77 protein-coding genes are annotated in these 81,007 nt (G+C 70.2%); 42 read left to right on the top strand and 35 right to left on the bottom strand.

Annotated elements, in window-relative coordinates; genetic code table 11:
* Nucleotides 1-218 precede the first annotated feature (218 nt).
* Nucleotides 219-1,406: a hypothetical protein gene (locus ACH0A8_RS10565; RefSeq protein ID WP_406907174.1), complete on the top strand. Its 1,188-nt coding sequence runs from the start codon at nt 219-221 to the stop codon at nt 1,404-1,406.
* Nucleotides 1,407-1,426: 20 nt separating this feature from the next.
* Here the strand turns inward: ACH0A8_RS10565 and ACH0A8_RS10560 are convergent, their stop codons facing one another.
* From ACH0A8_RS10560 to ACH0A8_RS10545, 4 genes are read right to left on the bottom strand one after another with little or no spacing between them, the layout of a single operon-like run.
* Nucleotides 1,427-2,053 (bottom strand): response regulator transcription factor, encoded by a 627-nt coding sequence (locus tag ACH0A8_RS10560; RefSeq protein ID WP_251160195.1) that lies wholly within the window; start codon nt 2,051-2,053, stop codon nt 1,427-1,429.
* Nucleotides 2,050-3,255: a sensor histidine kinase gene (locus ACH0A8_RS10555; protein WP_406907173.1), complete on the bottom strand. Its 1,206-nt coding sequence runs from the start codon at nt 3,253-3,255 to the stop codon at nt 2,050-2,052. The genes ACH0A8_RS10560 and ACH0A8_RS10555 overlap by 4 nt, the downstream gene beginning before the upstream one ends.
* 53 nt (nt 3,256-3,308) lie before the next feature.
* Nucleotides 3,309-4,124, bottom strand: a complete 816-nt coding sequence (locus tag ACH0A8_RS10550) for an ABC transporter permease (RefSeq protein ID WP_406907172.1) — start codon at nt 4,122-4,124, stop codon at nt 3,309-3,311.
* Complete coding sequence (locus ACH0A8_RS10545; RefSeq protein ID WP_406907171.1) at nt 4,121-4,966, bottom strand: ABC transporter ATP-binding protein; 846 nt, start codon at nt 4,964-4,966, stop codon at nt 4,121-4,123. Before ACH0A8_RS10545 ends, ACH0A8_RS10550 begins: the two co-directional genes overlap by 4 nt.
* A 139-nt stretch (nt 4,967-5,105) precedes the next feature.
* Here ACH0A8_RS10545 and ACH0A8_RS10540 point away from each other — a divergent pair, with 139 nt between their 5' ends.
* Nucleotides 5,106-5,879: a hypothetical protein gene (locus tag ACH0A8_RS10540; protein ID WP_406907170.1), complete on the top strand. Its 774-nt coding sequence runs from the start codon at nt 5,106-5,108 to the stop codon at nt 5,877-5,879.
* Nucleotides 5,880-5,903: 24 nt separating this feature from the next.
* Here ACH0A8_RS10540 and ACH0A8_RS10535 read toward each other — a convergent pair whose 3' ends face one another.
* Nucleotides 5,904-8,339, bottom strand: coding sequence for an ATP-binding cassette domain-containing protein (locus tag ACH0A8_RS10535; RefSeq protein WP_406907169.1), 2,436 nt, complete (start codon nt 8,337-8,339; stop codon nt 5,904-5,906).
* Nucleotides 8,340-8,539: 200 nt separating this feature from the next.
* Here ACH0A8_RS10535 and ACH0A8_RS10530 point away from each other — a divergent pair, with 200 nt between their 5' ends.
* Nucleotides 8,540-9,400, top strand: coding sequence for a hypothetical protein (locus ACH0A8_RS10530; RefSeq protein ID WP_406907168.1), 861 nt, complete (start codon nt 8,540-8,542; stop codon nt 9,398-9,400).
* Nucleotides 9,393-9,698, top strand: a complete 306-nt coding sequence (locus ACH0A8_RS10525; protein ID WP_406907167.1) for a hypothetical protein — start codon at nt 9,393-9,395, stop codon at nt 9,696-9,698. The genes ACH0A8_RS10530 and ACH0A8_RS10525 overlap by 8 nt, the downstream gene beginning before the upstream one ends.
* A gap of 24 nt (nt 9,699-9,722) precedes the next feature.
* Here ACH0A8_RS10525 and ACH0A8_RS10520 read toward each other — a convergent pair whose 3' ends face one another.
* Nucleotides 9,723-10,187, bottom strand: coding sequence for a hypothetical protein (locus tag ACH0A8_RS10520; RefSeq protein ID WP_406907166.1), 465 nt, complete (start codon nt 10,185-10,187; stop codon nt 9,723-9,725).
* A 106-nt stretch (nt 10,188-10,293) separates the two neighbouring features.
* Here ACH0A8_RS10520 and ACH0A8_RS10515 point away from each other — a divergent pair, with 106 nt between their 5' ends.
* From ACH0A8_RS10515 to ACH0A8_RS10495, 5 genes are all read left to right on the top strand, one after another.
* The gene (locus tag ACH0A8_RS10515) at nt 10,294-11,112 is read left to right on the top strand and encodes a hypothetical protein (protein WP_406907165.1); all 819 of its coding nucleotides are present in this window, start codon (nt 10,294-10,296) and stop codon (nt 11,110-11,112) included.
* Nucleotides 11,113-11,186: 74 nt separating this feature from the next.
* A complete protein-coding gene (locus ACH0A8_RS10510; protein WP_406907164.1) occupies nt 11,187-12,119 on the top strand; it encodes an NADP-dependent oxidoreductase in 933 nt (310 codons plus the stop codon).
* Nucleotides 12,120-12,293: 174 nt separating this feature from the next.
* On the top strand, nt 12,294-12,674 hold the full coding sequence (locus ACH0A8_RS10505; RefSeq protein WP_406907163.1) for a lactococcin 972 family bacteriocin: 381 nt from the start codon (nt 12,294-12,296) through the stop codon (nt 12,672-12,674).
* Between the two features lie 29 nt (nt 12,675-12,703).
* A complete protein-coding gene (locus ACH0A8_RS10500) occupies nt 12,704-14,590 on the top strand; it encodes a hypothetical protein (protein WP_406907162.1) in 1,887 nt (628 codons plus the stop codon).
* Nucleotides 14,584-15,228, top strand: a complete 645-nt coding sequence (locus ACH0A8_RS10495; RefSeq protein WP_251154869.1) for an ABC transporter ATP-binding protein — start codon at nt 14,584-14,586, stop codon at nt 15,226-15,228. Before ACH0A8_RS10500 ends, ACH0A8_RS10495 begins: the two co-directional genes overlap by 7 nt.
* A 28-nt stretch (nt 15,229-15,256) precedes the next feature.
* Here the strand turns inward: ACH0A8_RS10495 and vsr are convergent, their stop codons facing one another.
* The 3 genes from vsr to ACH0A8_RS10480 form a co-directional block, all read right to left on the bottom strand.
* Entirely contained in the window at nt 15,257-15,706 is a 450-nt protein-coding gene (gene vsr, locus ACH0A8_RS10490) for a DNA mismatch endonuclease Vsr (RefSeq protein ID WP_406907161.1), read from the bottom strand.
* A 103-nt stretch (nt 15,707-15,809) separates the two neighbouring features.
* On the bottom strand, nt 15,810-16,331 hold the full coding sequence (locus ACH0A8_RS10485; RefSeq protein WP_311205206.1) for a hypothetical protein: 522 nt from the start codon (nt 16,329-16,331) through the stop codon (nt 15,810-15,812).
* 50 nt (nt 16,332-16,381) lie between these two features.
* Nucleotides 16,382-17,134 carry a hypothetical protein gene (locus ACH0A8_RS10480; protein WP_406907160.1) on the bottom strand — a complete coding sequence of 251 codons (753 nt, stop codon included), beginning with the start codon at nt 17,132-17,134 and terminating at the stop codon, nt 16,382-16,384.
* A 219-nt stretch (nt 17,135-17,353) separates the two neighbouring features.
* Here ACH0A8_RS10480 and ACH0A8_RS10475 point away from each other — a divergent pair, with 219 nt between their 5' ends.
* Both ACH0A8_RS10475 and ACH0A8_RS10470 read left to right on the top strand, forming a co-directional pair.
* Nucleotides 17,354-17,569: a DUF1653 domain-containing protein gene (locus tag ACH0A8_RS10475; protein ID WP_271826423.1), complete on the top strand. Its 216-nt coding sequence runs from the start codon at nt 17,354-17,356 to the stop codon at nt 17,567-17,569.
* A 47-nt stretch (nt 17,570-17,616) separates the two neighbouring features.
* Nucleotides 17,617-18,132 (top strand): hypothetical protein, encoded by a 516-nt coding sequence (locus ACH0A8_RS10470; protein ID WP_406907159.1) that lies wholly within the window; start codon nt 17,617-17,619, stop codon nt 18,130-18,132.
* 82 nt (nt 18,133-18,214) lie between these two features.
* On the opposite strand, the gene ACH0A8_RS10465 is transcribed toward ACH0A8_RS10470, so the two are convergent.
* Nucleotides 18,215-18,988: an SDR family NAD(P)-dependent oxidoreductase gene (locus ACH0A8_RS10465; RefSeq protein WP_406907158.1), complete on the bottom strand. Its 774-nt coding sequence runs from the start codon at nt 18,986-18,988 to the stop codon at nt 18,215-18,217.
* A gap of 122 nt (nt 18,989-19,110) precedes the next feature.
* Here ACH0A8_RS10465 and ACH0A8_RS10460 point away from each other — a divergent pair, with 122 nt between their 5' ends.
* The 12 genes from ACH0A8_RS10460 (at nt 19,111) to drmB (ending at nt 36,283) form a co-directional block, all read left to right on the top strand.
* Nucleotides 19,111-20,091, top strand: a complete 981-nt coding sequence (locus ACH0A8_RS10460; protein ID WP_406907157.1) for an AraC family transcriptional regulator N-terminal domain-containing protein — start codon at nt 19,111-19,113, stop codon at nt 20,089-20,091.
* Between the two features lie 222 nt (nt 20,092-20,313).
* Nucleotides 20,314-21,048, top strand: coding sequence for a DUF4839 domain-containing protein (locus ACH0A8_RS10455; RefSeq protein WP_406907156.1), 735 nt, complete (start codon nt 20,314-20,316; stop codon nt 21,046-21,048).
* On the top strand, nt 21,045-21,329 hold the full coding sequence (locus ACH0A8_RS10450) for a hypothetical protein (RefSeq protein ID WP_406907155.1): 285 nt from the start codon (nt 21,045-21,047) through the stop codon (nt 21,327-21,329). Before ACH0A8_RS10455 ends, ACH0A8_RS10450 begins: the two co-directional genes overlap by 4 nt.
* Nucleotides 21,330-21,470: 141 nt before the next feature.
* Nucleotides 21,471-21,665 carry a hypothetical protein gene (locus ACH0A8_RS10445; protein WP_406907154.1) on the top strand — a complete coding sequence of 65 codons (195 nt, stop codon included), beginning with the start codon at nt 21,471-21,473 and terminating at the stop codon, nt 21,663-21,665.
* Between the two features lie 15 nt (nt 21,666-21,680).
* Nucleotides 21,681-21,875: a hypothetical protein gene (locus tag ACH0A8_RS10440; RefSeq protein WP_406907153.1), complete on the top strand. Its 195-nt coding sequence runs from the start codon at nt 21,681-21,683 to the stop codon at nt 21,873-21,875.
* A gap of 255 nt (nt 21,876-22,130) precedes the next feature.
* The gene (locus ACH0A8_RS10435; RefSeq protein ID WP_406907152.1) at nt 22,131-22,451 is read left to right on the top strand and encodes a nucleotide pyrophosphohydrolase; all 321 of its coding nucleotides are present in this window, start codon (nt 22,131-22,133) and stop codon (nt 22,449-22,451) included.
* On the top strand, nt 22,438-24,159 hold the full coding sequence (locus ACH0A8_RS10430; RefSeq protein WP_406907151.1) for a DNA/RNA helicase domain-containing protein: 1,722 nt from the start codon (nt 22,438-22,440) through the stop codon (nt 24,157-24,159). The genes ACH0A8_RS10435 and ACH0A8_RS10430 overlap by 14 nt, the downstream gene beginning before the upstream one ends.
* 309 nt (nt 24,160-24,468) lie before the next feature.
* Nucleotides 24,469-24,627, top strand: a complete 159-nt coding sequence (locus ACH0A8_RS10425; RefSeq protein WP_406907150.1) for a hypothetical protein — start codon at nt 24,469-24,471, stop codon at nt 24,625-24,627.
* 434 nt (nt 24,628-25,061) lie between these two features.
* Nucleotides 25,062-29,789, top strand: coding sequence for a DEAD/DEAH box helicase (locus tag ACH0A8_RS10420; RefSeq protein WP_406907178.1), 4,728 nt, complete (start codon nt 25,062-25,064; stop codon nt 29,787-29,789).
* Nucleotides 29,786-31,303 (top strand): NERD domain-containing protein, encoded by a 1,518-nt coding sequence (locus tag ACH0A8_RS10415; protein WP_406907149.1) that lies wholly within the window; start codon nt 29,786-29,788, stop codon nt 31,301-31,303. Before ACH0A8_RS10420 ends, ACH0A8_RS10415 begins: the two co-directional genes overlap by 4 nt.
* The gene (locus ACH0A8_RS10410; protein WP_406907148.1) at nt 31,300-34,488 is read left to right on the top strand and encodes a helicase-related protein; all 3,189 of its coding nucleotides are present in this window, start codon (nt 31,300-31,302) and stop codon (nt 34,486-34,488) included. The genes ACH0A8_RS10415 and ACH0A8_RS10410 overlap by 4 nt, the downstream gene beginning before the upstream one ends.
* Entirely contained in the window at nt 34,469-36,283 is a 1,815-nt protein-coding gene (gene drmB, locus ACH0A8_RS10405) for a DrmB family protein (protein WP_406907147.1), read from the top strand. Before ACH0A8_RS10410 ends, drmB begins: the two co-directional genes overlap by 20 nt.
* A 21-nt stretch (nt 36,284-36,304) precedes the next feature.
* On the opposite strand, the gene ACH0A8_RS10400 is transcribed toward drmB, so the two are convergent.
* A complete protein-coding gene (locus ACH0A8_RS10400; RefSeq protein WP_406907146.1) occupies nt 36,305-36,733 on the bottom strand; it encodes a very short patch repair endonuclease in 429 nt (142 codons plus the stop codon).
* A gap of 242 nt (nt 36,734-36,975) precedes the next feature.
* Here ACH0A8_RS10400 and ACH0A8_RS10395 point away from each other — a divergent pair, with 242 nt between their 5' ends.
* A complete protein-coding gene (locus ACH0A8_RS10395; RefSeq protein WP_406907145.1) occupies nt 36,976-38,508 on the top strand; it encodes a DNA cytosine methyltransferase in 1,533 nt (510 codons plus the stop codon).
* Here the strand turns inward: ACH0A8_RS10395 and ACH0A8_RS10390 are convergent.
* A complete protein-coding gene (locus ACH0A8_RS10390; RefSeq protein ID WP_406907177.1) occupies nt 38,481-39,242 on the bottom strand; it encodes a hypothetical protein in 762 nt (253 codons plus the stop codon). The two genes, ACH0A8_RS10395 and ACH0A8_RS10390, sit on opposite strands and share 28 nt — an antisense overlap.
* A gap of 197 nt (nt 39,243-39,439) precedes the next feature.
* Here ACH0A8_RS10390 and ACH0A8_RS10385 point away from each other — a divergent pair, with 197 nt between their 5' ends.
* Nucleotides 39,440-42,925: a TM0106 family RecB-like putative nuclease gene (locus ACH0A8_RS10385; protein WP_406907144.1), complete on the top strand. Its 3,486-nt coding sequence runs from the start codon at nt 39,440-39,442 to the stop codon at nt 42,923-42,925.
* 20 nt (nt 42,926-42,945) lie between these two features.
* Here ACH0A8_RS10385 and ACH0A8_RS10380 read toward each other — a convergent pair whose 3' ends face one another.
* The 4 genes from ACH0A8_RS10380 to ACH0A8_RS10365 form a co-directional block, all read right to left on the bottom strand.
* The gene (locus ACH0A8_RS10380) at nt 42,946-43,716 is read right to left on the bottom strand and encodes a hypothetical protein (RefSeq protein WP_406907143.1); all 771 of its coding nucleotides are present in this window, start codon (nt 43,714-43,716) and stop codon (nt 42,946-42,948) included.
* A 459-nt stretch (nt 43,717-44,175) separates the two neighbouring features.
* A complete protein-coding gene (locus tag ACH0A8_RS10375) occupies nt 44,176-44,616 on the bottom strand; it encodes an SseB family protein (RefSeq protein WP_406907142.1) in 441 nt (146 codons plus the stop codon).
* 181 nt (nt 44,617-44,797) lie between these two features.
* Complete coding sequence (locus ACH0A8_RS10370; RefSeq protein ID WP_066653568.1) at nt 44,798-45,589, bottom strand: SDR family oxidoreductase; 792 nt, start codon at nt 45,587-45,589, stop codon at nt 44,798-44,800.
* 125 nt (nt 45,590-45,714) lie between these two features.
* Nucleotides 45,715-46,611 (bottom strand): HNH endonuclease family protein, encoded by an 897-nt coding sequence (locus ACH0A8_RS10365; RefSeq protein WP_406907141.1) that lies wholly within the window; start codon nt 46,609-46,611, stop codon nt 45,715-45,717.
* A gap of 94 nt (nt 46,612-46,705) precedes the next feature.
* On the opposite strand from ACH0A8_RS10365, the gene ACH0A8_RS10360 reads away from it, so the two are divergent.
* On the top strand, nt 46,706-47,485 hold the full coding sequence (locus ACH0A8_RS10360) for an aldo/keto reductase (protein ID WP_406907140.1): 780 nt from the start codon (nt 46,706-46,708) through the stop codon (nt 47,483-47,485).
* Between the two features lie 19 nt (nt 47,486-47,504).
* Here ACH0A8_RS10360 and ACH0A8_RS10355 read toward each other — a convergent pair whose 3' ends face one another.
* The 3 genes from ACH0A8_RS10355 to ACH0A8_RS10345 are packed head-to-tail and all read right to left on the bottom strand — an operon-like array spanning nt 47,505 to nt 51,593.
* Nucleotides 47,505-47,921 (bottom strand): type II toxin-antitoxin system VapC family toxin, encoded by a 417-nt coding sequence (locus ACH0A8_RS10355; RefSeq protein WP_406907176.1) that lies wholly within the window; start codon nt 47,919-47,921, stop codon nt 47,505-47,507.
* The gene (locus ACH0A8_RS10350; RefSeq protein ID WP_406907139.1) at nt 47,921-48,217 is read right to left on the bottom strand and encodes a hypothetical protein; all 297 of its coding nucleotides are present in this window, start codon (nt 48,215-48,217) and stop codon (nt 47,921-47,923) included. Before ACH0A8_RS10350 ends, ACH0A8_RS10355 begins: the two co-directional genes overlap by 1 nt.
* Before the next feature lie 55 nt (nt 48,218-48,272).
* Complete coding sequence (locus tag ACH0A8_RS10345; RefSeq protein WP_406907138.1) at nt 48,273-51,593, bottom strand: SNF2-related protein; 3,321 nt, start codon at nt 51,591-51,593, stop codon at nt 48,273-48,275.
* A gap of 95 nt (nt 51,594-51,688) precedes the next feature.
* On the opposite strand from ACH0A8_RS10345, the gene ACH0A8_RS10340 reads away from it, so the two are divergent.
* From ACH0A8_RS10340 to ACH0A8_RS10330, 3 genes are all read left to right on the top strand, one after another.
* Nucleotides 51,689-52,252 carry a hypothetical protein gene (locus tag ACH0A8_RS10340; RefSeq protein WP_311205251.1) on the top strand — a complete coding sequence of 188 codons (564 nt, stop codon included), beginning with the start codon at nt 51,689-51,691 and terminating at the stop codon, nt 52,250-52,252.
* Between the two features lie 64 nt (nt 52,253-52,316).
* Complete coding sequence (locus tag ACH0A8_RS10335) at nt 52,317-52,766, top strand: BLUF domain-containing protein (protein WP_235426535.1); 450 nt, start codon at nt 52,317-52,319, stop codon at nt 52,764-52,766.
* A gap of 72 nt (nt 52,767-52,838) precedes the next feature.
* Nucleotides 52,839-53,126 (top strand): hypothetical protein, encoded by a 288-nt coding sequence (locus ACH0A8_RS10330; RefSeq protein WP_406907137.1) that lies wholly within the window; start codon nt 52,839-52,841, stop codon nt 53,124-53,126.
* An 83-nt stretch (nt 53,127-53,209) separates the two neighbouring features.
* On the opposite strand, the gene ACH0A8_RS10325 is transcribed toward ACH0A8_RS10330, so the two are convergent.
* Together ACH0A8_RS10325 and ACH0A8_RS10320 are read right to left on the bottom strand one after the other, a co-directional pair.
* Entirely contained in the window at nt 53,210-53,599 is a 390-nt protein-coding gene (locus ACH0A8_RS10325; RefSeq protein ID WP_406907136.1) for a hypothetical protein, read from the bottom strand.
* A gap of 538 nt (nt 53,600-54,137) precedes the next feature.
* The gene (locus ACH0A8_RS10320) at nt 54,138-55,547 is read right to left on the bottom strand and encodes an amino acid permease (protein ID WP_251154896.1); all 1,410 of its coding nucleotides are present in this window, start codon (nt 55,545-55,547) and stop codon (nt 54,138-54,140) included.
* A 46-nt stretch (nt 55,548-55,593) separates the two neighbouring features.
* Here ACH0A8_RS10320 and ACH0A8_RS10315 point away from each other — a divergent pair, with 46 nt between their 5' ends.
* Complete coding sequence (locus ACH0A8_RS10315) at nt 55,594-56,085, top strand: DUF427 domain-containing protein (RefSeq protein WP_209683183.1); 492 nt, start codon at nt 55,594-55,596, stop codon at nt 56,083-56,085.
* A gap of 76 nt (nt 56,086-56,161) precedes the next feature.
* Here ACH0A8_RS10315 and ACH0A8_RS10310 read toward each other — a convergent pair whose 3' ends face one another.
* The gene (locus ACH0A8_RS10310; RefSeq protein ID WP_066653595.1) at nt 56,162-56,494 is read right to left on the bottom strand and encodes a hypothetical protein; all 333 of its coding nucleotides are present in this window, start codon (nt 56,492-56,494) and stop codon (nt 56,162-56,164) included.
* A gap of 113 nt (nt 56,495-56,607) precedes the next feature.
* On the opposite strand from ACH0A8_RS10310, the gene ACH0A8_RS10305 reads away from it, so the two are divergent.
* From ACH0A8_RS10305 to ACH0A8_RS10295, 3 genes are all read left to right on the top strand, one after another.
* Nucleotides 56,608-56,994: a hypothetical protein gene (locus ACH0A8_RS10305; protein ID WP_066653598.1), complete on the top strand. Its 387-nt coding sequence runs from the start codon at nt 56,608-56,610 to the stop codon at nt 56,992-56,994.
* On the top strand, nt 56,994-57,482 hold the full coding sequence (locus ACH0A8_RS10300; protein ID WP_406907135.1) for a DUF6264 family protein: 489 nt from the start codon (nt 56,994-56,996) through the stop codon (nt 57,480-57,482). Before ACH0A8_RS10305 ends, ACH0A8_RS10300 begins: the two co-directional genes overlap by 1 nt.
* 139 nt (nt 57,483-57,621) lie before the next feature.
* Nucleotides 57,622-58,062, top strand: coding sequence for a hypothetical protein (locus ACH0A8_RS10295; protein ID WP_406907134.1), 441 nt, complete (start codon nt 57,622-57,624; stop codon nt 58,060-58,062).
* A 2-nt stretch (nt 58,063-58,064) separates the two neighbouring features.
* Here ACH0A8_RS10295 and ACH0A8_RS10290 read toward each other — a convergent pair whose 3' ends face one another.
* A complete protein-coding gene (locus ACH0A8_RS10290) occupies nt 58,065-58,679 on the bottom strand; it encodes a hypothetical protein (protein WP_209683177.1) in 615 nt (204 codons plus the stop codon).
* Between the two features lie 255 nt (nt 58,680-58,934).
* Nucleotides 58,935-60,440, bottom strand: coding sequence for an APC family permease (locus ACH0A8_RS10285; protein WP_406907133.1), 1,506 nt, complete (start codon nt 60,438-60,440; stop codon nt 58,935-58,937).
* A 123-nt stretch (nt 60,441-60,563) separates the two neighbouring features.
* Here ACH0A8_RS10285 and ACH0A8_RS10280 point away from each other — a divergent pair, with 123 nt between their 5' ends.
* Nucleotides 60,564-60,992 (top strand): DUF6892 domain-containing protein, encoded by a 429-nt coding sequence (locus ACH0A8_RS10280; protein WP_209683174.1) that lies wholly within the window; start codon nt 60,564-60,566, stop codon nt 60,990-60,992.
* Nucleotides 60,993-61,321: 329 nt separating this feature from the next.
* Here ACH0A8_RS10280 and ACH0A8_RS10275 read toward each other — a convergent pair whose 3' ends face one another.
* From ACH0A8_RS10275 to ACH0A8_RS10265, 3 genes are read right to left on the bottom strand one after another with little or no spacing between them, the layout of a single operon-like run.
* Nucleotides 61,322-62,056: a hypothetical protein gene (locus tag ACH0A8_RS10275; RefSeq protein ID WP_406907132.1), complete on the bottom strand. Its 735-nt coding sequence runs from the start codon at nt 62,054-62,056 to the stop codon at nt 61,322-61,324.
* Nucleotides 62,053-63,255, bottom strand: coding sequence for a glycosyltransferase (locus ACH0A8_RS10270; protein WP_406907131.1), 1,203 nt, complete (start codon nt 63,253-63,255; stop codon nt 62,053-62,055). Before ACH0A8_RS10270 ends, ACH0A8_RS10275 begins: the two co-directional genes overlap by 4 nt.
* A 10-nt stretch (nt 63,256-63,265) precedes the next feature.
* A complete protein-coding gene (locus tag ACH0A8_RS10265; RefSeq protein WP_406907130.1) occupies nt 63,266-64,102 on the bottom strand; it encodes a DUF429 domain-containing protein in 837 nt (278 codons plus the stop codon).
* Between the two features lie 383 nt (nt 64,103-64,485).
* Here ACH0A8_RS10265 and ACH0A8_RS10260 point away from each other — a divergent pair, with 383 nt between their 5' ends.
* Nucleotides 64,486-65,169: a G5 domain-containing protein gene (locus tag ACH0A8_RS10260; protein WP_406907129.1), complete on the top strand. Its 684-nt coding sequence runs from the start codon at nt 64,486-64,488 to the stop codon at nt 65,167-65,169.
* Nucleotides 65,170-65,333: 164 nt separating this feature from the next.
* On the top strand, nt 65,334-66,353 hold the full coding sequence (ligD, locus tag ACH0A8_RS10255; protein ID WP_406907128.1) for a non-homologous end-joining DNA ligase: 1,020 nt from the start codon (nt 65,334-65,336) through the stop codon (nt 66,351-66,353).
* Nucleotides 66,354-66,400: 47 nt separating this feature from the next.
* On the opposite strand, the gene ACH0A8_RS10250 is transcribed toward ligD, so the two are convergent.
* Nucleotides 66,401-66,544, bottom strand: a complete 144-nt coding sequence (locus tag ACH0A8_RS10250; RefSeq protein WP_153257421.1) for a hypothetical protein — start codon at nt 66,542-66,544, stop codon at nt 66,401-66,403.
* Nucleotides 66,545-66,645: 101 nt separating this feature from the next.
* Nucleotides 66,646-67,689 carry an ATP-dependent DNA ligase gene (locus ACH0A8_RS10245; RefSeq protein WP_311205261.1) on the bottom strand — a complete coding sequence of 348 codons (1,044 nt, stop codon included), beginning with the start codon at nt 67,687-67,689 and terminating at the stop codon, nt 66,646-66,648.
* 136 nt (nt 67,690-67,825) lie between these two features.
* Between ACH0A8_RS10245 and ACH0A8_RS10240 the strand changes: the two genes are divergently transcribed.
* Nucleotides 67,826-68,869: an MBL fold metallo-hydrolase gene (locus ACH0A8_RS10240; protein WP_406907127.1), complete on the top strand. Its 1,044-nt coding sequence runs from the start codon at nt 67,826-67,828 to the stop codon at nt 68,867-68,869.
* 42 nt (nt 68,870-68,911) lie between these two features.
* Here ACH0A8_RS10240 and ACH0A8_RS10235 read toward each other — a convergent pair whose 3' ends face one another.
* Nucleotides 68,912-69,544 (bottom strand): FMN-dependent NADH-azoreductase, encoded by a 633-nt coding sequence (locus tag ACH0A8_RS10235; RefSeq protein WP_406907126.1) that lies wholly within the window; start codon nt 69,542-69,544, stop codon nt 68,912-68,914.
* Between the two features lie 163 nt (nt 69,545-69,707).
* On the bottom strand, nt 69,708-70,610 hold the full coding sequence (locus ACH0A8_RS10230; RefSeq protein WP_209683161.1) for a LysR family transcriptional regulator: 903 nt from the start codon (nt 70,608-70,610) through the stop codon (nt 69,708-69,710).
* Nucleotides 70,611-70,691: 81 nt separating this feature from the next.
* Here ACH0A8_RS10230 and ACH0A8_RS10225 point away from each other — a divergent pair, with 81 nt between their 5' ends.
* The 3 genes from ACH0A8_RS10225 to ACH0A8_RS10215 all read left to right on the top strand — a co-directional run bounded on the left by ACH0A8_RS10225 (nt 70,692) and on the right by ACH0A8_RS10215 (nt 75,495).
* Nucleotides 70,692-74,162, top strand: coding sequence for a proline dehydrogenase family protein (locus ACH0A8_RS10225; RefSeq protein ID WP_406907125.1), 3,471 nt, complete (start codon nt 70,692-70,694; stop codon nt 74,160-74,162).
* Nucleotides 74,163-74,521: 359 nt separating this feature from the next.
* Nucleotides 74,522-74,980, top strand: a complete 459-nt coding sequence (locus tag ACH0A8_RS10220; RefSeq protein WP_406907124.1) for a VOC family protein — start codon at nt 74,522-74,524, stop codon at nt 74,978-74,980.
* A gap of 77 nt (nt 74,981-75,057) precedes the next feature.
* The gene (locus tag ACH0A8_RS10215) at nt 75,058-75,495 is read left to right on the top strand and encodes a VOC family protein (RefSeq protein WP_209683155.1); all 438 of its coding nucleotides are present in this window, start codon (nt 75,058-75,060) and stop codon (nt 75,493-75,495) included.
* Nucleotides 75,496-75,519: 24 nt separating this feature from the next.
* On the opposite strand, the gene ACH0A8_RS10210 is transcribed toward ACH0A8_RS10215, so the two are convergent.
* Complete coding sequence (locus ACH0A8_RS10210) at nt 75,520-76,140, bottom strand: QsdR family transcriptional regulator (RefSeq protein ID WP_066653639.1); 621 nt, start codon at nt 76,138-76,140, stop codon at nt 75,520-75,522.
* Nucleotides 76,141-76,203: 63 nt separating this feature from the next.
* Here ACH0A8_RS10210 and ACH0A8_RS10205 point away from each other — a divergent pair, with 63 nt between their 5' ends.
* Entirely contained in the window at nt 76,204-77,397 is a 1,194-nt protein-coding gene (locus ACH0A8_RS10205; RefSeq protein ID WP_066653643.1) for an acyl-CoA dehydrogenase family protein, read from the top strand.
* Between the two features lie 177 nt (nt 77,398-77,574).
* Here the strand turns inward: ACH0A8_RS10205 and ACH0A8_RS10200 are convergent, their stop codons facing one another.
* From ACH0A8_RS10200 to ACH0A8_RS10190, 3 genes are all read right to left on the bottom strand, one after another.
* Entirely contained in the window at nt 77,575-78,447 is an 873-nt protein-coding gene (locus ACH0A8_RS10200; protein ID WP_406907123.1) for a patatin-like phospholipase family protein, read from the bottom strand.
* Between the two features lie 153 nt (nt 78,448-78,600).
* Nucleotides 78,601-79,629, bottom strand: coding sequence for an NADPH:quinone reductase (locus ACH0A8_RS10195; protein WP_406907122.1), 1,029 nt, complete (start codon nt 79,627-79,629; stop codon nt 78,601-78,603).
* 146 nt (nt 79,630-79,775) lie between these two features.
* The gene (locus ACH0A8_RS10190) at nt 79,776-80,138 is read right to left on the bottom strand and encodes a winged helix-turn-helix transcriptional regulator (RefSeq protein WP_406907121.1); all 363 of its coding nucleotides are present in this window, start codon (nt 80,136-80,138) and stop codon (nt 79,776-79,778) included.
* 90 nt (nt 80,139-80,228) lie between these two features.
* Here ACH0A8_RS10190 and ACH0A8_RS10185 point away from each other — a divergent pair, with 90 nt between their 5' ends.
* Nucleotides 80,229-80,882 carry an NAD(P)-dependent oxidoreductase gene (locus ACH0A8_RS10185; protein WP_066653653.1) on the top strand — a complete coding sequence of 218 codons (654 nt, stop codon included), beginning with the start codon at nt 80,229-80,231 and terminating at the stop codon, nt 80,880-80,882.
* The last annotated feature ends 125 nt before the right edge of the window (nt 80,883-81,007 follow it).

Genomic DNA, 81,007 nt, shown 5'->3' with positions numbered 1-81,007 from the left:
CCGGAAGCTAAGCCTCTCAGCGCCGATGGTACTGCAAGGGGGACCTTGTGGGAGAGTAGGACGCCGCCGGACTCAACTTCAGCAACACCAGGAAACCCCTGACCGTGACCGGTCAGGGGTTTCCTGCGTTACCGGGCCGACCCGCATCGAGGCTGATGCTGTCGCGTGTTTGCCGGCTTCTCGAGTCGTGTCGGCCAGGATGATCGTGTGGGGGACTGGTGATCATGATGATCCGCGGGGAGCCGACACTGCCGTGGCCGGACGTGCGGTGGGACCGTCTGGCGATCGTCGGCAACCTCGTGTTCGAGGTTCCGGACGACTGGACGGCGATCGCAGGGCCGGGTGCGGTCGAGCTCGCACGTGCCGGGTCCACCATGACCCTGCGCCACGTCCATGCGCGTGGTGCCGACCCTGCTGCGGGGTTCGCAGCCGTGGCAGCGGATGACCACGAGGCGCTGCTCATCGAAGGCGCTCCGGAGCGGTTGGCCGTTCTGCGGAGCACGGGAACGATCTTCGACGTCCGGTACGGCAGTGTCGGGTCGACAGCAGTGCGCATCGCGTCACGCGGGCCGATCGACGAGTGGCCGCTGGCGGTGCAGGTCATCGACGACGTGCTGCGGTCGCGATGGTCGACCGCCTCGGTTGAGCGATCAGCAGCGATCCCGCCGGCAGACCGCGTCGGCGGCGCGGGCTCCACGAGCGGCAGCGCTGCGTCGGAGGGGCGTGATCGTGCGGCGGCGCTGCTCACGGTCCGTGGGCCGGACGGATTGTTCGAGCACCTCGTGCAGGTGGAGGACCGCGGGGTCGTCCCCGGACGGGTCCGACGGTCGGAGGTGGGTACGGCTGCTCGCGCTGCCGGTCTCACAGGACGCTTCGGCGCGCTGACGTCCGCCGGTGCCGCGCTCCTGCGTCCGGCGCACGGCCCGGAGGACCTGCTCGTCGTCGAGTCCCGGACGCGCGACGTCGTGACGAGGCGATGGCGCGCATGGCTCAGCAAGGGTTCGGCACTCGTCGTCGAGGACGGCGACGGGCACAGCGCGATGGACGTGATCCCGCACGGGCTGCTCAGCCGGGAGCTCCTCGCGTGGTTCGGCGTCGATCCGAGCTGGGTGATCGAGGACCAGGAGCCGGCGACGGTCCCGCTCGCCGCCCTGGACGATCGTGACGGTCCGTGCCCGAGCGAGGTCAGCTGGATGCAGGCTGCCTGGCCCGTCCGCGACTGGCACACCGTCCGCGGGTGGGGCGAGCGCCGGCAGTTCGCAGTGCTGTCGATCGTGGTGCCGGGCATCGGTGTCTTCGACCGGGAGATCGACGGCGACACGGTCACCATGCGGCCGTCCTCGCCGGCGGCGTTCGCGCGGGACGTCGTCCGGTTCCTGACGGTCGAACGGCCGGACCCGGCCTGAGCGCAGGCGTCTGCCGCTCCTCAGGGCAGCAGTCCGAGCTCCATGGCGCGGGTGACCGCTCGGGTGCGGTCGTTCACGCCGAGCTTCTCGAACACGTGCCCGAGGTGCGTCTTCACCGTGGTCTCGCTGACGAAGAGCGTGCGCCCGATGGCGGGGTTCGAGTTCCCCTGCGCCACGAGCTGGAGCACCTCGAGCTCGCGCGGGCTCAGCGCCGGCCCGACCGGGGCCCTGGCGGTGGTCCGGCGCACGAGCGCTGCAGCTGCGGAGGGCGCGAGTGCGGTCTCGCCCCGGGCGGTTGCGCGGAGGCCCGCGAGGATCTCGGACTCGGGCGCCGCCTTGAGCAGGTAGCCCGAGGCGCCGGCCTCGATCGCCGCCAGGATCTGATCGTCGGACTCGTACGTGGTCAGGATGAGCACGCGGATGCCCGGCTCGCGCGCGAGGATGCGCGCCGTTGCCGCGTCCCCGGTGCATCCGGGCATCCGGAGGTCCATCAGCACGACGTCGGGACGCTCCGCCAGGACGGTCGCGACGGCTCCGTCACCATCGCTGGCCTGCCCGACGACCTCGACGTCGTCGGCGTCCTGCAGCAGGGCGACGATGCCCGCGCGGACGATCGGGTGGTCGTCCGCCACCACGACCCGGATCACCGCGTCGCTCCGGGGACGGAGGACTGCTCCGGTGCGGCCGGGAGGCTCGGTTCGGCTCCGGCCGGGACCGACGCTTCGATCGCGGTGCCGGTCCCCGGTGTCGACGTCACGACGCAGGTCCCGCCCGCCAGGGCGAGTCGGTCGCGCAGCCCGCGCAGGCCGTGCCCGACGGTCGGTGCAGCGGCGTCGAAGCCGACGCCGTCGTCCTCGACACGCAGGACGACGCACCGGCCGTCCACGTGCAGTGCGACGCGCGCCGAGGTGGCCCGAGCGTGTGCGCGGACGTTCGCCAGTGCCTCCTGTCCGACGCGGAGCAGGACCACCTGCGCGTCCCGGTCGAGCGGGCAGTCCGGGGCGTCGACCATGACGGGGATCCCCGTCTCGCGGGTGAAGCGTTCGCCGAGCCGGTGCAGCGCAGCACCCAGGCCGTCGCTGGCGACCCCCGCGGCGCCGGCCGCGACCAGGATCCGCGACTCCTCGAGCGCGGTCCGGGCGGACTCCTCGAGCACGGCGAGGCGCTCGTCGAGCCGGTCGGACCGGGCGGCGGCGAGGTCGGCGCGTGCCCGCTCGGTGAGCATGACGATGCCGGCGAGGTCCTGCGCCACGGTGTCGTGGATCTCGCGGGCCAGGCGTTCCCGTTCGCTCGTGACCCCGGCAGCGCGGTTCGCCTCGGCGAGGGACTGCTGCGTCGCCTCGAGCTGCTCGATGAGCCTGCGGCGCTCGTCGGACAACCGGGCGATCCGGGAGATCCAGAGCCCGAGCGCGCAAGCGCCGAGGACGCTGATCGCTTCGATGATGATCGTGCCGGCGAGGGCGTCCAGGCCGGATGCGATCTGCAGGCCGACGCCCGACGCGATGCCGATGGCGACCGAGACCCAGACGGCGGTGCGGATGCGCTCGACCTGGCACCATGCCACGGGGAACAGGACGGACTGGATGAACGCGGTGCTCGGTACGACCGCGGGCAGCGCGAGGGCGACGACCACGAGCAACGGCACGAAGGCTGCTGCGGCGCGGGGCTCGTCGTACCCACGCCAGCCGTACGTCACGTACGCCAGGGCGAGCAACCCGAGGGCGACGAAGGCCGGCCAGCGTGACGGCCAGGGCGACCAGTCGGTCGCTGCGATCACCGACACGAGCGCGACGGCGACTGCCACCGCGACGTGCAGTCCCCAGTTGCGGTGCCTGGTGATCCGGTCCATGCCGACAGCATCCCATCGAGTGCGGCCGGTGCGGGCGTTCTCCACAGACACGATCAGGAGTCCCGCCGGTTCCACCGGAACGTCAGCAGGCACGCGATGGTGCCGACGACCAGCCATGCTGCCAGGACGAGGGCTCCGAGTCCGAGGTGCCACGCGCCTCCCGGCTCGGCGGACGCGAACGCGTCCGGCAGGAAGACCGAGCGCATCCCCGATGCCATCCAGCGCAGCGGGAAGACGCTCGCGACGGTCTGCAGCCAGTCGGGCAGCTGGGTGAAGGGGAGGTACACACCGGAGATGAACTGCAGGACCAGGACGATCGGGACGACGGTGGCGGTGGCGCGGCGGCCCTCACGGGGGAGCGCCGAGATCGCGATGCCGAGGACGCTCGCCGTCGCGACGCCCAGGAGCATGATGCCGGCGAACCGCGCCCACGCACCGCCGTCGGTCGGCAGGTCGACGCCGAAGACGACGCCCGCGACGACGAGGAGCAGCGCGGTCTGCACGATCGAGGTCGCGAGGACCATGCCGATCTTGCCGACGAAGTAGCTCACGACCGGCAGCGGGGTGCCGCCCAGGCGCTTGAGCGTCCCGTCGCTGCGCTCGCCGGCGATGTCGACGCCGAGTGCCTGTGTGCCGGAGAGCAGGAAGCCCGTGGCGACGAGTCCGGGCAGGTAGTAGGTGGCGTAGTCGACGCTGACGCCCGGCCCCGCCTGGATGTCGTCGGCGCTGCTGAAGGCCACCGAGAACAACGCGAGCATGACGATCGGGAAGAGGAAGGTGAAGAAGACCGAGTCCGGTGCGCGGAAGTACGACCGGAGCTCGTACGCGATGCGGTGGACGCCGAGGCGGATGCTGACTGCGGGGTTCATGCTGCGTGCTCCGAGATCATGGTGAGGTAGACGTCCTCGAGCGAGGGTCGGACGACCTCGAGCGCGTGCATCGGGGTCGTGGCGCTCCGGACCAGTGCCGTCGGGTCGGTCGTCCGGCGCTCGTGCCGCGCGCCGGTGTCGTCCTGCCACCGGACGATCGGTGTGCGCGCGTCCTGCCCGCCGATCGCGTCGATGGGTGCGACGTCGAGCAGTCGTCCGCCGGCGAGCACAGCCGCCCGGTCCGCGAGGTGCGCGGCCTCGTCGAGGTAGTGGGTGGTGAGCAGGACGGTGGTGCCCTCGGCGCTGACGCTCCGGATCAGCTGCCAGAACTGCCGGCGGGCCTCGGGGTCGAAGCCGGTGGTCGGCTCGTCGAGGAACAGGACCTCGGGTCGGCCGATGATCCCGAGGGCGACGTCGACGCGGCGGCGCTGCCCTCCGGAGAGGCGGCTGATGCGGGTGTTGCGCTGGGCCTCGAGTCCGGTGGCGGCGAGGAGTTCGTCCACAGGGCGGCTGCGCGGGTACATGTGACGGAAGTGCTGCAGCTCCTCGGCGACGGTGACGTTCGGGGACTCGCCGCTGGTCTGCAGGACGATGCCGACGCGGGCGTTGTGGCTGCGACTGGCGTGCGCGGGGTCGTGCCCGAGGACCCGGACCTCGCCGCCGGTGCGGGATCGGAAGCCATCGAGGATCTCGACCGTGGTGGACTTGCCGGCACCGTTCGGGCCGAGCAGGGCGAAGGTCTCGCCGGGGTCGATCGTGAAGGAGACGTCGTCGACGGCGGTCTTGCCGCCGGGGTACTGCTTCGTGAGGTGCTCGACCGTGACGGCCGGTGTGGTGGACATGCGTCCAGCCTGGCGGGCGGACGGGCTCCGGCGGATCGGAGGGGCGGGCGGAGGTACCTCCTCCGATCGGAGGATGGCGCCACCGACTCGATCGAGTTGCGATTCATTCGCGTCGCTTGCTGTCGATACGCTCAGCCCCATGACGCAATCCAATGAGATCGAGAACAGCAACTCGACCTTCTCGCAGATCCTCAACGCTGCCGCCCGACTGCCCGGGGTGCGGATCGAGCGCGAAACGTACCTGCGAAAGGCGCTTCGCAAACACTGCACGCCCGCGCAGATTCGGATGGCCATCGACGAGAGTCCTGCGGCGGCCGGGATCCCGATCGCGATCATCTTGGAAGCGGCCAACACGTCCATCTCCTACGAGACGAGCAAGGTCACCGGAGTGTCTGCGCTGGCGGGGCTACCCGGCGGAATCGCCATGATCGGCACGGTTCCTGCGGACATGGCTCAGTACGTCGGTCACATGCTTCGTATAGCGCAGAAGCTCGCTTACATCTACAGCTGGCCGGACCTCTTCGACGAGCGCGAGGAAGTCGACGAAGCAACCGAGAGCATCCTGACGCTCTTCGTGGGCGTGATGCTCGGCGTGCAGATCGCTCAGGGCGGTGTGACGAAGGCCGCCGCGATGATGGCGGCTCAAGTGGTCAAGAAGTTGCCGCAACAGGCGTTGACCAAGGGAATCATCTATCCGGTCGTCAAGAAGGTTGCCGGCATCCTGGGCGTTCAGATGACAAAAAAGCTCTTCGCGAGCGGAGTAGCGAAGGCAATTCCGCTCATCGGAGCGGTCCTGTCCGGCGGCCTGACGCTATCGACGTTCCTGCCGATGGCCAAGAAGCTGCAGAAGCATCTCGCAGGCCTTGAACTGGCCAAGCCCTCAGTTGCCGCGAAGGACGACCCGGCGACTTGACGACGCTCCCGTCCGGCACCGTGGTCAGCTCCCGAGCGCTGCCCGCAAGTACGGCGCCGTGCGGCTCGTGGCGGACGCCGCGACCTCGCGCGGTGTCCCGGATGCCACGACCTGGCCGCCCTCGTCGCCGCCGGCCGGACCCATGTCGACGACGTGGTCCGCCTGCGCGACGACCGTCATCACGTGCTCGACCACGACGACGGTGTTCCCTGCGTCGGTGAGCCGCTGGAGCTGCGCGGTGAGGAGTTCGACGTCCGCCGGGTGCAGGCCCGTGGTCGGCTCGTCGAGCAGGTAGAGCGTGTGACCGGTCCGTGCGCGTTGGAGTTCGGTGGCGAGCTTGATGCGCTGGGCCTCGCCGCCGGACAGCTCCGGCGCGGGCTGCCCGAGTCGGAGGTAGCCGAGGCCGACGCTGCGCAGGGCATCCAGCGCGCGGGCGGCGGCGGGCAGGTCGGCGAGGGCGTCCGATGCCTCGTCGACGGTCATGCCGAGGACGTCCGCGACGGTCGAGCCGGCCCGGCGGACCTCGAGCGTCTCGGCGTTGTACCGGGCACCGTGGCACTCCGGGCACGGCGCCCAGCTGCCCGGAAGGAACAGGAGCTCGACGGAGACCGAGCCCTCGCCCTGGCAGACCTCGCAGCGGCCGCCCTCGACGTTGAACGAGAACCTCCCGGCGGTCCAGCCACGTTCCCGGGCGTCCTCGGTCGCGGCGAAGGCCTGCCGGACGGCATCGAACATGCCCGTGTACGTCGCGAGGTTCGAGCGGGGTGTGCGGCCGATCGGCTTCTGGTCGACCTCGACGACGCGGGACACGAGCGGGTGCTGCGTCGCGACCGACGGCAGCACGCCACCGACGAGCGACGACTTGCCCGAGCCGGAGACCCCGGTCACCGCGGTCAACACCCCGAGGGGCAGGTCGACGTCGAGCCCCTTCCCGTCCTGGCCGCGCAGGTTGTGCAGGGTGAGGCCACGGAGTTCGAGCGTGCCCACGGGTTCGCGCAGCTCGTGCTCGACGGGCGAGGTCCGGGGCTGCAGGTAGCGCCGGGTGACGCTCTCGGGGACGTCGGCCAGGCCCGCCGGCGGGCCGCTGTACAGCACCCGCCCGCCGCCCGGACCGGCCCCGGGGCCGACGTCCACGATCCAGTCTGCACGCCGGACGATGTCCATGTCGTGCTCCACCACGAAGACGCTGTTGCCGCTGGCGCGGAGGTCGTCGAGGACCTGCACGAGGGACTCCGCGTCCGCCGGGTGCAGCCCCGCGCTCGGTTCGTCCAGCACGTAGACCACGCCGAACAGCCCCGACCGGAGCTGCGTCGCGATCCGCAGGCGCTGCGTCTCACCGGGGGAGAGCGTCGGCGTCGCCCGGTCGAGCCCGAGGTACCCGAGGCCGAGTCCGACGAGCACCTCGACCCGACCGAGCAGGTCCGTGGCGATCGACTTCGCGACCTCGGACCGCTCCCCGGACGTCACACGGCTCTGCGCGGGCGACGGGTCCTTCAACTCGGCTGCGGGGCGCAGGACCTCGGCCACCTGTGCGAGCGGCAGTGCGTTGAACGCGGCGATCGACAGGCCGCCGAACGTCACCGCGAGGGCTGCCCGGGTCAGCCCGGAGCCGTGGCAGAGCTGGCACGGTCCGGACTCGACGAAGCGCAGGGCCTTGTTCCGCTGCGTCTCGCTCTGGGAGTCGGCGAGGGTGTGCAGCGTGTACTGCCGGGCGCTCCAGAACCGTCCCTTGTACGGCTTCGCCACCCGGTCGCGCTTCGGGTGGACCTCGACGACGGGCTGCTCCTCGGTGAAGAGCAGCCAGTCGCGGTCCTCCTGCGGGAGCTCCCGCCACGGACGCTCGATGTCGTAGCCGAGCACCGCCGTCACGTCGCGGAGGTTCTTGCCCTGCCACGCACCGGGCCAGGCGGTGATCGCGCCCTCGCGGATGGACAGCGACGGGTCGTGCACCGCCGAGGCCTCCGTCACCTCGTGCGCGGTACCGAGGCCGTGACAGCGCGGGCACGCCCCGGCGACGGTGTTCGGCGAGAACGAGTCGGAGTACAGCTGCTCGGCGCCCTCGGGGTAGGTGCCGGCGCGCGAGTAGAGCATGCGGACCGAGTTGCTCAGCGTCGTCAGGGTGCCGACGGTCGAGCGGGTGCTCGGGGCGCCGCGGCGCTGCTGCAGGGCGACCGCCGGGGGCAGACCCGTGATCTCGTCGACGTGCGGTGTCGAGCCCTGCGCGATGAGTCGTCGGGCGTACGGCGCGACGGACTCGAGGAAGCGACGCTGTGCCTCGGCGAAGACCGTGCCGAAGGCCAGGCTCGACTTGCCGGAGCCGGAGACACCCGTGAAGGCGACGATCCGGTCGCGGGGGATGTCGACGTCGACGTCCTGCAGGTTGTGTTCACGGGCGCCACGGACGCGGATGAACCCGTCGGACGACGACGGCTGGTCGGCAGGGTGGTGCGGGGCGGGCATTCGTTCGAGCGTAGGCGGATCGGACGAGCGCCGTTCCGGACCGCTCGTCCGCACCCCGGCGGGTGCTGCTCCGGACGCGACCGGGAGACGGACGGGAGACACGGGGCGGGCTGGCAGCGGGCCTCCCGGCCGGTGCGTGGGGACGGGAGGCGCGGGGCGGGCTGGTCACGTGCCTCCCGGCCGGTCGGTACGGTGTGGTCGTGGGGAACGGGGGATCGATGGTCGACGACGTCGCGTGGTCGCCGCCGAGGCGGCGGAACGGCATCTGGTGGATCGTGGCGAGCGGGCTGCTGCTGCCCGCGGGGTGGATCGCGTGGCTGCTCGTCGCGCTCGCCGGGTACAACGGCGCGGGGAACTCGACGCACACGCTCTCGAACCAGACGATCGGGAGCATCGTCGTCACGGTGGTGTGCGCCGGTGTGCCGCTGACCGGACTGGTCCTGCTGCTGGTGCAGCGTCAGCGCGACCGGTCGGTGACGCTGGTCGGGCCGATCGGGTGCGCGGTGTTCGTGGTCCTCGCGGCCGTGACGCTCGGGTACCCGACGACGCGGGTCGCGCAGAGCTGGGCGGCGGAGGAGGAGCAGCGGGCGCAGCCGCCGACCGCGACCGAGACGAGTCGGACGCCGGCGCAGGCCGAGCGGGACCTCGCGGCCGTGGGGGAGCGCGCGGTGCGGGCGATGGGCGGTGACCCGGAGACCGGCGACGTCGTGCAGTTCCCGCGCGGGTGCTCGCTGTCGAACCTCGAGCAGGGCACGGAGTACACGTGGCGGTGGTCGTTCCCCGCCGATGCGGACGCGGACGACGAGCCGCAGACCGAGGCGGAGCGCAAGGCCGACCTCCTGCCCCAGGACCAGGCCGAGGGGCGTCTGGCTCCGGTCCGCGAGGTCTTCCTCGACGCCGGGCTCCGTGACGCCGATCCGCTCGGGTGGGACATCAGGGTGGTCGGTGACGACTGGCTCGCGGAGGGGAACGCGGGCGTGACCCGGACCTCGGGTGACGTGATGATCGAGACGACCTGCCTGGCTGGAGGGCCCGGCGACGGGTACGACGAGGATGAGTGAGCGCGTGACGGCCGCGGCGCCGGGACGTCGAGCACCCGTCAGCGTGTGGGTCGCACTCGTGGTGGCCGCCGGGTGCACCGTGTACGAGCTGCTCGCGGGCGCCCTCGTCGAGTGGACCGGGCTCGGCTTCGTGCCGCTGCTGTTCGTGCCGCCGCTCTACCTGGCGGCGATCCTGCTGCTGATCTGGGTGGGGCAGCAGGGGATCCGGGTGGCGCGGACACTGGCGATCGTCGTGGGGATCGTGCTCGCGGTGTCGTTGCCGGTCGCGGTGGTCGTGGCGATGCGGACGTGGAACTGAGCGGTGGCGATCGGCTCGGGGTGGTCAGTCGTTCGCGACGGGTCGGCGGAGGGTCCCCAGCGCCCCCGCGGTCAGGAGGAAGCCGGCGAGACCTGCGGCGGTGAGGACGAGGGGCATCGTCACCGGCGGCGGCTGCACCACGGCGGCGAGGGGCAGACCGAGGAACCCGGCCACACCGGCCGCGAGCACACCGCAGACGAGGGCGGCGGGCAGGACACCGAGCGCGTCGTCGACGACCCGGGCGAGCGCGAACAGCGTCGCCGCGACCAGGACGCCGAGGACTGCTCCGACGGGGACACCGAGCACGGCGAGCAAGCCGAGGAACGACGAGTCCGGCGGCCACCAGTCGGTCGGGGTCACGATCGGCTCGTCGACGGTCGGGTCGGCGATCCAGGCCTCACCGATGATGCCGAACGGTTCGGCAGCGCCGATCAGCGCGCCGGCGAGCAGGACGACGGGCCACGGCCAGTGGCGGCGGTGTTCGTGCATGTGGTCCCCTCTGTGCTCGAGCTTGGCGGTGGAGTCTGGGAGCCCGGCCGGAGCGCCGATCCCTCGGTAGCGTGGAGGCGGGGCGCTCGACGAGCGAGGGTGACGCATGAACGACACAGGACAGCCGGCCGGCACCGAGGAGCCAGCCGGGACCGAGCGCTCGGACCACCCGTCGCGACGGGCGCCGAGCGGTGCGTGGATCGCGGGGAGCATCCTGGCGTTCGTGGTCGGGAGCCTCGTCATCGTGTACGCGATCGCGACGACGGCGGCGCCGACGGTCGAGCAGCGGGCCACCGTGCAGGGCCTCGCCGCGGCGTTCGTCACCGGTGGACTCATCGCGGTGCTCGTCCCGGCGACCGCGATCGTCTCCCTGGTGATCGCCGCGAAGCGAGGGCGGACCGGGGCCGCTGCCGGCATCGCCGTCTGCGGGGCGCTCGGCGCGGTCGCGATGCTGACGATGGTGCCCTTCGCACTGCTGTCCGTGGGCGAGGCGCAGGCTGACACAGCACGACGGGCGGCACCGCCGACCGCACTCGAGACCAGCCGGACGCCCGAGCAGGCGGAGGCCGGACTCGTCAAGCTGGGAGGACGGGTCGTCGACGCGCTCGGACACGAGGCACCGACCGACGACCAGGTCAGCGTCGACGTCCGACCGTGTCGGCTCGACAACTCCGACGACGGCGTCCTGGTCCACTACTCCTGGCGTGGTCCCGGCGCCGACGACCCGGCTGGGACGCCCGAGCAGACGAAGGCTGCCGTTGCACCGGCGGTCCGGTTCCTGAAGGCCGAGGGCTTCGCGGTCGGCACCCGGTTCGTGGGCGGGGGAGTCGTGATGCTCGACCGTGACCAGGGGGTCTCCGTCGACCTGTACAGCGCTGACCGCGTGGAACTCGGATCACCCTGCCTGGTCGACACGGGCGGCTGACCGTACCCGAGCGGTTGTTCGCTCCTGCAACGTCCGCTGAGTCCACGGACCCGGGGGCGGGTAGACCGGAGGACATGAAGGTCGTCGGAGTCGAAACATTCGGAGGGCCCGGAGCCCTCGCCGTCCACGAGGTCTCGGAGCCCCACGCCCGCTCCGGCACCGTCCGCATCAGGGTGCAGGCGTTCGCCGTGAACCCCACCGACACCGGTGTGCGCGCCGGCCAGCGTGACTCGTCGGAGTCCTCGCCGCCGTACGTGCCGGGGATGGACGCCGCCGGCGTCATCGACGAGGTCGGCGACGACGTCGAGGGCTGGCAGGTCGGGGACCAGGTGATGGCGATGGCCCTGCCGCTCTCCGAGCACGGCGGCGCCTACGTGGAGTACCTCGTCGCGCCGGTCGGGTCCTTCACGCGGATCCCGGCGGGGCTGTCGATCGAGGAAGCCGCGACCGTCCCGATGAACGGCCTGACCGCGCTGCAGATCCTCGCGCGCGCGGAGCTCTCGCAGGGCGACACACTCGCCGTGACCGGATCCGCGGGGCTGCTCGGCAACTACGTCGTGCAGCTCGCGGAGCAGCGGGGCATCACGGTCATCGCCGACGCAGCGCCGAAGGACGAGGACCTCGTGCGGTCCCTCGGGCCGGACCACATGGTGCGCCGCGGGGACGGCTTCGCCGCAGCCGTGCGCGGCATCGTGCCGGACGGCGTCGACGCGCTCGCCGATGCCGCGGTGCAGCGGGACGAGGTCGTCGACGCGGTGCGCGACGGCGGGTTCTTCGCGGACGTGCGGGGCTGGGAGGGCAACGGCGCTCGCGGGATCCGGTTCGAGCGGATCATGGTCTTCTCGGAGTACACGTCGTTCGACCTGCTCGAGGAGCTGCGGCAGGCGGTGGAGGACGGGGTGCTCGTGCCGCGGGTCGCCGAGGTGCTGCCCGTGTCGCGCGCTGCGGAGGCGCACGAACGGCTCGAGGCCGGCGGGACGCGGGGGCGGTTCGTGCTCACCTGGTGAGTACGGGTCGCGGTCGCGACCAGATGACGGACGGGAGGCGCGGTGCCAGCTGGCACCGCGCCTCCCGTCCGTTCTCCTCGCACCAGCTTGATATACCAAGCGTGACCCGCGGTGTTCCGGTTGCTACGGTGGCGCTCCTGACGGGAACCCGTCAGGAGTGGAGGAGGAGCAAGCGTGGGGAAGAAGTTGATCTCGATCGCAGCCGCCGCGGTCGTCGTGGCCGCCATCGGGCCGGTCGGAGCGACCGCGGCGGTGGCGGTGGCGTCGGACTCTCCGGCGTCGTCCGGACGGGTGGTCGGGGGAGGCGCGTCCGCTGACCGGGTCGGCGAGACCCGGAACGGGACGGCCTACCCGGAGGGCGGCACGTGGACCTACGGCGTGTGGGGCGGCGAGGTGCACTCGGTCTACCAGCACAACGGCTCTACGCACCGTGCATCGGTGAAGTCGCACGGCGTCGTGACCCGATCGGCGTGGCAGCCACCGACGAAGGTCGCGTACGCCCACCGGCCGAAGGCGGTTTCCGGGAACCAGGCGTTCTGGGCCCGCCGCGGATGAGGAACTTCGCGGCTGCCACCGTCCTGGCGGTGGCAGCCGTCCTCGCGCTGTCGGCAGTGCTCGCGGTGTCCGTCGTCGGCGAGGTCGAGGCACTCGGGCTCCTCGCCGGGCGGGCGACGCTCGAGCTCGCTGAGCTGCCGGTCGGCGAGACGAAGGTAGAACACATCCGAGACATCACCGCTGCGGCTGAGCGTTCCGGGGTGCGAGTCTCGCTCCTGGTTCCGGATCGTGACGGACGGCCCGGGGTGTGGACCGCCTACACGTTCCGGGGGCCGGCAACGCAACCCGGGATCGGCGCGGCGATCAGCACACGGCCGATCGGTGACGGTGGCACGCTCGACCTGCTCGGTCCGATGGCGGTCGAGGGCGACGGACGGCCGGTCCGACGGTTCACCGAGGAGCTGCGGCAGGCCGGGTACACGACGGTCGACACGACGCCCGCTCCGGTCGAGGCGCTCGTCGTGGTCCTGGCACGGCCGACCATCGCGCTCGTCGCGGTCGCCGTCCTGCTCGGACTGGGGATCGCGCTCGTCGCCGAGTCGAGACGCCGTGCCGGACGGCAGGACCTTCGCTTGCGAGCGGGCTGGTCCGGTGGGAGCGTGGCCTGCGCGGAAGCCCTGGACCTCGGTCGCCTGGCGGGCCCGGTGGCGACCGCAGCATGCGTCGGTCCGCCGGTGGCGCTCGCGGTGCACGGGGCCGGCGCTCCGGCGCTCCGGTTCACGACGGTCGTCGTCGTGGTGTGCGTCCTCGCGGCGTTGCTGGCCGCCCTCGTGCTGCACGTCGGCTGCGCCCTGCTGAGCGCTGCCGCGACCCACCGCGCTGCGGAGGCTCGATGGCCGATGGTCCTCGTCGCCGCCGCCGGCATGTCACTCGTCATCGTGGCCGTCGCCGACGTGCAGTGCCTGCAGGACCGTCAGCGGACCACCGCCGAGGCCGAACGGATCCTGGTCGCCGAAGCTGCGCACGGGGACGACGTCGTGCTCGGGACAGCGTCGACGACCCTCGAGCAGGACCAGGCGTTGGGGGCCATCGCGACCGGAGCACTCGCGCGAGGGGACGCCAGCATGGCCTACTCCTCCTTCACGGATCGGTTCACACTGGTCGGCGACGCCAGCGCGTCCCTGCGTGCACTCGTGCCGGGCGGCCTCCCTCCGCACGGGCAACCACTCCTGCTCGTGCCCGATGCCCTCGCCAGCGAGAGCGACGCGCTCCGCGATGCGGCAGCGGCGGACATCGCAACCGGTTGGCAGGTGGAAAGACGTCAGCCTCCGCGACCACTCGACATCCGGATCCGACCGGTGCGCTCGACCGTAGCCGTCACCGAGTCCGCGATCCTCTGGACGAACGGGATCGAACCGCTGCTGCCGACGTGGCCGGACATCCCCGTGTTGGTCGTTCCCGACCCGAAGGACCTCGCACCGAACCAGGTCGGGACCGGCGTCGCGAACGGCGAGGTGCGCTTCGCCGACCGTGCGGCTCTCGAACGCCAGCTGCGAGCTGCCGGGCTCGCGGACATCGTCCTGCAGGTCGACCGCGTGGGGGCCCGCGTGGAACGGCAACTCGGAGAACTCCGGACCGAGCGCCACACGCTGCTGCTGGCCGTCGGTGTTGCGTTGTCGGCCCTCGTGCTCGCAGCGATCTCGCTCGTGGGTGAACACCGCGTCCGCACTGCTCGACTCGGGCGCGTGCAGTACCTGGTCGGACGGCACCCGCTGATCCGGCACCGGTGGTTCCTCGTCGGCGCGAGCGGCACAGCCCTGACCACCGCCGCGGTGACGAGTGCGTTGTCGGGAGCTCGTGGGGACGTGATCCTCACCGCAGGCGTCGCCAGCGGAGCGGGAGCCCTCGTGTTGCTCGGCGTGGTGTCCGCCGTGATGCCGACGCGTCGAGCGGAAGCGTGGAGGAAGACATGGTGATCGGAGCGCCGGTGCTCGAAGTCGACGGACTGGGGTTCGACATCGGGCCCCGGAAGTTGTGGGACGAGCTGTCCCTGTCCGTCCGTCCGGGGGACGCCGTCGCAGTCCTCGGACCGTCGGGGCAGGGGAAGAGCACGCTGCTCCGATGCCTCGGCGGACTGCAGACCCCGACGCGAGGGGCTGTCCGGTTGCGGGGCGAGGACGTGCACCGGAGTGTTCGTCGCGCCCGGCGGCTGATGCGGCGGGACCGCGTCGGGTTCGTCGTGCAGGACCACGCGGTCGTGCCGCAGTGGACGATCGAGCAGAACCTCGGCGTCGTGCGGCCGAGCGGTGTCCCTCGGCGTGAGCGCGACGAGCGGGTCCAGGAGGCGGCGAACGCGGTGGGGCTCGGGGGCCGCCTCCGGATGCGGGCGGGGTTCCTCAGCGGTGGGGAGCAGCAGCGGGTCGCCGCCGCGCGGGTGCTCGTACAACGGCCGTTGCTGGTGCTCGCGGACGAGCCGACGGCCTCGCTCGACGAGATGAGCGCGGCGCTGGTGCGGGACGCACTCGAGCAGCTCCGGAGTGCGGGGAGCGCGATCGTGGTGGCGACGCACGATGCCACGATGCAGGCGTGGGCAGGCGGTCGGATCGCCCTCTGACGCCCGTCGGTCGGAGCACAGCCACTCGTCACTCTCGTCCCCGCCCTTCCGGTCGGCCGACGATGGCGGCCCAGCGGTCGAGCTCGTCCTCGACGCGGTCTGCGACCGCTGCGGGATCGTCGTGCTCCCACGAGCGGAGGACCCGCCAGCCCTCGGCCGTCAGGATCGCCTGGTTCCGGGCGTCGCGCTGCCGGTTCGCGAGGAGCTTCCGCCGCCACAGTTCGGCGTTCGCCTTCGGTAGGTGCGTGTGCTCCTCGCAGAGGTGCCAGAAGCAGCCGTCCACGAAGACCGCGATTCGAGCACGAGGGAACACGAGGTCGGGGCGGACGCGGCACCGGCGGCTGACCTGCCGGTCGATGAAGAATCGACGGCCGCGGCGGTGCAGCTCCCGGCGCAGTGCGAGCTCGGGTGCCGTGTCACGCCGGCCGAAGCGGGCCATGTGGCGACGGCGTGCGTCGTCGGCTTCCCACTGCTCCACCACTCGAGCCTGTCGTGCCGAGGCGTGATCGCGGTCGCGGACGACGACGATGTGGGGGAGGTGCGCCGCTTGCCGGCTGTGCAGGAACGACCGAAGCCGCTGCTCACTCCGGTAGCCCGAGCCGCTCGCACTCCGTCCACTGCTCGGGTCGCCGCTCCGCCAACCACGCCGTGAACTCGTCGTACCCGCGGAAGTTCGTGAAGACCGTGAACTGCTTCTTCTTGCGGTCGTTCCACGCGGTCAGGCTGATGAAGGTCGGCCCACCGCCGGCCGACTGCGTCCCGTACCGGAGCACGTGGATGTCGTCGACCTCGCGACGACGGGCCTTCCCGAAGCCGGACTTCACGAGGTAGTGCCGGTCGAACACGGTCACGCGTCCGGCTGCCAGTGCGAGACCGATCAGGAGGAACAAGGCACCCACCAGGCCGATCAGCACGAACGCGGTGCTGTCCGCGCCCGGGACGACCAACTGCTCGATCACGGTTCCGAGCAGCCCGAAGACGACTGCGGCTCCGCCGAGCACGATGAGGATCTGCTGGGGGAACCTCGGCCGCTGGACGACGAACAGCGGCTCGCCGTCCGCCTTCGCCTCCGTGCCACCCCACGTGTTGATGCTGTCGCTCATCGTTCCCCCTCCGAGGGCCACCGTACCGAACGGGTCCTCCGCTCGCCCCCTCAGTCCTCCGGGATCGTCCGGACCCACTGCTCGAAGGCGAGCGCGTCCTCGTTGCTGAACACGGCGGACGGCCGGGCGTCCTGTCGGCCGGTGAAGAGGAACAGCGTCCCGTCTGCCAGCCCCGGCGTCGCATCGTCGAGCACGGACGACCTCGGCGCCACACCCTTGCGCGAGAGGAACGTCAGCTGTTCCCCGTTCGCGGACTCCGCGATGCCGGTCTCGCCGTCGAAGAACGCTGCGAGGTCCATCACGAGGAAGACGGTGCTGCCGTCCTGTGTGGTCACGAGGACGGCTGGCTTCGCGTGCGGCTGCCCGAAGGGGCGCTCGGTCACCGCCGCGGTGACGCCGGAGCCGGACCAGGGGCGGACCTGGTCGAGGGGGAGCTTCGCGACCGCGGACGGTGCGGCACGCTTCGCTGGGTGGACGGCCTCGGTGAGCAGCGCCCCGACGAGGACGGCGAGGAACCATGCCGGCGCGGAGAACGTCTTGGTCGCGATCAGGACGAAGAAGACGCCGAGGAATCCGACCCACACGAGATCGGGCCACCACCCGGAGCTGCGGCGTTGACCGATCGGCCACACGACGCTTCCGTACGCCAGCCCGACGAGCGTCGGCACCCAGAACGCCGACGGGCGGATCGTGCCCGTGTGGAAGTGCAGCCATACCGAGACGGCGGCGGCGATGAGCGCGATGACGGCGAGCACGATGCGTCCGCCGCGACGGTCTCGCTCGCGGGTGCTGAGCGTGGCCATGTCGTTCCCCCTCGTGCTGTCGAGCTGCGGCGCGCAGCGCCCGCCGTTGTTCCCCTGGTGTGTCCAGTCAAGCAGGACCGGCGGTGCTGGTCTGTCGGATCGGACGTGACCGTGTGGCGGACGGGAGGCGCGGTGGCGGACTGCAGCGTGCCTCCCGTCCGACGGGTGGTCACCCCTCGACGGCTGGCGGCGCCCGCGAGGAGCCCTACGATCGTGCGGGTGAGCAGCGACGTGATGCCCGGACGGTACCGGCACTTCAAGGGCGGGGAGTACGAGGTGGTCCTGGTGGCGAAGGACGTCGAGACCGAGGAGCCGGTCGTCGTGTACCAGGCGCTGTACGGGGAGCGGGGGCACTGGGTGCGGTCGCTCGCTGACTTCACGGCGCACGTGTCGCGGGACGGGTACGAGGGGCCGCGGTTCGTCCGTCTGGACTGATCAGCGGCGCGATCCGACGAGCTGCTTCCCGCGCAACAATGGTTGTGATGCAGCGGTACGTGGGAGAGGTGTTCGTCGTCCGTCGCGAGGGCGTTCGAGTCGCTGAGCCGACCGGTGGCGTCGCGCGACGAGATGCCGGTGCTCCTCCGCAGACGTGGTTTGCGACCATCGATGACGAGACACCAGGCCTACCGCTGGTTCGCAATGGCAGGGTCTCCGCTGAGATCGAGCTCGTGCATCCTGTTCCCGACGGCGGGTCGATCGGGCGGGCCGTGCGGTTCCGACAGGCGGCCCGGACCTCCGTGCCGGCCAAGGCGGTCGTGGCCGATCGGCGAGATGACGCGATGGACCGTCTCGAGCTCGTGCCGGAGGAGTGGCAGCCCTACGAGGTGCGAGCGGGCGAGCTCGGCGCGCACGGGTGGGAGGCATTCGTCGGCACGCTGTTCCCGCTGCCGGTCGAGGAGATCGACGCCGTGTTCGGGGCGGGTTGGGAGCAGCTCGTCCGGATCGAGCCGTGGCTCGTACCCCTTCAGACCGACGGTGGCGATCGCGCGGCGACCTGAGCGGTGACGGACGGGAGGCGCGGTGCCAGCTGGCACCGCGCCTCCCGTCCGTCACGTGGTTCCGTCAGCCGCTCGGCTGCGGTCAGCTCATCCGCGTCGACGCGATGCCGCCGTCGACGTCGATGGTGCCGCCGGTGACGAACGCGGCGTGGTCGGAGACCACCCAGCGCACGGCGCGGGCGATGTCGACCGGCTGCACCGGGACGCCTGCAGGGGTGCCCTGCGTCATCGCGGCGAGGACGTCGGCCGAGTCGGCGTTGCCCGGGGTCGCCGTCGCTCCCGGGGCGACGGTGACGACGCGGATGCCGCGGTGGCCGTACTCGGCGGCCCAGGCGCGGGTGAGCTGTTCGACGGCGGCTTTCGTGGCGGGGTAGAGGGCCATGAAGGGGACGCCGACACGGGCCATCCACGAGCCGATGTTGACGATGTGGCCGCCGCCGCGCTCCGCCATGCCTGGGGCGAGGGCCGCGACGAGGACGTGGGGTGCGCGGATGTTCGTGGCGAGCAGGGCGTCGACGGTGTCGTCGTCGAGGGACTCGGTGGGCCCTCCCGGGTAGACGCCGGCGTTGTTCACGAGGACGTCGATGTGGCCGCCGAGCTGGTCGCGGGCCTCGGCGGCGAGAGCGCGCACGACGTCGGGGCCCTGCGACAGGTCGGCGGTGAGGGCGACGGCGCGACCGCCCTGGCGCTCGATGTCCTCGGCGACGGCTCGGGTGCGCTGCTCGTTCCGGCCGTGGACGGCGACGGTGAGACCGGCGGCGGCGAGTTCGCGGGCGATGGCCTCGCCGATACCGCTCGAGGCGCCGGTGACGAGGGCGGTGCGGGGTTCGGTCTGGGCGGTGGGTGTGGTGGTCATGGGGCGATGATCCGGTGCGCTCGGTCCCCGCGGCTTGCCCGGATCCACGAGGACCTTGCCGGATCCTGCAGCGGTGCCTCCGCGGGCTGTCGCGGTTTTCGACGCGTGGGTAGCGTGGCGGTGTGGACGAGCGGATCGCGCAGCACCTCGACCGTGCGGCGGCGACGGCATCGGCGCACGCAGCAGTGCCAGGGCGGGATCGGCACGGTTCGCTTGCTCGTGTCGGGTCGGCGCACCATGCGGAGACGCTCGGGCTGACGGTGTCGAAGGTGTACGAGCCGACCGGGCTGTTCGACCGGCGGTACGAGCCGTCGATGTCCGTCGTGCTGCGCGGGCGGAAGCGCTCGATCGTCGGGGACGACGACCAGGTGTGGGGCCGCGAGCGATTCATCATCACGCCGGTGGACCTGCCGGTTGTCGCCGGAGTCGTGGACGCAGCGGGGAAGGATGGCTTCGTCGCGGTGGTCTGGCGACTGGACCCGGTGGTGGTCGGGGAGGTCGTCGCCTCGATGTCGGTGCCGGATGGTGTTGCGGTTGCGGTTACTCCGGGTTCGTCGCCGTCCGGTGCGGTGTCGTCATTGCCTCGGCTGGGGAGCTGGACGGCGCCGCTCGCCGACGCGTTCGCCCGGCTGCTCGCACTGCTCGACGCTCCGGAGGACATCCCCGTGCTGTTCCCGCTCGTGTCGCGGGAGATCGTGCTGCGGTTGCTGCAGACCGATCAGGCGCCGCGGATCACGGCGGCGCTCGACGGGACCGGGCCCTCGGTGGTCGCCGGAGCCACGGCGCTGCTCACCGGACGGATGTCCGAGGGGTGGTCGATGGAGCGGCTCGCGCGGGAGCTCCGGGTGAGCGAGTCGACGTTGTTCGCCCGGTTCAAGGAGGCGACCGGGATGACGCCGGCTCAGTACCTCAAGCGGACACGGTTGGGGGAGGCGCGGCGGCGGATGGCCGTGCACGGGGACACTGCGGCGCGGGCTGCTGCTGCGGTGGGGTTCCGGAGTGCGTCGCACTTCTCGCGGGACTACCGGGAGGCGTACGGGAGGCCGCTGGCGGCGGATGCGGTGGCGGTACGGGGGCAGTTGGCCGTGGCGACGGCGGTGTAGCGGCGGGACTGGCGGACTGGAGGCGTGGGACGCGGTGGTGACGTGCCTTCCATCCGGTGGGTGGTCGCCACAAGCTGGAGTCTTGAGGCTTAGCGCGCAGAAACCGGAAGACTTGGTTGGGCCGTCAGCATCGCGCATCGCCGTCGTCCCTAACCCGTACGCTCGTCGAAGTCGACAAGGTGCCATCGACAGGACTTGCGGGAAGAACGGGACAGACAGCGCATGAGCGACCAGGGCAACAAGTACGAGACCCGCACGGTGAAGTGTGTCCGAGGCATGGAATCGCGCACCGCGACGCGGTGGGAGCAGGACGGCTGGGAAGTCGTCTCGCAGGAGCAGGGCAAGTTGCAGTCCACGCTGGTCATCAGGCGCCCGGTCCGCACGATGTCCCGCCGCGCACTCGCGATCGGCGGCGGGGTCGCAGCAGCCCTCGTCGTCGTCATCGTCCTGGGAGCGACCGGCGTGTTCGGCGATGATGACCGTGACGACGACGTGGTCGCCGATCCAACAGCGGTCAAGACGTCCGCGGTTTCAGCTCCGGCAGTGTCTCCCACAGCCTCGTCGGCACCGGCCGTCGTGACGGCGGAGAACACCCCGGCCTTCGCCGCATTGCTCCAGCTCACCGATCAGTGCGATCCGTCGATCGGCGCCTTCGCAGAGCAGTACGCCGGGCGAACCGTGTCGTTCGACGGGTCGATCGGGACGATGAACAACCACGGCAGCTACACCACCCGCTACGACATCCTGGTCGGGGCTGGCGACTATAGCGCGACGACGTCGCGCGGGCCGGCGTTCCAGTTCCAGGACGTCAACACGACCTTCGACATGCACTACCGCGGGGACGCGCCGGACACGATCGGCACGGGCACTAACCTCGGCGTCACCGCCGAGGTGGGGGAGTACAGCTCGCAGCAGTGTCTGTTGCGACTGACGCCCGTCGCAACCACGGTCCGTTGAGAGCCAGTACGTCAGACCAGGCGCACAGCGCGGACCTGCTGACGCGACTCAACGCGCAGATCCAGGACCACGACGCGAAGGTGGGCCCGTCCTTCCTGATGCGCGACCTGGCCGGACCCGGCCTGCAGGACGTGTGGCGGTACGAGATTCTGCCGCTCCTGGCGGAGCACCACTACGGCGAAGGCGTCGGCCTGAAGGCGCGGCACGGCCTGAAAACGCTGCGTCGCCGAGCGACGCCCTCCGTGGCGGACGGGGCCGAAGGTGCTTTGGTCGACGATTGAGCCGCGGGAGACGGACCAACCGGTGGTGCACCGGCGCCCGCGAGCGGTCGCCGTCGGGTTGGCCGCCGCGAACATCGCATAGGTCGCGCCCATGCTCGGCGCCGACGAGTATCGCGTCAGCGGCGTCCGGAAGGTGGGGTCGTGCGGATTGCCGGGCAAACCGAGTGGCTCAAGCCGAAGACGGCCGTGCGGCGCCTGTTCGCGATGCTCGGCTACGCGCGTGCCCGGAGTGTGAGCTGGACGGAGGACGACTTCGGGTTCGAGGAGGACGAGGACCTCGTGCCGGCGCTGGCCCACGCGTTCGTGCGGCAGGCCTCACGGGCGCTGGCTGGCTAGCCGCTACGCGGGTACGTGACGCGGGACGACGCGCTGCCGCTCGCGCGCGGTCGGTGGCGGATCGGCGACCAGCTGACTCGGCGCGGTGGGCAGCCGTTGCCGGTCGAGCTGTCGTTCGACGAATACATCGAGGTGAAGTACAAGGTGGAGAAGCGCGGGCGGTTTCTGGACACTGACCTGTACCAGGTGGCGGCGTACTGCCGGCGGTAGGGGTTGGGGGCATCTCGTGTGTGCAGCGGGCGAGCCGGAGGAGTGGCGGACCCAGGTGGTCGACCGGCACGCTGGTCCAGCAGTACGCGCTCGACCTCAGCCGCCCCAGGGTGGCGGTGGCTGACCAGTTGTCGTCGGTCACTCGGCAAGGATGGCGCAGTAAGAGCGTTTGAATGACCGACCGACCGACCGACCGACCGACCGACCGACCGCGCGCTCGCCTCGGTGCCCCCGCCGCGCTGCTAGCGTCGCAACATGGCGGATGAAGGGCTACACGACGAGTTACGGGCTTTCGTCGACGAACGCGAATGGGGTCAGTTCCACAGTCAGGAGAACCTCGCGAAGAGCATTTTGATCGAGGCGGCGGAGCTGCTCGAGTGCTTCCAGTGGGGCGATGAGGCCGACGACTCGCGCGTGCGGGGCGAGCTTGCTGACGTGCTCACGTACTGCTTCCTCCTCGCGGATCGCCTCGGCACATCGCCCGAAACCTTGATCCGCGAGAAGCTCGAGATCACGAAGGCCAAATACCCGGTGGAACGATCGCGAGGGCGGAGCACGAAGTATGACCAGCTTTGACATCGCGCGGCTCCCCTTCACCCGAGAGCACCTGCGGTCGTGGCAAGCGGATGATCGTCGCTTCATCAATTGGCCAGTGGTCTACATCCTCGACGACGGGAAGCGGGTGTACGTCGGCGAAACGCTGAACACTGCCGCGCGGATGCGGCAGCACCTCGAGTCCGCCGAGCGCAAGACGTTGACGGCGGTTCGGCTCGTCCTCGACGACACGTTCAACAAGTCAGTGTGCCTCGACCTCGAGTCCCAGCTCATCGCGTTCCTCGCCGCAGACGAGAAGTTCACCGTGCTGAACAGCAACAAGGGCATCGTCGATGCCGATTACTACGACCGGCCGGGGTACCGCGACACCTTCAAGCAGATCTTCGACGCACTCCGCGAGCAGCAGGTCTTCACTCGCAGTCTGCCCGAGATCGAGAACCGTGAGCTTTTCAAGCTCTCGCCCTTCAAAGCCTTGAACCGTGACCAGGCGATCGCGATGGAGGACATCCTCGAGGGCCTGTTCGACGACTGGAACGACGCGGCAGTGACCCCCATAACCGTGCAAGGGGATCCCGGCACCGGCAAGACCATCGTCGCCGTCTACTTGCTCAAGCTCCTCCGAGACCTCGCCCAGGGCAAAGGGCTCGACGATCTCGAGAGCGACGCGCTCTTCTCCGACTTCTTCACCGACGACAATCACCGTCTTCTTGATGGTTCGCGGCTTGGCCTCGTCGTACCGCAGCAGGCGTTGCGGTCGTCCCTCAAACGCGTGTTTGCCAAGACCCCCGGTCTCGACAAGACGATGGTGCTGACTCCCTTCGAGGTCGGGAAGAGCGACGAGCCCTGGGACCTGCTCGTCATCGATGAATCGCACCGACTCAACCACCGCGCCAATCAAGCGTCCGGCATGCAGAACAAGAGCTACGGAGAGATCAACGAGAAGTTGTTCGGGGCAGACGCCGACCACCTGACACAGGTGGACTGGATCCGGAAGCAGAGCCGGCACCAGATTTTCCTGATTGATTCACATCAGAGCGTGCGCCCGGCCGACCTCCCGCAGGCGACGCAGAAGGCGCTCATCATCGAAAGCGACGCCGCGGACCGCCGCTACCGACTCTTCACGCAGATGCGCGTGCAGGGGGGAGCGGACTACGTGTCCTTCGCGCGAGCGCTCCTGAGCGACAAGCCGCGCGAGCATAATGATTTCGGCGACTACGACCTGCGCTTCTTCGACGACGTCGGCGAAATGCACGACGCCATCCGCGCCCGCGACGCTGAAGTCGGGCTCTCCCGCCTCGTTGCCGGGTACGCGTGGGAGTGGAAGAGCAAGAAGGACCCGGTCGCGGTCGACATCGAGATCGACGGCCGCAAGCTGCAGTGGAACCAGACCCAGACCGACTGGATTAGTTCACCGGGGGCGGTCGAGCAGGTCGGATCGATCCACACCGTGCAGGGGTACGACCTCAACTACGCGGGCGTCGTCATCGGGCCGGACGTGCGGTTCGACCAAGATACCCAGCGTGTTGTCTTAGACCGATCCAACTACTTCGACAAGAAGGGTATGGAGAACAACCCGCGGCTCGGGATAGAATACTCGGATGATGACGTCCTTCGCTTTGTGACGAACGTGTATTCCGTTCTGCTGACGCGCGGGATCCTCGGCACCTATGTGTACGTGGTAGACCCCGCGCTGCGGGAGCACTTGCGGAGGATCATCTATTCGGGCTGACCCGATCCCGAAGATGGCCTCGGTTGTCGCTCGTCTCTGGAGAGATCGTCCTCCGCTTGCTGCAGACTTCGCAGGCACCACGGATCACCGCCGCGCTCGACAGGTCCGGTACCTCCGTCGTCGCGGGCGCGGGCGCGGGCGCGGGCGCGATCGCAGTGCTGCAGGGTGAATCGGCGAGTCGTGGCTTATCTCGCTGCTCGCTGCGATGCTGCGGATGCAGGTCGACGCCGTTCGCCCGGATCAGGGAGGCGACGGCATGACGCCGGTGCAGTACCTCAAGCGGAAGCGGTTGGGAAGGCGAGGCGGCGGATGATCATGGAAGGGGCCACCGCGGCGGGTGGTGCTGCGGCGGTCGGGTTCCGGAGTGCGTCGCACTACTGGCGGGACTGCCGGCAGGCGCGCGGGCGGCCGTCGGCGGCGGACGCCGTGCTGGAGCAGGAGCAGTTCGCGTTGGTGCCGGCTGAGTAGGTGCCACGGGGCGTGGGGCCAGGCGAGCGCGGGCCGAAGGCGCGGTGCGGGCTAGTGCGGCGCCCCCAGTTCGACGGGTGATACGCCGAGACCCTCTTCTTGAAGAGCCCGGCCATCCGTCCAAGCGCGACGTCGGCGGCGCGAGCGACGCGGCCACCTCCGTTCTTCGCGACCATGAGCGCCTGAGACCTACAGCACGGCGCGAACTCGACACGTCCTTGAAGCGGGAGGCGGACCCTAGCGGCCGCTCGCGCGTCCCCCGAACTAGGGCACTCGACTCGAGGCGTCAGCTTTGTAGGGTGAATCTCACCCGAGTCCTGTGATCCCTGCAGTGCGCTTCAGGGACACCAGTTGAGCTTCCCGCTCGACAAAGGATGTCCGAGAGGATGTAACTTGTCTCGCGGTGGAACCGGTGAAGGGGCACGGTCTTGGACATGCAGTCAGGTTCGATGTTGGACCTTAAGTCGTGGGAGCCGGAGGCGTCGCTCGTGCGCGGCGTCGAGGACCAGTTCAACCGGACGATTGAGTCCTACCGAATCCATCCGAACTTGCTCTCCGAGCACGCTAATCACGAGGAGTCCGTACGCACCGGCGGCTACGCGGATCGCACGTTGCTTGAGCTCATCCAAAACGCCGCCGACGCTCTGGCGGGTGCAGCCGACACCAGCGGAGAGAACGCGGGACGCGTCGAGATCATCCTCGACACCGCCCACAGCGTGCTGTATTGCGCGAATGCAGGACGGCCGTTCTCGATGAGCGGCCTGACGGCCGTCACGATGGCGTATTTGAGCGAGAAGCGTGGCGATGAGATCGGACGTTTCGGCCTTGGCTTCAAGTCAGTGCTCGCGGTCTCGCAGCGGCCGCAGGTGTTGAGCCGCTCGATTTCGTTTGAGTTTAACTCGCCGGAGGCTCGAAGTGAGATGGCCAAAGTCACAAGCGCCAAGCGCTACCCTGTTCTCCGCACCGCTACGGTTCTCGACGCAGCAGCCGAGCTGGAGCGAGATCCCCTGCTAGCGGAACTTGGATCGTGGGCCACGACGATCGTCAAGCTCCCCGCGGCGACACATCTTGAGCGTTTGCGTGATGAGATCCGCGGGTTCACGTCCGAATTCCTTTTGTTCGTCGATGCGGTCCGGGAAGTTCGGCTGCGTGTGGTTGGAGACGAGCCGTTTGAAACAAGCCATGTGTCCCGCGATTTGGGAGACAAGAGGTTCAGGATCGAGCGCCCCGACGGTGGTGGAGACGAATGGTTCGTCCAGAGTGAAATGCACGAGCCGTCGTCAGAAGCACGCCACGAAGTCGGCGAGGCGGTGTCACGCGAAAAGGTCAAGGTCACGGTTGCCGTGCCGGTTCAGCGCAGCAGGCTCAGTTCAGGGCAGTTCTGGTCGTACTTCCCGCTTCAGGACAAAACGTCGGTAGGAGCGCTGCTCAATGCGCCGTGGAGCGTCAACGACGACCGCACAAATCTACTCGAGAACCGATATAACCGAGAGATTATCAAAACCCTCGCTGGCCTCTTTGTGCCGTTGCTTCCAAGGTTGCGGAGCTCCGACGACCCTGCAGGGCACCTGGACTATCTCCCCGCTCGCGAGCGTGACCAAGAGAGCCGCGGATTCGCCGGAGACGCCCTACGAACGCACATCCTGAGTTTGGCTGGCAGGGGCGAGTACATTCCTGACAAGGCTGGTGACCTGCGGAACGGGTCGGAGCTCCGTCCGCTGGACCCAGCCATTCGTCTTGACGCTATCGTTCACCAGGGGTGGATGGTTTCGCCCAACACCGGTGACGACGTGCCACATTGGCACTGCTACAGGACCTCGCAGAGAGCGACACGCCTCAGGGATCTGCTCCTGGTTGCCCAAGAGCCGGACCCCGATCCCAGCGCCCGCGACGTCCGTGCCGCAATGGAACGTATGCCAAAACGAGGCCTCCTGACCTGGCTGCGCGAGTGGGCTGAAGGCGATGATCCCGTATCGTCTGCAAACGCTCTCAAAACGGTCCTCAGGCACCTCTCGCTTGACAGCATCGCCTCTGCCAGGGTCATCCCCACGACCGACGGCATGAAATCACTAGACGACCGAAGCGTCGTTTTTCTCCATCAGGAGGAAGGGCTGTTCGTCGAGGGGGCGGTGTTTGTCAACCGCGCGTTCCTTTCAGAGAGCGGGGTCGAGAATATCCTCCGTGGCCGTGGCTTCCGTGATTTGGACCCAGAGGCGATCCTCGACGCGCGATTGGCGACGCTACCCGCCGATCCCTCGAGCGAGGACCTCGAAAAGCTTTGGGACGCCGTCGTCTCGGTCAGCGCGGCGGTCGCAATCAAGTCGATGAAGGCCTCGAACGCGTCGATCAAAGTTCCCACGCGGGACGGTGGCTGGGCATGGCCGCAGCAGGTGCTCGATGTGGATGCGGCGCTGCCTGAGCGGTTCGCCTCGCGCACTCTCGACCGAAGTCGGACAAGCGTCGAGGTCGCGCACAAGCTCGGGGTCGTGCGGAGTCCGGTAAAGGACTTTTCCCTTGAGGACGAGGCGGAGTACGAGGCTTACGTCGCCGCCACCGTAGACGCGCTCAACAAGAGGCGAGGGCCCGGCGAACGACCGATCGAACGAGTGGAGGTCAGTCCGGAGGCAGGGCCCGGACCGTTCTCCGTGTTGCTCATGTTGCGGGATGCTGAAGCGCCGGAACAGCTACGCGCGTCATGGACGACTTCGCTCCTAGAGCTTCCGGAGCAGAACTGGGCCGTCGAGGATCTCGACACAGGGCACATTCACGGAGTACTGCCGCCGTCCCGATGGGCGGTCCAGGAGGCGGGTCTTCTTCCGTCGTCGCGGGGCTACCGAGCGCCAAGAGACGTCGTCGCACCTTCGCTTGTGCGCTTCGGTGCGCTCCTACCGCTTTTCAAAGGTACACATCAAGTCCAGGCTGCCCTCCGCCTGCCAGACGAGCTTGAAGCAGTGCCGGCGCACGTGCTCCGAGAGATGCTCGAGGGGGATCTCTTTCCGTCCGTCGACGACTCGGTTCTGACCGAATTCGTTCTCGGAGCCACGAAGGTCGGATTCTCTGGCGAGAAGCCGTCGACGATCCCGGCCAGGGTCCAGCGACTCATCGAGCCACATGCACCCTCGACCGTGTTCCTGGCCTCCACGGAAGAGGAAGAGGAGTTCCTTCGGAGCCGGCAGCGACCGTTCCTGAGAATTGATCCGGACACGGTCGACGAGTTCGTCGAAACGGTCGGATGCCGTCGGTTCGCTGACAGCTTCTCGTTCGCAATGGTCGTCGAGGGCCAGCAGGACTCCCAGCGGGTTCTCGACGTCTACACCGGTCTTCGCTCGGTGTACGGGGCGGCGCTCTCAGCGGCGAGATTCTCTCGCGCCCTGCTGATCGCAAAGCGGGTGGTTACAGAGGACGGTACGGAGGATCAGCCCAGAGACTGGCACCTTGATGGCCAGGAACTCATCGTAAGCAGCGACGCTGACGACCGGCGAGTCCTTGAGTTCGTCAACGACGCCTTCGATCTTCGCCTTGACAACTTCCGACTCGCAGACGTACTCAAGGCGGGACTGGACAACAAGCTCGAGCTCCTTCGTCAGGAGGCACGGGCCATCGGGAGCGACGCCGAACGTCTCGACCACTACATCGGCCCCGATGACCTACGGGAAGCGTTACCGACCGGGCTATGGAGCGCGCTTGAAGCGCAGAGCCTGGTCAACGACGGGACGCCCGTCGCGGAGCTCTTCTTGACGGTCCACGGCGCGGACGCGCTCCGCATTCTCGCGGACAGGTTCCGAGATCTCGGGTTCTCGGACGTTCCGGAAGCGTGGGGCGGCACGACGTCCGCTGTGTCCTGGGTCCGGAAGATGGGGTTCAGCGCAGAGTTCGCTGGCCAACGAAACCAAAAGCAACCCCCGGAGTTCGTCGTCCCCGGCGCGGTGGCGCTGAACCGTCTGCACACGTACCAGAAGAAGATCAGCGAGGATCTACGGACCGTCCTGACGCAACCGTCAGCCAACGGTCCCGCGCAGAAGGCGATGGTCGAGCTGCCGACGGGCGCGGGCAAGACCCGCGTCGCCACTGAGACCGTGCTCAAACTGTTCGTCGATGAGGTGCTGTCGGGAATCGTCCTCTGGATTGCACAGTCGGAGGAACTCTGCGAACAGGCCGTTCAGACCTTCCAGACCGTCTGGCGATACCTCGCGGATGAACGACCGCTTACTATCGGCCGCTTGTGGGGCTCGAACCCCGTCCAGGAACCAGACACCGAGCTATGCGTAATTGTCGCGACTGACGCGCAGCTCGCCCAGCTCATCGGTCGGGGCGACTATGAGTGGCTCAGCACGCCAGCGGCCGTCTTCATAGACGAGGCTCATCGAGCGGGCTCGTCGGAATACACCAAAATTCTTCGGTGGCTTGGTGTCGACGGACGCAGTTGGGAGAGGCCGCTTGTCGGTCTATCCGCGACACCGTTCAAGGGGCGAGCCGGTGACGACAGCGGGATCAAGGAACTGAAGGCCAGGTTCGGTACCAAGATTGCACTTCCGTTCTCAGAACCGTACAAAGAGCTCGTGAAGCTTGGTGTTCTAGCCAATGTCAGGCACGAGGTGTTGCCTACCGGCCTCGAGTTCGAGGTCAGCGATGCTGCGCCCAGCGAGCTCAGATCGAACAAGCTCATCGACCGAAACCTCTACGAGCGCATCGGTCGTAACGAACAGCGCATGCGGATCCTTGTCGAGCACATTTCCCAGACGCTTAGCGATCACCCGGACTGGCCTGTGCTGGTCTTCACCCCGAGCGTCCTCTCGGCACAGGTCCTTTCGGCATCGTTGCGCTATCGAGGGTTGGCCGCCGAATCGGTCAGCGGACAGACCGGCAAGCAACAGCGTCGAAAGGTGATCAAGCAGTTTCAGGACAACGAGATCCAGGTCCTCGCAAATTGCGACCTCCTCGTCCAGGGTTTCGACGCCCCGGGTGTGAGAGCGCTTTACATCGCCCGTCCGACGTTCAGCCCCGGCGCCTACATCCAGATGGCAGGCCGCGGCCTCCGCGGAACGGTGAACGGCGGAAAGGACGAGTGCCTTGTCGTCGACGTTGCCGACAACTGGGGCGCCATGAACGACTTTCTCGGCTACCACGACTACGAGGACCTCTGGGCGGAGCAGCGCGGATGATCCTTGTTCCTTCGCTGGCCGACATCGAAACAGCGTCGCGGAGTGACGCCGAGCGGCGCGTCGCGCGTCTCCTTCGGGACATTGAGGCAGACGGCGACGCGGTCGCCTTCTACTCTGTCGGGCTTCGCTCGCACGCGTACAAGCAGCAAGCGGAAGCCGACTTCGTTATCCTGTGGCGGGGGACCGTCGTCGTCGTTGAAGTCAAAGGCGGTGGCGTACGAAAGCATGATGGCATCTGGTATACCATCGACCGCCGCGGAGACTGGCATAAGCTCGGCACGTCCCCGATGGAGCAAGCTCGATCGGCGGGGTACGCGCTCCGCGACATCCTCAAGGAGCAGAAGCTTGGTTGGTACGCACACGAGGCCATAGTTGTCACGCCGGACATCGACGCGCCGCCGAGCTCCGTCGACTGGAAGACCTCGCACTGGTTGGCACGTGACTTAATGACAGTGCAAAATTTGAGCATGGCGCTTGACGTCGTGGTCGCAGATGCAAGGAACCCGCCGCGCGGGGAAAAGCTCGCGCGGATAGGCGACCTGCGGGAACGCCTTTTCGGGGAGTTCACTCGAATGCCGGTGACCGACGCACAACGCGGTGCGGTCATCGAGGAGCAGAACCGTGCCACGGTCGGCCAGGCCCGCGTTCTCGCAGCACTGGCGCGGAACGAACGCGTGCTCGTATGCGGAGGAGCAGGTACCGGGAAGTCCCTGGTTCTTGTCGAGTCAGCGAAACAGGAGGAGGAGCAGGGAAGGTCCGTGCTCGTGACGTTCCACTCACCTTCACTCTCGCAGTACTTCGCACCGCATCTTGGTCACCGCAACGTCGATGTGCTTCCTTTCGCGGACCTCGAGGGGGCGGGTCCCTACGACGTCGTGCTTGTTGACGAGGCACAGGACTTGATGACCGCCGAGGCGATGGACCGCCTCGATGGTGTTCTTGTCGGCGGTCGAGCGGCCGGTCGGTGGCGGATGTTCCTCGACCCGAACAACCAGGCGCATGTCGACGGCAAATACGACACCGACGTGGCGGAGCTGATCACCGCCGAGGCGGTCCCCGTGGACCTGTCGTTGAACGTGCGCAACACGCGTGCGATCGTGCACGTCGTACAGGAATACCTCGGCGCTGATGTCGGCGATCCGGGGATCGTTCACGGTGAGCGGGTTCAATGGGTGACCAGGAATGAGGAGGTCACCGCCGGTGACGGTGTGAGGATCGCCGCCGAACTCGCGGCGGAGGGAGCTCGTAGGTCCGACATCTGGGTGATCGACCCGCGGTCAGCCGCGGCGCCCGCGACCGTCAACGGCATCGTGGTGACGAGCCCTCGATTCGCGAAGGGGTTGGAGGCTGAGCATGTCGTCGTGTGTGGACTGCCCGAGGCTCTCGACGCCTCTGGAGCTGCTGCCTTCTACGTCGCGGTGACCCGCGCGCGTGTGTCCCTGCACGTGGTGCTCTCTAAGGATGACAGGAGTCGTCTTCAGCAACTGGTAGGGCAAGGGATGGCGAGTCGATGACACTTACCCGTGCGCAGGAGATCGTGCTTTCGCACCTGAGGTCGGCCTATGTCGGTCCGGACAGTGGCGATAGCGAAGTGATCTACAACCCGCCGAACCGGCAGTACGCCGTCGGGATGTTGTTCCCGCGCGACGGCGACCCTGCGCCCGACGATCCTGCCGTCGTACCCGATCGCGTCGACATCGACGTGATGAGCGCGTTCGACGGTGAGGTCGAGGAAAACGGAGCCGCGGTCCCGATCGCCGAGGATTGGAGGCCGTCATCAGCGGCGATCTCCTTTCTTACCGACAGTGACACGATTGCGTGCTCTGTCGCAGGCGCCACATACGCCGCCATTGAGGGCGATGGGCCGCCGAGCTGGCACCGAACGCCCTTCACGATCCCGGGTTTGGTCCTTGCACCCGATCGTCGGGTACATGAACAATCTGTCGGTGATGTACCAATCGAGATCGGTAGCCGTTGGCGGCGGTCCGGAGCGTTACGGCTTGTCACTGTTCACCTACGCGTACTGGCTTCATCGACCGGCGACGACCGCGTCGACGCCACCAGGATGCTGTACCAGGTTGCGCTCGCCGTCTCCCCGTCCAGTGGTGGGACGATCCATGAGTACGTCACTCGGCGAGGCTTCGACGCCGACGACGAAGCCGCGGAACTGCGTCTGAGATACAAGCACCGCAAGATTTACGCCGTCGGGCACGGCATGGCCGCGGACTGGACGCTCGCCGACGGTGTGTGCACCGAGGTGCGCCTGGAATCTGTCCCGCACTTTGTCGTCCCTGACGTCGAGACAACTGGTTTCGAGGATGGAACGCTCGAAGCGGACGCCTTGCGCCTCGAGCATCTAGCGACTCTTGACACGAATCCCGATCGAGTTCTCGAGTCGCTGCGCGCCTTCGTCCAGAAGTACGGAGTGTGGGTCGGGTCGCAGGAGGGACGGGTTGGTTCCTTCGGCCCGGACCACGCGGTTGCTGGTCGAATTGCCAGCCGGTCAAGACAAGCGATGACGCGAATGAACAAGTCTCTCGACCTGCTGGAAGAGGCGTCCAACGGCACCCTTCGGAAAGCATTCTCTCTCGCAATGGCCGCAATGCGCCTCCAGATGCAGCGAGCAGTCGTCACCCGCGACGGCATCCGGCGCGAGCCAAACTGGCGGCCCTTCCAGTTGGGCTTCCTCCTCGTCGCCCTCGCATCGACGGTGGACGACAGACACGAGGAGCGAGGGCTCGTCGACCTGATCTGGTTCCCAACCGGCGGTGGAAAAACGGAGGCGTACCTTGGCCTCGCAGCGATAGAGATTTTCCGCAGACGACTGTCGGACGGCCCTGTAGGTGGTGGCACTGCGGTACTGACCCGCTACACGCTGCGATTGCTTACCTCGCAGCAGTTCCAGCGAGCTGCCTCGCTCGTCTGCGCGATGGAGCTACTCCGTCGCGCGGACAAGATCGGCGATCCGCGCGCAAGCCACATGACACCGTTCTCGATCGGGCTGTGGGTCGGCAACGGCGTGACTCCCGGGACTCGCAAAGAGGCAAAGTCCGCACTCGAGCGGCTTCACAAGGCCGCTAGGCCTGAAGAGGCGAACCAGTTCCAAGTGGAAAGCTGCCCCTGGTGCGCTACGCCTCTTCTTCCCCGCGTCCGGTCTCCGCGCCCGGATGACTATGGCGTACGGCTGATGGGTCGTGACATCGTCATTCACTGCGTGAACGCGTCATGCGAGTTTGTCGATGAAATCCCAGTGAGCGTCGTCGACGAGATGCTCTATGAGGACCCACCGACCATCCTGCTTGCGACGGTCGACAAGTTTGCCCGTCTGCAGTTTCTCCCTGAAGCTGGTCGATTGCTCGGTCTGAACACCGCGTTCCGGCAGCCGTCGATGATCATCCAGGACGAGCTCCACCTGCTATCCGGGCCCCTCGGCACGACGGTTGCAGTGTTCGACGCTGTCATTCAGATGCTGCTCGCCGCGAACGGCTCGATGCCGAAGATCGTTGCATCGACCGCGACGATCCGTGCCTCGGAAGAGCAGGTGCAGGGACTATACGGCAGGCCGGTTGCACTGTATCCGCCGTCCGGGCTTGACGACGACACGACGTTCTTCTCCCGGCCGGTCGCGAGCGGCGAAGGTCGCCTGTACCTCGGGCTGATGCCCCAGGCGCTTTCGCAAATGTCAGCAACAGTTTCGGCGTCAGCACCCCTGATCGAGATCCCGGAGATTCTCCGGCGACACCCGGATGCGGAGACGAGCCTCGACGCCTACTGGACAGCCGTCATGTACCACAACAGCCTCCGGGAGCTGGGGCGCACCGGGACCCTGGTTGTCGACGACGTCAATGCTCGCCTAGATCCACGCGCCGAGCGCCTGGGGCATGAACTCCGCACAGTACGCGCCGGCCGCGTGCTGGAGCTGACAAGCCGACGCGGACCAGGAGAGCTGCCTAACGACCTGCGCGAACTTCGTCGGAGTGCCGACGAGTCCGATCAGGCGGTAGACATCGTCCTTTCTTCGAACATGCTCTCCGTCGGCATCGACATTCCACGACTCGCGCTGATGCTGATGGTCGGCCAGCCCAAGACCACATCCGAGTACATCCAGGCGACCAGCCGGGTCGGACGAGGTAAGGTTCAGGGCGTCGTCACCACGTTGTTCCGTTCGAACCGAGCGAGGGATCGTTCCCACTTCGAGACATTCCGCGGCTACCACGAGGCGCTTTATCGAAGCGTCGAGCCGACTAGCGTCACCCCCTGGTCCTTGGCGTCGCGCGAACGCTCGCTCGCCGGTGCCCTGGTAACGCTGATTCGACACCTCGGACCAGCTTTGTCCTCCAACGACGCAGCAAAGGACCTTGACCTACAAGATCCCAGCCAGCGGAGCTTGGTCGACCTGCTGGTCGGCGGGCTCCTCGAGCGGGTAGCGAGAGCGGACTCCGTCGAGACTTCGGATACGTGCGAGCGAATCACTAAGCTGCTCCGGGAGTGGGACCGCCGCGCGCGCGCTGCTCGCGAGGCTGGCGAGAGCCTGCTGTACGACCGCTCGAAGGCGGACGATTCCGCTCTACTTAAGCGATTCGGGCAAGACGGCGAAGGTTGGCTGGTAGCTGACTCGATGCGCTCGGTTGAACCCAATGTTGAAGTCGAGGTGCGCGAGCCATTTGAGGAGGGGTCCGGTGCAACGGATCAAGCATGACCTGCGACTGTCGGAGACCGTGTCACCGTTCGGCGTAGGAGCAGTCGTCGACATCCGGGGAGAATCGCTGATCGCCCCCGACACCTCGTGGTGGGATGAGCGCTATTCGGCCGAGATTCACTGCGAGCGACTCGTCGATCGCCTTGGTCCCAGCGTGCTTCGGGAAGCGCCCACCCACTCAGCGCGCACCGGGAAGAAGAACGCAGCAGGACTACTTTACTGGCGATTCCCAGCGTGGCGATTCTGTGAGCGATGCTCCAGGCTCTCCCAGAGAACCGGCAAAGACCGGGGCAAGTGGATCAACAAGTGTGAATGCGGCGGCATGCTCGTCCCGATGAGATATGTCGCTGTCTGCGAAAAGGGCAGCCATCTCCAGGACATCCCTTGGTTTATGTGGGCCCACCGCGGACGCGACGCCGGCGTCACCGAGGCCGTGCGACACTGCCGGTCATTCAAGGAACTACGATTCGTGCGTTCGGGCAAGCATGGTGAGGGCTTGAAGTCTCTTCAGGTGGAATGCGGCGCCTGCGGGCGTTCCCGCCCTATGTCGGACCTGGTCACGAAGGGAGCACTCGCCGTCGATGGCCTACGATGCAAGGGCACTCAACCGTGGCAGGACGCACGGCCGGATGGTGCCTGTGAGCATGGGCTTGTCGCCGTCCAGCGCGGCGCGACGGGCAACTACATAGCGGAACGCATCTCCGCTCTGGACATCCCCGAAGAGAAGCCGCCGTCGATCGCGCTCGCTGATGCCATTCGCGCACACCCAGACTTCAGTCGAGTGGTCGACGACAACGGCGGGCCCAAGGCCGAGGTGATCGCGGGCTGGATCGCCGACGAGGTTGGCACCACCCCAGACGACGTCCTGATCCTGGCGGCGGCGGGCGGCGCCCCGCAGGACGATGTCCTCGCAGATCTCAAGGATGGCGAGTGGGCGGCTTTCCTCAAGAAGCTCAGAACTCCCGGGCGTGACCACAGCGAGGGCGATTTCGTCGTTGACGCGTGGTTGACATCCGAGCGCCCCGGCATTCCCGCGGCGCTGGCCGGACGGCTGACCGCGGTCGGCCAGGTTAGGCGCGTGCGCGAGGTCAGAGCGCTCAAGGGCTTTCGCCGCTATTCCGCTGATGCCGAGATGATTCCGTCCGATCTGTCACTCAAAGGCAAGCGCAAACCCACTCTTCCCGCCATCGAGATGTATGGGGAAGGAATTTTCCTCCAGTTCAGTGAGGAGTTCCTCACGGAATGGGAGCAGCGTGCAGCAGTTCGGGCACGCGCCAATATCCTGCTGGACCGACGGTCGAAGACGGAATGGGCGAGTCGACTGGACCTCCCTGAGGCCCGCTTCGTCGCCCTCCACACGATCGCTCACCTCTTGATCCGCCGACTCGCATACGCGTCCGGGTACTCATCAGCCTCGCTTCAGGAGCGGATCTACGCAAGCTCCTGCCGTCCCGACCGCACGGCCGGTGTGCTGATCTACACGGCCGCGGGCGACGCGCAGGGCACCCTGGGCGGTCTCGTTCGGCTCGGTTACCCTGATCAGCTAGTTCCGTTGCTTCTCGCAGCAATCGACGATGCCGACGTCTGCTCAAACGATCCGGTATGCATCGAGAGCGACAGGCAGGGCGCAACGAGCCTCAACTTGTCGGCGTGCCACGGATGTTCGCTTGTAAGCGAGACATCCTGCGAAACCGCAAACAGACTGCTCGATCGTCAGTTGGTCCTTGGCGGGCGTGACGTCCCAGGGCTGTTCGAGGGTGTGCTCGACGAGGTCCGTGCGGTCAACGTGCCCTAGCGCTACTGGAAGCGTCAGGTATCAGTGGGGTGCCTTGACGACCGAGCAGATGCGGACTGCAACTAGCTGGGGGTCCTCGTGCTCCCAGAACCGCAGAACGCGCCGGGCTGCGGTACTCAGCACATCGTTCGTCTCCGCGTCCCGAACCTCATTGCGGCGGAGCTTGGCGGCCCACCAATCAGCGTTCGCGTGCGGCTGTGTGCCGTGTTTGGGGCATCCATGCCAGAAGCATCCGTCGAGGAAGACCGCCACTTTTACCTTGGTGAAGGCGATGTCGATGCTTCGCCGCGCCATTCCCGGCACCGGGTAGGCGACGCGGTAGCGAAGACCGCGAGCGTGCAAGATACGACGAACGTCGACTTCCGGCTTCGTGTCTCGCCGACGCACGGAGCTCATACGCTGGCTCACCGCCAGGCTCGATGCTCCAGGATGGGGACCGACCGCGTGCATGAAGCCACGGTAGCTCAAGTGCTAGATACCCCTCACGGGCCACCGTCGCTAACCCTGCCAAAACGGCAACTTCGGCGAACCGGCAGATGACGTTGTCGGGCGTCACCTCTGCTTACCCGCGATGACTGCCACTCTTCGCGTGCCATCTCGCCGTCGCTGAGGTGCGAGTGCCGCGGTCGAAGGGTGCGACGCTCGGCAACTGTTGCGCCTGAGGTGCTGGTGGTGCTGGCTAGGATTGCCAGGTGACATCCGAGGGACACGGCCGCGCCCACGTAACCGTTCTGGATCTTTTCGCGGGATGTGGCGGTCTGACCGAGGGGTTCCACCAGTACCGTCCTGAAGGTGCCGCGAGCCCGGTGTTCCGAAGCGTCGGCGCCGTAGAGTGGGAGCCGGCGGCCGCAGCGTCGTACGCAGCGAACTTCGGCGCCGGTTCGTCTCGGCTTGGTGACCATGAGGCACCGGAGATCGTCTGCCGAACCATCGTCGGTTGGGAGCCGCGATGGAAGCCAGGCGAGGTTGACGTCGTGGTTGGGGGGCCGCCGTGCCAGGGATTCTCCGGACTCAACCGTGAGAAGGTGGGTCCAGAGCGGAACATGCTTTGGGAGGAGTTCATCCGCGTGGTGGTCGCTCTTCAACCAAAAGTGTTCGTGATTGAGAACGTGGACAGATTCCTTCGATCAGCGGAGTTTGTGGATCTGAAGAACCGCATTGGCGGAGCGGACCTCAAGAACTATAGCCTTGTCGACCCCGGTTCCAAGCGAGGTGAGACCGAACAGGATCGAGATAAGCGCTACTTGCTGAACGCGGCGAACTACGGTGCTGCGCAAGCCCGTCGGCGTGCAATCGTCATCGGTATTCGCACTGACGCCGGTCTACCTGTTCAATCGCTGCGTTACCCCCGGCCCACGCATTTCCGAAAGCACGCCCGCGATGTGCCGCCGCCGAAGGGCCCAGGCGGATTACCCGCCGTGCTCGCCGAGCAGCCCGAGTGGGCCACCGTCGACCTATTGTTTGAAGAGAGTTCACGCAAAGACATTGCAGTTGACCTGCCGGCCTTCCCCGCGCGGCGCGTCCCTGGGATCGATGGCACCTTCGTCGGGCCGTTCCTGACAACGGACCTCCACGTCGGCCGCCGACCAGAGCCGATCTCGATGTGGCGCTATAGCGCGATCCCGAGGGGCGGAAATCGAAAGGACCTTCGTGGTCGGTATGTGTGTCGCTTCGATGACGGCAGCGACATGATCATTCAGAAGGTGGGCGACCACAGGCACGACGACGGCGCGCTGAAGGTTCTTGGTGCGTACGAAGTCGTGGTCGATGGGGCCGCCACGAGCCGTCGAGTCACGGTGCGCACGGCCCGTCCTGCCGCAGGTGGCGCGAGGTTGGCGGGGCGCCGCAACAAATCGGAGATGTTCCACGTTGTGCTGAGTGATGGTGATGTTCATCGGCAGGCTGTCCTCGAGTACCTTTCCACTGTGGCGTGGGACTCGCATGACGCTGGCTCCGGCGATGTCATGGGTCGACTCCGGAGCGGCGCACCGGCTGTGACGATCCGCACGGAGTTTTTCAAGCCGGAGAAGGGTCGATATCTCCACCCGACCGAGGACCGTCCGATAACTCACTTCGAGGCGGCCAAGCTTCAGGGTTTCCCGGATGACTTCCGGTGGTTCGGGTCTAAGCTCGAGATTGCGAGGCAGATCGGCAACGCTGTGCCCGTACCACTGGGGCGCAAGATAGCCGAGTCGATTTACCAGTACCTGTACGGCGATGCGTGAGTATCGGGGCGCGCTGCCGATGCGCTAGCAAAGCTTGCCAATTCACAAGACATGAAGGAATCGATGCAACGCCCAAGCTCAGACCCACCCGCCCGGGTAGGCTGACTCAAGGTGTTGTTTTGCCGTTGGGTTAGGTTAGCTGTCGAGGTTTGGTGGTCGGTGGCTTCAATTCGCGTGCGATTGCAAGGCGGAGTTGGTGGCGAATGGAGCGTATTCGTCGCCGGTCGCGGACCTTCTTCTGCACGAGCATGTTGAGGACGAGCTTCTACGCGGTGCGGCAATGAACTCGAGACCGACGACGACGTCGATCGCGATGTCCGTGGTCCACCCCGCGGCCGAACCCGCGTTGCACGCGACGGACACGGTCGTGGCGGAGCGGCGCCGCGCCCCCCCCGGATGGCCGACAGCACGTAGGGGGGGCGGGGGCGGCCGGACGCGCTGATCCCGACGACCACGTCGTCGGCGGTCAAACCGAGCGCGTCGAGGTCGCGCACGGCGGCGTCCTCGTCGTCCTCCGCGCCCTCGACCGCCGTGGTCAGCGCGACCTGGCCGCCGGTGATCAGGCCGACGACCTGGCTCTGGTCGGCGGCGAAGGTGGGCGGGCACTCGCTGGCGTCGAGGACGCCGGGCCGGCCTGGCGTGTCGGCGCCGACTTGAACGAGTCGGCCGCGACGCGCGAACGACGCGGCGACGTCGTCGTCGACCCCGACACCGGCGTGGATCTCGGCGTGCATGTCGATGCCGCGCTCGACTGCTCTCGTCATGCTGCGTTGGGGTCCCGCGTAGCTCGGGAAGCCCAGGTGACGGGCGAAGCGGGAGACCGTGGCGGCGCTGACGTCGGCGCGGGCTGCGAGGTCGGCGGTTCGTGCGAATCGAGCCTGTCGGCGGGCGCCCTTAGGCTCGATCCGCACCAAACGACACGGGGGAGCGCATGCAGATCACTACCGACGGGCAGGCCCTCCTCAGCCCGAGCGACCTCAGCACGTGGGCGACCTGCGAGTGGGCGTTCCTCCGCCGCCTCGACGCCAAGCTCGGCCGCGGTGGCCCCCTGCCCGACGAGCACGACGACATGCTCGAGCGCACCGCGCGCCTGGGGGACCAGCACGAGCTCGACTACCTCGACATCCTCAAGCAGACCCACGGCGTCGTCGAGTTCGACCGACCGGCACCTCCCGACTACGCAACGGCAGCGCAACAAGCGCGGAACGCGTTCCAGACGGGCGCGGATGTCCTCTACCAGCCGACCTTCCACGAGCCGCCCACCCCCGACCGCCCGGGCTTCATCGGCTTCGCGGACTTCATCCTCCGCAACGCTGAGGGCGCCTACGAGGTCTACGACACCAAGCTCGCCCGCCATGCCAAGATCAGCGCCCTGCTCCAACTCGCCGCCTACGCCGAGCAGATGCAGGCGCACGGCATCCCCACCGGCGAGCAGGTCCACCTGGTGCTCGGCGACCGGACGACCACCACGCACGACCTCGCCGACATCGCCCCGGTGTACCGCACGCAGCGCGCCGAACTGGAGCGGGTCATCGCGGAGCGGATGCAGGAGCACGAGGAATTGCAGTGGGGCGACCCCCGGTACTCCAGCTGCGGCCGCTGCACCATCTGCCAGACCCAGGTGCAACAGCACCGCGACCTGGTCCTCGTCGCCGGCATGCGCCTCGACCAGCGGACGAAGCTGATCCGGCAGGGGGTGCGGACGATCGACGACCTGGCGGACCGCACCGCGGCCGTGCCCGGCATGTCGCGATCCACGCAAGATCGGCTGGTGCGTCAGGCGCGCCTCCAGACCGAGACCGAGGCCGAGCAGCAAGCAGGCCGAGCCAACAAGACCAAGCCGCGCTTCGAACTCCACGACCCCCGCGCCCTCGACGCGATCCCGGAGCCCGACCCGGGCGACGTCTTCTTCGACTTCGAGGGCGACCCCCTCCACACCGAGGACGGCGTGCACTGGGGCCTCGACTACCTGTTCGGCCTTGTCGACGACCGCGCCGACTTCACCGCCTTCTGGGCGCACACCATCCGCGACGAGCGCCAGGCGCTGATCGACTTCCTCGCCTTCGTCAAGGAACGCCGCGCGCAGCACCCGGGCATGCACGTCTACCACTACGCCGCGTACGAGCGGACGCACCTGCTGTCCCTCGCCGCCCGGCACGGCGTGGGGGAGGACGACGTCGACGACCTGCTCCGAGCCGGCGTCCTCGTCGACCTGTACCCGATCGTCCGCAAGGCCCTGGTGGTCGGCAGCCGCAGCTACTCGATCAAGAAACTCGAGCCGCTGTACATGGGCGAGGACCTCCGCCTGAGTGACGTGACGAACGCCGCCGACAGCATCACCGCGTACGTCGAAGCCATCGAGGAACTGCGCAACGGCGACCCCGCGGCCGGACAGCGCATGCTCGACCAGGTCGCCGACTACAACGCCTACGACTGCCGCTCGACCCTGCGGCTCCGCGACTGGCTGCTGTCGCTCCGGCCGCCGCGCACGGAGCCCGCGACCGAGGACGCGGAACTCCTGCCGCCGATCCCCGTCGAGCGCGAGCCGAACCCCGTGTACACGGCCCTCGCCGCGCAGATCGCGGACGTCGACCCCCTCGACCGCGACGCCGACCAGACCGCGCTGGCGCTCGCCGCCGCCGCGATCGACTACCACCGCCGCGAGGCCAAGACCTTCTGGCAGGACCACTTCGACCGCCTCCGCAACCCCGTCGACGACTGGGCCGACACCCGCGACGTGCTGGTCGTCGAGCGCGCGTCGGTCGAGCGGGACTGGGACACGCTGCCGCGTGCCCGCTCGCAGTCACGAGAGATCCGCCTGTCCGGGACGCTCGCGCCCGGTTCGCGGATCCGGCCGGGAGGCACGCCCCACCTCGTCTACGACGACCCACTCCCGCCGTCGGTCACCGCTCCGGCTCAGGGTTCGAAGGGCGCGTCGGCCCGCGCGGTCGTGCTGGAAGCGGCGGACAACGGCGACGCCTTCGAGGTCCTGGTGAAGGAGAGCCTGCCCGTTGGCGGCGGGGAACCGCACCACGATTTCCCGGTCGCCCTCGCACCGGCCGCCCCACCGCGGCCGAAGCCGCAGCCCGAGGCGATCGCCGAGTGGGGCCAGGAGGTCCTCGACGCCCTGCCGTCGATGCTGCCCGACCCGGCGCTCGACCTGCTCCGCCGGGTACCGCCCCGTGGTGCGCTCGCTCCCGTCACCGGCGACGACACCGTCTCGGCGGTCGTCACGACGCTGCTCGGGCTCGACCGGTCGTACCTGGCGATCCAGGGCCCTCCCGGCACGGGCAAGACCTACGTCGGCTCGAACGTCGTCGCCCGGCTCGTCCGCGAGCACGGCTGGCGCGTCGGCGTCGTCGGCCAGTCTCACGCGACGAGCGAGAACTTCCTGTCGTCGGTGGTCCGAGCTGGTGTTCCCGCCGACCGCGTGGTGAAGGTGCCCAAGTCCGGCGCGACCGAGGACGAGCTCGAGGCCGCCGCGTGGACCCCGGTGAAGAACAACGCGGCCGTCTCCGCGTTCCTGTCCTCGTGCGCGGAGACCGGCACCGGGGGAGTCGTCGGCGGCACCGCGTGGACCTTCGCGAACGAGGGCACGATCCCGCGACGCTCCCTCGACCTGCTCGTGGTCGACGAGGCCGGGCAGTTCTCGCTCGCCCCGACGATCGCGTCGTCGATCGCCGCGCAGCGCCTCCTCCTGCTCGGCGACCCGCAGCAGCTGCCCCAGGTGTCGCAGGGGTCGCACCCGGAGCCGGTCGACCAGTCGGCGCTCGGGTGGCTGGCGGACGGGGAGCACGTGCTCCCGCCGGAGTTCGGCTACTTCCTCGCACACACCCGCCGCATGGAGCCCGCACTCACCGCGTCGGTGTCGGGGCTGTCGTACGACGGGCAGCTGACGTCGATCGTGAGTGGTCGGCACCTCGACGACCTCGACCCCGGTGTCCACCCCGTGCCGATCGTGCACAGCGGCAACACGACGTCGTCGGCGGAGGAGGCTGCACGGGTCGTCGAGCTCGCCCAGAGCCTGATCGGTCGTCGATGGGTCGACGGCGAGGTGACGCGCGCGTTGACGGACGAGGACGTCATCGTCGTCGCGCCGTACAACGCGCAGGGAGCGCTGATCCGCGAGGCCCTCGATCGCGCAGGCCTCCGCGGGACGCAGGTCGGCACGGTCGACATGTTCCAGGGGCGGGAGGCCGTGGTGTCGATCACGTCACTCGCGGCATCGAGTGCGGCGGACATCCCGCGCGGGCTCGACTTCTTGCTCATGCCGAACCGGTTGAACGTGGCGCTGTCACGGGCACAGTGGGCGGCGTACCTCGTGTACTCGCCGGCGCTCACCACGGGGTTGCCGCCGTCGATCAGCGGGCTGTCGTTGCTCTCGCGGTTCATCGAGCTGGTCGAGCCGCGGCGCTGACACCAGCAGAGTGACCGCGATCAGCCGGCCTGGACCGTGCCGACCGCCGAGCTGTAGCTGGCGGTCGCGCCGAACCGCGCCCCGATGATCGTGACCGACCATGCGCTCCGATCCGGCGCGACCGAGTACAGGACCCGCGCGCCCACCGGGATCGGCGCCAGTCCCGTTCCGTCTACCAGGGCGATCCGCGCCGGGTCGCTCGCCGTCGTGAGCTCGGTCGGGTAGTTCCCGGCGCCGAACCGTCCCTCCAGGGCGTACGCCAGGGTCCCGGCGCCCATGGCGACCGCGGATCGCTCGGTGTCGAAGCTCGTCGGCTCGGGAACCGCGGGCGCCTGCGGTGCAGCCGCCTCGGCCGGGGCCGGAGCCGCTCCCTGCACCGTGCTGTCGCCCGCAGCGGCTGGCTCCGGTGCAGCTCCTGCCGGTACCTGGTCCTCAGTCGCAGGAGCGGCAGTCACAGCATCGGGCGAGGACACCGCCATCGGGAACCCGGGGTCGAACACCTGCCCCTCGTGCGTCGCCGGCAGCGAGAGCACGGGCCATTGCACCCCGACGGTGGAGAGCCCGAACGCGAGCACCGCGTACGCCATGAGGGCCGTACCGACGGTGCCGAGCATGATCGCACCGCGGCCGAACGCGCGCGCGACGCTGCCGAAGCGGCTCCGGTCGGTCACGAGACGGCGTCCGATGACGATGGCTGTGACACCGATGGTCGATGCGATGAACCCGCTCTGGACCCCGGCCTCCTGCGGCTCGGCGAGTGCCATGACGAGGCTGCCGAGTCCGAGGAACATCGCCAGGGTCGCCCAGGCCCACGGTCGGGTGGCTCGCCGGGTGCCTCGGGGCGGTTCTGCGGTCAGGAACGCGGACCTCGGCCGTCGCGGCGGCGGCCCGGACGGTGCGTCGGCGAAGTACCCCGGAGGAGACCAGTCGCGTGGTCCCGGACCGCCCAGTGGCATCGTCGTCCCCTCGTTCTTCGTTCACGACGGTCCGAGTCTGGCTGTCGGTCTCGAGTTGAGCGATCCCCAGAACTGGGTGGATGCCGAGTGCGACGAGGGGCGTGTCGGGGGCTCCGGGGTCCGCGACGGTCCCGTCCGGAAGCGGACTGCCGGACCGCGTCGTCGGCAGCGAACGTGGCGTGACGATCTCGGTTCGCGATCGCCGGGAATCGTGAACCAGGATCGTCAGCTGCAGATCGCAGTCAGCAGGTCCGCCAGGCCAGTCCCCGGCGGGCCGACCTGGTCGGTGGTGGCCTAGCCCTGGGGGGAGTCCTCGGCCTCGTTGTCGTCGTCGCCAGGGATCTCGCCGCGCATCTGCGCCCGGATCCCCGCGAGCACGTCGGCGTGCAGGAAGTTGGCGTCCTCGGCGCTGGTCGGGTCGACGACGATGCCGAACTCCTCGGGCACCGCGGTCACGAGCTCGGCCATGCGGACCGGGCGGGCCTCGGTGCCGGGGACGCCCTCGGTGAGTTCGGCGGGGTCGGTGAACACCGGGACGAAGGGCAGGTCGCGGATCATCACGTGGGCGATGCTCCCGCCCTCGGGGTCGCCCGCGGGCTTCCACGGCACCCACGCGGCACTGCCGAGGAACCCTTGCGCCGACGACGCCATGCGGCGCCGCAGGGCTCCGGCGGGTGACTCGGTCCTGCCGGCACCGGGGCCGAACGCCGACCCGCTCGTGTCGTTGCTGCTCATGGGGTTCCCTCCGCCGTGGTGTGCCCGGCCATGCTCCCACGTGGTGCGGGCGGAACCGAATGCGGCACCGTCACAGCCAGCTCCCCACCGGACGCGAGCGGCGTTGCGGGGGTGAGGCGTGCCTCCAGACCGACGACGGCGCCCGACCCACGAGGTGGGCCGGGCGCCGGACGGACCACGCTCAGTACTTGGCCGACTGCCCGCCGTCGATCGGGACGACCGTCGCGTTGACGTACGAGGCGTCGTCGGACAGCAGGAAGGCGACGACGGCGGCGATCTCGGGGGCCTCACCGTAGCGCTTCGTGGGGTTGACCTGGATGAACTCCTCGGCGGCCTTCCGCGGGTTCTCCGCGTCGATCTGCTTCATCGAGTTCTCGACCATCGGCGTCCAGATCGCACCGGGGGCGATGGCGTTGATGCGGATGCCGTACTGGCCGTACTCCACGGCGGAGTTGCGGGTGAGGCCGACGACACCGTGCTTGGCGGCCGCGTAGCCGGACTGGTTGCCGATGCCGCGGATGCCACCGACGCTCGCGGTGTTCACGACCATGCCCGAGCCCTGCTCGCGCATGACCCGCAGCACCTTCTCGAGCCCGAGGAACACGCCACGGAGGTTGATCGACACGACCTTGTCGAACTCGGCGGCGGTGAAGGACTCAGTGGGGTTCTGCTTGCCCTCGATGCCGGCGTTGTTGAAGAAGCCGTCGATGCGGCCGAAGCGCTCGGTGGTGGCGGTGACGTAGGCGTCGACCTGGGCCTCGTCGGAGACGTCGGCGACGGTGGTGAGCACCTGGGCGTCGGGGGTCGCCTCGAGGACGGCGGCCTTCGTGGCCTCGAGTCCCTCGCTGGAGACGTCGACGAGCGACAGCTGAGCACCTTCGGCGGCCAGGCGGACGGCGGTCGCGCGGCCGAGGCCGGACCCGCCGCCGGTGATGAGGACGACGCGGTCGGTGAAGCGGGTGGTGGATGTCATGGATGGCCTCCTGCGGTCTTCGACGGTGAAGGGCTCGGGTCCAGCGGTGGGTCGACGAGTCCGTTCGATGCATCTGCATCGACACCTCTAGGCTACACCTGTCGTTTTGCTCCGTGGTCAGCCGCTCAGCAGCGCGCGAGCACCCGCTCCATCGCGTCGCGCTCCGCGGGCGCCACCCAGAGCCGGTACGTCGTCTTCACCGTGATCTGGTGCTCGACGTAGGTGCAGCGGAACGCCGTGTCCGCGGGCAGCCACGTCGCCGCGTCGCCCGAGCGCTTCTGCGCGTTCGAGCGGCCGTCGACGGCGAACAGGTTCGCGGGATCGTTCGCCAGGGCTTCGCGCTGCTCCCGCGTCAGCTGCTGTGCGCCGGTGCGCCAGGCGTTCTCGAGCGCGACGACGTGGTCGATCTGCACGAGGGTCGAGGTCCGGTTCCCGCGGACGAAGTCCACCCGCTCGCCGGTGTACGGGGAGACCAGCGTGCCGCGCAGGACCTTGCAGGGCCCCTGCCGCTCGATGTCCGTCAGGTCGCGGGCGAGCACGTCGTTCCGGGTGTCGCAGCCGTTGTGGTCGACGTCGAGCCAGGCGGTGCCGAAGCGGGCCTCGCGGTCGTAGCCGGTCGCGGCGGCCTTGCCCTTCACGGGCAGGGCAGCGAGCTCGCGGCGGGCGGTCGCGGCTGCGGTCGCGTCGGTCGGGCTGGTCGCCTCGGCCGCCTCGGCCGCCTCGGCCGCGTCGGTCGGGCTGGTCGGCTCGGTCGCGTCGACGGTCGGCCGGGAGGCGCCGCCCGCCTCGGCCCCACCGCCCGCGTCGGCCGTCGGTGCAGTGGTGATCGTCGGTGCGGCCGTCGACGAGGACGTCCCGTCCGCGGCGGCGTCGGCGTCCGCGTCGGTCACGCCGGTGGTGTGCAGCAGCCATCCGGCGAGGGCGACGACCGCGACGAGGCCGAGCGACGTCAGCGATGCCCGAGCCCTGCGGCGCGAGGAGGTGGAACGGGCGGAACGCGGACGGCGTCGACGGGACGTCATGGGGAGGCCTTCGGTGGTGCGGTGGAGCGGGCCCGGGTGGACCGTCCACGATCATCCCGTGCGGCACCGACGAACCAGGGCGTAGACACGGGGCATGACCGATCACGCGAACCCCTCCGTGCCCGTCACCGGTGGATCGATGCCGCTCCTCGGCTTCGGCACCTGGCAGATCCCCGACGCCGACGCTCCCGCCGCCGTGGGCGCTGCGCTCGAGGCCGGCTACCGCCACATCGACACCGCCACGGGCTACTCGAACCAGCGCGGCGTGGGGAAGGCGCTCGCCGACGCCGGCCTGGCCCGCGACGACGTCTTCGTCACCACGAAGCTCCCGCCGGACAACGCCGACCGGGTGCGCCAGACCATCGAGGAGAGCCTCGAGCAGCTCGGGCTCGACCACCTCGACCTGTGGCTCGTGCACTGGCCGCCGAACGGCGAGGCCCGACCCGACGTGTGGGAGCAGGTCGTCCAGGCGCAGGCCGACGGGCTGACCCGGGCGGTGGGCGTGAGCAACTACTCGCTCGCGCAGATCGACGAGCTGACCGACGCGACCGGGACGACCCCGGCCGTGAACCAGATCCGGTGGAGCCCCGCCGAGTACGACGCTGAGGTCGCCGCGGGGCTGCACGAACGTGGCGTGGTGCTCGAGGGCTACAGCCCGTTCAAGGCGAGCAACCTGCAGGACCCGACGCTCGTCGAGATCGCGGAGGCGCACGACGCCGACAGCGCGCAGGTCATCGTCGCGTGGCACGTGGCGCCCGGGTTCGTCGTGATCCCGAAGTCGTCCAACCCGGAGCGCATCCGGTCGAACGCGCTCGGGGCGCACCTCGAGCTGACCGCCGACGAGGTGTCGCGGATCGACGGTCTCGCCGGCTGACCCGGTCGCGACGGCGGGCTCAGGTCGGGAACGGCCAGAGCCCGCCGTCGTCGTACGGCTCGGCGAGGTCGAGGCCCTCGGCCTGCGCGATGCGGCGGAGCTTCCGCTCGAAGGTGGCGAGCTGGCCGTGCACGGCCTGTGCCGTGACGAGGACGACCGCGTCCGGCATGCCGAGCCGGCGGCTGGCGCGCATGTCCGCCGCCCGGCGTGCGGTACGGCCCGTGACCGGGACGACCGACACGCCGAGTCGTTCGATGGTTCCGCGCTCACGATCGGCGTGCCCACGCGACGCCGGTCGCACGAGCATCTCGGCGAGGGTCAGGGCCGAGGTGCAGAACTCGTCCCACGCGTGGTCCTCGACCAGGTCGTACGCTCGCTCGTGCAGGCCGTCGCCCTCGTCGAGCAGCGCGATCACGACGTTCGCGTCGAGGACCATCACCGTGCCGGCCGCCTCCGCCGATACCCCTCGAACACGCTCGACCAGACGCCTCGGCTGCCGCCGAAGGAGCCGCCGAGCGTGACCTCGGCGCCGTTGCGCAGGCGGAAGGTGGACGTCGCCGTGGTGCCGTCGCGCCGGACCACTCCTGTTCGCGGCGGCGCCTGATCGGCGTGGGACTCGAGATCGGCGTGCGGCTCGACGTCCGGATCGGCCGGAGTCGGTGTCAGGAGGCCCGCGACCGGGACCTGCGGAGCGGGACGGGGCTGGGCGGAGCGGCTGGTCTCGACGAACATGCGGCGACGGTACCGACGCGGGCGTCCGGACGCGAAGGAGTTCGTATGTCGCGGCTCAGGTGAGCAGCGAGCGGATGTCCTCGGCGGTCAGGTCGTCGGCGAACAGGGCGTCGTCGTCGATCATGGTCGCGAAGAGTTCGGCCTTCTTGGCGGCGAGGGCGAGGACCTTCTCCTCGATGGTGTCCTCGGCGATGAAGCGCTGCACGTTCACGGAGCGGGTCTGCCCGATGCGGTGCGTCCGGTCGACCGCCTGGGACTCGGCGGCCGGGTTCCACCAGGGATCGAGCACGAAGACGGTGTCCGCCTCGGTCAGCGTCAGCCCGAAGCCGCCGGCCTTGAGGGAGATGAGGAACGCCGGTGCCGTGCCGGTCCGGAAGCGGTCGATGACCTGCGGGCGCTTCCGGGTCGAGCCGTCGAGGTACTCGTACCCGATGCCTCGGGCGTCGAGTGCCTCGGCGACCATGCGCAGGAACGTGGTGAACTGGCTGAAGACCAGGGCGCGGCGGCCCTCGGCGGCGAGCTGCTCGAGCTCGTCGAGCAGCAGGTCGAGCTTCGCCGAGGGGATGGGATCCGCACCGGCGGCGACGTCGTCGTCGGCGTCGTGGTCCGTCTGCTGCACGAGCGCCGGCGACAGGGCGAGCATCCGGAGGAGGGTCAGCGACCGGAAGACGATCATCCGGTTGCGCGCCAGGTCGTCGATGAGGTCGAGGACCTTCAGGCGCTCCCGGTTGAGGGTCCGCTCGTACAGCGCGCGGTGCGCGGGGTCGAGCGTCACCCGGACGACCTGCTCCTGCTTCGGCGGCAGGTCGGCGGCGACGCTCTCCTTCGTCCGGCGGAGCATGAGCGGTCGGATCCGACGCCGGAGCCGGTCGGTGAGCTCCTTGCGGGCGTCCCCGCGCAGGTCGGGGGAGCCGAGCGGCTTGACGTAGTCGTCGCCGAACCGGGACCACGACGACAGCAGCCCGGGCGCGACGACGTGGAACAGCGCCCAGAGGTCGGTCAGCCCGTTCTCGAGCGGGGTCCCCGTGACCGCGAACTTCACCGGCGCGGGCAGCTCGGCCGCGACCCGGTGCGTCTGCGACTGCGGGTTCTTCACGAACTGCGCCTCGTCGAGCACGAGCGCCGACCAGGACACTCCGGTGTACTCGGCGGCGTCGAGCCGGAGCAGTGCGTACGAGGTCACGACGACGTCGGACTCCGCCGCCGCCCGGGCGACCCGGGCGTGGTCCTTGAGCGAGGTCGCGGTGACGGCGGTCACCCGCAGGGAAGGGGTGAAGTGGGCTGCCTCGTCCGCCCAGTTGCCGACGACCGAGGTCGGCGCGACGACGAGGAACGGCGGAGCGTCGGGCTCGGACCGGCGGGCGGCGGCGATCATGGACAGCACCTGCAGGGTCTTGCCGAGGCCCATGTCGTCGGCGAGCACCCCACCGATGCCGTGCTCCCGCAGGAACCGGAGCCAGGCGTAGCCGGCGTGCTGGTAGGGGCGGAGCTCGGCGTGCACGGTGTCCGGCACGGGGACCTCGTCCTGCGGTGCGGCGTCGAGCAGACCCGCTGCGATCCGCTGCCAGCGCTCGTCGTGCTCGGTCTCGTCGGCCAGCTGGTCGAACTCCGACCACAGTCCGGCCTGCAGCGGGGTCACCGTCAGGGCCTGGTCGGGTTCCCACTCGTCGAGCTCGCGCGCTTCCTCGATGAGTTCCTTGAGCCGGTCGAACGTCGGGTCGGCCAGCGACAGGTACGACCCGTCGATGAGCTTCATGCGGCGGTCACGCTTCGCCAGCGCCCGGAGCAGCGGGGTGAACGGTATCTGCCGCCCGTTCACGGTGACGAAGATGCCGAGGTCGAACCAGTCGTGCTTCTCGGACGGCATCGTCGTGACGCGGATGTGCGGTCGCCCGGTCAGCCGCTCGTGGTCGCCGGGCTCGCCCTGCACGACCGTCCGGACACCGAGTGCGGGCAGGGCTGGCAGGAGTTCGGTCGCGAAGACGGCGACGTCCGCACCGTCGACCGTGCCGTCCTCGAACCAGGCGAGACCGCCGCCGGGGCCGGTCGTCTCGGACTCGTCGGCGGCGTGCAGCCCGGTCAGGTCGGGGAGCGGGCCGTGCAGCGTGACCGGGTCCTTCCGACCGTCGACGTGCCACCGCCACTGCAGGTGCAGGCGGTCGTCGGTCCGGGGCGCCCGGGCGGGTTCGAACGTCGCCGTCAGGACGAGCTCGGGCGGTGTCCGCTCGGGGAGTTCGACCGAGCCGTCGGAGCTGACGAGACCGAGCGCGCCGCGGAGCCGCGGCGACCAGTCGGCCAGGAACTCGTCGACGGCATCGGCCGGCACGGTGATGCGCGCGCCCTCCGCGAGCATGCGGCGCTGGTCCTCGGGGACCGGAGCCGGGGTCGGCGCGAGGGTGACGTGGAACTCGGGGCTCTCGCGGAAGGCGTAGACACCGTGGTCGCCGATCGTGCGCGCCGAGCCGTCGGGTACCGGGCGCCCGTCGACGACCGCACTCGCACCGATGACGAGCGCGCCGTCGTGCCGGGCCGCGTCGAGGAGCACGCGCCCGTCGCCGCCGAGGACCGCGCCGCCCTCGCGCTTGCCCGTCACGAAGGCGATCCCGAGTCCGGCTGCCTGCCGGAGCAGCGGCCAGAGCAGGGGGCTGCCGAAGTCGTCGAGGTGCACCCAGTCGCTCTCGCCGGGGAGCCCCGCGAGCTGCCCGGCGCGGTGCAGCGCGGAGAACTGCAGGAACCAGGCGTGCTGTTCGGGCGCGATGCCGAGCCGGTTCATCGAGTAGGGGAGCGTGCCCCAGGTGAGCTGCCCTCGGACCCAGTTGCCGGCGGCGCTGCGGGTCACCGGGCGGACGCCGAGCCGCACGCTGCGGGCACGGGACGGCAGCGCCCGGCCGGCGGCGCGCGCACGGGAGGCGAGTGCGGCGGGGACCGCGTCGCGCAACTCGAACTGCAGACCCATGGGGGTGCCCTGCGGGGCGACCGCCCGGTCGTCGTCACCGGCGAGGCGGGCGAGGTCGAGCCTCCAGTCCGGGGCAGGCGGTGGGGCGAGGGGAGCCGCTGCTCGGGGTTCGGCGGCGAGGGCCCGCGCGTTGATGGTGAGGAGCGCGGCGGCGACGTGCTTGCAGTCGCCGCCGAGGGGGCAGGAACACGTGCTGCGGACGGGGCGGACGAACTCGCCGCGGGCGACGGTGGTCTCGACGCGGAGCTCGTAGGGGTCGTCGGCGGAGCCGGAGACGGTCGCGGTGACCGTGCCGTCGTCGTCGTGCCAGGTGGCGTCCTCGACCAGGCCCGCGCGGACCACGTCGCGCGCGCGGCCGAAGGTCTGCGGCCCGACGAACCGGATGACGTCGACGGCGTCGATCATCGGGGCGGCGGGCACGGGTCCATCGTGCCAGGCGCCACCGACCTTCGCTGCTGGCCCTCCGCTGCTAGCGTGGGCGGGCGCCGGACGGCGCGCGACACGAGGGGGATCGCATGGGGAACGCAGCGCGCGGCGCAGTCGTGGTGGCAGGGGCGGTGGCGACGGTGGTCGCTCTGTCGGGGTGCAGTGTGCTCGGGGCGGGGACACGGACGGCCGAGGCGCCGGCTCCGAGCGCGAGCGCGACGACGGCGGCGACGCCCGGCACGGCGTCGTGTGACCTGGCCTCCGGGACCGGTTCGGTGTCGATCGAGGAGACCGCGGACGCCTACCGCGTCGAGTGGTCCGGCGTGCCGACGGACGACGACGGGGCGCGGCAGGAGTACCAGGTGCAGCTCGGCACCGCCTCGCAGGACGACCACATCACGATGTACATCGAGTTCGACAGCATCACCGGGGCGACCACCTACGGATGGTTCGACCCGGACACCCTCGACGTCGATCCGGTGCCCGGTGACCCGGACACGTCGGCCGGCACCGTGGTCGGTGTCTTCCCGAAGCAGCGGGACATCGACGCTTCGTACTGGTCGCCGTCGTGGTCGAAGACCACCACCGAGGACTCGGACACGACGTACTGCACCGAGGACGGCCAGGTCCTCGACTGGACGCCGCTCGACTGACGTGACTTGTCCGCGTCCCGTTCTGGGGGCGTCGCTGACAGCGGCTCAGGTGCAGGATCGATGCGTGCTGCAGTCACTGGTGTACATGAGTTCCGCCACCGAGCCCTTCGACGAGGGTGACCTCGAGGCGGTGCTCGACCACGCCCGGACACGGAACACCGCCGACGGACTGACCGGCATGCTCGTGCACCGCGGCGGGCGCTTCATGCAGCTGCTCGAGGGGCCGTACGACGCGGTGATGGCGACGTACGCGCGCATCGTCGCGGACGAGCGGCACGACGACGTCCGGCTGCTCGTCGAGGAGTCCATCCACACGCGACGGTTCCCGGAGTGGTCGATGGCGTACGACCGCGAGACCGACGGTGTCGAGGTGCCCGAGGGCTTCAGCACCTTCCTCGACCGCGGAGACGACAGCGCCGACCAGAGCCGCCCCCGCGAGCTGCTGCGGTGGTTCCGCAATCACCCGATGGCGGACCCGACGGCGGCGAAGGGCAAGCACCGGCGCGACGCCTGACGCCCTGCCGCCGTCGCGCTCGGAGACCCGGATCGATCGGGTCATACTGGTTCGGTGACGACACTGCGAGGCATGATCCGCTCGACCGAGATGCGCGAGGCCGAGGGCTACGCGGACTCCGTCGTGGCGGCCAAGGAGGCAGCCGTCGCCGCGCTCGACCTCGACGGGTTCGCGCTGCTGCAGACGAACGCGGTCGAGAGCAAGGCGACGGGGGAGACCACGATCAAGGCGACCGCGCGGTCGACCGCGACGCGGGAGCACGAGGCGTCGGGGCCGAACTACGTGGCGGCGCTGGCGGCGTACCGGAACACGGTGCCGGAGGGGTGGCAGGCACAGCACGTGTGGGTGGTCGCGGAGTAGCGCGTCCGGCGCCCTCGTTCGTTCCTGCTCGTCCTGCTCCTCCTGCTCGTTCTTGCTCGTTCCTCAGCCGGTGGGCGCGCCCGTCACGGGTTCGTCGACCCTGTAGACCGTCGGCTCCGGATCGTGGTGTTGCCCGGTCCCGAGGCGCTGAACCCGACGAGTTCGCCGGGCGAGATCGTCACGGTCCGCCGCATGTGCGGTACCACCTCGAGCCGATCGGGGAACACACGGATGCGGTTCCGGATGCTCCCGACGCTCAGGTACAGGCCGAGGACGCCGGCGACGAGCACCAGGCCGCTCGTCCACAGCTGGGTGAACCAGGCACCCCCGAACACCAGGCGGGTCGAGGCCAGCCAGACCCCGAGCGCGAGGACTCCCGCGCACAGTGCCGTCCACGCGATCGGTGCGATGACGCTGCCGCGGACCGTGACCGGGCGCGCCCCGTCGACGGCCCGTGCCGTTTCCCCCACCACGGGTCGACCATATCCGTCGAGGAGCAAGGACGACGCGGCTGCTCAGGACGGGTGCACCGCAGCGGCGACGTCGTGCCGAGGTGACAACACGGCCGAGGAACGCCCAGGATGACCGTCGTGAGCACACCCGAGATGATCGACGAGCCGTTCGCGAACGAGTTCGTGGCGGCTGTCCGGGCCCGCTTCGACGAGAGCGAACTCCTGCGTGACGGCATGGAGTGGGTCGCCGGTGGCGTGCAGCCGCCGGACGCGGCGATCGTCCTCTACCGGGACCGGCCCGGCGGATCGGTACTCGGTCGGCGCTACCTCCTGCGGGACTACTCGGCGCTCTTCGGCGGTGCGACGGCACAGTGGCTGGCGACGGAGGCGTGGGTGTCCGACATCACGGCCCCGTCGGGGGACGGCGAGCGGAAGGACGTCGACTGGGCGGATGGACTCGTTCCCGATCAGGCCGAGGTCCGCTGGCTCGACCAGGACCGGCGGTGCGCGTGCCCTCCTGACGGGAGGACGCGCACCGTCGCCCTCGGGGCGAGGAGCCTCAGCGCTGCTCTGTGGCCAGCTTGCTGTGCTTCCGCGAGTACCCGAAGTACACCCCGAGCCCGATCGCGAACCAGATCGCGAAGCGCACCCACGTCTCCCACTGCAGGAACGTCACGAGCCACAGCGAGGCGACGACCCCGATGATCGGCACGACGGGCATGAACGGGAGACGGAACTGCCGGTCGAGGTCGGGCTGCCGGTAGCGCAGCACGATCACTGCCGAGCAGACGACGACGAACGCGAGCAGGATCCCGATGTTCGTCAGCTCCGCGACGACGCCGATCGGCAGCAGCCCCGCGAGCACCGCCGACGCGATGCCGAGGATCCACGTCACCCGCGTGGGCACGTGCCGCTTCGGGTCGGTCTTCGCGAACCACTTCGGCATGAGCCCGTCCCGGCTCATCGAGAACCAGACGCGCGAGGCCCCGAGCATGAAGGTGACCAGCACGGTCACGATGCCGACGATCGCCCCGATCGCGATGACGTTCGCGACCCCGCCGAGCCCGACAGACGCGAACGCCGACGAGAACCCCGAGGCGGGGTCGATGTCGGTGTACTTCTGCATGCCGGTGAGCACGAGCGTCGCCAGGACGTAGAGCACCATCGCGATGCCGAGCGACAGCAGGATCGCCTTCGGCATGTGCTTCCGCGCGTCGGTGGACTCCTCGGCGGCGGTGGACATCGCGTCGTAGCCGAACACCGCGAAGAACACCGTGGCGGCGCCGGTCATCACGCCGCCGAAGCCGAACGGGAAGTACGGCGAGTAGTTCGCGCTGTTGATGTGGAACACCCCGAGCACGACGATGAGCACGACCAGGGCGACCTTGATCGCCACGGCCACGAGCTCGAACCGCGCGGCACTGCGGATGCCCCGGGTGAGGACGAAGGCCGTGAGCAGGCAGAGCAGGATCGCGAAGACGTCGACCACGTGGCCGTCGCCGGTGCCGGGTGCACCGAGCATCCACGCGGGCAGGTCGATGCCGAACTGGCCGACGAGGAACCCGACGTAGCCGGAGATGCCGATCGCGACGACGGCGACGATGGCGGTGTACTCGAGCAGCAGGTCCCAGCCGATGAACCACCCGACGACCTCGCCGAGCACGGCGTAGCCGTACGTGTAGGCGCTGCCGGCCTTCGGGATCATCCCCGCGAACTCGGCGTACGACAGCGCGGCGGCGGCACTGGCGACACCGGCGATCAGGAAGCTGATGAGGACGGCGGGGCCGGCGACGCCGTTCGCGACGGTGCCGGCGAGGGTGAAGATGCCCGCGCCGATGATGCCGCCGATGCCGATGGCCGTGAGCTGCCAGAGGCCGAGGTGCCGTTTCAGGCCGCCCTCGCCCTCGGGGTCGTCGTCGATCGTGTCGATGGGCTTCCGCCGGAAGATCCCCTGTGTCGTCGTCGTCACGCGCCCACTCTGCTCCTTCTGCGGCGGCGGTGGTAGACCCGGTTGCATGCAACGTGCTGCTCGTGTCGAACCCGGTCCCGGCCAGGAGTCCGTCTGGGACTACCCGCGTCCTCCCGCCGTCGAGGCGGTCCCCGACCGCGTCGTCGTGCGGCTCGGCGGGACGATCGTGGTCGACACGACCGACGCCGTCCGGGTGCTCGAGACCTCGCACCCGCCGGTGTACTACGTCCCGATGGCGGGGCTCGAGCTGCGTCCGGCGCAGGGGTCGAGCATGTGCGAGTTCAAGGGGCGTGCGCGCTACTTCGACGTGGTCGGCGGGGACGGCGTCGTCGCGCCCCGGGCGGCGTGGAACTACCCGACGCCGGAGCCCGGGTACGAGGACCTCCGCGACCGGGTGGCGATCTACCCGTCGGCGATGGACTCCTGCGAGGTCGGCGGCGAGGTCGTGCAGGCGCAGGAGGGCGACTTCTACGGCGGGTGGATCACCTCGCGGGTGGTCGGACCCTTCAAGGGCGGGCCGGGCACGCTCGGCTGGTGACCGCCCGCCCGGCGGCGGCGACGGGGCGGAGGTCCGCCGCGCCTCCAGGCCGTCGACCGGTGGTGGATGACCTCGGTCAGCGGCGCGCGTAGGGCGACCAGAACGGCGGCGGGAAGCCTCCGTCGGTCGCGAAGGTGAGCAGCTGCCAGGCCGTCATCACCAGGCCGAGGCCACCGAGCACCATCCCGATCCACGCCCAGACGCGCACGGCGCGACGCCGACCGGCGATCCGGACCGCGCGGACGCCGCAGAGCACGCAGACGATGCCGAACACGGCCTCGAGGAGCACGTGCCGCGCCATGTCGGCGGCGGGCACGATGATGCCCATCCAGAGCGAGAGGGGAGCGAGCAGCACGGCGACGGTCGCGAGGACGGCGGGCGGTTCGTGGTCGCGAGCGACGGCTGCCATGGGTCCGAACGTACCGACGGGTGGCCCGGTGCGCTCGCCTCCGGGGACGGCCGGTCCGCGCATCGCCGCGCGACGCGCCGGACGGACCCTGCGCGAGCGAGCACGATGAGGGCATGCGTTCCTTCGTCCGTGTCCTCCTCGGTGCTGCGCTCGTCTTCGCGGGCACCAGCCACCTCACCTTCGCCCGTCGTGACTTCCGCGCTCAGGTGCCGGACTTCGTGCCGCTCGACACGGACACGACCGTGCTGGCCTCCGGTGTGGCGGAGATCGGACTCGGCAGCGCGCTGCTCTTCACGCCGCGCAGCCGCCGGAAGACCGTCGGCACGGTCGCGGCCCTGTTCTTCACGGTGATCTTCCCGGGCAACCTGTCGCAGTGGGTGAACCGCCGCGACGCGTTCGGCCTCGACTCCGACGAGAAGCGCGTCGCCCGTCTGTTCGGGCAGCCGCTGCTCATCTGGGCGGCGCTCTGGTCGACCCGCGGGTCCGGTACGGGGCGCTGATGGCTGCCCCGGCGGCGTCGCGGGACCCGGACGTGTCGTCCGGGTCCGTCGGCGTGGCCGGGTCGGACGCGGCGGTGGCGTCCGCTGCCGGGGTCGGGTCGGGTGCGGTGGTCGCGGTCGGCCGGGAGGCACGGCTCGCTGCGCGCACGCACCGCCGCGTCGCGGACGTGGTCGCCACGGTGCTGCTGCTCGTCCTGCTGGCCGTCGAGTCGGTGGCCGTCGGTGGCGGCATCGTCTTCCTGTCGATGGCCTTCCACTCGTGTGCGGCGCCGGGGAACACCTGCGACGCCGGGCTCGGCGGCGGGGTGGTGACCGTCGGTCCGGTGCTCGTCGTGCTGGTGCTCGTCGGGACGGTCGTCGGCTGCGTCCTGCGGCTCGTCCGGCGACGGCTCGCGTGGCCCCTGGTGCTGGTCGGCATCGCCGCGCAGGTCGTCGTGTTCTTCGCTGCCCTGCTGCTCGTCGACTCCGCCGTGCAGCACGGGTTCTGACGCTCGTCCTGCCGGGCTCTTGCCGGGGATCTGCCGGGCTGCTGCCGGTCTTCCTGCACAGGGTTTGGTCTCGGTAGCGTCGTCCACAGATCGTCGGTCGACGCTGCTGCCCGCCGGGCTCGGGCCGCAGGCTCGGAGCATGTCAGGAACCGAAGTGCTCGACCAGCTGTTCACCACGTCCGCCCGGACCGACGCCGACGTCGTCGCCCTCGTCTCCGGGGTCGTCGGGCCCCCGATCCGGCGGCAGTGCTGGGTGCTCTTCCTCGACGAACGGGCGCTGCCGATCCCGTTCCTGCTGCCCGTGTCGGACCTGCCGCTGCAGCCGGACGAGCAGGTCGAGGACTTCGCCACGCTGGTCGCGGAGGTCTGCGTCGACAACGCTGCGTCCGAGGTCGTGCTCGCATGGGAACGGCCGGGTGAGACGCAGCTGTTCCCGGTCGACTGGGAGTGGATCGACGCCTGCGCGTGCGCCTTCGCCGAGCGTGCGGTGCGACTGCGGGGGCAGGTCGTCGTGAACGCCACGGGGGCGTCGATGGTCGAGCTCCACGACGCCGAGGAGCTCGGGCCGGTGCTGCGGTGACCTCAGCCCTGGGGAGCGGTGTCCGGCACCGACTGCCCCGTGAGGCCCTCGACGACGGCCTTCGCCTCCGGCCAGAACTTCGCGTAGTGGTCCGGGTCCGCGTTGATCTGCACCGCGTGCGCCATCTGGGTCGGGGTCATCGTCTTCCACCCCGGCGTCTTCACGAGCTTCGCGTAGAACATCGTCGCCGCCGTGTACGGGTCCATCCGCTGCTCGTACGTGCCCCACGCGCCGTTGTCGCGCTGCTGGAAGAGTCCGCGGCTGTCCGGTCCCGCGGCGTCCCCGTGGTCGAGGTTCACCAGGCTCGACTCGCCGATCGCGGTCATCACGCCGACGGCCTGGGTGTGCGGGCCGATGCCGAGCGCCTGGGCGGCCTCGATCACGTACGCGGCGTTCACCAGGCGGTCCTGGCAGAAGCCGGCGACCGGGCCTGCGGGCACCACGATGCCGCCGATCGTGCGCGAGGCGACGTCGGGACAGGCGGGCGCCGCGGTCACGGACTTCGCTGCGCCGGTCAGCGAGTGCACCGCGATGACGACGACGACCACCACGCCGATGACGGCCGCGACCACGCCTGCCCCGAACACCGAGGCGATGGTGATGCCGGCGCGGCGCATGTCGGGGTCCTTCCGGGCGGGCGGTCCGTCGCGAGTACCGGACGGTCGGGTGCAGGGCACGACGAGCGTACGGGCGTCGGCTGGGAACCGCAGCCGCCCGATCGGGGGTGTCGGCGGCCCCGTGCTCCCGGTCGGTCTTGTCGGCGGCGCCCGTCTCCGGTCAGTCGCGTCGGCGGCCGGATCGGAACGCAGCCGACAGCGAGAGCAGGACGATCGTCCCGATGGAGATCGCGAAGATGACCTCGGACGCCTCCATCAGCCGTCCCGGCGGTGGCCGTCCGCGTCGCCGTGTCCGCCGTCGCCGTCCTCGTGGTGCCGGTGGCCGGTGCCCGGTCGGACCACCGCGGTCGGCTCGGTGACGAGTCCGGTGGGCGCCTTCTCGGTCTGCTTCCGGCCGTGCGTGAACCACGTGAGGAGCCAGAGCAGGACGCCGAGCCCCAGCAGTGCGCCGGCGATCTGGTACTGCTGCGGGTCGCGACCGGACGAGAACGGGAGGACGAGCCACAGGCAGGTGACCACGCCGATGACGGGGATCACGACACCGGCCCGGAAGTGCTTGTGCCCGACGCGGTCGCGACGGAGCACCAGCACGGAGAGGTTCACGACCGTGAAGACCGAGAGCAGGAGCAACGAGGTCGTGCCGCCGAGGACCACGACGATGGGGGAGTCCGGGTCGAGCGAGACCCAGCCGATGAGCAGCAGCGAGATGACGGTGGTGAAGACGATCGCGGTCGACGGCGTGCGACGCGCCGGCGACACCCGCGAGAGGAAGCCGGGCAGCACGCCCTGCTTGCTCATGCCGTAGAGCAGCCGGGACGCCATCATCATGTTGATCAGCGCGGTGTTGGCGACCGCGAACATCGAGATGAACGGCAGCAGGTCGGCGATGGGGAAGTCCGGCGCGGCGGTCTGCACGACCGTGACGAGCGGCGTCTCGTTGCCGGCGAGCTCACCGATCGGGACGACCGCGACGGCGCAGATCGACACGAGCACGTAGATGACCGCCGTGATGCCGAGGCCGGTGAGCATCACCTTCGGGAAGATCCGCGACGGGTCCTTGGTCTCCTCGGCCATGTTCACCGAGTCCTCGAAGCCGACCATCGCGAAGAAGGCCAGCGAGGTCGCGGTCGACACCGACAGCAGCAGCGTCTTGTCCTCGGGGGTGTCGAACATCACCACGCGCGAGTAGTCCGCGTTGCCACCGGCGATCGCCCAGAAGCCGATGAGGATCACCATCACCAGACCGGACAGCTCGACCAGGGTGAGCACCACGTTCGTCTTGACGCTCTCACTGACCCCGCGGAAGTTGACCGCCATCACCGCGAGCATGAACCCCATCGCGATGAGCATCACGACGCCGTTCGGCAGCTCGAGGCCGAAGCCGGCGCCCAGGTTCGCCGCGAACGCCCGCGAGGCCGTGCTCGCCGACGTGATGCCCGAGCACATCACGATGAACGTGACGATGAAGGTGACGAAGTGGATGCCGAACGCCTTGTGCACGTAGAGCGCAGCGCCCGCCGTCTGGGGGTACTTCGTCACGAGCTCGAGGTACGAGAACGCCGTGAGCAGGGCGACCGCGAAGGCGATGAGGAAGGGGAGCCATGCGGCACCACCGACCTCGGCGGCGACCTGGCCGGTGAGCGCGTAGACGCCCGTCCCCAGGATGTCGCCGACGATGAAGAGCAGCAGCAGCTTGGGACCGATAACGCGCTTGAGCGTGTGCTGCTCCTGCTGCGTCGCGTCCGACTTGGTGGTGGTCATACGTCAGCCTTTCCCGAGGGATGGCACTCTGTCTACTCTCACAGGAAGATCGACGCCGGCTGCAACACGCCCGTGATCCGATCGCGCGGTCGCTCACGGGCTCCGGTGGCTACGCTCCGGGGCATGCACGACGATTCCGACACCACCGAAGAGCCCGTCGAGTTCGCCGACTTCAACGCCAAGCTGCTCGTGCTCGACGTCCTCTGCTACGACCTCGACGTGCTGGAGCCCTACGACGGCGACGAGGACGAGGACGCCGGTGAGGACCTCGACGTCGAGGGACAGGACGACCGCGCTCGCGAGTACTACGACGACCTCGACCTGCTGCCGTCGCACTTGGCGCTGGTGACCGAGCTCACCGTCGACTCCGACCTCGAAGTCCTGCAGGACGTCCACCCCGGGTGGGACGGGTCCGACGACCGCTACGACCCGCAGAACTGGGACGACGTGCTCGACCTCCCCGCGCTGACGACCGTGTACGCCGCCGCGCCCCTGCCCGCGCACGTGACCGAGCGCCTGGCGGCCAAGGGCGTCGAGGTCCGCTCCGCCTGAGCCCGCGACGCTCGGGCGCCGAGGCATCACAGCCGCGCAGTGCGCGCGGGCCCACGCGACATCGCGGCTGTCGTCCGACAGCGGCGTCGTCGTTCCGCCCGCACGGCGAACGTGCGCGCACACCCGCCAGGGACCGCAGCGCGACATTGCACGCGTCGATCGACACGCGGAACGTCGATCCATGTGGACGCACCTGTTGCGCGCGCATGGTGCGACACCGCCCACGTCGATCGACGGGTGCGGTGTCGAAGTCCGCGTGTGCACGCCCTGCCCCAGCGCAACGCACGCCCTGCCCCAGCGCAACGTCCGTCCGCCCGCCCGGGACCGCGCTACCCCTGCAGCGCCCGCACCTGCTCCGTGAACTGCGCCGCGCCGCCCTGCGCCGGGTGCCGCACCGCCACGGCGTCGATGCCCGCCAGCGCGAGCGCCCCCTGCGCCTTCCGCCCGACCGCGACGACCCGCACGTCCCGGCGGCGACCGGCACGATCGGCGGCACGAGCGTCCCGCAGCGCCTCGAGCAGCGCGAGTGCGACCGGAGCACCGTCGCGGACCTCGGCCGGACGCGGGGTCCGGTTCGTCTGCCGGTCGCTCGCGACGAAGGGGTGGTGCGGGAAGATCGCCCAGGCGAGGGGGAGCGGACCCGACCAGTCCTGCAACGCCGCGTGCACGACCCGGGACGACGCCTCCCACGGCGCGGTCGGCTCCGGCGGCACGAGGACGTCGAAGCCGAGCGTGCCGAGCTCCCGCATGCTCGTGAAGGGGATGCCCGTGTTGGTCATGCCGCGCCAGCCGGGGGCCTCGGCGACGAGCACGGTGTCGGCCGCTGCCCCGACGTGGGACAGGTAGGCCGACAGGTTCGTACGTCGTAGTCGCCCCTCGGCCGAGTCGGTCGAGTAGAGCGCTTCGGCGTCCTCGGCCACCGGCACGGCGTCGAGCGCGGCCCAGAACCCCGAGAGGTCGAGCCCGCCAGCCGATCCCGACAGGTCGAGCCCGCCGGCCGACCCCGACGGGTCGAGCCCGCCAGCCGACCCCGGCCGGTCGATCCCCGCGCTTCCGGCCGTCACGAGCGTCCGAGCACCCGCCGGTACACGTCCTCGAGTCCGGCCGCCGAGCGCTCCCAGCTCAGGCGTTCGGCGTGCTCCCGACCCGCGGCGGCGAGCCCGGCCGCGTACGTCCGATCGGTCAGGATCCGTTCGATCTCCGCAGCCCAGTCGCCCGGGTCGCGGGACTCGAGCACGACCCCGGTCTCCCCGTCGACCACGGCCTCCCGCAGCCCACCGGCAGCCGCCGCGACGACGGGCACCCCGGAGGCGGAGCCCTCGAGCGCCACGAGTCCGTAGGTCTCCGAGTGCGACGGTACGAGCACGGCCGCTGCGCCACGGAACAGGAACGCCAGGTCGGCACGCGACTGCGGACCGACGAAGGTCACGCGGTCGGCGATGCCGTGCGCGGCGGCGAGCCGACGCAGTTCGTCCACGTAGTCGCCTGCCTCGCTCGAGGCGTCGCCCGCGATGACGAGGGTGGGGCGGACCTCCTCGCCGATGCCCGCGACCGCCTCGATCGCCAGGTCGAGCCCCTTCAGCGGCTGCACGCGTGCCGCCGCGACGACGTAGGGTGTCTCCGCACGGCGCGCGCCGGCGCCGGCGGGGCGGAAGACGGACCCGTCGACGCCCGGCGGGACGATCCACGTCCGCGACTCGTCGCCGCCGAGACGCGTGCGGACGGTCGACGCCTCGGCGGACGACACGACGACGACGGCGTCGGAGTCGCGCGCCAGCATCCGCTCACCCGCGGGACGGCCAGCGGACTCGGGACGCTCGCCCTCGGACAGGGGAGTGTCCGACTCGGCCGCGATGGAGTGGAAGGACTGCACGTGCGGGATGCCCCGCTCGCGGGCGACGGGCAGGGCGGCGACGCCGGAGAACCAGTGGTGCGAGTGCAGCACGTCGTAGGGGCCGAGTTCCTCGAGGCCCGCCCGGAACGGTTCGATGAACGCGTCGTGCTCGCCCTTCGGCACCGGCTCCGCTGGCCCGGCGGACAGGAACCGCAGGCACACGCCCGGCACGAGCGAGACGCTGTCCGGCTGCGTGGGCGCCGACCGCCGCGTGATGATCTCCACCTGGTGGCCGCGGTCGGCCAGGGCCTCGGCCTGGTGTCGGACCACGACGTTCATGCCGCCGACCTCGCCGGAGCCGGGCTCGTCGCCGGGGGAGGTGTGCAGCGACACCAGCCCGATGCGCAGGGGTTCGCTCGTGGTGCTCACGGCGTCGAGCCTAGCCGCGCGGCCGCCGCTGCGACCCACGCGCGGGTGCCACCACGACGGGCCGGCGGCCCGCCTCGTCCGGTGGGTCGGACGGGAGGCCCGGATCACCTCCCAGCACCTGCACCCGTTCGTCGCCGTGCCGCTCCCAGAACGCGGCGGTCCAGGCGCACAGGGCTCCGTCGAGCAGGTCCTCCCGGTGCTTGTGCGTCGGCCCGTGCAGCACCGACGGGTCGGCGAGCCCGGCCGTCAGGGGATGGGAGTCGAGCAGCAGCGGCGGGTCGAGCGGGGTCGTGCGCAGCCGGTGCACGAGGTCGTCGAACGCCTCGGCGCGCCGCTGTCGGGCCACGGCGGCCGGGAGCTTCAGGTCGAGGCGCTTGTACCGCGGACGCTCGTCGTCGTAGCCGAGCTCCTCGACCCCCACGAGGGTCGTGTACGGGTAGCACTCGAAGGCCGCCGGCCCGGTGCGTTCCCGCATCGCCGCAGTGTCGCTGACGTAGCCGATCCCGAGGTCCGTCAGCCGGTCGAGCAGCCGTGCCCCGGCGCTCGCCGCCGAGGCGAGGTTCGTCGGGTTCGCCGCGACCTTCCACCGGCCGTAGCGTTGCCCGACCTGCCGCTCGGCCTCGCGGATGCCGCTCGGGTTCGTCACCACGAGCGAGGCGTCGACAGCGACCAGGGTCCGTCGCCCGAGGTGCGCCGCGATCCAGTCGGTCACGGCGTCGACCCCGCGGGCCCATCCGGCGTCCGTGATCGTGCCGTCGTCGGCCATCGCGACGAGACCGGTCTCGTTCGCGGGCTTCCGGTCGCTGCCGATGCCCCACGCCAGGTCCACCCCGAGGTACGCCGTCACCGGTCCATCGTGCCCGGACTCGCTCGGTCGACGCTCCACGCCCGTCCCCGTGCCGCTCGCCGGCCCTCCGCAGCCGCCCCTCTGCAGCCGGTCCCTCCACGGCCGTCGCCGAGCGGGCAGGACATGCCGCGCGCGGTGCGCCGAGCGGGCGGAACTCGTCGGCCGACGGCGGTGAGTGTGACGGAACTGGCCCGCTCGGCGTGCCGGGCGTGCCGGGCGGGGCGGGGTGGGCGCGGGCGTGGGCGCGGGTGACGGCGCGTAGGCGTACTGCCGTCGTCCAGTCGAGGGTTCATCCGCTGGGCGCGGAGCCCCGTTCGGGGGTCTCGCGAGGACGCTGAGGGGTCGTCACCATCGACTCCGACCAGCCGGAAGGGGCAGAAAACATGCGGTGGGCAGCACTGAGGACGAAGACGAAGGCGACGATCGTCGTCGCGGTCGCAGCGACGATCTGGCTCGGGGGAGTGGGCTCGGCCGGAGCCCTCGTCGGGGCGGTTGCGTCAAACGCCGCCGACGCACGGCCCGTGACGGCCGTGGCGGCCGCCGAGACCGCGCGCCCCGAGACCACTCGCACGCCGACACCGACACCGACGCCGACTCCGGTCGTCGCCGTCTCGGAGGAGACCGAGGACACGGCGATCCCGTTCGAACGGACCTCGGTCGACGACCCTGCGCTGCCGAAGGGGCAGTCGAAGGTCACGACGCCGGGCATCGACGGGGTCGAGACCACGACCTGGCGGGTCACCACGACGGACGGCGTGGAGACCGACCGCGTGGAGGTCGGCAAGGAGGTCACGAAGACGCCCGTCGCCGAGGTGACGGCGATCGGTTCGTACGTCGCTCCTGCTGCACCTGCACCTGCACCTGCACCCGCACCTGCCCCGGTCCAGCAGGCTCCCGCCGCTCCGGCGCCCGTGCAGCAGGCACCGGCACAGGACACCATCACCCCGGGGGCGTTCTGCTCCAGCGCGCAGAGCGGTGTCGTCGCACAGGCGGCCAACGGTCGCTCCTACCAGTGCGGAGGCAAGGGCCCCGACGCCAGCGGCCACCTGCACTGGAACACCATGTGACGCGACGCCGCGCGTGGCGCGCCGAGCGGGCGGAACTCGTCGGCCGACGGCGGTGAGCGTGACAGAAATGGCCCGCTCGGCGGGGAGAGCTCGGCGGAAAGGGCGGGGCGGGGCGGGGGCGGGGCCGGGGGCGTCCGGAGCGCCGGCCGTGTACGGTCCGCTGCATGGCGAGCGAGGCGACGATGCTGACGGTCCCCGGTCCGGACGGCGACCGGGAGGTGCGGATCAGCAGCCCGTCCCGCATGCTCTTCCCCGAGGTCGGGATCACGAAGCTCGACCTCGCCGAGTACCTGGTCGCCGTCGGGGAGCCCTTCGTCCGGGCCAACGGGGACCGGCCGATCTCGCTGCAGCGGTTCGGGTCGGGCATCGACGGGGACTCGTTCTTCTCGAAGAACCCGCCGAAGGGTGCTCCCGGGTACGTGCGCGACGTCGTCGTCACCTACCCGAGCGGCCGGTCACACCCGCAGCTCGTGGTCGACGAGCCGGCGGTCGCGGTGTGGGCATCGCAGATGAACACCGTCGTGTTCCACCCGTGGGCGAGCCGCGCCGAGGACTCCGACCACCCCGACCAGCTGCGCATCGACCTCGACCCGCAGCCGGGCACCGACTTCCACGACACCGTGCCGGTCGCGCACGAGCTCCGGAAGGTGCTCGACGAGGTCGGGCTCACGGCGTGGATCAAGACCAGCGGCAACCGCGGCCTGCACGTGTTCGCACCGATCCGGCCCGAGCACGAGTTCCTCGACGTCCGTCACGCGGTGATCGCGGCGGCGCGGGAGCTCGAGCGGCGGATGCCCGACCGTGTGACGACGGCGTGGTGGAAGGAGGAACGCGGGCAGCGCGTCTTCGTCGACTTCAACCAGGCGAACCGCGACCGCACGATGGCCGGCGCCTACAGCCCGCGAGCCCTGGCACACGCGAGCGTCTCGACGCCGATCACCTGGGACGAGGTCGACAGTGTGGACCCGACGACCCTGACGGTGATCACCGTCCCGGAACGGCTGCGGACCCTCGGCGATCCGTGGGAGTCGATGCACGCGGAGCCGGGGGACATCGCTCCGTTGCTCGGGGGGTGGGAACGGGACCTGGCGTCCGGGCTCGGCGAGCTGCCGTTCCCGCCCGACTTCCCGAAGATGCCGGGGGAGCCGCCGCGCGTGCAGCCGTCCCGGGCCAAGAAGGCCTGAAGCGCGGAACGGACCGTGCGAGACGGACCGGCCCTGACCGGGCCGGCTCAGGCCGCGGCGACGTCCTCGGCGCGGTGCTCGGGCTTCGCGACCCGGCTGGTGTGCATCGGCAGCGTGACGCTCGCCGTGTGCAGTCGCGTCAGGCGGGACCAGGTGCCTCGGTTGGCGTCGCTGATGCCGTCGATGATCATGTCCCGCTCCCGTCTCCACCGCGCCCCCGGATCCCCGTCCGGAAGTCACTAGTTAGCCTAACTACTGCGAGCATATTGACGCGCGGCGGCCGGTGCAAGCGCTAGGACAACACGTCGCGCAGGTCGTACGCAGATGGGACATCGAGCTGATCGAACCCGCACGACCGGGCGTCGCGGTCGGGCCGCCACCGCTCGAACTGCACCGTGTGCCGGAACCGGTCGCCCTCCATCTGGTCGTACCGCACCTCGAGCACGCGTTCCGGCGCGAGCCGGACGAACGAGGTGTCGCGACCCGACGAGAACCGCGACCGTTCCCCGTCACCGGTGACGGGCCTCCCGTCCGCATCGCGGAGCACGACGGGCTCGAGCTCCTCCACCAACTGCTGCCGCCGGCGGTCGGTGAAGGCGGAGACGCCGCCGACCTGGCGGAGGTCACCGTCCGCGTCGTACAGCCCGACGAGCAGCGAGCCGACGCCGCTGCCGCTCTTGTGCACGCGGTACCCGATCGCGACGACGTCGGCGGTCCGGTGGTGCTTCACCTTGAGCATGGTGCGCTTGTTCGGCTCGTACGCCTTCGCCCGGGGCTTGGCCACGACGCCGTCCAGGCCGGCGCCCTCGAACGTGGTGAGCCACTCGCGGGCGAGGTCGACGTCGAGCGTGGTGCGGGTGACGAACAGCGGGTCGGTCATGCCGTCGGCGAGTGCCTCCAGCCGCTCGCGCCGCTCGTCGAACGGCAGGTCCAGCAGCTCCGTCCCGTCGACGGCGAGGAGGTCGAACGCGACGAACTGTGCGGGGGTCTCGACGCTCAGCGTGCGGATGCGCGACTCCGCCGGGTGGATCCGCTGGGAGAGGGCCTCCCAGTCCAGGTGCTCACTCCCCGGCTCGCCGCTCCGCAGGACCACCTCGCCGTCGAGCACGACGGGGTGGTCGCGTCCGCCGAACTGCGCGCGGAAGGCCTCCACGAGCTCCGGGAAGTACCGGGTGAGCGGCTTCGCCCCGCGGCTGCCGATGGTGACGTCGTCGCCGTCGACCGTCACGATCCCCCGGAAGCCGTCCCACTTCGGCTCGTACCGCAGCCCGCCGCGGACGCTGTCGGGGTCGGGCACGGTGGCGACGGCCTTGGCGAGCATCGGTGCGATCTCCATGTGGCCTGTCTACTCGCGGTCGCTCCGGCGGACGGGAGGCTCGGCTCGGCTTGGTCCGTCCGTCGCGACGCGCACGGGTCCCGACCGGGAGGCACGGCCCACCCCGGCGCGCGGGCGTCGTCACTATGGTGGTCGCGTGACGACCGTGCCCCCGCCGGCAGCGCCGGCACCGGAACCGATCAGCCCCGTGCAGGCCGCCGCGCTCCGCGACGGCGTCCTGCCGCCCGTCGAGCAGGTGCGCCCCGGCGTCTGGACCCTCGCGGTGCCGTTCCGCGGGGGCGTGCCGGACGCGACCCTCTCCTACGTGGTGGAGGGGACCGACGGGACCCTCGCCGTGATCGACCCCGGCTGGGCGGAGGACGACGAGCTCGCGGTGCTCCGCGCCGGTCTCGCGGCGATCGGGCGCTCGGTCGACCAGGTCGGACTCGTCGTCGTGACGCACCTGCACGCCGACCACCTCGGTGCTGCCGCCGCGCTCCGACGTGCGAGCGGGGCCCGGATCGCGATGCACCGGCTCGAGGTCGAGGCCCTGCGGCGGGAGCGCGAGGACGCCGCCGCGAACGACGCCGACATCGCCGGGTGGGGGCTGCCCGCGGAGCTGGTCGCCGGCGTGGTCGCCGCGTGGGGGAGCGGACGACGGATCGGCCTCGGTCGCGCCGTCGAGCCCTTCGCGGACCTGCTCGTGGAGGACGGCGACGTGCTGCCGATCCCCGGGCGCGAGGTCCGGGCGCTGTGGACTCCGGGGCACACCGCCGGGCACCTGTGCCTCGTCGACGAGGGCGACGGGCTGCTCTTCACCGGCGACCACGTGCTGCCGCGCATCAACTCCGGGATCGGACTCGGCGGGCGGACGACCACGAACCCGCTCGGCGACCTCCTGTCCTCCCTCGCACGGCTCGACGGGTACGGCGACCTCGAGGTCTGTCCGGGGCACGAGTACCGGTTCCGCGACGTCGTCACGCGTACCCGGACGCTCGCCCGGCACCGAGCGGAGCGTTCGCACCACGTCGCCGCGGCGCTCGACACCCTGACGTCCCCGACCCTGTTCGAGGTCGCCTCGCGCGTGCCGTTCAGCGGGGGGATCGACTCGATGACGGGGTTCCTGCTCGCGAGCGCGCTGACGCAGACGGCCTTCCACGCGGACCTGCTCGGCCGGGCGGACGAGATCCGGCGAGACTGAGATCGGTCCGGCTGACGCCGGTCCGGCTGCCTCCGGTCCGGCTCAGACGACCGTCGCGGCGAGTCGTTCGAGCGTGGTCCGGGCGTCGGCGAACTCGGCCGACGCGTGCTCGGCGAGCGGTGCGAGGTCCGGGATCCGGTCCGCGAGAGTGGCGCTGACGGTCACCGGGTACAGCTTCATGCCGAGCGCCGTCCCGAGGATCAGGTGCAGCACGGGCGAGCCGTGGTCCCAGGTCTCGGTCGGGGAGCCGGCGTCGTAGGTGGCGCCGCGGCTGACGACCGTCACGACCGGCCGACCGGCGAGCGGCTGGACGTCGCCGGCGAGGACCCCGGGCACGTGGACCCGGTCGATCCAGGCCTTGAGGGTCGACGGCACCGTGTAGTTGTACAGCGGCGCCCCGACGACGACGGCGTCCGCGGCGAGGAGCTCGTCGATGACCTCCTGGCGGAGTGCCTCGGCCTCGGGCGCGACGGACTCCTCGGCGGTGCGGTCGGACGCTGCCCAGTGCAGTGCCGAGGTCTCGAGGTGCGGGAGCTGGTCGACGTGCAGGTCCCGGCGCACCACCGTGTACTCCGGGCCGCGGGCGCGCCAGGCGTCCGCGAACGCGGCGGTCAGGGCGCGCGAACGCGAGTGGGGGAGGTCGGCGGAGGAGTCGATGTGCAGCAGCGTGGGCATGCGGCCCACGCTACCGACGCGTGCCCCGGTGGGACGGGCAGCCGACGGCCCGTGTCCCCGTGGACGTGGAGCGGGCCCGTCGTGTCCGCGAGGGACACGGCGGGGCCGCGGGAGGAGCCTCCCGGCCGGCCACGGCGTGACGGGGCGGACGGGAGGCTGCGGGTCAGCGGTGCACGGACGCCGCCGCGCGTTCGAGGGCGTCGCGGAGCGCACGGACCGCCGGGGAGGACGACCCTGCGGCGCGGACCACGGTGAAGATCGTCCGTCGCGGACGATCGGGCAGGTCGACGAGCCGGCACGTGGTGGTCCGACCCGTCCACATCAGGTCGGGCATGAGGCTGACGGCGTTCCCGGACTCGACCAGGCGGATCTGGGTCTGCAGGTCGGCGGTCTCGTACCGCACGTCGGGCTCGAAGCCCCACCGGCGGCAGACCTGCTCGGCGAAGTGCCGCGACGCCGTGCCGCGGGGCTCCATCACCCACGGCATCGCCTCGGCGTCCTCGATGGACGACACCGGTGCCAGGGCCGTGTCGACCGGCGGCAGCGCGAGGCGCACCTCGTCCGTCGTCAGGTCCGACCGGTGCAGCCCGGACAGGTGCGGCGCGGTGTGTGCCGGGTACTGCTCGGCGATCACCATGTCGAACTCGCGGGCCCACGTCTCGTGCAGTGCCGTCTCGGGCTCGCGCTGGACCATCTCGATGCGCACGTCCGGGTGCGCCACGGCCATCTCGTGCAGCGCGTTCGGCATGAGGGCGAGGGCGGCCGACTGGAACACCGCCACGCGGACCCGTCCCTGCACCGTGGGGAGCGACGACTCCACCTGCGCCTGCGCCTGGTCGAGCACGTCGAGCACGTGCCCGGCGGCCTGCACGAGCACCTCGGCCTGCGGGGTGAGCTGCAGGCGACGGCCGACCTTGCGGAGCAGGGGTACGCCGGCCTCACGCTCGAGCACGGCGAGCTGTTGCGAAACCGCGGACGGCGTGAAGTTCAGGGCCTCCGCGACGGCTGCCACGGTGCCCCGGATCGAGAGCTCCCGGAGGAGGACGAGACGACGGACGTCGAGCATGCAGACACAGTAGCTGTCCTGCACGGTACGCATCAGCAGGAGTTGCTTCCGCTTACGCTTCTCGAACTCCACACTGAACCCATGACCGACCTCCAGGCACGCGACGCCGAAGCCGCACCGACCCCGCACGACGACCTGGCGGACCAGTCCGTCGCCCTCGTCCGCCAGTGGTTGGCCGAGGCCGAGACCTACCCGGTCGACGGCTCGGCGAAGCAGCTCGCAGGCGTCCTCGCCGACCCGGCCGGGCTCGACTTCGCGGTCGGGTTCGTCGACGGCGTCGTCCGGCCCGAGGACCTCGGTGTGGCCGCCCGGAAGCTCCGGCAGATCGCGCCCGCTGCGCCGGGGTTCCTGCCCGCCGCGCTCCGCGGGCTCGTCCGGCTCGGCGGTGGCATGGCCCCGGTGCTGCCCGGTGTCGTCGTCCCGATCGCGCGGCGGGTGCTCCGCGAGATGGTCGGGCACCTCATCGTCGACGCGACCGACGCCAAGCTGGGGCCGGCGATCGCGAAGGTCAAGCGCGACGGCGTCCGGCTGAACGTGAACCTGCTCGGCGAGGCGGTGCTCGGTGAGAAGGAGGCCTCGCGCCGGCTCGAGGGCACGCAGCGGCTCCTCGCCCGTGACGACGTCGACTACGTCTCGATCAAGGTCTCGTCGACCGTGCACCCGCACTCGCCGTGGGCGTTCGACCACGCCGTCGAGGACATCATCGCGAAGCTCCGCCCGCTCTTCCGTCGCGCCGTGCAGAGCTCGCCGCGCAAGTTCATCAACCTCGACATGGAGGAGTACAAGGACCTCGACCTGACGATCGCGGTCTTCACGAAGCTCCTCGACGAGCCGGAGTTCACCGACCTCGAAGCCGGCATCGTGCTCCAGGCGTACCTGCCGGACGCGCTCGCCGCGATGCAGCACCTGCAGGAGTGGTCGGCCGCCCGTCGTGCCCGCGGCGGTGCCGACATCAAGGTCCGCCTCGTCAAGGGCGCGAACCTGCCGATGGAGCAGGTCGAGGCCTCGGTGCACGGGTGGCCGCTCGCCACCTGGCACACGAAGCAGGACTCGGACACCAACTACAAGCGCGTGCTCGACTGGGCCCTCACGCCCGAGCGCATCGCGAACGTGCGCGTCGGCGTCGCCGGGCACAACCTGTTCGACGTCGCGCACGCCTGGCTGCTCGCCGGGGAGCGCGGCGTCCGTGACGGCATCGAGTTCGAGATGCTGCTCGGCATGGCGCAGGGGCAGGCCGAGGCGGTCCGTCGCACGGTCGGCTCGCTGCTGCTCTACACGCCGGTCGTCCACCCGGGCGAGTTCGACGTGGCGATCGCCTACCTGATCCGACGGCTCGAGGAAGGCGCGTCGCAGGAGAACTTCATGTCGGCGGTCTTCTCGCTGGCGTCGTCGCCCGCGCTCTTCGCCCGCGAGGAAGCACGGTTCCGCGACTCCCTGGCCCCGCTCTCGCAGCCCGGCGGCCTGGACGCCCCGGCGCCGCACCGCGTCGGCGACCGGTACGCGGCGGTCGAGCGGCCCCGCCCCGGTCACTTCGAGAACACGCCGGACAGCGACCCGTCGGTCGCGACGGTCCGCGAGTGGGGTGCGGCGATCACGTCGCGCGTCGCCACGTCGACGCTCGGGGAACGCGCCGTCCAGGAGGCCCGGCTCACCTCCGCCGAGCAGCTCGAGACCGTCCTGGGTCGCGTCCGCGCCGCCGGGACCGAGTGGGGCTCGTGGTCCGGTGCTGCGCGCGGCGCGGTGCTCCACGCCGTCGGCGACGCGCTGGAGGCGAACCGCGCCGCCCTCGTCGAGGTCATGGCGGCCGAGGCCGGCAAGACGATCGACCAGGCCGACGTCGAGGTGTCCGAGGCGATCGACTTCGCGCACTTCTACGGCGAGCTCGCCGCGCAGCTCGACGACGTCGACGGCGCGTCCTTCTCGCCGGCCGCGCTGACGCTGGTCACGCCGCCGTGGAACTTCCCCGTCGCGATCCCGGCCGGCTCGACCCTGGCGGCCCTCGCTGCCGGGTCGGCCGTCGTGCTGAAGCCCGCGCCGCCGGCCGAGCGCTGCGGTGCCGTGCTGGCGACGGTCATCGAGACCGCGCTCGACGCCCACGGCGTCCCGGCCGACGTGCTCGCCTTCGTCCAGGTGGCCGAGGACGACCTCGGCAAGCAGCTCGTCGCTGCTCCCCAGGTCGACCGGGTGATCCTCACCGGCGCGTACGAGACGGCCGAGTTGTTCCGGTCGTTCCGTCCGGACCTGCCGCTGCTCGCGGAGACGTCGGGCAAGAACGCGATCATCGTCACCCCGTCCGCCGACCTCGACCTCGCGGTCAAGGACGTCGTCGCCTCCGCCTTCGGGCACGCCGGGCAGAAGTGCTCCGCCGCCTCGCTCGTGGTGCTCGTCGGGTCCGTCGCGTCGTCGCGCCGCTTCCGCTCGCAGCTCCTCGACGCCGTGTCCTCGCTCACCGTCGGGTACCCGACCGACCCGACGACGCAGATGGGGCCGATCATCGAGCCCGCCGCCGGCAAGCTGCTCGAGGGTCTGACGAGGCTCGGCTCGGGGGAGTCGTGGGCGGTCGCACCGAAGCGCCTCGATGACACCGGCAAGCTGTGGAGCCCCGGTGTCCGCGACGGCGTCCGGCGTGGTTCGGCGTTCCACCGCACCGAGTACTTCGGCCCGATCCTCGGCATCATGACCGCGAAGACCCTCGACGAGGCGATCGACATCGTGAACGAGGTCGACTACGGCCTGACCTCAGGACTGCACTCGCTCGACGCGTCCGAGATCGGCACGTGGCTCGATCGGATCGAGGCGGGCAACCTCTACGTGAACCGCGGGATCACCGGTGCCATCGTGCGGCGGCAGCCCTTCGGCGGGTGGAAGAAGTCCGCCGTCGGAGCCGGCACCAAGGCGGGCGGGCTGAACTACCTGCTCGGGCTCGGTTCGTGGTCGCCGGCACCGGCGTCGGCCGGTGGGGCGACATCCGCCCCCGTGCGCTCGTTCCTCAGCGCAGCCGGGGTCACGTCGGAGTCGCTCGGGCGGGCCGCCGCGTCCGACGAGCAGGCCTGGTCGTCGCTCTTCGGAGCAGCGGTCGACGTGTCGGCGCTCTCGGCCGAGCGGAACATCGCGCGGTACCTGCCGTACCCCGGAGTCCACGTCCGCCTGGCGTCGGCGGAGGAGCCCGCGGTCGAAGACCTCGTGCGTGTCGTGGCCGCAGCGGTCCGCGCCGGGACGACGATCGACGTCTCGTCGGTGGCCGCGCTGCCGTCGGTCGTCGCATCGGCCGTCCGGGCCCTCCCGAACGTCCGGTCCGTCGCCGAGGGGCAGTCCGACGAGGCCTTCGCGAAGCGCATCGAGCGTGGCGAGTCCACCCGCGTGCGGCTCGTCGGCGGCGACACCGCGGCGCTGACGACCGCGATCGGTGGCCGTCCGGACGTCGCCGTGTACGGGGAGACCGTGACCGAGGCCGGGCGGATCGAGCTGCTCCCGTTCCTCCGCGAGCAGGCGGTGTCGATCACGGCGCACCGCTTCGGCACGCCGAACCACCTCACCGACGCGCTGATCTGACCGGCGTCGGGCGGCTCGACCGGGCCGCCCGACGCGCGGGCGGCCGGAGTCGAACCACGGAAGGGACATCGAACCAGCACCGCGCGCTGGTTCGATGTCGCATTCGTGGTTCGATGCGCGAGGCGGTCCGTGCGCCTTCCGGACCGTCGGACGCGTCGGGGACGTTCGCCGTACCGTCCGGCAGCCGCGCTGCGTACCGTCGATCGCATGTGCGAGTCCGTCCAGTGCCCGGTGTGCGGCAAGACCTCGTGGACCGGCTGCGGCGACCACGTGCGCGACGTCTTCCGAGGCGTCCGACGTCGAGATCGCTGCACGGGCCACGGGCTCCCTCGGCACGTCCTCGACACCGCGGGCTTCCGGTGAGCACGGCCGACGGCGGCATCGTCGAGCCGCAGGGGTTCGCGCACGTCCGGTTGACCGTGACGGACATCCGACGGAGCAAGGCGTTCTACGCACAGCTGTTCGGCACGGCCCCCGGGAGCGACTTCAGCGACGAGATCGACGACCCCACGATCCACGACGACCCCTGGCGGACGTACGGCGGGTGCTCGTTCACGTTCCACGGGCAGACGCTCGGGCTCCGACCGGTCGCTCCCGCGGGGGACCGCTTCGACCCCGACCGGGTGGGCCTCGACCACCTCAGCCTCCGGGTCCGGTCCGTGGACGACCTCCACCGCGCCGTCGAACGGCTCGACGCGGCGGGCATCGTGCACGGGGCGGTGACGGACCTCGAACCGTTCGGACTCGTCGTCCTGTCGCTGCAGGACCCGGACGACATCAACCTCGAGCTCGCGGCGCCGCGACCGTCGGACGTCTGACCGACCGGGTGCGCCGGGCTGGCCGGTAGCCGCACGCTGCCCGGTGTCGCTCAGCCCTCCGGCGTTGGCTCGGGTGCATGAGCGAACAGATCGTCAAGCCCCTCGGCCTCGCCCACGTGCGGGTCACCGTCACCGACATCCACCGCAGCAAGGCCTTCTACGAGCAGCTGCTCGGTACGGCACCGGCGATGGACTTCAGCGAGCACGCCGACGAGCCCGGCATCACCGAGGACCGTGAGCGGCTCTACGGCGGCGCGATCTTCCCGGTCGGCGACCAGCTCTTCGGGCTGCGTCCGGTCGCGCCGAGCGGACAGCGCTTCGACCCGGACACCGTCGGCCTCGACCACGTGAGCTTCGTCGTGGGTTCCGTCGACGAACTGCACGCTGCTGCCGAACGCCTCGACGCCGCCGGCATCGAGCACGGAGAGGTCACCGACCTCGGGGACGCCGGCATGGTCATCCTCTCGGTGCAGGACCCGGACGACATCAACCTGGAGCTCGCCGCGCAGAAGTGACCGGACGGCGACGGGCCCCGGCCGTCACGGGCGGAGGATGTACGCGAACGTCGTCCTCGCCCGGACGGGATCGGGGTCGTCGCCGGAGATCAGGTCCGCGTAGGTGAACGACTCCGACACGCGGACCAGCAGCCGTGCGAGCTCCTCAGCGGACAGCGGTGCCGGGTCGAACGCCCCGGCCTCCTGTTCCGTCGCGATGACGGAGGTCACGACGGCGACGAACCGGCGCTGCACGTCGCTGTCGGTCGTCGTGAGCAGGCGCAGGGCGCGGCTCGGTTCGCGGGTCAGGAAGGCGCGGAAGTACGGCGCGCGGATGAGGTCTGCCGTGAAGTGGTCGAGCACGTCGACGATCCGCGCCGCGCCGGACGGGGCCGCCGCCCGCCCCGCGGCGTCCAACGTCGGTACGGCGAGCGACCACAGGATCTCCGAGAGCAACTGGTCGCGGTTGCCCACCCACCGGAACAGCGACGTGCGGTCCACGCCGAGCGACGATGCGAGCGAGCCCATGTCGATCCTGGCCCCGTCGATGAACGCACGTCGCGCCGACCGGAACGCGCGCTGGGAGTCGCCGTGGGCCTCCAGTCTGGCCGCGAGCGCGCTCGGGACGAGCGTCGACCCGAGCGTGCCGAGTGGTTCGTTCCTCACCGTTCCCCCTGAGTGCCGATGCCGGTCTTGCAACGTTTTCGAGAATGATGCATCGTTGGTGTCATGTCAACGTCGATCACCGACACGCCTCTGCTCGAGTCCGACTTCTACCGGTTCCAGGAGGGGCTCACGGCCCGTGAGCGGGAGTCGCTCGGGCAGCTGCGTGCGTACCTCGAGGCCGAGGTCCGTCCGATCGCCGACCAGTACTGGGCCCGTGCGGAGTTCCCGGTGCAGACCATCGCGCCGCTCGCCGAGCTCGGCATGTACGGCCCAGGCATCCCGCTCGTGCGGCACTTCGAGAACTCGGCCGTGTACCGCGGTTGGGCGGCGCTCGAACTCGGTCGCATCGACGCCGGCGTCTCCACGTTCATCGGGGTGCAGTCCGGCCTCGCGATGAACTCGATCGCCGTCGGCGGCAGCGACGAGCAGCAGCAGGAGTGGCTGCCGCGGATGGCTCGCGGCGAGGTCGTCGGCGCGTTCGGGCTCACCGAGCCGCTGTCGGGCAGTGACTCGGCGCGCGGGCTCCGCACCACGGCGCGGCGCGAGGGCGACACCTGGGTGCTGGACGGCGAGAAGCGGTGGATCGGCAACGCGACCTTCGCGGACGTCGTCGTGATCTGGGCGAAGGACGTCGCCGACCAGCAGGTCAAGGGCTTCCTCGTCACCACGGACACGCCGGGCTTCACCGCCACCAAGATCGAGGACAAGATCGCGCTGCGCACCGTGCAGAACGCCGACATCGTGCTCGACGGCGTCCGGGTGCCCGAGTCGCGCCGACTCCAGCGCGCGGACTCGTTCCGCACCACGGCGGCGGTGCTCCGGCTCACCCGTACGGAGGTCGCCTGGCAGGCCGTCGGCATCGCGATCGGTGCCTACGAGGCAGCGCTCGCCTACGCCCGCGAGCGCGTGCAGTTCGGCAAGCCGATCGCCGCGCACCAGATGGTGCAGGACCTGCTCGTGCGGTCCCTGATGAACATCACCGCGTCGATCGCGCTGTGCACGCAGGCCTCGGCGATGCAGGACCAGGGGATCGGCGGCGACGAGCACTCCGCGATGGCGAAGGCGTTCGCGACGGCGAAGATGCGCGAGACCGTCGGCTGGTGCCGCGAGGTCCAGGGCGGCAACGGCATCGTCCTCGACAAGGGTGTCGCGCGGTTCTTCTCCGACGCCGAGGCGATCTACTCGTACGAGGGGACGCGCGAGGTGAACACCCTCATCGTGGGCCGGGCGATCACGGGCGAGGCCGCCTTCGTCTGACGGCTGCCGCCCGTCCTCGCGACGTTGCACGCGTCGATCGACGCGTGCAACGTCGGAGCATGCGACCGCACCCGGTGCGCGTGCATCGTGCGACACGGCACCCGTCGATCGACGGGTGTGATGTCGCGGACCGCGCGCTCGATACCTGACGGGCACCGCGCCGGCGACCGTCGACGGCTACGCCCAGAACGCCGCGATCGCCTCTGCCGCCGCCTCGCCCTGCCGACGACCCTCGGTCGCCGAGGGCGCCTGCGTCGACAGCGACAACGAGTTCTCCCCGAACGCGTGCTGCGCCCCGCTGTCCGCCACGATCGTCTCGACCGAGCTGCCGCCGGCCCGCAGGGACTCCACCGCCAGGTCGAGCCACGGCCCGAGCGGCGACGGTCCCTCCGGCCCGCACGCGACGACGAGCACGCGCTCGTACCCGGCGGCGACGTCCGCGTTCGTGGCCGAGCGGAGGCCACCGTCGTAGTGCGGGACGCCGTCGATGTGCACGGGGGACCACACGAACGGCACGGAGCAGCTCGCGGCGACGGCGCGGGGGAGCGGCACGCCCGACTCCGCGGTCAGCACCCGGAACGCCCCGTCGAGGGCGTCGATCGTCGTCAGCGCGAGTCGCTTCGCCGGCCAGTCGGTCGACGGCAGCGTCTCGGTGAAGGTCGCGGTGCGCTCGTCGTCGGACTGCCCGGTGACGACCTGCTGCGCCACGGCACCGAGCCGCGCGCGGGCGTCCTGCTCCGAGGTCGCGCCCGCGAGCACCTGCAGCAGGCGGTCCTGGAAGTCCTCGCCGGCGATCCGCTCCGGCTCGACGTAGGTGCTCGGTAGCGGCGCGTGCTGCTGCTCGTACGCCTGGGCCACGGCGCCGGCGCGGACGAACGACCCGACGACGCTGCCGGCGCTCGTCCCGACGACCAGGTCCGCTGCATCGAGGTCGACCCCGGCGTCCTCCAGGGCGGAGAGGACCCCGACCTCCCACGCGATGCCGGCGACGCCGCCACCCCCGAGGACGAGTGCTCTGGTTCCGGGCGCGGGCGTCGAGACGTCGGTCATGGGTCCTGTGTACCAGGTGGGCGCGGGACGGCCGGGAGGCGCGGGGCGGATCCGCCACGCGCCTCCCGGCCGTCACCGGGTCGCCTCGCTGACGCGGCGTCCGGACGCGGGTCGCGCCTCCCGTCCGTCACCCGGTCGCGTCGGTGACCGGTCCTACTCGGACGCGACGTCGATCAGGACCTTGCCGACCGCGTCGCCCTCGACGGCGTCGTGCGCGGCCGCGGTGTCCTCGAGCGCGAAGCGCGTCAGGGGGAGGCCGGCGTCCTCGCCGACGGGCAGGACGTCGGCGCGCAGCGCGGCGGTGACGTCCTCGGCGGCGGCAGCCAGCGCTCGGTGGCCGATCGTGTACAGCAGCAGGAACTGGTAGCGCGCGTTGACCGACATGTTCGGGCGGATCGGCAGCGTCGCGTCGTCGCCACCGTTGTTCGCGTAGATCGACACGACGCCGTGGTTCGCCAGGACGTCGGCGACGAGCTGGGCGTTCTGCGGGATCGAGACCTCCACGACGATGTCGACGCCGTCCGGGGCGATCTCGCGGATGCGCGCGGCGGCGTCCTCGTCGCGGTAGTTCACGGTGTGGTGCGCGCCGGCGGCGGTCGCCAGGGCAGCCTTCTCGTCGGAGCTGATCGTGCTGATCACGGTCGCGCCGGCCCACCGGGCGAGCTGGATCGCGGCGTGCCCCACCGCCCCGGCGCCACCGGCGACCAGGACCGTGCGGCCCTCGAGCGCACCGGGGGTCAGGCGGTCCGGACCGTCCTCGTGGGTGGTGAGTGCGCGGTGGGCGGTCATCGCCGGGACACCGAGCGAGGCACCGACGTCGAAGCTCGTGCCCTCGGGCAGGACGACCGCGCGCGCTGCCGGGACGACGGTGTACTCCTGTCCGGTGCCGGTGGGACGGCTGGCGGCTGCCATGTACAGCCACACGCGGTCGCCCTCGTGCAGGGTCTCGACGCCCTCGCCGACGGCGTCGACCACGCCGGCACCGTCCTGGTTCGGGGTGATCTCGGGGAAGGGCAGGCCGTCGCCGTAGGTACCGCCGGCGCGGGCCTTCCAGTCGGTGGGGTTCACACCGGAGACGACCACGCGGACGCGGACCTCGCCGGGGCCGGGCTGGGGGACCTCCCGCTCGACCAGGTCGAGGACGCTGCTGTCACCGGGCTTCGTGTAGACGATGGATCGCATGTGTCCAGGCAACCACCGCCGGTTCCCGGGTCTTCCTGCGGACGGTCAGCGGCGGTCGGCCGCGCGTGTCCGCGGCGCCGCGTGACGCCGCACCGGTGCCGTGCGGGTCCCGGTGCTGCGCGGTACGGCGCCACACGGCGACGCGCTCAGCGCGCGTCGTACACGTCGCGCGAGTCCTGCACGTCCGCTATGTGCGACGTCGCCCAGTCCTCGAGCGGCGCCAGCACCGCGCGCAGCGAGCGACCCCGCTCGGTGAGCTCGTACTCGACCCGCGGCGGGATCTCGGGGAAGACCGTGCGTGTCACCAGTCCGTCCCGCTCGAGCGCGCGCAGCGTCTGTGTGAGCATCTTCTGCGACACCCCCTGCACCCGGTTCGCGACGGCGGAGTAGCGCTGCGGTCCGCCGACGAGCGACCCGATCACCAGCACGCTCCACCGGTCGCCGATGCGGTCGAGCAGCTGCCGCGAGGGGCAGTCCGCCGCGTAGGGGCTGTACTCGAGTGCTGACATCCCGACCTCCGTTACGCACTGTGAGGTGCCTACTTCCCAGAAGAGAGTAACGCGAGTACCGTCGGTCGCACCAGTCACGGAAGGACTCTCATGACCAACATCGTCGTCTTCGGCGGCACCGGGTACGCCGGCTCCGCCATCGTCCGCGAGGCCCTGTCCCGCGGTCTCGCCGTCACCGCCGTCGCTCGCGACACCTCCAAGCTCGACGCCGCCGAGGGGCTCACCCTCGCGCAGGGCGATGCCTTCGACCCGTCGTTCGTGGCGGACGTCACGAAGGACGCCGACGTCGTCGTGGTCTCGCTGCACGCGGTCCAGGCGGACGGCAGTGAGTTGAAGGACAAGTTCCAGCACTTCGTCGACGCAGCGGCTGCTGCCGGCGCCCGGCTCGGCATCGTCGGTGGTGCGGGTTCGCTGCTCGTCGCCGAGGGCGGTCCGGCGCTCTACGAGACCGCCGAGTTCCCCGACGCCTTCAAGGGCGAGGCGAAGAGCCACGGTGAGATCCTCGACCGCCTGCGCTCTGGTGGGTACACCGGCGACGTCGACTGGTTCTACGTGAGCCCGGCCGCGGCCTTCGGCGGGTACAACCCCGGCGAGCGTCGGGGCACCTACCGCACCACGGACGACCTGCTCCTCACCGACGCCGAGGGCAACTCGGACATCTCCGGTGCGGACTACGCGATCGCGATCGTCGACGAGATCGAGCACCCGGCGCACCACCGCGCGCGGTTCGGCGTCGCGTACTGACGCGAGCGGCCGGCGCGACCCGCTGACGGGCGGGAGGCACGGTGCGGGGTCGCACCGTGCCTCCCGTCCGCTACGTGGTGCGGCGTGCTGCTGCACAACGGAACGCACGTCGCGCCGTGTGTTTC

Origin of the sequence: Curtobacterium sp. 179-B 9B NHS, from assembly GCF_045370965.1 — a bacterium.
GTDB lineage: Bacteria > Actinomycetota > Actinomycetes > Actinomycetales > Microbacteriaceae > Curtobacterium.
This window is presented reverse-complemented; position numbering and strand designations above follow the sequence as displayed.

Excerpts from the sequence above, each read along its gene's own strand:
- ACH0A8_RS10550 (WP_406907172.1), bottom strand. The coding sequence starts at position 4,124 with ATGAACCCCGCAGTCAGCATCCGCCTCGGCGTCCACCGCATCGCGTAC.
- ACH0A8_RS10410 (WP_406907148.1), top strand. The coding sequence starts at position 31,300 with ATGACACTTACCCGTGCGCAGGAGATCGTGCTTTCGCACCTGAGGTCG.
- ACH0A8_RS10455 (WP_406907156.1), top strand. The coding sequence starts at position 20,314 with ATGAGCGACCAGGGCAACAAGTACGAGACCCGCACGGTGAAGTGTGTC.
- ACH0A8_RS10415 (WP_406907149.1), top strand. The coding sequence starts at position 29,786 with ATGATCCTTGTTCCTTCGCTGGCCGACATCGAAACAGCGTCGCGGAGT.
- ACH0A8_RS10235 (WP_406907126.1), bottom strand. The coding sequence starts at position 69,544 with ATGCCCACGCTGCTGCACATCGACTCCTCCGCCGACCTCCCCCACTCG.
- ACH0A8_RS10430 (WP_406907151.1), top strand. The coding sequence starts at position 22,438 with ATGACCAGCTTTGACATCGCGCGGCTCCCCTTCACCCGAGAGCACCTG.
- ACH0A8_RS10365 (WP_406907141.1), bottom strand. The coding sequence starts at position 46,611 with ATGACGTCCCGTCGACGCCGTCCGCGTTCCGCCCGTTCCACCTCCTCG.
- ACH0A8_RS10525 (WP_406907167.1), top strand. The coding sequence starts at position 9,393 with ATGAGTGAGCGCGTGACGGCCGCGGCGCCGGGACGTCGAGCACCCGTC.
- ACH0A8_RS10540 (WP_406907170.1), top strand. The coding sequence starts at position 5,106 with ATGACGCAATCCAATGAGATCGAGAACAGCAACTCGACCTTCTCGCAG.
- ACH0A8_RS10480 (WP_406907160.1), bottom strand. The coding sequence starts at position 17,134 with ATGGCCACGCTCAGCACCCGCGAGCGAGACCGTCGCGGCGGACGCATC.
- ligD (WP_406907128.1), top strand. The coding sequence starts at position 65,334 with ATGGCGAGCGAGGCGACGATGCTGACGGTCCCCGGTCCGGACGGCGAC.
- ACH0A8_RS10295 (WP_406907134.1), top strand. The coding sequence starts at position 57,622 with ATGTCAGGAACCGAAGTGCTCGACCAGCTGTTCACCACGTCCGCCCGG.
- ACH0A8_RS10515 (WP_406907165.1), top strand. The coding sequence starts at position 10,294 with ATGAACGACACAGGACAGCCGGCCGGCACCGAGGAGCCAGCCGGGACC.
- ACH0A8_RS10305 (WP_066653598.1), top strand. The coding sequence starts at position 56,608 with ATGCGTTCCTTCGTCCGTGTCCTCCTCGGTGCTGCGCTCGTCTTCGCG.
- ACH0A8_RS10535 (WP_406907169.1), bottom strand. The coding sequence starts at position 8,339 with ATGCCCGCCCCGCACCACCCTGCCGACCAGCCGTCGTCGTCCGACGGG.
- ACH0A8_RS10290 (WP_209683177.1), bottom strand. The coding sequence starts at position 58,679 with ATGCGCCGCGCCGGCATCACCATCGCCTCGGTGTTCGGGGCAGGCGTG.
- ACH0A8_RS10375 (WP_406907142.1), bottom strand. The coding sequence starts at position 44,616 with ATGAGCAGCAACGACACGAGCGGGTCGGCGTTCGGCCCCGGTGCCGGC.
- ACH0A8_RS10330 (WP_406907137.1), top strand. The coding sequence starts at position 52,839 with ATGATCCGCTCGACCGAGATGCGCGAGGCCGAGGGCTACGCGGACTCC.
- ACH0A8_RS10545 (WP_406907171.1), bottom strand. The coding sequence starts at position 4,966 with ATGTCCACCACACCGGCCGTCACGGTCGAGCACCTCACGAAGCAGTAC.
- ACH0A8_RS10310 (WP_066653595.1), bottom strand. The coding sequence starts at position 56,494 with ATGGCAGCCGTCGCTCGCGACCACGAACCGCCCGCCGTCCTCGCGACC.
- ACH0A8_RS10360 (WP_406907140.1), top strand. The coding sequence starts at position 46,706 with ATGACCGATCACGCGAACCCCTCCGTGCCCGTCACCGGTGGATCGATG.
- ACH0A8_RS10260 (WP_406907129.1), top strand. The coding sequence starts at position 64,486 with ATGCGGTGGGCAGCACTGAGGACGAAGACGAAGGCGACGATCGTCGTC.
- ACH0A8_RS10285 (WP_406907133.1), bottom strand. The coding sequence starts at position 60,440 with ATGACCACCACCAAGTCGGACGCGACGCAGCAGGAGCAGCACACGCTC.
- ACH0A8_RS10230 (WP_209683161.1), bottom strand. The coding sequence starts at position 70,610 with ATGCTCGACGTCCGTCGTCTCGTCCTCCTCCGGGAGCTCTCGATCCGG.
- ACH0A8_RS10340 (WP_311205251.1), top strand. The coding sequence starts at position 51,689 with ATGGGGAACGCAGCGCGCGGCGCAGTCGTGGTGGCAGGGGCGGTGGCG.
- ACH0A8_RS10520 (WP_406907166.1), bottom strand. The coding sequence starts at position 10,187 with ATGCACGAACACCGCCGCCACTGGCCGTGGCCCGTCGTCCTGCTCGCC.
- ACH0A8_RS10510 (WP_406907164.1), top strand. The coding sequence starts at position 11,187 with ATGAAGGTCGTCGGAGTCGAAACATTCGGAGGGCCCGGAGCCCTCGCC.
- ACH0A8_RS10555 (WP_406907173.1), bottom strand. The coding sequence starts at position 3,255 with ATGGACCGGATCACCAGGCACCGCAACTGGGGACTGCACGTCGCGGTG.
- ACH0A8_RS10185 (WP_066653653.1), top strand. The coding sequence starts at position 80,229 with ATGACCAACATCGTCGTCTTCGGCGGCACCGGGTACGCCGGCTCCGCC.
- ACH0A8_RS10495 (WP_251154869.1), top strand. The coding sequence starts at position 14,584 with ATGGTGATCGGAGCGCCGGTGCTCGAAGTCGACGGACTGGGGTTCGAC.
- ACH0A8_RS10465 (WP_406907158.1), bottom strand. The coding sequence starts at position 18,988 with ATGACCACCACACCCACCGCCCAGACCGAACCCCGCACCGCCCTCGTC.
- ACH0A8_RS10390 (WP_406907177.1), bottom strand. The coding sequence starts at position 39,242 with ATGCACGCCGAGATCCACGCCGGTGTCGGGGTCGACGACGACGTCGCC.
- ACH0A8_RS10485 (WP_311205206.1), bottom strand. The coding sequence starts at position 16,331 with ATGAGCGACAGCATCAACACGTGGGGTGGCACGGAGGCGAAGGCGGAC.
- ACH0A8_RS10420 (WP_406907178.1), top strand. The coding sequence starts at position 25,062 with ATGCAGTCAGGTTCGATGTTGGACCTTAAGTCGTGGGAGCCGGAGGCG.
- ACH0A8_RS10350 (WP_406907139.1), bottom strand. The coding sequence starts at position 48,217 with ATGTTCGTCGAGACCAGCCGCTCCGCCCAGCCCCGTCCCGCTCCGCAG.
- ACH0A8_RS10190 (WP_406907121.1), bottom strand. The coding sequence starts at position 80,138 with ATGTCAGCACTCGAGTACAGCCCCTACGCGGCGGACTGCCCCTCGCGG.
- ACH0A8_RS10470 (WP_406907159.1), top strand. The coding sequence starts at position 17,617 with ATGCAGCGGTACGTGGGAGAGGTGTTCGTCGTCCGTCGCGAGGGCGTT.
- ACH0A8_RS10300 (WP_406907135.1), top strand. The coding sequence starts at position 56,994 with ATGGCTGCCCCGGCGGCGTCGCGGGACCCGGACGTGTCGTCCGGGTCC.
- ACH0A8_RS10215 (WP_209683155.1), top strand. The coding sequence starts at position 75,058 with ATGAGCGAACAGATCGTCAAGCCCCTCGGCCTCGCCCACGTGCGGGTC.
- ACH0A8_RS10355 (WP_406907176.1), bottom strand. The coding sequence starts at position 47,921 with ATGGTCCTCGACGCGAACGTCGTGATCGCGCTGCTCGACGAGGGCGAC.
- ACH0A8_RS10205 (WP_066653643.1), top strand. The coding sequence starts at position 76,204 with ATGTCAACGTCGATCACCGACACGCCTCTGCTCGAGTCCGACTTCTAC.
- ACH0A8_RS10425 (WP_406907150.1), top strand. The coding sequence starts at position 24,469 with ATGATCATGGAAGGGGCCACCGCGGCGGGTGGTGCTGCGGCGGTCGGG.
- ACH0A8_RS10280 (WP_209683174.1), top strand. The coding sequence starts at position 60,564 with ATGCACGACGATTCCGACACCACCGAAGAGCCCGTCGAGTTCGCCGAC.
- ACH0A8_RS10435 (WP_406907152.1), top strand. The coding sequence starts at position 22,131 with ATGGCGGATGAAGGGCTACACGACGAGTTACGGGCTTTCGTCGACGAA.
- ACH0A8_RS10385 (WP_406907144.1), top strand. The coding sequence starts at position 39,440 with ATGCAGATCACTACCGACGGGCAGGCCCTCCTCAGCCCGAGCGACCTC.
- ACH0A8_RS10380 (WP_406907143.1), bottom strand. The coding sequence starts at position 43,716 with ATGTTCCTCGGACTCGGCAGCCTCGTCATGGCACTCGCCGAGCCGCAG.
- ACH0A8_RS10370 (WP_066653568.1), bottom strand. The coding sequence starts at position 45,589 with ATGACATCCACCACCCGCTTCACCGACCGCGTCGTCCTCATCACCGGC.
- ACH0A8_RS10315 (WP_209683183.1), top strand. The coding sequence starts at position 55,594 with ATGCAACGTGCTGCTCGTGTCGAACCCGGTCCCGGCCAGGAGTCCGTC.
- ACH0A8_RS10195 (WP_406907122.1), bottom strand. The coding sequence starts at position 79,629 with ATGCGATCCATCGTCTACACGAAGCCCGGTGACAGCAGCGTCCTCGAC.
- ACH0A8_RS10250 (WP_153257421.1), bottom strand. The coding sequence starts at position 66,544 with ATGATCATCGACGGCATCAGCGACGCCAACCGAGGCACCTGGTCCCGC.
- ACH0A8_RS10200 (WP_406907123.1), bottom strand. The coding sequence starts at position 78,447 with ATGACCGACGTCTCGACGCCCGCGCCCGGAACCAGAGCACTCGTCCTC.
- ACH0A8_RS10400 (WP_406907146.1), bottom strand. The coding sequence starts at position 36,733 with ATGCACGCGGTCGGTCCCCATCCTGGAGCATCGAGCCTGGCGGTGAGC.
- ACH0A8_RS10245 (WP_311205261.1), bottom strand. The coding sequence starts at position 67,689 with ATGGAGATCGCACCGATGCTCGCCAAGGCCGTCGCCACCGTGCCCGAC.
- ACH0A8_RS10225 (WP_406907125.1), top strand. The coding sequence starts at position 70,692 with ATGACCGACCTCCAGGCACGCGACGCCGAAGCCGCACCGACCCCGCAC.